The following is a 113,639-nucleotide window of genomic DNA, read 5'->3' on the forward strand; positions in this document are numbered from 1 at the left end:
AGCTGATCATGAAGGACGACGTCACGGCGCCGATCGACGCCAACAAGCGCCGGTTCACCTTCTCGGCGGACAGCACCTACGAGCTGCCGCAGCGCCACATCGTGCCCCCGGCGCCGGCCAGCAGCGGCGACCCGCGCGGCGGCGGCGCGACGCTGATCGTCTACAACTCCGCCGGCCTCGCCGTCGACGCGGTGAGCGTTTCGCTTCCCGCCGGCGGCTGGACGGCGCTCGGCAGCGCGACCTCGCCCAAGGGCTGGCGTTTCCGCGGCGACCCTGCGTCGCCGATCCGCAGCGTGCTGGTGAAGCAGAACCGCATCGTCATCAAGGGCGGACGCAGCGCCTGGGGCTACACGCTCGACGAGTCATCGCAGGGCCGCATCGCTCTGCGCCTGCAACTCGGCGGCGATGGCGGCTGGTGCACCGAGACGCCGGCGGAGAGCAAGGGCAATCCGCCGTCGACCGCCAAGTCGGACCGCCCCGGCTACTTCAAGGCCGGCGGCCTGGCGCCGGCGCCGGCGATCTGCCCGCTCGTGCCCTGACGAGGCCCGGCGAGGCGGATCGCTGCATCCGCCTCGCCGCGCCCGCCGGGGGGCCGCTTCATTCCCGGCGCCGAAGGTCGGCCCGACGTCGACTGCGCGGTTCTCGAAGCCTTGCGCGTGCAGCGAAGCCGCCCGACTCGGTCCTGCCGCCCCAATGCCGCATCCTCGGCGCCGGCCTGAGGTCGCCGCAGACGACAGCGCCCCGGCATCTTGCGATGCCGGGGCGCTGGTGCCCATGGGGAGCGGGAGCTACTTCTTCGCCTTGAACTGCCCGATGTCGTTCTTCACTTCGTCGGGGGCGGTGAACGTGCTCTCGAGGCAGACCGACGAGCCGTTCTTCTTGAGTTGCACCGTTACCGGATAACTGAGCGGCAGTGCCGGGTCGGGTAGGGCGCTTCCCTTACCCTTGGCCTGCGCCTTCGGCTTGCCGGACGCGCCACCTTTGAGGAGGGCCTTGGTGAGGCCATTGGGGCTGGTGCCCTTGAACAGGTAGCCGGTGTTGCCGAGCGCGCTCCAACCGCTTCCCGCCGGCAGCGAGGCGGCCCCAACCAGCGTGCCGCCAGGGCCACTGTAGACACACAGCGCGTAGTCCGTGCTGCCGGTCGGATCGGCGAGGGCGGCTTGGCTCACCGGGGCGCCCTTGCCCCACTTCCACATCAGCTTGTCCTTGGCGTCGTCGGTCGCGTTCTTGATCATGAAGAGGCCCTTGGCCGCCGTGAGGCAGCCCGTGGCGGGGCCCGCCTCGTTGACGCAGCCGGTCATCGGGTCGCAGGCGTCGGCGGTGCAGGCGTTGGCGTCGTCGCAGTTGAGAACGGTGGGGCCGGCGCAGGCGCCGGCGCCGTTGCAGACATCGCCGCTCGTGCAGGCGTCGTGGTCGCTGCAGGCGCTGCCGGCCGGCTCGTACTGGCAGTCCGAGTCGCAGCAGTCGCCGCTGGAGGAGTTGCCATCGTCGCATTGCTCGCCCGCGTCGACGATGCCGTTGCCGCACAGTTTCGCGCCCGGCTCGCAGCCGCCGGGCGACGCGGTGCCGACGACCAAGCGATCGACGAAGACGGCGGAGTCGAACACGTTGTCGCCCTGGTCGAAGATCGAGAGGTAGAGTGAGTGGGCACCGCTGGTGATCGGCGTCGACGCGGTCAGCAGCGGCGTCGCGCCGTCGTAGGTCGTGCCCGCGGCATTGCCGGCGGTCATGCTCGCGGGGCCGACGGTGTTGATGCTGATCACGTTGCCGAGGAGGTCGAAGGCGAAGTTGTCCGGTGCCGTGACGATCGATCCCATCGTCGTCCAGGTCGAATGGTCGAGCTCGGCGACGAACGCGTCGCTGAACTCGCTGCCCACGTATTCTGGGAACTCTTCCGACAGGAAGCGGAAGTCGAGCGACAGGCAGTTGGCGCCCTCGGGCACGTCGAGGTCGATGCGGAGAATGGTCACGTCGCGGTCGGTGTCGCCGCGAACCGCGTCGCCGCCGTCGTTCCGACCGCTGCTCCCGCTCGCATTCGCCTGATCGGCGAGCGTGACGTCGCCGGAGGTTAGAATGGCAAAGGTCGTTCCGCTGGTCGGAAAGCCGGCCAGCGCGGCGGTTCCGGCGGCCATCCCGATGCCGTGCGGCGTGCCCGATGGCGGCAGGGCCTCGAAGGCGGCGCCGACGACGGCGCCCGGCACCTGTTCGATGGCGGCGGACAACGCGACGGGATCCGAGGTGACAGTGATAGCCGCGGTCGCCGAGGACACGGCCAATACGGCCGCTCCCCCGACGCCCAGCAGACAGCAGACTGCGGTGCGGATCGACGCGGATATCCTCATGAGTTGGTCCCCCCTGTGCGGTTGGCACGAACACCCGATTGCCGGCGGGCGCCGCGGCATGGTCGCGATGATCTCCACGGATTGGGCCGTCGAGATCGCCAATGAATGGCCTTTTATGATACTGCCCAGCTAGCGAGCAATTGGGGAAAACCCGTAGCGCTCCGTTGTCCCGTCGCTCGGCGGTGACACGCGGACGAGCAGGCGGCGCGATTCGGGGAATCGCCGGCTGACCTTCATGCTCGACAGGACCTCCGTCGGCGCCGCCGCGCCGCGTCCTGACGCCGGCGCCGGCCGGCTGCGCCGGCGGCTCGGCGGCGATGGGCGCCTGGCGCACCGACACGCCGGCGGAGGGCAGGCGCCGACCGCCGCTGGCTGCCAAGTCGGACCGCGCGGCTACGTCGAGGCCGGCGGTCCGGCGCCGGCGCGGGCGGTCCGCCCGCTCGCGCCCTGACAGGGGGCGACGGTGGAGGGCGCGGAGGTTCGAGGCGCCGCGCCCTCTACCGTCGGCGGTTCAGTCCCCGGCGCGGATGGTCGTCGTCGCGACCCCGTGGTCCTGCACGCAGGTGATCGCTTCGTTGGGGGTCGCGGTCGGGTAGTAGAAGGCGAAGAGGTTGCAGTGCTCGTTGGTGTCGGTGAACGGGCCGAACTTGTATTCGACGTCGTTCGGATTCTCCCAGTAGCACTCCCACTCCAGGCCCTCGCCGGCGTCGAAGAACAGCGGCGGCTGGTGGATCAGGAAGAGGGGATCGGTGTAGCCCTCGTGGTGGTAGATCTCCTCGCCGCGCACGCCGTCGTCCCAACGGAAAGTGGAGAAGCGCTTGCCGCGGAAGTGATAATGGCCGGTCTCGGCGAACAGCTCGAGCGGGCGCGGGAAGGTGCAGGTGGCCGACTGGGCGGTGTTGGCGAGCGGCGGCACATCGACGTCGCGATCCTGGCCGAAGAGGGCGCCGGCGTAGGCGGTGACCGTGCCCGGGTCGGCGTCCTGCAGGTTCATCACCACCTTGCCCTCGCCGGAGGTCTCCAGCGAGCCGACGTTGACGAAGTGGGTCTGCACCAGCAGTTGCTCGCCGGCGCGCAGGTGGAAGGCGACGCCGGCCGGCAGCTCCCAGTCCGTCTTGCGGATCTGCGAGGCGACCACCAGCGCCCACTTGTCGAAGTCCACCGCCATGTTGCAGACCTCGAAGCCGTCGGGGACGTCGGTCGCCGCGTCGTAGGCGCGGTAGAGATGGATGTGGTGGCTGCCGCCGCTGACGTTGATCTGGATGCGGTTGACGTCCAGGTCAACGTCGGACTGCAGCTTCATGTAGTGACACAGCGTCTCCTCGGAGCCCTTGGCCACCGGCCGCGCCGTCACCCGGATCTGCACGCCGCGGTTCGGCTTCGGCAGCGTCACCTCGGCCGGGTTGTCGCTGCTGTTGCCGAGGGTGCGGCCGTCGTCGCCGCGGACCACGCCAGTCGTCGGGGCGCCGGCGGCGATCCACGCCTCCAGCACCTCGATCGTCGCCTCGTCGAGCGGCGCGGCATTGTAGGGCATGGGCACGCCCTCGCCGGCGGCGAGGTTGTTGGTCAGCTTGGCGATCAGGAAGGAGTGCGCGGTGTCGCCGGGCGCCACCCGGAGCATGCCGTGCGCCGCGGCGGCGCGGTTGGACGGCGCGTGGCTCATGAGTTGGTCCCAGGAGGAGCCCGCTTCCAGGCTCAGGCCGCCGGCCCTCCCGACGCTGCTGTGGCAGGAGTCGGCCGAGCAACTGACGTCGAAGACCTCCCTCTGGATGCGCTCGAAGGTTGCCATCCGCGGCGCCCCTGGGCCGCTGCCGCCCCCGTCACCGCAGGCGGCGATGCCGCCCGCCGCGCCGAACATCAGCAACCCCGCGAGGATCTGCTTGCGCTGCATGGTTCCTCCCAACCCGCGCCATGGTGTATCAGCCGCGGGTGAGCCCCTTCAACGTGGGTTTGTCCCGCATGCGTCGGGCAATGGCGAGTAGTCGGGCCGTCTGTGCCGCCCTCGGCCTGCTGCTGGGGACCGTCGCGGTAGCCCGGGCGCACAATCAGCCGCCGCCGATCGAGTCCTGGGGGCCGTTCCTGCCGGGGACCCAGACCTGCCTGCGCACCATCAGCCGGGCGACCCACGCCTGCTTCGACACCGTGTTCGCGCTCGAGCAGGCGTGTCGGGACGCGCCGCTGCGCGGCGAGACCTGCGACCCGGCGGCGCTCGAGCGCGACGTCGCCGCCGCCGACGGCGCCCTGCGCGCCACCCTGGCGGCGGCGTGCGCCGACGGCCAATTGACCGAGCTCAGCTTCATCGGCCTGTTCGACGCCGGCAGCGACCTCACCCGCGGCTGCGTCGGCGAAGCGCAGAACGCGATCGCGGCCCTCTACGCTCCGGCGCGCGCCGGCGCGACATCCGCGGAGGCCGCCCGGTGCCTGGCGGCGGCGGCGAGCTACGGCCGCAAGATGATGTGGTTCGCGCTGCAGCGCGAGGTCCCGGTGATGGAGCGCATCGCCACCCGTCTGGTGGCGAGCGACGAGAAGCAGGCCTCGATCCGGCGCGTCAACCAGGAGCTCGCCGCCGCCCGGGCCCGTTGGAGCGCCGGTCTGCTGGCGGCGTGTCCCTCACTCGAGCAGGTCTACGGCCGCTCTCCCGACAGCCTGCTGCGCACCCTCAAGCAGCGCGTCGACTGCGTGCTCTCGCGCACCTATGTCCACAGCGCCATCGCCTGCCTGCCGCAGGTCTGCGGCAACGGCATCCCCGAGGGCGGCGAGGCCTGCGACGACGGCAACACCGTCGACGACGACGCCTGCTCCAACGACTGCGTCGCGCGCTGAATCCGCACCCGCGGGGCGCCGCTGCCGCGACAGCGCGTCGCAGTCATCTGGGGCCCGGGCAGCCCTCGAGCGCGTTGCGGACCGCGGCCACCAGCTCGTTGATGGTCACGGTCGCGCTGGCGTCCGGATCGGCGGCCAGGCAGGCGGCGACCGAGCTGCCGCTCACGGCGATGGCGACGCTGCGCACCAGCTCGTCGATGCCGACGGTGTGGTTGTCGTCGCAATCGCCCAGGCAGGCGGGGCCCGGATCGACGGTGCTGCGTCGCAGCGCGGCGCCGCCGGCGAGGGCATCGACGCTCACCAGGTCGGGCACGCGGCTGCGGTCGAGGTCGGCCGCGGCGAGCGCGATCGGCATCGGCCCCGTGGGCAGCTCCAATGCCGGCGCGAAGCCGCCGCCGCTGCCCCGGAGAACGGCGATGCGGTCGTCGAGGCAATTGGCCGTGGCGAGATCGACGTCGCCGTCGTGATCGAAGTCGGCGGCGACGACGGCGGTCGGGAAGGCGCCGGCCGGGATCCGGATCGGCGCCGCGAAGCTGCCGTCGCCGCGCCCCGGCAGCAGCGTGATGGCGTCGTCGCCGGTGGCGGCGACGGCGATGTCGGGCACGCCGTCGCCGGTGAGATCGCGCACCAGCGGCGTCCCGGGCTGCGCGCCGGTGGCGAAGCGAAGCGGCGGGGCGAAGCCGCCGCCGGGCGTGCCGCGCAGGATCCACACCGCGTCGTCGCCGATATTGACGCCCACCACCAGGTCGGCGGCCCCGTCGCGATCGAGATCCGCCGCGGCGATACCGGCCGGCCCGCCCGCCACCGCGATCGGCGGGTCGGCGGCGAAGCCGCCGGCGGCGGTGCCGCGCAGCACCAGCACGACGTCGTCGTAGCGGCTGGTCACCGCCAGATCGGGGCGACCGTCGCGATCGAAATCGGCGCTGGCGATGCCGCTCGGCGCCAGCAGGGTCGCGATCACCCGCGGCGCCGCGAAGCTGCCGTCGCCGCGCCCGGCGAGCAACGCGATGGTGTCGTCGACGTCGTTGGCGACCACCAGGTCGGCGCGATCGTCGCCGGTGACGTCGGCGGCCAGCAGCGCGCTCGGGGCGGCGCCGGGGCGCAGGGGCCCGACGCGCGCCGGTTCGCCGTCGGCCCGCATCAGGAACACCCAGACGCTGTTGGTGTCGGGCACGGCGATCGCGACGTCGACCCGGCCATCGCGGTCGAAGTCGGCGGTCGCCAGCGCGGCGCCGTGCCCCGGCGCGGGCATGGGGCGCGGCGGATCGAACGACAGCGCGCCGGCAGCGCCACTGACGAGCGAGGCCAGCGCCAGGGACAAGGGCACGCGCACGGCGTCGTTCGTAGCACGGCGCCGCCGGTGAGAGCACTCTCACCGCGGCCTGCCGGCATCTCGGCTTCGCTCGGCCGCTGTGCCAGAGATCGGCGGCCGGGGCGCGACGGTCGCATCCCGGGGATGCACGATCGGGAGGGCGCATGCGGCGCGCGATACTGGCGGTGGCGATGATGATGGCGTGTGCGGGCCGGAGCGGCGCCGCCTGCGTCGGCGACTGCGGCGGCGACGGCGAGGTGACGGTCGACGAGATGGTTCGCGGCGTGACCATCGCCCTCGGCAGCGGCCGCGTCGATCAGTGCCGAGCGTTCGACGCCGACGGCGACGGGACCGTCACCATCAACGAGCTGGTCGCCGCCGTCGGCAACGCGCTCGGCGGCTGTCCGCTCGTCGGCGCGACGCCGATCCCGACGCCGACGATGGTGGCGGTGACGCCGACCACGGCGGTGACGCCGACCATCGGCGCGGGCTGTGGCGACGGAACCTTCACGGTGACGATCAGCGACGTGTCGGGCGACAGCAACGTGAGCCGCGAGGCCTTCAGCGCCGGCAAGGGGCGGGCGGTGGATTCCGGGCCGGGGCCGTACGTGTGGGCGATCGCCGGCGAGCCGTGCGCGCGCCCGCTCGGCGAGGTCGTCCGTTCGTTCGCGATCAACGTCTCCGACGCCCCGGCGCGCCTGCTGCCCGGGACCTACGCGATCACGGTCTCGACGCCGCCGTTCATCCGAGTCGACTACCGCGAGAACAAGTTCGTGCCCGGCAACCCCAGTCAGAGCTTCAGCCACCAGTGGCTGTCCACCGGCGGAACGCTGGAGGTGAGCGACGCCGGTGGCGGCGCGGTGCGCGTGCACGCCCGCGGCGTCACCATGGACGTCGGCCCCACCTATCCCGGCGCGGTCGGCACCTTCAGCCTCGACATCAGCGGTACCGTCACGGTGACGCACAACTGAGAAGCCGCCGCCGGCGGCCAGTTCGCCGGCGCGCATCCCCGCCCCCGAGGGACCGCGGCCGTCCCGTTCGCTTGACAGCCAGCGCGGCGATCGGGGAACAGCACGGCCACGCATGGTGGAGTCGGATCTCGCCCATTGCGGGCATGCGAATCCCGATTCGGCGCGCTTCTGCGCCACCTGTGGACGGGCGCTGTCGCCCCGCTGCGCCGGCTGCGGCGCGACGCTGCCGGCCGCGGCGCGCTTCTGTTCGCAGTGCGGGCAGGCGGTCGGCGCCGCGGAGACCGCCGGCGCGGCGGCGGGCGAGCGGCGCCAGCTCACCGTGTTGTTCAGCGATCTCGTCGGCTCGACCGAGCTGGCGTCGCGCCTCGATCCCGAGGAGTACCAGGAGCTGGTGGGCGCCTATTACACCGCCTGCGGCGAGGCGGTGCGCACCCGCGGCGGCCACCTGGCGCAGTTGCTCGGCGACGGCGTGCTCGCCTACTTCGGCTATCCCCTGGCGCACGAGGACAGCGCCCGCCGCGCCGTGCTGGCGGCGCTCGACGCGCAGCGGGCCCTGGCCGCCCTGGCGGCGTCGTGCACGGCGCGCTTCGGCGTCGCGCCGGTGGCGCGGGTCGGCATCCACACCGGCGTGGTGATCGTCGCGCCGGTGCGCGCCGGCGAACGGCAGGCCACCGTCGCCCTCGGCGACGCGATGAACGTCGCGGCGCGGGTGCAGGCGCTGGCCGAGCCGAACACGGTGGTGGTCACGGCGGCGACCCGCCACCTGGTCGCGGAGGCGTTCGAGCTCGACAACCTCGGCTGCCACGCGCTGAAGGGCGTGCCGGAGCCGGTGGAGCTGCACCGCGTGCGCGGCGTGCGCGACGCGCGCAGCCGCCGCGCCGCCGGCGCCGCCAGCCGCGCCACGCCGTTCGTCGGGCGGCGGCACGAAGTGCAGCTCCTGCGTCGGCGCTGGGCGGCGGCGCGCGCCGGCGCGGGGCAGGTGGTGTTGCTGGTCGGCGAGGCCGGAATCGGCAAGTCGCGTCTCATCGCCCAGTTCCGCGACGACCCCGAGGTGGCGGCGGCGCGCTGGATCGAGATCGCGGCCGCGTCGGAGCTCGCCCACACCCCGTTCGGCATGCTGCGGCTCTTCCTCGACGACGAGCTGGGGTGGCCCGCGGGGTGGTCGGCGGAGGCGCGTCTCGACGATCTCGAGCGGCGACTGCGCGACGGCGGCATCGATCCGCGGGCGGGCCGGGCGCTCGGCGCGCTGCTCGAGCTGCCGGTCGAGGCGCGCTACGGCCACGTGCTGAGCACCGCCGAGCAGGAGCGCCGGCGGCTGATCGAGTCGCTGGTCGGCTGGCTGCGCGGCATCGGCCGGGGCGATCCGCGTCTGCTCGTGTTCGAGGACCTGCATTGGGCCGACCCGTCGACCCTCGAGACCCTCGGTCTGCTGGCGCGACAGATCGCCGGCGAGCCGGTGCTGCTGCTGCTGACCGCGCGATCCGATTTCACGCTGCCCTGGCCGCTGGCGGCGGACGACGCTCGGCTGGAGGTGAATCGGCTCTCCGCCTCCGAGGTGCGCGACATCGTCGCCCACGTCGCCGCCGATCGCGATCCCGTCGGCGCGGTGATCGAGGCGCTGGTCGAGCGGACCGACGGCGTGCCGTTGTTCGCCGAGGAGCTGGCGCGCGCCGTGTTCGAGCGCCATGACGACCACGCGGCGGCGGAGGGCGTGCCGCTGACGCTGCATGATTCGCTGCTGGCGCGTCTCGATCGCCTCGGGCCGGCGAAGGAGGTGGCGCAGATCGCGGCGGTCATCGGGCGCAGCTTCTCGCACGACCTCCTGGCGCGGGTGGCGGGGCTCGGCGCCGGCGAGCTCGACGCCGGCCTGGCGGCGTTGGCCGACGCCGGCCTGGTGCGGGTGCGCGGCGCGCCGCCGCAGGCGACCTACCAGTTCACCCACGCGCTGATGCGGCAGGCCGCCTACGACTCGCTGCTCAAGCGGCGGCGACGCGAGCTGCACGCGACGGTGGCGCAGACGATCGCCGCCGGCGACGAGGCGCCGGCCGAGCTCCTGGCGCAGCACTGGACGGCGGCGGGCGACGGCGTCCGGGCCACCGCGGCGTGGGCCGCCGCCGCCGAGCAGGTCTTCGCCCGCTCCGCCTTCCGCGAGGCGAGCATCCACTTCGCGCACGCGATCGAGGCGCTGCTGCTGTCGCCCGAGTCGCCGGAGCGCGCCGGCCGCGAGCTCGAGCTGCAGCTCCGCCTCGCCACCGCGCTCCAGTACGGCAAGGGGTTCGTGGTCCCGGAGACCGCCGCGGCGATGGCGCGGGCGCGCCAGCTCGGCGAACGCATCGGCAACGCCGAGCAACGCTTCTCGACCCTGCTCGGCATCTGGGGGCTGTCGCTCAGTCGCGGCGAGATCGCCGCCGCCGGCGAGCTGGCGGAGCAAATCCTGGCGATCGCCGAGGCGGAGGGGCGTCCGGCGATGCTGGCGCAGGCGTGCGGCACGCGGGCGGCGTCGCGCCTGCACCTCTGCGACCTCGCCGGCGCGATCGCCGCCGCCGACCGCGCCATGGCGATCCCGTCCGGCGACGACGGCATGGTGTCGGTGCTCAGCCACGGCGCGCTGCTCTACAGCGGCATCGCCCTGGCGCTCACCGGCCGCGCCGACCAGGCGCGGGCGCGCTGCGGCCAACTGCTGGAGCTGGGCGACGCGCCGGGGATGCGGCCCTTCGCCCTGGTCGCCAATCTCGTCGTCCACACCTGGCTGCGCGAGGTGGACGCGGTGCTGGCGTTCGATGCCCAGCTCCGGCGCGAGTGCGAAGCGCTGCAGATGCCGCTGTTCGCTGCCTGGGGGCGCATCTATGGCGGCTGGGCGCAGGCGATGCAGGGGCGCTGCGCCGCTGGCATCGAGGATCTCCGCCGCGGGATGGCGGAGCACGTCGGCTCCGGCCAGCGGCTGGGCTTCACCCAGTATCTCGGCCTGCTGGCCGAGGCCCAGCTCGCCGCCGGCGCGCTCGACGAGGGGCTGGCGGTGATCGACGACGCGCTCGGGGCGCGCGCCACCGAGGAGCGCTGGCACCACGCCGAGCTGCAGCGCCTGCGCGGCGCGTTGCGGGCGGCGCGCGGCGACGACGTCGCGGTGGTCGAGGCGGCCTACCGCGAGGCGATCGCGACCGCGCGGCGCGACGGCACGTCGCTGTTCGAACGCCGCGCCGCGACCGCGCTGGCGCGCCTGCTGGCGGCGCAGGGACGCCGCGACGAGGCGCGGGCGCTCCTGGCGCCGGTGCACGCCTCGTTCCACGAGGGGTTCGACATCGCCGATCACCACGCCGCGGCGCGCGTGCTCGCGGCGCTCTAGCCGTGGCGAGCGGAGAAGGGACGAACGCTCTGCGACATGGGGAGGCGGACGCGGAACCCGGGAGAGCGATGCGGCGTCGACGGCATGGCGAGCGAACCTCGGCGTGGACGGCGTCGCCACGGACAGTTCGGGTCACGCGCCGCCGCGGCGCTCGGCGGCTGTGCGCCGCGGCGTGGATCGGCTTCTGCGAGCCGGAAGGAGCGAAGGCATGGCCAAGTCGATCTGCATCATCGGCGGCGGCGCCAGCGGCGTCGGCCTGCTCTGGTGCCTCGCCAAAGCGGAACAGCTCGGGATGGCGAAACAGCCGTACCAGGTGACGCTGGTGCACACCCAGCGGCCGCCGCTGTCGCCCGGTGCCGGGGCGGCCGCGGGGGCGGCGGAGCGCGGATGGATCGGCGGCCATGCCTACTCGGTGCCGGTGACGGTCAACGGCAACCGCTACGACATCGACCTCGGCGTCCAGATGATCGCGCCGAAGATGTACCCGAACCTGCTCTGCATGCTGCGGCTGCCCGAGTTTCGCGACGAGGTGACGCTGCAGGACGTGCCGCTGAAGATCTCCTGCGCCTTTCCGCCGGTGAACGGCGTGACCCCATACTGGGGCAACTTCGCCGCCTACCAGGACACGCCAATGTACCGGCAGGGACGGCGGGACTGCGCGACCTTCGAGAAGCTGCTCGACTTCCCGACGACGCCCATGGCGACGCTGAAGGAATTCCTGGACGCGCGCCGCGACGCGTTCGAGGATCTGACCCGCTTCGAGCAGTACTTCCTCGATCCCTACATGAGCATCATGAACGGCTACGGCAAGTCGCTGCTCGGCCACGTGAACGTGCTCGAGGTCGCGCCGCTGTTCGACTTCGGCTACGCCGGCTTCACCGCGATCGGCGAGGGCTTCCAGCGCTTCGCCAAGGGGTCGTCGCACTGGATCCGGACCATGCTGGATCACGCCCGGGGCATTCTCGGTGACCACCTGACGGTTCGCACCGACACCACCGTGCGACAGCTCTGGCCGGGGGACGACTGCGCCTGGGTGCGCTGGGAGGACGCCGACGGCCACCTGAGCGAGCCGCAGCGCTTCGACTTCGTCGTCTCGTCGCTCGACATGAACGGCAACGCGACGATCCTCGACCACGCCGAGAACCGGTTGCGGAGCTTCTACCAGCCCTTCGTCGGCGAGCCGCAGGGCGACACCAACAGCGTGTGGAGCCTGATCCCCGGCTACTGCTACCTGCACCAGGACCGCTCGCTGCTGGCCCCCGGGTTGCCGGACCCGCCGCAGGAGACGCTGCAGTTCACCGGCTACTGGTCGCCGCCGGCGCAGCCCGGGAAGCCCTACGACATGTTCACCACCTTCACCACCTACGTCGAGCGCAACCTCATGGACGTGGCCGATCCGGATTTCGAGTACTACCTGACGATGTACGGATACGACCCGCGGACGCGTCCCGGCGTGCCCATCCCCGAGCGGGGCGTGCTGGCGCCGACGCCGATGAACTGGACGCACGGCATGTGGCTGCCGTTCTTCATGCGCGAGCAGAAGGAGCGGTTCCACACCGCGCAGGGCGTCAGCCGCAGCCACAGCCAGACGCCGTATCCGGAGCAGCAGGACACCCGCATCTACTTCGCCGGCAACAACCTGACGATGGACTCGGAGGAGGGGGCGTTGGTGTCGGGGATGGCGATCGCCCACTACGCCTTCGGCCTCGACCCGCTGCGGTTGCTCAACCCCGAGGGGGCCCTGGGCTGGGAGTACGTGTTCGCTGCCGCCGAGTACGCCTACCTCTACGAGCTGATGTTCCCCGGAGACCATCCGCTGATCGAGGGCGGCCTCACCGTCCTGCGCAGCCTGGCGAGACGGTGGTGAGCCTGCCGCTCACCCGCCGGCGGGCGGCGCGCATCGGCGGCTGGGCGTCGCTGCTGGTCATCGCCGGCCATACCCTGCTCGCCTACGTCGCCTTCGCCCGGGGTGAGATCCCGATCGCCAACCGGTTCGTGCGCTGGGAGCTGGTCAACCTCGAGCTGTGCTTCGCCCTGGTGGTGGGCGCGACCAGCATCCTGGCGATCCGCCACGCCGGGGCGCGGAGCCCGGACGGTCGCCAGGCGTGGGTGGCGACCACCGTGCTGGCGCTGTTGTGGACCGCCGACGCGCTCTACGCCTTCCTCGATCCGATGCCGATTCCGATCGGTCCGGCCTGGCTCCCCGGCCTGGTGCCGCTGCTGCTGGGCGCGCTGGCCCTGCTGTGCTGGATCGCGGTGCTGGCGCAGGAGGCGTGACCGCGCGCCGCCTCAGGCGCGGTCCCAGCCGCGCTGCTGGCCGTAGAAGATCGGGCCGCCGAGATACATCGCGAAGCCGATGCCGAAGACGAAGGCGAGGTCGCACTCCGCCTCGGAGGCGACGATCCCGCGGTCGCAGAGCTGGCGCGCCTTGGCGTAGAGCGCCCGGGCGCAGCGCTCGACGATCTCCTCGGCGCTGGCGACGCGACTGCCGCGATCCGGCACCAGGGCGGCCAGTCCTGGCCACTCGCCGGCCGGCTTGCCGTCACTGTACTCGTAGATGCCGGCGCCGTTCTTGATGCCGAAGCGCTTCTGTTCGCGCAGCGTCCAGGCGAGGGGCGCGAAGGGCAGCGTCTCCGCCGCGGCGATGGTGTCGAACATGCCGGCGGCGATGTCGAGGCCGGCCTGGTCGCCGAGCTCGAACGGGCCCACGGGGAAGATCGACTCGCGCATGGCCCGGTCGATGGCCGCCGCCGGCGTGCCCTCGCGGTAGAGCGTCTCGGCGGCGAGCATGTAGGCGGCGAGGCCGGCGTTGACCAGGAAGCCGGGCGAGCCGTCCCGCAGCAGCACCGGCGTCTTGTTGATGCGGCGCACGAAGGCGTGCGCGGTCGCGACGGCGTCGGCCGAGGTCTCGGGCGCGGCGATGACCTCGACGAGCTGCATCATCGGATGCTCGGCGGGGCTGAAGAAGTGCAGGTTGAGGAGCTGGCGCAGGTCGCCGCCGCCGGCCCGGAAATCGGCGCCGAGCAGCCCGGGTCCCATCGAGCTCGAGTTCGACGCCACCAGGGCGTCGGCCCGGATGACGCCGCCGAGGGCGCGGTAGAACTCGCCTTTGATCTGGCGGTTCTCCATGCGCGCCTCGATCACCAGATCGCAGTCGCGGAGGGCGGCGATGTCGGTGGCGACGGTGACGCTGCCCACCTTCTTGTCGACGTCGGCGGCGCTCATCGCCCCCTTCTTGACCGCGCGCCCGTACTTGGCGGCGAGCTTCTCCGGCACCGACGCGGCGAATTGCGCCAGCGGCACGTGGGCGACGACCTGGTAGCCGGCCTCCAGCGCCAGCCAGGCGATGGCATTGCCCATGTAGCCGTCGGCGCCGTCGACGCCGATCGTCTTCAGCGTCCGCGCCGCGCCGGGGAAGGACTTGGGCAGCTTCTGCACCGACTGCTGGGTGAAGAAGAAGCGCATGCCGGCACGCCCCTCGGGCGAGGTGCAGATGTCGATGAAGGCGTCGCGTTCGAGCGCGTTCGCCTCCTTGAGCGGCAGCGCCGCGCCCTTGGCCATCACCTCGAGGGCGACGTACGGGGCGCGCGGGTTGGGGCGGCCCATGGTCGCCTTCTGCACCATCGGCAGCACCATGGGGATCAGGCTCTCGGCGTTGGCGAGATCGGCCGGCGGCGTGCGGTCGAGGGACGGCAGCGTCTCGCGCAGGAAGCGCTCGGCGAACTGGTCCACGTCGGCGTCGCCGGGGATGACGGCGTCGATCATGCGGATCGCGGCGGCCTCCGCGGCGCGGAAGTTCTTTCCGGTGAGGACGGCGGTGAAGCCGGCGTCGCCGTTGATCGGGTCGCTGGCGTTGATCAGGCCGCTGCGCCGCGGCATGCGCTGCGTGCCGCCGAGGCCGGGGAAGATGTTGAGGCGGATCTCGGGGAAGCCGAGGGTGGACTTCGGCGTCGCGATGATGCCGCGGCAGGCGAGGGCGAGCTCGTAGATGCCGCCGAGGGCGAAGCCGTCGATCACCGCCAACCACGGCAGGGGTCCGTCCTCGATGGCATAGAGGACCTGGTGGCCGCGATCGATGAAGCCGCTCAACTGGCCGCGGTCGGCGTGCATCAGCTCGCCGATGTTCGCCCCGGCGCCGAGCCCGAACTTGTTGCCCGTGAGGATCACGCCCGCCAGCGGCGTCCTCGCGTGGATCGCCCCCAGCTCCCTGACCTTCGCATCGAGCGCCTCCACCGCCGCCGCCGAAAGCGTGTTCATGCCGCCGGAGTCGAAGGTGACGAAGGCGATGCCGTTGCGGATCTCGTGCGTGAACATGGTTCCCCCAGAAAGGAATTCCACCGCCGAGGCGCGGAGACGCCGAGAAGACCGCTTGTCGGCGGCCTCCGCGCCTCGGCGTCTCTGCGGCGACGATTCCTAGTCGTTGCGAGTGAGGTAGGTGTACTCGCTCAGGCCTTCTTCGTAGCGGCGGCGCAGGCGGGCGGATTCCTCGAGGGTGAGGCGGCCCTCGCGCATCGCCTGTTCGATGGTGCGGCGGACGCGCTCGATCATCGGGTGGCGGTCGTACTGGACGTAGCGCAGCACGTCGCTCACCGAGTCGCCCTCGACGACGTGCTCGACGACGTAGCGGTCGTCGGCGCCGAGGCGGACGTGTACCGCGTCGGTGTCGCCGAACAGGTTGTGGTAGTCGCCGAGGATCTCCTGGTAGGCGCCGACCAGGAAGACGCCGATGAAGTAGGGGCTGCCGTTGAACGGGTGCAGCGGCAGCGTCTCCTTGACGTCGCGTTGGTCGATGAAGCGGTCGATCTTGCCGTCGCTGTCGCAGGTGAGATCGGCGAAGACGCCGCGCCGGGTCGGCTTCTCGTCCAGGCGGTGGATCGGCATCACCGGGAAGAGCTGCTTCACCGCCCAGTGGTCGGGCGCCGACTGGAAGACGGAGAAGTTGCCGTAATAGGTGTCGGCGAGGCCCTTCTCGAGCGGCTCGAGGTCGTCCGGGACGTACGGCATCTCGCGGGTGATGCGGAGGATCTTCTCGCAGCAGTCCCAGAACAGGCGCTCGACGCGCGCCCGCACCCGCAGGTCGAGCAGGCCGAGGGCGAAGAGCGTCGTCGCCTCCTCCTTGAGCTGCAGGCTGTCGTGGTAGGCCTCCTGGACGTTCTTCTGCGAGATGCCGGCGTAGACCTCGGCGAGATCCCTGATGACCTTGTGGTCGCTCGCCTGCGCCGGTTCGGGGGCCTTGCCGGAGAGCATCTCGTGCACGCCGAGGACGTCGAAGATCAGCACCGAGTGGTGCGCCACCATCGCCCGCCCGGCCTCGGTGACGATGTCGGGGTGGGGGACGCCGCGCGCGTCGCAGGCCTCCTGGATGAAGGCGACGACGTCGTTGGCGTACTCCTGCACCGAGTAGTTCATCGACGAGTGGAAGTTGGTCGAGGAGCCGTCGTAGTCGACGCCGAGGCCGCCGCCGACGTCGACGTAGCGCGGCCTGGCGCCGAGGTCGTGCAGGCCGACGAAGATGCGGCTCGCCTCGCGCAGGGCGTCCTTGTGGGCGCGGATGGCGGTGATCTGCGAGCCGATGTGGAAGTGCAGCAGCTCGAGGCAGTCGAGCATGCCCTCGGCGCGCAGGCGTTCGACCGCCTCGACGATCTCGACCGCGGTGAGGCCGAACTTCGAGCGGTCGCCGGTGGACTCGATCCACTTGCCGGCGCCCTTGGTGCTCAGGCGGGCGCGGACGCCGATGTGCGGGCGGATGCCGAGCTCCTGCGAGACGCGGATGATGAGGTCGACCTCATGGAAGCGGTCGACGACGATGATCGGCGTGCGGCCGAGGCGCTGCCCGAGCAGCGCCGTCTCGATGTACTTCTTGTCCTTGTAGCCGTTGCAGACGATGAGGGCGCCCGGGGTCTCGCACAGCGCCATGGCGATGAGCAGCTCCGGTTTGCTGCCGGCCTCGAGGCCGATGCCGCTGGCCGCGCCGTACTCGACGATCTCCTCGACGACGTGCCGCTGCTGATTGACCTTGATCGGGTACACGCCGCGGTAGGTGCCGCGGTAGCCGTATTCGCCGATGGCGCGATTGAAGGCGCCGCACAGGCCCTGGACGCGGGCGGCGAGGATGTCGGAGAAGCGGATCAGCAGCGGCGGGCGCAGGCCGCGCTGCTGGAGATCCTGCACCAGCTCGAGCAGGTCGATGCGCGCGCCGTCGAGCCGCGGCTGCACCTCCAGGCGTCCCTTGGCGTTGATCGAGAAGAACCCCGCGCCCCAGGTGGGCACGTTGTAGAGCTCCAGACAGTCCCGAACCGTCCACGCGCGCATCGTCTTCCCAGGTCGCCTCCGCCGTCGCTGATCAAAAGCGTCTCTTCATAACGCGCAGGGGGGACAAACGGAATAGGGCGACCGCGGCGGCGCGGCGCGGAGGGAGCGAGGACGCGTCCCTCCGCGCGCGCCGCGGTGCATCGAGAGGGGTGAGTGATGGGTCTCGAACCCACAACCCCCGGAGCCACAGTCCGGTGCTCTACCGTTGAGCTACACTCACCAGCGGAACGGCGAGAGTAAGCAAAGTCAGGCGGCGAAATCCAGCCACGGACGGGCGCGCGCTCGTTCGGGCGGCGGGCGCGGGCGGGTGGCCATTCGGCGATCGGCATCATAGGAGGACGACATGGGGGCGATACGGTCGTTGGCGCTGGCGACGCTGGCCGCGGTGGCGTTCGCCGGCTGCGGCGGCGATGGCGGGCAGGGACCGGCGACGCCGAGCGCGACGGCATCGGCCACCGCCACGGCGACGCGCGCGCCGAGCGCGACCGCGAGCGCCGCGCCGTCGCCGAGCGCGACGCGGCCGCCGGCGGCGACTGCCACCGCCACCGCCACGCGCACGGCCACGGCCTCGCCGCCGGCGACCGCCACCGTCAGCCCGACCGCCTCGCCGACGGCGACGGCCACCGAGGCGCTGCTGCGGCTGCCCGATCTGCACGCCGAGCCCGACGCCGAGCGCGGCGGGCGCATCGTCGACGCCGAGGGGCGCGAGGTGCTGCTGCGCGGGGTGAACGTCAACGCCCTCGCCGAGTACTGGCAGTACGGCGAGTTTCCCACGGTGTTCCCGTTCACCGCGGACGACGCCGACCGGATGGCGGCGATCGGCTGGAACACCGTCCGCCTGCTCCTCTCCTGGTCGCGCGTCGAGCCCGCCCCGGGCCAGTACGACGCCGCCTACCTCGAGCAGGCGCGCGCCGCGGTGCGCCTGCTGGCGAGCCGCGGGCTCTACACGATCCTCGACCTGCACCAGGACGCCTGGGGCCCGACGCTGGCGGCGCGCCCCGACGAGGTCTGCGCTCCGCCCGCCACGCCCGCCTTCGGTTGGGACGGCGCGCCGGGCTGGGCGACCCTCGATGGCGGCGCCGCGCGCTGCGCCGCCGCCGGCATCCGCGAGCTCAGCCCGGCGGTCAGCGCCGCCTTCGCCGCCTTCTTCGCCGACGCCGCCGATGGCACCGGGATCGGCGTCCGCAGCCGCTACGCCGCCATGCTCGGACACGTCGCCCGCGTGCTCGGCGCCGAGCCGGGGGTCGCCGGCTACGATGTGATGAACGAGCCCAACGCGTTCTCCGAGGCGCAGATCGCGGCGCTGGGCGACCTCTATGCCGACGCCATCGCCGCCATCCGCGTCGGCGAGCGCGACGGCGGCAGCCCGCCGCGCCTGGTCTTCTTCGAGCCCAGCGCGGTCTGGGCGCTGCTCGGCCTCGGCGCGACGCCCGACTTCGCGCGCGACCGCGACGTCGTCTACGCACCGCATCTCTACCAGGGCGGGCTCGACGGGCAGCCGCTGGCTCCGGCCTTCGCGCAGGCGCGCGAGGAGGCGAAGCGCTACGGCGGCGCGCCGGTGCTCAGCGGCGAGTGGGGCAGCGACCCCCGCCGCGCCTCGAACCCCGAGGACCCGTACTTCCTGGAGCACCAGCGGCTGCAGGACGAATGGCGCATCGGCGCCACCCTGTGGACCTGGCGCGAGTCGTGCGGCGACCCGCACAAGGCCGGCGACGTGCGCGCCGGCAATGTCCCGTACGTCTGGGGCGAGTTCGAGGTCGACTGTGCCAGCAACGCCGTCACCGGCGTGCGCCAGGACCTGGTCGACCAGCTCACCCGCGCCTACGTCCGCGCCGCGCCGGGACGGCTGACGGAGTCGACCTACGAACCGGACACCGGCCGCCTCACCGCCGGCGGCGACGAGGCGCCGGCCGGCGCCGAGCTGCTGGTGTTCTTTCCGCTCGGGAGCGGCGGCGGGGCGCGGATCCTCGGCGGGGGCTTCACGGACGTCCGCTCGATCCACGCCGCCCCCAACCATCTCCTCGTCGTCGGATCCGCGACCGGTGGCGCCTGGCATCTCACCGTCGAGCGGGCGGGGCCAGTCGTCGACGGGGTCTCGAACGCGACGCGCGCCAGGTAGGAATCGAACCTACGACCCGCAGCTTAGAAGGCTGCTGCTCTATCCACTGAGCTACTGGCGCGGATGCCGCTGCGCGCGAATGGTCGGGGCGAGCCGATTCGAACGGCCGACCCCCTGCTCCCAAGGCAGGTGCGCTAACCAGGCTGCGCTACGCCCCGTCACCTCATCGCGTGCGCCGGGGCTAACAGAGGGTCATCGCGAAATCAACGCAACGGCGCGCGGGCGGCGCCCGCCGCCAGGAAGGCGCGCAGGCGCGGGCGCAGCGCCGCGACGGCGCGGGCGCGGTGGCTGAGGCGGTCCTTCTCCGCCGCCGACATCTCGGCGAACGTGCGGTCGCCGACGACGAACACCGGGTCGTAGCCGAAGCCGCCGCCGCCGCGCGGCGCCTCGGCGATGCGTCCCTCGCAGCGGCCCTCCGCCAGCAGCTCGCGGCCGTCGGGGTTGGCGACGACGATGGCGCAGTGGAAGCGTGCCGTGCGCCGCTCCGCCGGCACGTCGCGCAGCCGCTGCAGCAGCAGGGCGACGTTCGCCGCGTCGCCCGATCCCGCCCCGGCGTCGGCGGCGAAGCGCGCCGAGCGCACACCGGGCAACCCTCCGAGGGCGTCGACGGCCAGGCCGGAGTCGTCGGCGATCGCCGGCAGGCCGGCGTGGCGTGCCAGCGCGTGCGCCTTGCGGCGGGCGTTGGCGAGGAAGGTGTCGCCGTCCTCGACCACCGGCGGCAGCTCCGGGTAGTCGGCGAGCGAGCGCCAGGTGAGGGCCGGGTCGTCGAGCAGCGCCCGCAGCTCGCGCAGCTTGCCGGCGTTGCCGGTGGCGGCGACCAGGATCACACGACGCCGGTGGCGCGCAGGACCTCGCGTTGGCGTGCGCCGAGGATGGCGATCGCCTCGCTGCCCAGCGTCGTCAGTCGGGTGAGCTGCGCCGCCGTGAACGGATGCGCCTCGGCGGTGCCCTGGACCTCGATGTAGGCGCCGGCGCCGGTCATCACCAGGTTCATGTCGACGTCGGCGGTGCTGTCCTCGGCGTAGCAGAGGTCGACCAGCACCTCGCCGGCGACGATGCCGACGCTGACCGCGGCGACCGTGTCGGTGAGCGGGTTGGCGGTGAGCACGCCGCGCTCGCGCAGCCGGTGCAGCGCCAGGGCGAGGGCGACGTAGCCGCCGGTGATCGAGGCGGTGCGGGTGCCGCCGTCCGCCTCGATGACGTCGCAGTCGATCCACAGGGTGCGCTCGCCGAGGGCCCGCATGTCGGTGACGGCGCGCAGACTGCGGCCGATGAGGCGTTGGATCTCGTGCGTGCGCCCGCCCACCTTGCCGCGCGCCGACTCGCGCGCGATGCGGCTGCTGCTCGAGCCCGGCAGCATGCCGTACTCGGCCGTCACCCAGCCGCGGCCGCTGTTGCGGAGAAACGGGGGCACGCTCTCCTCGACCGACGCGGTGCAGATGACGCGCGTGCGCCCGACCTCGATCAGCACCGAGCCGTCGGCCTGGCTGATGAAGTCGGGGACGATGGTGAGCGGACGGAGATCGGCGGCCTGGCGGCCATCGGCGCGGAGAGCCATAGCCGCTGCGTGTAGCCGGTATCGCCGTGACGGTCCACGGCACCGGGCGGGGCGAGGAGTGGGCACCGCATGCGACATGCGGTGGCAAACGAATGTGACGCAAATTCGCCTCGGTGAAAAAAGCGGTTGAGGCGCTCTCTGCTCATGTTATTTTTTCGTCACTGAGAGATCGAGCTCACGGACGGAAGGGGCGCAGCGCATGGAAAACTTCACGATCAAGGGCAATCACCCGGTGATGGAAAAGATCCTCAGCATCTGCCAGCGCGTCGCCGCCACCGATTCGACGGTGCTCATCATGGGAGAGAGCGGCACCGGCAAAGAACTGATCGCCCGTTACATCCATGCCCACAGCCGCCGGATCAATCAGCCCTTCATCGCCGTGAACTGCGGCGCCATTCCGCCCGACCTGCTCGAATCGGAGATGTTCGGCCACGAGCGCGGCGCCTTCACCGGCGCCGTGGGGGCGCGCATGGGCATGTTCCAGCTCGCCAACGGAGGGACGATCTTCCTCGACGAGATCGGGGAGATGACGGCGCCGCTGCAGGTCAAGCTGCTGCGCGTCCTCCAGGAGCGGGAGATCCGTCCGGTCGGCGCCGACCGCTCGGTGAAGGTCGACGTGCGGGTGATCGCCGCCAGCAACCGCGATCTGGCGAACGAGGTGGAGAAGGGGCGCTTCCGCGAGGATCTGTTCTACCGCCTGCAGGTCATTCCCGTCCTGCTGCCGCCGCTGCGCGAGCGGCGATCGGACATCCCCATCCTCGTCCAGCACTTCCTCGACAAGTACAACTCCAAGCACGAGGGCCGGCAGTGCCACGTCGCGGACGATGCGATGGTGCACCTGTGGGAGTACGATTGGCCGGGCAACGTGCGCGAGCTCGAGAACCTGATCGAACGCATGGTGGTGCTCAGCGAGGACGGCGTCATCCGCGTCGACAGCCTGCCGCCGAACATCCGCTCCTTCATCTCCGAGAAGAAGATTCCGCGTCCGACGCTGACCGAGGAGGGCATCGACCTGAACCGCGCCGTCGAGGAGTTCGAGTATCGCCTGATCGACGAGGCGCTGCGCCGCACCAAGGGGAACAAGCAGGCGGCCGCGCGCCTGCTCGGGCTCAAGCGCACCACGCTGGTGGCCAAGCTGCGGCGCAAGACCGGCGGCGGCGGCGAAGCCGAAGGCTATCTGATCTGACGCCCGGGGGAGGAGCGTGCACATGGACGAGCAGAAGAACGGCAAGGCGGCGCACGGGCGCATCCTCATCGTCGACGACGATCCCAACACCCTGGAAATCCTCCGTCGCTGGTTGAACCGCGAGGGCTACGCCACGGTCAGCGCCGACAACGGGCCGGCCTGCCTGCAGGCGCTGAGCACGGAGGCGGTCGACGTCATCGTCCTCGACGTCATGATGCCCGGCATGGACGGGCTCCAGGTGTGCGAGCGCCTGCGCGCCAGCGAGGCGTGGCGCGGCATCCCGGTGGTGCTGCTCACCGCCAAGGACGACATCGAGACCCGCGCGCGCGGCATGATGCTCGGCGTCAGCGAGTACCTCACCAAGCCGGTCAACAAGCTCGAGCTCTTCGCGCGCCTGCAGGCGCAACTGCACAGCCGCGAGCTCGAGCGCCGCATGGAGGCCACCGCGGCGACCGTCGCGGGGCTGGCGAAGAAGTAGCCGTCGGGCGCCAGCCGTCGGCGCTCCACCCGAGTGGCACCCGCCGCGGCGCGGCGGTATGGAGGGAGGCATGGCCTCCCGTGAGCCGGCCAGCGCGCTGACGGCCTCCGATCCGCTGCGCGCCGCGCGCATCGTCCTCGTGCGCCCGCGCGGCGCGGCGAACGTCGGTGCGGCGGCGCGGGCGATGAAGAACCTCGGGCTCGCCGAGCTCGTGCTGGTGCGGCCGGCGATTCCGCGCCTGGCGGCGGCCGAGCGCATGGCGGTGCACGCGCGCGATCTGGTGCGTGGCGCCCGCCTCGCCGACACGCTGCCGGCGGCGGTCGCCGACTGCCATCTGGTGGTGGGCACGACCTGCCGCCGCGGCGGCTACCGGGCCGAGGTCGACGATCTCGGCGCCCTGGCGCCGGCGATGGTCGCGCGCGCGGCGACGGGGCCGCTGGCGATCGTCTTCGGCCCCGAGGATCACGGCCTGTCGAACGCCGACCTCCGCCACTGCCATCGCGTGTGCGCCATCGACACCAGTGCCGCGTACCCGTCGCTGAACCTGGCGCAGGCGGTCCTCCTCGTCTGTTGGGAGCTGCGGCGGGCGGCGCAGGCAGGCGCGCCGGCGGTGGGCGGGGCGCCGGTCGCGCCCGCGGCCGAGGTCGCCGCGCTGCTCGCGCACCTGCGGGCGGCGCTGCTCCGCATCGGCTACCTGAACCCGCAGAATCCGGATCACGTCATGCACGCGCTGCGCGGCATCCTCGGCCGCGCCACCCTGACGCCGCACGATGTCCGCCTGCTGCGCGGCATGGCCCGGCAGATGGAATGGGCCGGCTCGCGGGCCGCCGGGACGCCGTCCGCTGGCGCCGCGCCGAGCAGGCGCCGGGCGCGCGCCTGAGCCATGGCCGAGGTCCTCTCCTTCGGGTCCCGCGCCAGTGCCCGGCGCCGCGCCCGCGAGCAGGCGGCCAGCGAGGCCTGCGTCCACATCCTGGAGGCCAACCTGCAACTGGCGCTGCACCTGTTCGCCAGCGCGCCGCCGGAGGAGAAGCCGATCCGCGCCCGGCAGCTCCGCCAGTTGGCGGAGCTGCTCGAATACGTCACCCGATGCACCTGACGGCGGGCGTCCTGGCACTCGCGACGCTGGCGCTGCTGACCGCGCCCGCGGCGGCGATATCGTACGAGGGCGAGCGCGGGCTCGGCCAGCAGTTCGACCTCGCGTTGCGCCAGCAGGCGCCGCTGGTGGAGGATCCCGACGTCGTCGCCTACGTCAACCGCATCGGCAGCCGCATCGCGGCGACGCTCGACCAGTCGTACTTCGACTACCAGTTCGCGGTGATCCGCGATCCGCGCATCAACGCCTTCGCGGTGCCGGGGGGCTACGTCTACGTGCACAGCGGCCTGCTGGCGGCGCTGCACAACGATGACGAGCTGGCAGCGGTCCTCGGACACGAGATCGCGCACGTGCACGCGCACCACGTCGTCCGCCAGCAGGAGAAGTCGACGGTGCTCAACTACACCGCGCTGCTCGGCACCCTGCTGTCGATCGTGCAGCCGGCGGTCGGCTCGCTGGCGACGGCCGCATCGCAGGCGGCGAAGCTGCAGTACACCCGCGAGTTCGAGCAGGAGGCCGACTACCTCGGCGCGCGCTACATGCAGGCGGCGGGTTACGATCCGCGGGCGATGCTCGACTTCTTCACGCTGCTGAGCGACCAGCAGCGCCTGACGCCCTCGAGCGCGCCGCCCTATCTGCAGACCCACCCCTTGAGCGACGAGCGGCTCGACCGCCTGGAGGCGGTCCTCAAGACGCATCAGTGGACGGCGCGGCAGCGCCCGCCGTCGACGCTGGCGCTGCAGCGCGTGCAGGCGCTGGTGCGCGCCGCCAGCGATCCGCCGGCGGACGTGTTGATGACCTACCGCCGGCTGCGCGACGCCGACCCCGCGAACCCCAACGCCCAGTACCTCTACGGCATCGTCGCGCTGCAGACCGGACAGCTCGACGATGCGCAGGCCGCGCTCGCCGCGGCGGCGGCGGGAGGGGTCGAGGGCGTCGACCGTGAGATCGGACGGCTGGCGCTGCGGCAGCGCGACCTCGTCGCGGCGCGGGCGCGCCTCACCGCCCACCTGGCGCGCCACGACGACGATGCCGGCGCGCAGCTCGATCTCGCCCAGGTCTGCCAGGCGCTCGGCGACAGCGCGTGCGCCGAGGCGGCGTACCGGCGCGCCCTCGCCGCGGCGCCGTCGCTGGCCGCGGCGCAGCACGGCTACGGTCTGCTCGCCGGCCGCGCCGGCCGGGCCGGCGACGGCTTCTACCACCTGGCGACCGCGGCGCGCCTCGGGGGCGACTACCCCACCGCGCTCGGCCAGTACGCCCGGGCCATTCCGCAGTTGCCGTCGGGCGACCCGCGCCAGGAGGACGCGCAGCGCTGGATGGCGGTGCTGAGCGCCTATCTGAAGGTGCCGACGCCGGCGGTGGCGACGAGCGGCGACGGCTGAGGCCGGCCGGCGGGGAGCGGACGGCGCGCGGCGCTTCAGTGCACGCCCGGGCCGGGCGCCAGGGCGTGGGGTTCGATGCCGAGGCGGCGGATCGCCACCTCCCACATCTCGGTGCTCGGCGTGTCGAACATCAACTGCCGGTCGACCGGCACGGTGAGCCAGGCCGAGGCGGCGAGCTCGGCGTCGAGCTGGCGCGGACCCCAGCCGGCATAGCCGACCAGAAATCGGCTGCGCTCGGCGAGCTCGTCGCTCTCGAGCACGCGGCGCAGCAGGTCGCGCGAGGCGGAGAGAAAGACGCCGGGGCTGACCTCGACGCCGTCACCGACGTCGGAGTTGATCAGCAGCCAGCCGCGGGAGGGGTCGACCGGTCCCCCGATCCACACCGGCATGCCGTTGTCGTGGTCGACCGGCGGCTCGAGCTGGACGATCGACGAGGCGGTGGTGTCGGTGCAGCGGTTGAGCACCAGGCCCATGGCGCCTTCCTCGCGGTGCTCGCACAGGAGGACGACGGTCTTGCCGAAGTTCGGGTCCTGGAGCTGGGGCATCGCCACCAGCAGCGTGGGCGCCAACGCGCTCGACTCGTCCCACATGCACAGCCTCCACCTGACGGACGGGTGGGATTGTTGCGGGCGCCTCCGCGCGAAGTCAATGCCTCGCCGCGCCCGCGGCCGCTCTCGGGGGCGCGGAGGCAATTGACTCGTCGCGCGTCGCGGAGGATGGGTCGCCGCGGATGACGTTGCGGCGGAAGCTGGGGTGGGTGGCGGTGCTGTACTTCGCCGAGACGCTGCCCTTCGGCGTGGTGCGCGAGGTGATGCCGGTGTACCTGCGCGCCAGCGGCGTCGACCTGACCGCGATCGGCCTCTACTCGCTGCTCGGGATGCCCTGGGCGCTGAAGGTGGCATGGTCGCCGCTGATCGATCGCTACGGCGACCGCCGCGTCTGGATGGCGGTCTGTCTGGCGGTGATCGCCGTCGCCACGGCGGTGCTCGGCAGCGTCGAGCCGTCCGCCGCGCTCCTCGTCGGCCTGCTGATGCTGCTCATCGCCTTCGCCTCGGCGACGCAGGACATCGCCATCGACGCCTACACCATCGGCCTGGTGTCGCCGGGCGAGGAGGGCAGCGCCAACGGCGTGCGCCTGACCGTGGCGCGCCTGACGCTGATCCTGAGCGGCGGCGGCCTGGTGCTGCTCTCGACCTGGCTCGGCTGGGCGGCGGTGTTCGCGATCGCCGCCGTGACGCTCGCCGCGCTGGCGCTGGTGGCGCCGTGGGCGCCGCGCGTCGCGGTGTCGCCGGAAGCGCGTCGCCACTGGCTCAGGCCGCTGCTGGAATGGGCGCGGCGACCCGGCGCGCCCGCCGTCTTCGCCTTCGTGCTGCTCTACAAGCTGGGCGACGCGGCCATGGGGCCGATGGTGAAGCCGTTCTGGCTCGATTCGGGGCTGAGCGTCGGCGAGGTGGGCGTCGTCTCCAGCACCGTCGGGATGTTCGCCACCATCGCCGGCGCCATCGTCGGCGGGCGCTTCACCGATCGCTTCGGCATCTGGCGCGCGCTGCTCGCGCTCGGGCTGGCGCAGGCGCTCTCCAATTTCGGTTATGCCACCGCGGCGTGGTGGACCCCGTCGCACGCGGCGACGCCGGTCGCGGCGCTCGCCGACGGCTGGCACGCGCTCGCCGAACCAACGCGGCTGCTCATCTACGGCGCCTCGATGGTGGAGTCGTTCACCAGCGGTCTCGGCACCGCGGCGTTTCTCGCCTTCCTGATGAACATCTGCGACAAGGAGCACGCGGCGGTGCAGTACGCCGGCCTCTCGGCGTTGTTCGGGCTGAGCCGCGACGCCGCCGGCGGGGTGAGCGGCGCGGCGGTGCAGGCGGTCGGGTACGCCGCCTGGTTCGCCGTCACGGTCGGGCTGGCGATGCCGGCGCTGCTGCTGCTGCCGCGCATCCGCTCCTGGATCCGCGAGTGACTCGGTGTCCGCCGCCGCCGCGGGCCGCTGGGGTTTCGCCGCGCCCGTGATAGGAGGTGCGCCATGCGTGCCATCGTCTTCGATCAGCCAGGCGACGAGAGCGTCCTCCATCTCGGCGACGTGCCCGCGCCGCCGCTCGGCGCCAACGACGTCCGCATCCGCGTCCGGGCGACGGCGGTGAACCGCGCCGACCTGCTGCAGCGGCAGGGACTGTATCCGCCGCCGCCCGGGGCGTCCGCCGTCCTCGGGCTCGAGTGCGGCGGCGAGATCGCCGAGGTGGGGAGCGCGGTCCGCGGCTGGACGGTCGGCGAGCGGGCGATGGCGCTGCTCGCCGGCGGCGGCTACGCCGAGCAGGCGGTGGTCGATGCCGGCTCGGTGCTGCGCGTGCCGGAGGCGTTATCGGATGAGGAGGGCGGGGCGTTCGCCGAGGTGTTCCTCACCGCGTTCCTCAATCTCTTCATGCTCGGCGCGGTGCCCGACGGCGGCAGCGTGCTCGTGCACGGCGGCGGCAGCGGCGTCGGCACGGCGGCGATCACCCTCTGTCGCGTCGCCGGGGTGCGCATCCTGGTCACCGCCGGCAGCGAGGAGAAATGCGAGCGCTGCCTGGCGCACGGCGCCGACGCGGCGATCAACTACCGCCGCGGCGATTTCGCCCCGGCGGTGCGCGACGCGACCGGCGGCCGCGGCGTGGACGTGGTGCTGGACGCGATCGGCGGCCGCTACCTGGAGAGCAATCTGGCGGCCCTGGCGATTGGTGGCCGGCTGGTGGTGATCGGGCTGATGGGGGGCGCGCGCGGCGAGCTCGACCTCGCCGGCCTGATGGTCAAGCGGCAGCAGATCATCGGCTCGACGCTGCGCACCCGCCCCGCCGCCGAGAAGGCGGCGATCGTCCAGGCCTTCGTCGCCCGTTTCGGCGCCGCGCTCGCGGCCGGACGCATCCGGCCGGTGATCGATCGCGTCCTGCCGCTCGAGCACGCCGCCGAAGCGCACCGCATCATGAAGGCGAGCGAGCATTTCGGGAAGATCGCCCTCCGCGTGTCGTAGCGTGGATGGCTGCCCGTCGGCCCTCGCGAACGCCGCGGGCAGCCGGCCGTCTCACTGCGCCGCCTGGATCAGGCTCGAGATCTTGAACCAGCTCTCCGTCAGCCCGAGCCGATCGCCCATGTTGAAGAACCAACCCTCGGCGTCGCTGCTGGCGCGGCTCGGCAGGGCGACGCGGGTGACGTGATCGGCATTGACGTCGACCATCACCACGGCGGGCGAGAAGCCCATGTCGTCGGGGTAGACCGAGACCTTGGCGCCGGCGAACGGCTCCTTGCGATACGAGAACAGGTTCAGCCACACCTTCCACAACTGGCCGCTGTGGTCGTAGAGGTCCGACAGCGGCACGACGTAGGTCTCGGCGTCGACGAACAGGACGCGTTTCGCGTACGCGTACTGCGGCAGCTTGGAGGTGCCCTCGATGACGTACACGCGGCGGGGCTCCCAGACGTCGTCGAAGGCGAAGTCGGCGCTGCCGGCGCCCCACTGCACCGGGAAGTGCGTGCCGTGCATCGGCGCCAGGACCGTGCGCTCGCCGAGGAACCGCCAGTCCATCCAGCCGATGTGGCCGCTGTAGCCGAAGTAGCTGTCGCTATCGATGTCCTGGTTGAACAGCGCGTCCGAGCGCTGCGCGTTGGACAGGCGCCGCACGCGCCGCAGGTTGGGCAGGTAGAGCCAACTGTCGTCCGGGCGCCCCGGGCTGATGTAGCGGACGCCGGTCATGCCGACGCCGCGCAGGTCGAGCGGCTCCGCCACCGGGTGCAGCGATTCGCGATAGCGGATGCCCTCAGGGTTGGGCAGCGACGGCCGCGGGTCGACGTAGAGCCGGCCGTTGTAGAAGAGGCGGCGCAGATAGCCGAGCTGGAAGTGGCGTTCGACCGTCATCGGCGCGCCGGCGCGGCCGATCGGGCCGGCGTCGGCGGAGAAGTCGCGGGCGTCGAGGTCGTCGGTGGCGAGCCACTTGTAGGCGGCGTTCCACATCACCTTCACGGCCGCCTGCGGATCGGCGGGATCGATGGCCGGGAAGGGAAGGCCGGCGACGTAGTTCTGCAGCGTCAGCCCGTCGCTGCCCAGGCGCACCTGCGGCGCGTAGCGCTCGGTCGCCTCGCGATAGGCGGCGGGCGGCGGGATCGGGCGCGGCTCGCCGACGCGCAGCGTCATGCCGCGGCGCACGCACCATGCGACGCCGGGCGTCAGCAGCTCGCCGGCGGCGGCGATGGTATCGGGGGTGACGACGTCGCCCGGGGTCGCTTGCGCGGCGGCGCCACGCGCGGCGAGCGCGAGCGCGAGCGCGATGAGCAGCAGCGCGGACTTGGCGACGCGGCGCCGATGGCGTAGCGTCGCCGGCGTGTCGACGGGGGAGCGCAATGCGCCGGCGATCTGGGTGTGCGGCCGTGGGACGCCGGCGACGGCGTTGGCGAAAGCGCTGGCGACCCGGGCGCGCGTCCACGCGTCGACGCTGCCGGCGGCGCGCCTGACCACCGCGGCGGCCGATGCCGCCAGCGCGCGGCTCGCCGAGCAGGCGTGGCGCGCGCTGGGGACGGTCGATGCGACGATCATCGTGCCGACCGTAGCAACCACCTCCCGCCGCCGTAAGCCGGGGCGCGGCGCGCCGATGTCACCGCCGGTGTCGGCGTGGCGCGACGGCATCGACGCCACGGTGCGCGCCAGCTTCCTGGTCGGCCGCGCCGCCGGCGGCGCGCTCGAGCGCCAGGGCGGCGGCGCGCTGCTCATCGTCATCGACGCGGCGCCGCCCGATGATGCGATCGCCGCCGTGACCAGCGAGGCGTTGTCCTGTCTCGTCGACACGCTGGCGCGGGCCCTGCGACGCACCGTGCGGGTCGGCGAGGTGGCCGTCGATCGCGCCGCCACGCCTGCTGCGACCCTGGCGCAGCACCTCCTGCACGCCGTCACCGCGCCGCGGCCCGGCCCGCGTCTGGTGATGCGATCCGGTGGCGGATCGGCGGGTTGACTTCAAAAGGCTCGCGGGTAATCTACGCCGCAGTTGGTGAGGAGTCGGCTAATTGGTAAGCCACCTGACTCTGGATCAGGCGATTGTAGGTTCGAGTCCTACCTCCTCAGCTCAGTAGACATAGGGTTCGTCGCGACCGGCCGTTCGCGGCCAGCGACATGCATGAGCCGGGACCACCACCCGGCTCATCGTATGTTGAGGGAGCGCCACCCGCGAAGCTCACGGTCCCATCGTCTAGCGGCCTAGGACACCGGCCTCTCACGTCGGGAACACGGGTTCGATTCCCGTTGGGACCACTTTCTTCTTCAAGGGTTTTTCGGCGGAAACTGCGAACCTGGGCTTCCGGGTTCGCAGTTCTCGACCGCCCTTGGGAGGCGCAGGCCGACTGGCATCGCTGCCGATCGACGCCGACTCTGGGAAGGATGACGCGGCGCAGGGCCATCATCTGCGGGTGATCGGCAGGAGCCGAACGCGCACGCGGGCATCTTCCAGTATGACGACGGCACCTTCCTCCAGTACTGCCTGTAGGTTGGGAAGGTTGGCGCACAACATCTGTGCTTGTAACGTCGGGCCGGCGCTGGCTGGCGCGGCGAAGCAGGATGACGGAGGGCAGCTTCTCCTCGCGGATCGCCAAGAGGGCGCCGAAATCGGTGTCGGCTGACACCGGTACTCGGTCTTCCTTGGCGGCACGTGCAAACACCTCCTGGTCGCTGGCGCTCGACATGTCGTATGAGCGCACGTGCACGGCGTCGTGGCCGGCGCGAGACAGGTGCTCGGCGACCACCGGTGACAGCGCGTTCACCTCTCATGCTGCATGACTTTGCTGGAGGACAATATCGCGGTCGGGCGCGATGGCGCGCAGCAGTTCGTCGAGCTTCTCGATCGTCGGAACGGACACGCCCTGTTCGTACCTCGCATATGCATTCCGTGACTTCGCTCCCATGCGTCGAGCGACCTGAGCCAGCGAGAGCCCGCTCTTCTGCCGCTGCCTTTGCAGCAGAAGGCTGATCATCGTCCGCGGATCATCCGAACCCACCTCGAACGCCGCCGATGCGGTCGGATGAACGGCTACCGAGAAGCCCTTGCGATCGACGATGGCCGCAAACCAGTCCGCAATCATCTCGAGCGCTTCCTTGCGGGTGCGCCCTTGCGTCATGGCATCAAACACCGGGACTTCGGCCAGCCACCACCGCCCATCTCTGGACAGCTTTCCTTGGAATCGCATGCTCACACCTTCCTCATGGCACGACTCAGAATCGCTTTGGCGAGCTTCTCGTTGATCTCGGCATGGCGCGGTATCGGCTCTTCTCGCGAGTCATCCGTCCACACATCGTGCTTCCCTCCATGACGCGAGAACCTCCAGCCGAGCGCTCGAAGCCGTCGTTCGAGCTCTCGCCGCTTCATGGTCCGGATGTACACCGATTGGTGTTCAGCGGCAAGGAACGTGGTCAACTCCGTGATTGGCCGCGCCGCGTAGGGCTCGACCCATTGAGGTGGACCCCATTTCCTGGACCGGGAACCGGTCTTGGTACGTCGGCCAGGACCGGGGCTCGATGGGTTCGCGCTTGTAGGTCGCGAAGAAGGGCTCGGCGAGGGCGTTGTCCCAGGACGCGCCGGTCGGGGGCAAGTCCAGAGCCAGGAATCGGTCAATGACGCCGGCTGTCCCCATTCCCTCGCAACGAGGCCCTCGCAGGGGGCGGGGGCGGCAGGAGCTCATCGGCTACACCGCGGCCGGCGCGATGTACGGCGGCGGCGGGATTCGCTGCAGGGCGGCGGCATGCTCGACCGACTTCTCGGCGCGGCGGTCAACGCGGGCATTCTGTTGGCCGCGGCCGGCGCGCTGGGGCTGGCCGGGATGTGGCTCCGCCGGCGTCTGACTGGCTCGCGCTGGCGGCCGCTGGTCGACGCGGTCGTGGTCGGCGCCGCGGCTCTCGGCCTCGCGGGGACGGTCGTGGAGGTGGCGGCGGTGGTTTACGACGTGCCGGTTCGCCTCGCGCCGTGGCAGTACGTCGAGTACCGGCCGGGACGATTCGGCCAGCAGCCGAACCAGCACTGGACCGCCCCGCCGTTGCCGCGCTGGCCGGGCTACGAGGTGCGCACTAACGAGGACGGACTGCGCAGCGATCGCCCGCGACTCCCCGACGCGCTGGCGCCAGACGAGCGGCGCGTCATGTTCTTCGGCGATTCGTTCACCTTCGGCGTCGGCCTCGAGGCCGCGCAGAGCTATCCGGCGCAGGCCGAGACGCTGTTGCAGGCGGCGGCGCCCCGCTATCGCTGGATCGCGCTCAACGCCGGCATGGGCGGCACCAACATCTTCACCGCCGTCGAGTGGTTCGCCTGGCTCGCCCCCCGGTACCATCCGCGGGTGGCGGTCTTCACCGTCCACGAGCTCGACGACATCCTGCCCGACGTCAACAGCGAGCTGCGCCGGCACGAGCGGGACCCGCTGCGCCCGCTGGCTCGCTTCGCGCTCTACCGGCTGGTCCGCAGGGCATGGCAGACCGTGCGCTACGTGCGGATGCGTGACCATGGGCGCCGCATCGCGGCGGGCGAATTGCCGGCGGAGCGCGCCATGCTGCTGGCGGAGATCACGGCATCGGCCGCCCTGATGGCCGAGACGGCGCGCGGCGCCGGCTGCGCCGTGGTGTTCAACCGCATCCGCGTTCGCGCGCCCGACTGGCGCCCGGCGTCGGCGGCGCAATCGCTGCTTCACCCCTACGTCGCCGCCGGCGCCGAGCTGGTCGACACCATCTGGAACCCCGACGACCCGTCCCTGTCGATTCCCGACGACAGTCACCCGACCCCCGCCGGCGCGCTGCTGCTCGCCCGCGCCGTCGTGCCCGCCATCCTCGCCGCGGCGGAGGGCCGATCGCCGTCCGGTGGCCGGGCGGAGCGGTAGGGCGCCGCCCCGCGTGATCGGCGGCGACGCGCCGGCGGATTTCATGAATCGGTAACAATTGACTGCTAGCGGCACCCCATGGAGTCCGCCATGGCGCTGCCGAAGACCCGAGAACCCTCTTCCCCCGAGGTCCCTCCGCCGTCCCCGACCGGGACCCCGTGGGACCCGGCGCAGCTCGCGCGCCTGATCGAGGAGGTGGGGACCATCCGCGCCGACGCGCTGGCGCTGGAGGGCCGCTTCGCCAAGAGCGTGGCGGCGGTCCACCCCACGTTTCGCCGCAGCGCGCGCAACCTCATCCACTATCTCGCCCTGCGCCGGCACGATGTCCGCGCGCTGCAGGAGCAGTTGGCGATGCTCGGCCTGTCCTCGCTCGGACGCAGCGAGTCGCACGTCCTCGCGGGTCTCGACGCGGTGCTCGTCATTCTCCATCGCCTCGCCGGCCGTCCGGGCCCCGAACTGACCGCGGCGCCGGCGCCGCTGACGTTCGGCGAGGGTCAGGCCGCGTTGGCCGACCACACCGCGGCGGTGTTGGGGCCGCGCCCGCGCGAGCGCGGCGTCCGCATCATGGTGACCATGCCGAGCGAGGCGGCGACCGACTACGAGCTGGTTCGTCAGCTCCTGGCCGCCGGCATGGACTGCATGCGCATCAACTGCGCGCACGACGATGCCGCCGCCTGGGCGCGCATGATCGAGCACCTGCGCCGCGCCGAGCGCGAGTCGGGCCGCACCTGCCGCATCCTCATGGACATCGCCGGTCCGAAGCTGCGCACCGGCGCCATCGATCCGCGCACCCAGAGCGTCCACGTCCGCCCGACGCGCGATCGACAGGGGGCGGTGACGGCGCCGGCCCGTGTCTGGCTCACCTCGGCTGTCCGTCCGGCGCCGCCCCCCGCGGCGGCGGCGGTCTGCCTGCACCTGCGCGGCAACTGGCTGCGCGCCGCCCGGGCCGGCGACCAACTCGCGTTCCAGGACCTGCGCGGCAAGTCGCGCCGGGTGACCCTGGCCGAGGCCGCCGCCGGCGGTCGCTGGGCGAACGCGGAGCAGTCGGCGTTCCTGGCGCTGGCGCGGCCGCTGGCGCTGCGCCCGCTCGGCGCGCGGCGGGCGCGGCGCCTCGAGGCGGTGCCGGCGGCGGCCTCGGACGACCAGCTCTTCCTGACGCTGCGCGGCGGCGACCTGTTGTCCCTGACCCGGGGCCCGATCCCGGGGCGCCCGGCCGTGGTCGCCCCCAGCGGCCGGGTGATCCGTCCCGCGACCATCTCCTGCACCCTGCCCGAGGTGTTCGCCGACGTGCGGGTCGGTGATCGCATCTGGTTCGACGACGGCCGCATCGGCGGGGTCGTCGAGGGGCGGAGCCGGGATCGGCTGCGGGTGCGGATCACGGTCGCCGGCGCGCGCGGCAGGCTGCGCGCCGACAAGGGGATCAACCTGCCCGACAGCCGCCTGCGCCTGGGGGCGCTGACCGCCAAGGACCTCGCCGATCTCGCGTTCGTCGTCCGCCACGCCGATCTGGTGGGGATGTCGTTCGTGCGCGCGCCCGCTGACATCCGTCTCCTGCGCCGCCACCTGCGGCGGCTCGGCGCCGCCGGGATCGGCATCATGCTCAAGATCGAGACGACGGAGGCGTTCGAGCACCTGCCGAGCCTGCTGCTGGCTGCCATGCAGTCCGAGCGGGTCGGCGTGATGATCGCCCGCGGCGATCTGGCGGTGGAGTGCGGCTACGAGCGGCTGGCGGAGGTGCAGGAGGAGGTGCTGTGGTTCTGCGAAGCCGCGCATGTGCCGGTGGTGTGGGCGACGCAGGTGCTGGAGACCCTGGCGAAGACCGGCGTGCCGTCGCGGGCCGAGATCACCGACGCGGCGATGGGCGAGCGCGCCGAGTGCGTCATGCTCAACAAGGGTCCGTTCCTGCTCGACGCCGCGCGCGCCCTGCACGACATCCTGCGGCGCATGGAGGCGCACCAGCGCAAGAAGAGCGCCCGCCTGCGTCGCCTGCGCCTGTCGTCGATCGCCGTCGACTGAACGGCGGCGAGGCGACGGGCACCTCCTCCCCGTCTGTGGTGTTCGGCCGCGTTTGGCGGTAGGGCTCGCAGGGTCCATGGCGCGTTGGGCTCTTTCCCGCCAGGCCACGTTGATCATCGCCGTCGCCGGCGTCTTCCTCCTGCTGGTCAGCATCGTGGCCCGCTGGCAGCTCGCGACGGCCTGGGAGGCGGGGAACGAGGTGGTGCGCACGCAGCAGGTGCTGGCGGCGACCCAGCAGCTCCTCGGACACCTGCTCGATGCCGAGACCGGTCAACGCGGCTACCTGATCACCGGCAGCGAAGCCTACCTGGCGCCCTACGACGCCGGCCGGGCCGCGGCGCGCACCGATCTCGATCGCCTGCAGCGCCTGCTGGGCGGAGACCCCGAGCGCGCCCGGCGCCTGCAGAACATCGGCGTCCTGACCACGGTCAAGCTCGACGAGCTGCAGCGCGCCATCGATGCGCGCCGCAGCGAGGGCGTGGAGGCGGCCAACGCGCTGGTGGCCAACGACGTCGGCCGCCTGACGATGGAGCGGGTGCGCGCCCTGCTGGGCGAGCTCAACGACGAGGTGCGCGGCACCCTCGAGCAGGGGCTGCGCGCGCGGGCCGTCGAGCGGGGCCGGCTCGCGAACGTGCTGTTCGGCGGCGCGCTCGCCGCGCTCGGGGTGCTGCTCGGCGCCATCCTCGCGGTCAACGGCGCCGCGCGCCGGCAGGCGAGGGCCGAGCGGCGCCTCCGCCAGAGCGAGGAGCGGCTGCGCACCACCCTGCGCAGCATCGGCGACGCGGTCATTGCGACCGACACCGACGGCCGCATCGTCTTCATCAATCCCGTGGCGCAGGCGCTGACCGGCTGGGACGAGCTGGCGGCGATCGGCGAGCCGCTCGAGCGGGTGTTCGCCATCGTCAACGAGGAGACCCGGCAGACCGTGGACAGCCCGGTCGACAAGGTGCTGCGCGAGGGCGCGATCGTCGGGCTCGCCAACCACACGGTGCTGATCGCGCGCGACGGCCGCGAGCTGCCGATCGACGACAGCGGCGCGCCGATCCGCGACGCGGACAGCGCGATCATGGGCGTGGTGCTGGTCTTCCGCGACGTCAGCGAGCGCAAGGCCATGGAGACGGAGCACGAGGCGCGGCTGCGCGCCGAGGCGGCGATCGCCGGCGCCACGGCGGCCCGCGAGGCGGCGGAATCGGCGAACGTGGCCAAGGACCAGTTCCTCGCCATGCTCTCGCACGAGCTGCGCTCGCCCCTGAACGTCATCGTGAGCTGGCTGGCGGCGCTCCGCCGCGGCGTCGACGGCCCGCAGCTCGAGCGCGCCCTCGACACGCTCGAGCGCAACGTCCGCGTGCAGGCGCAGCTCATCAACGATCTGCTCGACGTCTCGCGCATCGTCTCCGGCAAGCTCGGCCTGGAACGTGGCCCGATCGACCTGGGGGCGATCGCGCGGACGGCGGTCGAGAGCGCCCGGCCGACCGCCGTGGCGCGCGGGGTCGGACTGCACGCCGATCTCGAGCCGCTGCGCGGCAGCGTCATTGGCGACGCCCAGCGGCTGCTCCAGGTCATCACCAATCTGCTCAACAATGCGCTCAAGTTCACCCCCAGCGGCGGCCGCGTCGACGTGCGCCTGGGGCAGCGCGACCACCTCGCGTGCCTGGATGTCATCGACACCGGCATCGGCATCGCGCCGGAGTTCCTGCCGCACGTGTTCGACCGCTTCCGCCAGTCGGACGAGCGCGATACGCGGGGCCACGGCGGCCTGGGCCTCGGGCTGTCGATCGTGAAACACCTGGTCGAACGCCACGGCGGCACGGTCGAGGCGCGCAGCGATGGCATCGGCGCCGGCGCGCATTTCTCGGTCTGTCTGCCGTTGGACGAGGCGCCGGCCGGCGAGCAGGTGGCGACGGTGCCGGCGCAGTCGGACGAGGGCACCGACCTGCGCGGCGTGCACGTGCTGTTGGTCGACGACGACGCGGATACGCGCGACGGGCTACGACTGGCGCTCGAGATCCACGGCGCCCGGGTGTCGGTGGCGGAGTCGATCGCCGCGGCGCGCGCCCTGCTGACGGTGGAGCGGCCGGACGCCCTCATCAGCGACATCGGGATGCCCGGCGGCAGCGGTCTCGAGCTGATCCGCGGCGTGCGCCAGGAGCTCGCCGATCTGCCGGCGATCGCCCTCTCCGGCTATGCCAGCCGGGAGGACCGCGCCGCCGCGCTCGCTGCCGGTTTCACCGAGCACCTCACCAAGCCGGTCGACATCGGGCGGCTGCTCGCGCAGGTGCGCCGCGTCACCGTCGGCGGCGCGGGAGGTCGCGGCGGCTGACGCGGGGCTGGCGGCGCACCGGCGACGGCGACGGTCTACGGCGCCAGGGGCAGGGTGAGGATGGCGGCCTGGCCGCCCGCGTCGGCGACGCAGCGTCCACGCTGGGCGCCCGCGACGCGCGCGGCGAGCGCGAGCGCGGCGGCATCGAAGGCGGCGCCGCTCAGGCGGCAGCAGGCGTTGCCGTCCTGGCGCTCGAGGACCAGGGCGAGCGCGCCGCCGTCGTCCACGTCGCTCATCGCGTGGCGCAGGAGGTCGAGCAGCGCCGTGGCGAGCGGCGCGGTCGCGACCACGACGCGGACGGGATCGTCCGGCACGGCGAGAGAGAAGGCCAGTTGCCGCTTGCGGGCGCGGGGCGCGACGACGGCGGCGAGGTCGCGCAGCAGGGCGCCGAGATCGCACGCCGCGTCGCCACCGGTCGCCGGCGCGGTCTGGGCGAGCCAGTTCCGCAGCATGCGGTCGAGCCGGCGTACCTGTTCCTCGATCGCCGTCATCGAGGCGGCGAACCGCTCGTCGCCGGTGCCGCCCGCGGCGAGGGCGCGCAGCATCTCGAGGCGGAGGGCGATGGTGTTCAGCGGCCCGCTGAGGTCGTGGAAGTAGTCGGGGGCGAAGGTCGCGAGCGAGCGCATCCGGGCGGCGAGGAGGGCGTCGTCCAGGTCGGCCATCATGGCGCCCTGTGGCGGCTGGCCCGCGCAAAGGCAAGGCGCGGCGCGCGCGATGGCAATGTGGGGAGGGGCGTGCCAGACCGGCCGCCGGCGCGGGCGGGCCGGGGGCCGGTCGCCGGCGGCCGTTGTGGGCGCCTGACCTCGTCCGCTGGGTGGGTGGCCGAAGGGCGGCTCTCCGTCACGGCGCGCTCACGGGGCGAGGGTCCGATCGGGGCGAGCCGCTGTCTCATGGCATTCTCCGCGCGGCGCGCTCAGGAGAGGCGGACGACGCGCTCCGTCCGGTGCTCGAGGAAGAGGAACAGCAGCAGGTAGTCGCGCAGGTGGCGGGTGAGCAGGAAGTTGGTGCGGACGTGCTCGCGGCCGTTCTCGCCCAGTCGTCGCGCGTAGTCGGGGGCGTTGAGGAGCTGCTTGATCCAGAACGCGGTGCCCTCGACGGTGTGGGTGAGGATGCCGCTGTAGCGATGGGCGATCTGCAGCGGAATGCCGCCCACGGCGGCCGCGATCACCGGTTTGCCCTTCCACAGCGCCTCGCTCACCGTCAGTCCGAAGCCCTCCTTGAGCGACTTCTGCAGGACGATGGTCGAGGCGCGCTGCAGGGCGTTGATCTCCACGTTGGCGGTGGGCGGCAGGAGCAGGATGTGGATGTCGGCGTCGTCGGCGGCGGCGGCCTGCACCTGCGCCAGAACCTCGGCGCCCTCGGGGTCGTCGCTGGCGCTGCCGCCGGCGAGGACCAGGCGGCAGTCATTGTACTGCCGCGCCAGCTTGAACGCCTCGACGACGCCGAGCGGGTCCTTCAGGCGGTCGAAGCGCGACACCTGGGTGACGATCGGCTTGTCGCGCGGGATCCGGAGGCGCTGCATGATGGTGTCGATCTCCGACTCCGGGAGCTCGCGGTTCTTGTCGCTGAGCGGATCGATCGACGGGGCGATCAGGACCTGCGGCATGGCGAGGTCGCGGGTGAAGGCGGGGGCCGAGAAGACGCTGGCGTCGTAGGCGCGCACCGACTCGGAGAGGAACTGCCAGACGTCGGGTTGCGGCGTCGAGACGTCGATGTGGCAGCGCCAGAGCCAACCGGATTCCGGACGGCGCCGGCGCGCCGCCACCAGGCCGGCCGGCTGCGGATCGTGAATGAAGACGATGTCGGCGTCGAGGTCGAGCGTCGCCAGGTTGGCCTCGGTGGTGGCGTCGTACACCGCGCGGTCGGCGGCGGTGAACGACTCTGCCTTGCCGTGCAGGGCGTTGTGGATGCGCTTGGTGACGGCGAAGAAGTCCTCGCCGCCCTTCATGACGTCCCAGCGCAGGTCGACGCCGAGCTGCTGGCACATCGGCACCATGCGGTTGAGGATCTCGGCGACGCCGCCGCCGACCGCGGTCGAGTTGACGGTGACGATGCGCCTGCCGGCCAGGCGCCGGCCGAGCAGCCGTAGCTCGTCGACGGTGCCGGGGCCGACGATGGCCTCGTAGTCCTCCAGGCGGATCATGCCGCCGCGCGCTCCGCGATGCGGCGCTGCACCAGGCGGACGATCTGCCGCCGCAGGCCCTCGAGCGTGTGGGTATAGGGGTCGAGGCGGGCGATGGCGTCGGCCAATTGCGTCTCGCCATGGGCGTGCTTGAGCCATTCGCTGAAGTCGTTGGCGCCGCGCTCGAGGCGGAGTCGCGCGTCGAACATGTGGAAGCTGAGCGATGCGAAGCCGATCTGTTCGACGCAGGAGGCGAGCTCGTGCAGGTCGTGCGCGACGTAGCCGGTCGGCAGGATGAAGCTGACCGCCTCGCGGACGTGGAACTCCTCGCCCGGCGGCGCGGTGCGCAGCGTCGTGCTGCGGTCGAGAAAGGTCTGCAGGACGCCGGCGATGCGGTCGCGCAGCGCTCCCAGGCTGCGGAACTGGATGATGTCGATCGCCGCCAACTGTTCGCCCAGCCGGTCCTCCTGCAGTGCGGTGGTCACCCAGTAGGCGAAGTCGTTGGTCGGCTCCGGCGACAGGTGCTGGTGTTGGATCAGGAAGTGGTGGGTGTGGAAGTAGATCGCGGCGCCCGACGCCTGCCGGACCTGGTGCAGCAGCTCGGCGACGTCGCGCGCGCGCTGGTTGGTCGCCAGGGTGAGATCGAGACTGGTCGCGAAGTGGAAGGCCTGCTCCTGATCCATGCGCTGCTCCGTGGCGCGGCGCCGCGCCCGGGCGGCGAGCCTGACGGCGAGCGCGGAGCAAGCCGCGCACCAGGGCGGACCGCGTGTGGCGGGCGGGCGCTTGCCGCGCCCGCCAGCGATGGTCGGAAAGCTCTACACGCGTCGCGTGTACCGGTTACACGCCGGGGCGGGTGCGGGGTGGGCGCGCGCCGCATTGGCGGGCTGCGATCGCCTGGCACGCTCTCCGCTTGCCCGGGTCGGGATGGTTGCGAGCGACGCCGCGGCGGCATCGCCGTCGAGTGCTCCGGGGCTGGTCGTCGTCAGCAATCGGCTGCCGGTGACGGCCGAACGCACGCCCGTCGGGCTGACGCTGCGGCGGTCGGCCGGCGGGCTGGTGTCGGCGCTCGACCCGATCCTCGAGCGGCGCGGCGGCACCTGGGTCGGGTGGCCCGGAATGCCGTTCGAGGCCGGCGAGCGGCTGCCCGTGGACGGCCTGCCGTACCCCCTGGCGGCGGTGCCGATGAAGGCGAGCGAAGTGAGCGGCTTCTATCACGGCTTCGCCAACGGCACGCTGTGGCCGCTCTTCCACAGCTTCCCGCAGCGCACCCGCTTCGACGCCCGCACCTGGCGGATGTATGGGCGCATCAACGAGCGCTTCGCCCGCGTCGCCCATGACGCGGCGGCCGAGGGCGACCTGATCTGGGTGCACGACTACCAGTTGATGCTGGCGCCGCTGTCGCTGCGCGAGCGCCGCCCGGACGCCCGCCTCGCCTTCTTTCTGCACATTCCGTTTCCGTCATTCGACCTGTATCGGCTGCTGCCGTGGGACCGGGAGCTGCTGTACGGTCTGCTGGCGTGCGACCTCATCGGCTTTCACGTCGAGGGATACGAGCGCAACTTCCTCGACTGCGTCGAGCGGCTGCTCGGCGCGCGGGTCGACCGCGCCGCGCACCTGATCGAGCACGGCGGGCGGACGGTGCGGGTCGGCGCCTTTCCGCTCGGCATCGACTTCGCCGCCTTCGAGGAGCGGGCCCGGCAGGCGCCGGCGGGGACGAGCGGCGGGCCGCGGGTGGTGCTCGGCGTCGATCGCCTCGACTACACCAAGGGGATTCCCGAACGGCTGCGCGCCTTCGAGCGCCTGCTGGAGCTGCATCCCGAGCACCGCGAACGGGTCATCCTCCTGCAACTCGCGGTGCCGAGTCGCCGCGAGGTGCGGGCCTACCGGCAGCAGAAACGTCAGATCGACGAGTTGGTGGGGCGGGTGAACGGGCGCTTCGGCACGGCGCAGTGGACGCCGGTCCACTATCTCTATCGCGACACGGAGCCCGACGACCTGGTACAGCTCTATCGCGACGCCGACGTCGCCCTGGTGACGCCGCTGCGCGACGGCATGAACCTGGTGGCGAAGGAATACGTCGCCTGTCAGATCGGCGATCCCGGGGTGCTCGTGTTGTCGCGTTTCGCCGGCGCCAGCGAAACCATGCGCGAGGCGCTGCGCGTCAACCCGTACAACGTCGACGCCACCGCCGAGGCGATCCACCGCGCCCTCGCCATGGAGGAGCCGGAGCGGCGCTCGCGCATGGCGGCGCTGCGCTGGCGCGAGCGCCGGCACGACGTCGTCGCCTGGCTGGACGAGGTCGTCACCGTCGCCGCCGCGCCGGCGAGCGATCTCCGGCCGCCGACGGCGGGCGATTTCGAGACCTGGCTGTCGCCGCGGCTCGGCGAGCAGGCGGTGGCGCTGCTGCTCGACTACGACGGCACCCTGACGGCGATCTGCGACCATCCCGCCGACGCCCGGCCGACGCCGACGATGATCGACGCGCTCGCCGCCTGCCTGGCGCGCGAGGACATGCGGGTCGCGGTGGTGAGCGGACGCTCGCTCGCCGACCTGCGGCGCATCTTCGCCTTGCCGGGCCTGACGCTGGCCGGCAACCACGGGCTCGAGGTGGTCGGCGCCGACGGGGCGGCGTTCCGTCACCCCGACCTGGGGCATTTCACCGGCAAGCTGGCGGCGCTGGCCGACGAGTTGGAGGGGGCGATCGGGCCGGGGGCGTGGGTCGAGCGCAAGGGCGCGACGGTGACGGTGCACGTGCGCGGGGTGTCGCCGGCCGAGCGCGCGCCGCTGCTGGCGCGGCTGAGGCGCCGCATCGCCGACGCCGGCTTCCAGGCGCGGGACGCGCTGTGCGCGCTCGAGGTCCGGCCGCCCATCGGCTGGGACAAGGGGCAGGCGGCGTTGCACATCGTCCGCCAGTGGTACGGCCCGGCCTGGTCGGAGCGGGCGCGGGTCGTCTACGTCGGCGACGATCAGACCGACGAGGACGCCTTCCGGGTGCTGGCGGGTCTCGGCGTCACCTTCCGCGTCGGCGGCGCCGAGTCGGTCACCCTCGCCGAGCGGCGACTCGCCAACCCGGTCGCCGTCGAGGCGCTGCTCGCCTGGCTGGCGCAGCGGCCCGTGGCCGCGATCGCGGCGTTGCACAGAAAGCCCACGGTCGAACCCAATCAGCGCCGGTCGGCTGTGAGCGGTTAGGCTGTTCGCTGTCAGGGGCCGGAATTGTCGGGCCCCAACAGCGAACAGCTCAACAGCGTCACAGCCTCGCGTGAGACGCGACTGGTTCATGCTGCAAAGCCCGCGATCGCCGCGTCCGCGGCGCGATAGCGCGGCGTCGCGGCCTCCGCGGCCGGCGAGCGGGCCGGTTACGCGTCGGGGCGGCGCACGCCGAGCTTCTTCATGCGGCTGCGCAGCGTGCTCGGCCGCAGGCCGAGCAGGGCGGCGGCCCCGCGATCGCCCTCGATGGTCCAGTTCGCGGCGGCGAGGGTGTCGAGGAGGTGCTGGCGCTCGACATCGGCGAGGCGGCGCGGGCCCGGCGTCAGGGCCAGCACGCCGGCGAGGGCTGGCGGCGTCGGCGGCGCCAGCGGGCGCGGCGTCGCCGGCAGCGGCAGGTCGACGCCGAGCTCGAGGAAGGGGCCGTTGGCGAGGACGACGCCGCGCTCGATGATGTTCGACAGCTCGCGGATGTTGCCCGGCCAGTGGTAGGCGAGCAGTCGTTCCATGGTGGCGCGCGACACGCCGTCGATCCGTTTGCCGAGCTCGCGCGCGAAGCGGTCGACGAAGTAGCTGACCAGCAGCTCGACGTCGCCCTCGCGGTCGCGCAGCGGCGGCATGACGATCGGAAACACATTGAGACGGAAGAAGAGGTCGGCCCGGAAGCGGCCGGCCGCCACCTCGGCTTCGAGATCGCGGTTGGTGGCGGCGATGACGCGCACGTCCACCTTCCGGACCCGCGTGCCGCCGACCGGTTCGATCTCGCGTTCCTGGAGGACGCGCAGCAGCTTGACCTGGGTGTCGAGCGGCAGCTCGCCGACCTCGTCGAGGAAGATGGTGCCGCCGTTGGCGATCTCGAAGCGGCCGGTGTGGGCGCGGACGGCGCCGGTGAAGGCGCCGCGCTCGTGCCCGAAGAGCTCGCTCTCGACCAGGCCGGCGGAGATCGCCGAGCAGTTCACCTTCACCAGCGGCCGGTCGCGGCGCGGGCTGCGGTCGTGGATGGCGCGGGCGATCAGCTCCTTGCCGGTCCCGGTCTCGCCGAGGATGAGCACGGTCGACGGCGTCGGCGCCACGGTCTCGACCAGCGACAGCACCCGGGCGAGCGCCGGGCTGCGGCCGACGATCTCGCGGAAGTTGTGGTCCTCCTGGATCTCCTCCTTGAGATACACGTTCTCCGCCGCCAGTTGGTCGCGCAGTTGCCGCAGCTCCTCGTAGGCGAAGCAGTTGTCGACCGCGACCGCCACGGCGCTGCCGACGCGCTCGATGAGCGCCTGCGGGATGTCGCGATAGGCCCGGCGGTGGGTGGACATGAAGAAGAGCGCGCCGAAGCTCTTGGTCTCGCGCAGCAGGGGCAGGGCGTAGAGCGACTCCATGCCCTCGCGCTCCATGACCACGTGGGTCATCGGAAAGCGCTGGCGCAGGTCCTCGCGGCAGTCGGCGACGTACCACTGGCGTTGCTCCTGCGCCCAGCGGCAGGCGGTGCCGGCGGAGGGGAAGTCCTCGATCATCGGGCCGCGCGCCGGCTGGTCGAGCGCCAGCACGTGCACGCGCAGGCTCTCCGGGCCGGTCGGCACCTCGATGCCGAAGCGCTCGCACGGCAGCAGCGGCTTCACGCTGCGCGCCAGCTCGGCGAACAGATCGACGCGCCGCAGGTGGCGGGTCGACGACTGATTGATCTCGAGCAGCGCCCGCAGCTCGCCATAGGCCAGGTCGAGACTCTGGCGGGTGAGCGCCAGGTCCTGCGCCGTGTTCTCGAGCTGCACCTCGAGGTCCGAGAATGCGCGCTGCAGCACCGCCTCGGCGTGCAGGCGCTCCATCTCGACGCGGGCGCGGTTCGCGAACACCTGGAAGATGGTGAGGCCGCGCGGGTCCTCGTCCATCGGCTCGGTATCGAGCGCCGCCAGGTGGCCCAGCGTCTGGCCGTTGGCGCCGCGCAGCGGCACGCCGAGGTAGCTGCGGACGCCGAGCGACACCAGGTCGGTGTCGAGCGGGAAGAGCGTCTGCACGTCGTCCCTGTACAGACAGAGCTCGCCGGCGACGACGCGCTGACAGGGCGTGCCGTTGAGCGGGAACTCGACGTTGGGCGCCCAGTCGCCGCGGCTCCAGAAGGCGATCGTCTTCACCCGGTCCTCGGCGCCGGCGAACTCGGCGACGAAGGCATGGGCGACGCCGAGCGATTGCGCCAGGTTCTTCACCAGGTGGCGCAGGAACTCGAGGCCCGCCTTGTCGGCGGTCGCCTCGACCACGGCGCGGAACGCCAGCTCGCCGTTCCAGCGTTCGATCTGCTTGTCGCGCCCGACCACGTCCGCGTTCAACATGTGCGCCTCGCCATCGGATTCGCCGCGCCCGGTTCGGCTGCGCGCACTGTCGTGAGCACGGCTGCGGGTGTCAAGCGCGGTTCGCGGCTGCCATCGCCGCCGCGGACGCCCCCGCGCTGGTCGCCTCAGCCGGGGGTGACGGTCGGGGTGGCGGTGGGGGTCGCCGTCGGCCCGGCGGGGTTCACGGTGAGGGCGAATCCCTTGTAGGCGGTGGCGCCGCTGGGGATGTCGAAGACGCCGACGGTGAAGGTGTAGACGCCGGCGAGGGTGGGGATGCCGGCCAGGTCGCCGTCGTTCTCGAGACCGATACCGGGGGGGAGGTTGCCGGTCTGGATGAACCAGACGTCGCCGCCGCAGTTGGAGGTCAGCGGCACGTTGTAGCGGATGGCGACGGTGGCGTCGGGCAGCATGCGGGTGCTCACCCGCAGGTCGCAGTCCGAGCAGCCGCTCTGGGTGGTCGCCCCGGCGCCGAGCCAGAGCGTGGTGGCGAGCGCGGCCAGGATGCTGGCGGGGCGAGCGCGGTGAGAACGGCCGGTCGGGGCGTCGTGCATGGGTGCCGACTCTACCGTCGATCGCCGCGGCTGTGAATGGTCGGCCGCGCGCCGCCTGCGCACGCTCGTCGCGGGGTAACGTCCGAATCCGAGCCTACGTGGCCTTGTTGTGACGAAGCGTTTCACCACGGAGGCACGGAGACACGGAGAGTACTGATCTCGAAGCCCGCTCAGCGTTCATCGCAACGCTCATTGGAAATGGAGTGAGAAGAGGCCCCGCGCCTTCGCTATGGCACCGAGCCCTCCGTGTCTCCGTGCCTCCGTGGTGACGGGTTTTTGTCGTATCGAGATCAGGACGGCACCCGCCGCGGGTGCTGCGTTGCGACCGCGCAGTCGGGTGTGTACCCTGCCGCACTCGACAGGATGCCGATGGAACGCAGCGCGCCGCCCCCCTCCGATTTCATTCGCGACATCGTCGCCCAGGATCTGGCCGCCGGCACGCACGGCGGCCGGGTCGTGACCCGGTTCCCGCCCGAGCCCAACGGCTACCTCCACATCGGGCATGCGAAGTCGATCTGCCTCAACTTCGGCATCGCGCTGGAGAACCACGGGGTCTGCCATCTGCGCTTCGACGACACCAACCCCGCGAAGGAGGACGTCGAATACGTGGAGTCGATCCAGCAGGATGTCCGCTGGCTGGGCTTCGACTGGCGCGACAAGCTCTTCTACGCCTCCGACTACTTCCCGCGGCTGCATGCCTACGCGGTGCAGTTGATCGAGGCGGGCCTGGCGTACGTCGACAGCCTGTCGCCGGAGGACATCCGCGCCCATCGCGGCACGCTCACCGAGCCGGGGCGCGACAGCCCGTACCGCGCCCGCTCGGTGGAGGAGAACCTCGACCTCTTCGCGCGCATGACGGCGGGCGAGTTCGCGGAGGGGGCGCACGTGTTGCGCGCCAAGATCGACATGGCGTCGCCGAACATCAACCTGCGCGATCCGGCGATCTATCGCATCAAGAAGGCGCCGCATCACCGCACCGGGAGCACGTGGTGCGTCTACCCGATGTACGATTTCGCGCACGCGCTGTCGGACGCCATCGAGGGCATCACGCACTCGATCTGCACCCTCGAGTTCGAGGATCACCGGCCGCTCTACGACTGGGTGATCGACCACCTGCCGGTGCCGAGTCGGCCGCGCCAGTACGAATTCGCGCGTCTGAACCTGAACTACACGGTGCTGAGCAAGCGCAAGCTGCTGACCCTGGTCGCCGACGGCCACGTCGCCGGCTGGGACGATCCGCGCATGCCGACGCTCGCCGGCCTGCGGCGTCGCGGCTACACGCCGGAGGCGATCCGCAGCTTCTGCGGCGCCATCGGCGTCGCCAAGCGCGACAGCGTGGTCGACGTCGCGATGCTCGAGCACGCGGTGCGCGACGATCTCAATCGCCGGGCGCCGCGGGCGATGGCGGTGCTGCGGCCGCTCAAGGTGGTGATCGAGAACTACCCCGACGGGCAGGTCGAGCAGCTCGAGGCGGTGAACAATCCCGAGGACGCCAGCATGGGGACGCGGCCGGTGCCGTTCGGGCGCGAGCTCTACATCGAGCGGGACGACTTCCGCGAGGACCCGCCGAAGCAGTTCTTCCGCCTGGCGCCGGGGCGCGAGGTGCGGCTGCGCTACGCGTACTTCATCCGCTGCGAGCGGGCGATCAAGGATGCCGACGGGCAGGTGGTGGAGCTGCGCTGCACCTACGATCCGGCGACGCGGGGCGGCGACGCGCCCGACGGCCGCAAGGTGAAGGCGACGCTGCACTGGGTGGCGGCGGCGCACGCGCTGCCGGCGGAGGTGCGGCTCTACGACCGGCTGTTCACGGTCGAGAACCCGAACCTGGAGAAGGACGGGCAGCCGTGGACCTCGTACCTGAATCCGCAGTCGCTGGAGGTGCTGCGCGACTGTCGGCTCGAGCCCAGCCTGGCCGGGGCGTCGTCCGGCGATCGCTACCAGTTCGAGCGCCACGGCTACTTCTGCGCCGACGAGGATTCGCGTCCCGGCGCGCTGGTCTTCAACCGCACGGTCGGCCTGCGCGACGCCTGGGCGCGGATCGAGAAGAAGGGTTCGTAGATCCGGGGCCGCCGCCGCGGCGGGGAGGCGGTGCCCGCGCGGCCGGCGGCTCAGCCGCCGCTGCCGATCATCGGCAGCACGCGGTCGAGGCGAGCGATGCTGCGTTCGCGGCCGACGACCTCGACGAGCTCGTAGATGCCTGGGCTGACGGTGCTGCCGGTGAGGGCGACGCGGACCGGCTGGGCGAGCTTGCCGAGCGCCAGGCCGTGGCGCGCGAGCACCGACTGAAACGCCGCCTCGATGGCCGGCGCGGTCCACTCCTCGAGCGCGGCCAGCGCGTCGCGCAGGTCGCGCAGGGCGTCGGGGTTGGTCTTCGCGAGGTGCTTGGCGACGGCGGCGGGGTCGAGCGTGACGGCCTGGCTGAAGTAGTAGGCGCCCTGGTCGAGCAGATCGACGAGCGTCTTGGCGCGCTCCTGGAGCGTCGCGGCGGCGCGCGCCAGCCAGGCGTCGTCGCCGGGGGCCGTCCACCCACGCTCGGCGAGGAACGGCTTCAGCAGCTCGGCGACCAGCGAAGGGGGCGTCATCTTGAGATGCTGGGCGTTCACCCACTCGAGTTTCTCGGGATTGAAGACGCCCGCCGAGGCGCCGACGTGCGCGAGCGAGAACTTCTCGATCAGCTCCTCGCCGGTGAAGATCTCCTGGTCGCCGGCCGACCAGCCGAGGCGGGCGAGGTAGTTGTTGAGCGCCGCCGGCAGGTAGCCCTCCTCGCGATAGGCGAGCACCGAGGTCGCGCCGTGGCGTTTGCTGAGGCGGGCGCGGTCGAGACCGAGGATCAGCGGCACGTGCGCGAAGCGCGGCGTCGGATAGCCGAGCGCCTGGTACATCAGCACCTGCTTCGGGGTGTTCGCGAGGTGGTCGTCGCCGCGGATGTTGTCGGTGATCGCCATCAGCGCGTCGTCGACGACGACGCAGAAGTTGTAGGTCGGCGTGCCATCGCTGCGGACGATGATGAGGTCGTCGATCTCGCTGTTCTGGAAGGTGACGACGCCGCGCAGGGCATCGTGCACCAGCGTCTCGCCGTCGAGCGGCGCCTTGAAGCGGATGGTGAAGGGCCGCCCGGCGGGCGCGTCGTGGCGGTCGCGGCACCGGCGATCGTACATCGGCTTGCGCCCCTCGGCCTGGGCCGTCTGGCGCCGCTGCTCCAGCTCCTCGGGCGTGCAGTAGCAGCGGTAGGCGCGGCCGAGGGAGAGGAGGCGCTCGGCGTGCTCCCGGTAGAGCGCCCCGCGCTCGCTCTGGAAGAACGGTCCCTCGTCCCACTGCAACCCGAGCCATCGCAGGCTGCCGAGGATCGCCTGCGTCGCCTCCTGGGTGGAGCGCTCGCGGTCGGTGTCCTCGATCCGCAGCACGAAGGTGCCGCCCTCATGGCGCGCGTAGAGGAAATTGAAGAGCGCGGTCCGGGCGCCGCCGATGTGCAGATAGCCGGTGGGACTGGGGGCGAAGCGGGTGCGGACCGACGACATAACGGGCGGCTACCAGCGGCCCTGGGGGGAGTCAACGCAACTCCTTGCGTCGGCGCGGATCGTTTGAGTAAAGGAGCGGCGTTGCATCTGCCGCCGGGGGATTGGGGACGTCGGCGACAGCGGCACGCTGCGAAGAGGGGGCGTTATGGCACGATGCGGTGGCACGGTGAGCAGGGCCTTCGCGGTCCTCGGCGTCGCCTTGGTGCTCGGGGGCATGGGCGGGGCGCATCCGGCACGGGCGACCATCAAGTACGGGCCGATCCAGTTGTCGGGCTCGGTCGATTCGCAGACGCTGGTCCGCACCATCAGCGTCGACCAGTACCAGTTCATCCAGAACCGCAACACCGCGTTGCTGCGGTTGGACTACGACTGGCTCGAGAAGGGGAAGCTGATCGACCGCTACGAGATCCCCGGCGTCTCGCGCTCGAAGCTGTACCTCCTCTATCGCGGGGTCTACGACAGCTTCTGGGGCGCCGGCACCGGCGGCCGTCAGCGCGGCGTCAGCCGTGAGGACGATCTGATCGGCGGCCCGATCTCCGGCAACAAGATCGGCCAGGCGTGCACGACGCCCGACTGCATCTGCACCACGCCCGGCTGCAACACCCTGCGCAAGGGCATCTACAGCAGTCTCAACTCCGAGCAGCGCAACGCGCTGGCCTGGGAGAGCACGCTGCGCGAGGCGTACATCGACCTCTCGCTGGCCGATGCGCCGATCAGCTTCCGCGTCGGCCGCCAGCAGGTGATCTGGGGCGAGAGCGACCAGTTCCGCCTCATGGACATCATCAACCCGCTCGACACCACCTGGCACCTGCAGCAGGAGGAGTGGGACAAGATCCGCATCCCGCTCTGGCTGGTGAAGATGATCTACGACTTCGGCGACGTGGGTCCCTTCTCCAACTCGTTCGCCGAGCTGGTGTGGAACCCGGGCGACTTCCAGCCCGGCAACAAGGTCGAGTTCCTGCCGGCGCCGTGGGGGATCCCGGTGCCCAATCCGGTGCGCGCCGGCCAGGTGCAGCTCGGGAGCACGACGCAGCCGGTGTTCTTCACGCCGCTCTTCAACCTGCAGGGCACCAGCTTCCGCCAGGGGAAATTCAGCCGCAACGTCGCCGACGCCAGCGAGGTCGGCCTGCGCTGGCACAGCGTCACCGACGTGCCCTACATCAACATGCAGGGCCTCGAGTTCACCCTCAACTGGTACTGGGGCCGCTCGCGCGGCATCGGCGCGGTCGCCGGCGCGCCGTTCGGCCTCGACATCCAGCGGGCGGTGGTGCCGACCTTCCAGGCCGCCAACGCGTTCCGCCAGAACCCGAACGACCCGACCAGCCCGCCGGCGACCCTGACCGGCGTGCGGACGCCGGTCTATCCCGCCGACGTGACGGCGGAGTTCGTCTTCCCCTACTCGCACATCTTCGGCCTGACCGGGAACTGGTTCGAGGGCAACTACACCAACACCGTCTTCCGCCTGGAGACGGCGTACCAGATCGACGCGCCATTCCAGACCGCGTCGCTCAACGATCGCGCCCAGGTCGAGCAGGAGACCAGTCCCGGCGTGTTCAAGCCGCTGCCCGGCGTCTACGCGCCACTCGGCTACACCAACCGCGACGTCTGGGCGGGCATGGTCGGCTTCGACCGCCCGACCTGGATCAAGTTCCTGAACCCGCGCACCACCTGGTTCATCACCGGCCAGTTCTTCTGGAGCTACGTGAACGGCCAGCACTCCGACCTGCGCGGCTCGATCCTCAGCGCCTCCGAGCAGCCGTACTTCTCGCCGACGCAGCAGAACCCCGCCATCGTCTCCCCCTCGGTGCGCAACACCGGCCGGGTGCAGTGGGCGAACGGCGTCTACGCCGGCCAGAACGAGCGCACCCAGAACGCGCAGTATCTGGGCGGCACCGCCGACAACTTCTACCAGTGGGAGATGCTGACCACCCTGGCGGCGACCTCGTTCTACGCCGGCGGCACGATCGTGCCGTTCATCGCCATCGCCATCGACCCGGTCAACCGCAACTTCCTGTGGCAGAACAAGCTCGACTACTTCCTCACCAACAACCTCATCCTGCAGGGCCGGGCGAACTTCTACTCCGACCTGGGCTCCGGCAGGACCAGTCTCGACCCGTGGGGCGCCGGCGGCCTGAACGCCCGCCGCGACGAGGTTGGCGTCAAGATCACCTGGCAGTTCTGATCACCAGCGGGGGACGGCCGGCCCGACCGGGTCCGCCGTCCCAGCCGCGTCCTCTGCCGGAGTGCCTCTCACAGGCCCTTCCTTGACCGCCTGAAACCAAGTTGATAGCGAAGCAAATTCAGTCGCTTTCGATACTTGGAGACGGAAAGGGGTCGGTCTAGAGGCACGTAGCTCAGGGGGAGAGCACTTCCCTGACACGGAAGGGGTCGGCGGTTCAAATCCGCCCGTGCCTACCATCACACGTCCCGGAGGCGCCGTTTCGACGGCGCCTCCGCCGTCTCCGCAGGCCACAGGCAAATGCGCATCGCGGTCACACTGCCGACGGGAAGCCGTCACGAGGTCGAACCGGGGACGACGATCGTCGCCGCCCTGAAGGCCGCTGGAGCCGACCTCAAGGGCGTGATCGCGGCCCGCTTCGATGGCCGCGTCGTCGACCTGTCGACGCCCCTGTCGGCCGGCGGCGAGATCGCCCCGGTGGCGGCCGATTCGCCGGCCGGGCTCGACGTGCTCCGTCATTCGAGCGCCCACCTCATGGCGCAGGCGGTGAAGCGGCTCTTTCCCGACACCCAGATCACCATCGGTCCGGTGATCGAGGATGGCTTCTTCTACGACATCAAGAAGGACACGCCGTTCACGCCCGAGGACCTGGAGCGCATCGAGAACGAGATGCGCGCCATCGTGAAGCAGGACTTCCCGGTGGTCCGCGAGGAGATGGATCGCGAGGAGGCGACGCGCTTCTTCCGCGATCAGGGCGAGCACTACAAGGCCGAGATCATCGCCGGGCTGCCCGACCAGCGGGTCGGGCTCTACCGCCAGGGCGAGTTCGTGGATCTCTGCCGCGGCCCGCACGTGCCGCGCACGGGGGTGCACAAGGCGTTCAAGCTCACCGGCGTCGCCGGCGCCTACTGGCGCGGCGACGAGCGCAACGAGATGCTGCAGCGCATCTACGGCACCGCGTGGGCCAGCAAGGAGGCGCTCGCCGAGCATCTGACGCGCATCGAGGAAGCGAAGCGGCGCGACCACCGCAAGCTCGGCAGGGAGCTCGACCTCTTCTCGTTCGACCTGGTCGCCCCGGGCAGCCCGTTCTTCCACCCCAAGGGCGCCGTCGTCTACAACGAGCTGATCGGCTACGTCCGCGGCCTGTACCGGAAGTACGGCTACGACGAAGTCATCACCCCGCAGGTGATGGACGTCGAGCTGTGGAAGCGCTCCGGGCACTACGACAACTACCGCGAGAACATGTACTTCACGCAGCTCGAGGAGCGCGAGTTCGCGGTCAAGCCGATGAACTGCCCGTCGCACTGCCTGATCTTCGGCAACCGCAAGCGCTCGTATCGCGAGCTGCCGATCCGCTACGCCGACTTCGGCCGCCTGCACCGCGCCGAGCGCTCCGGGACGCTGCACGGCCTGACGCGGGTGCGCAGCTTCTCACAGGACGACGCCCACATCTTCTGCATGCCGGAGCAGATCGGCGACGAGATCAGCGCCTTCCTGCGCATGGTCGACGAGGTCTACACCGACTTCGGCTTCGGCGAGCGCCGGGTGCTGCTGTCGACGCGGCCGGAGAAGTCGATCGGCAGCGACGAGATGTGGGAGCGCGCCGAGGGCGCCCTCGCCGAGGCGCTCGCCGGCGCCGCGATGCCGTACGAGATCAATGCCGGCGATGGCGCCTTCTACGGCCCGAAGATCGACTTCATGATCGTCGACGCGCTCAAGCGCGCCTGGCAGTTGGCGACCGTCCAGCTCGATTTCGGGGCGCTGCCGGAGCGCTTCGACCTCACCTACATCCGGCCCGACGGCAGCGAGGCGCGTCCGGTGATGATCCATCGCGCCGTGCTCGGCACCATCGAGCGCTTCATGGGCATTCTCATCGAGCACTGCGCCGGCGCCTTTCCGCTCTGGCTGGCGCCGGAGCAGGTCCGGGTGCTGACGCTCACCGAGCGCCAGGAGGGCTACGGGGCCGAGGTCGGCGCGACGCTGCGCGATGCCGGCTTCCGCGTCGAGATCGACGACCGCAACGAGAAACTCGGATACAAGGTGCGCGAGGCGCAGCTCGCGAAGGTGCCGGTGATGCTGGTGGTCGGCGACAAGGAACAGGCCGAACGCACCGTCGCGCCGCGCCGCCGCAGCGGCGGCAGCAGCGAGCCCGTATCGATCGACGCCATCATCGCCGAGCTGCGCGACGCCGTCCGTCGCCGCGGCGCGGCCTGACCACATTCCACGAGGGGACTCCCATGCCGAAGCTCAAGACCAACCGCGGCGCCGCCAAGCGCTTCAAGAAGACCGGAACCGGCAAGATCGTGCGCAAGAAGGCGTATCTGCGCCACCAGTTGAGCTGCAAGACGCGCAAGCAGAAGCGCAACCTGCGCGGCTCGGCGCTGGTCGACGCCGCCAACGCGCCGCAGATCCGCAAGCTCATCCCATATCTGTGAGCGCCGGCGGTGATCGTCGGATCGCCGCCCGCCGTTCGCACCCAGGAAGGACACGCACATGCCACGCGCCAAAAGAGGCACCAAGGGACTCGCCAAGCACCGCAAGATCCGCAAGCTCGCGAAGGGCAACGTCGGCGGCCGCCGCAAGCTCTACCGCGCCGCGCGCGAGACCATCGAGAAGGGGCTCGTCTACGCCTATCGCGACCGGCGGGTGAAGAAGCGCGAGTTCCGCAGTCTGTGGATCGTCCGCATCAACGCCGCCGCGCGCCTGGTGGGGCTGACCTATTCGCAGCTCATGCAGGGGCTGAAGAAGAGCGGCATCGCCATGGACCGCAAGATGCTCGCGGACCTGGCGATGCGCGATCCGAACGGCTTCAATGCCGTCGCCGAGGTCGCCAAGGCGCAGCTCGCGGCCTGATTCGCGGGCGCAGGCCGACGGTCGACGGATGGAGGCGGAGGCGATTCCCCTTCCGCTGTCCCGTCGGCTCGCCCCGCTCACGAGTTGAGCCGATGCAGGAGGCGCTGGAGGCCATCCGCGCCGCCGCCCGGGCGGCGCTCGCCACCGCGGCGGACGAGGAGGCGGTCGAGGCGCTGCGCGTGCGCTTCCTCGGCCGCAAGGGCGAGCTCACCACCGTGGTGCGGCTGATGCGCGACGTCGCGCCGGAGGACCGGCCGGCGATGGGCGCGCTGCTCAACGCGGTCAAGGACGAGGTCGAGACCCGCCTCGAGGAGGCCCTCGCTGCGGCGCGCGCCCGGGGCCGGTCCGCCGCCGCCGCCGAACGCCTGGACGTCACCGAACCGGGCCGGCGGCCGGCGCTCGGGCGCGCGCACCCGCTGATGCAGGTGATGGACGAGATCGTCGACGTCTTCCACGGCCTCGGCTTCAGCGTTGCCGAAGGGCCGGAGATCGAGGACGACTTCCACAACTTCGAAGCGCTCAACTTTCCCCCGGACCACCCGGCGCGCGACATGCAGGACACGATGTTCGCCAGCGACGGGCACCTGCTGCGCACCCACACCTCGCCGGTGCAGATCCGGGTCATGGAGTCGCAGTCGCCGCCGCTGCGGGTGATCGTTCCGGGCGTCGTCTACCGCCACGACAGCGACACCACGCACTCGCCGATGTTCCACCAGATCGAGGGCTTCATGGTCGATCGGCGGATCACCTTCGGCCACCTGAAGGGCGTGCTCACCCACGTGCTGCAGGCGATCTTCGGCGCCGGCCTGCCGGTGCGCATGCGGCCGAGCTTCTTTCCCTTCACCGAGCCCAGCGCCGAGGTCGACGTCGGCTGCTTCGGCTGCGCCCGCGACGGCAGCGCCTGTCGCATCTGCAAGAGCAGCGGCTGGGTGGAGATTCTCGGCGCCGGCATGATCGATCCCAACGTCTTCCGCGCCGTCGGCTACGATCCGGAGGAGGTGTCGGGCTTCGCCTTCGGCCTCGGCATCGAGCGGATCGCGATGCTGAAGTACCAGATCGACGACATCCGACTCTTCTTCGCCAACGATGTCCGCTTCCTGCGCCAGTTCTGATCCGACGCCATGAAGGTGCTGCTCAGTTGGCTGCGCGAGCTGGTGCCGATCGGGCTCGACACCCCGGCGCTGTGCGACCGCCTCTCGGCGGGCGGGCTGGTGGTCGACGGCGTCGAGGTGCTGGGCGCCGAGATCCGCGACGTCGTCGTCGCCGAGATCCTCAGCACCGCGCCGCATCCATCGGCCGAGCGCCTGACCGTGTGCGAGATCCGCACCGGAGCCGGCCCGACCGCGCCGGTGGTCTGCGGGGCGCGCAACATGCAGGCCGGCGATCGCGTCGCCTACGCGCCCCCCGGGGCGACGCTGCCCGGCGGCCGGCGCATCGAGCGCGTCGAGATCCGCGGCGTCGCCTCCGCCGGCATGCTGTGTTCGGAGGCCGAGCTGGGAATCGGCGCCGCGGCGGAGGGCATCCTGATCCTCGGTGCCGAGGCGCCGCTCGGCGCCCGCCTGGCGGCGCATCTCGGCATCGAGGACACGGTGCTCGACATCGACGTGACGCCGAATCGCGGCGACTGCCTGAGCATTCTCGGCATCGCCCGCGAGATCGCGGCGCTGACCGGCCAACCGCTGCCGCGCACCCGCAGCGCCCTGCGCGAGAAGGGCGCGCCGGCGATCGAGGCGATCGGCGTGCGCATCGAGGATCCGCTCGGCTGTCCGCGCTACGCGGCGCGCATCATCCGCGGCGTCAGCGTGCGGCCGTCGCCGTCGTGGGTGGCGCGGCGCCTGGAGGCGGTCGGCCTGCGCGCCATCAACAACGTCGTCGACGTCACCAACCTGGTGATGATCGAGCGCGGCCAGCCGCTGCACGCCTTCGACTACGCGAGGCTCGATCGGCGCGAAGTGGTCGTGCGCCGCGCCGGCGCCACGCAGCGGCTGCGCACGCTCGACGGCGTCGAGCGCTCCCTGGCGGCGGACGATCTGCTCATCACCACCGGCGAGACGCCGATCGCGCTCGCCGGCGTCATGGGCGGTGCCGACACCGAGGTCAGCGATGCCACGACGACGGTGCTGCTCGAGTCGGCCTGCTTCGATCCGGCGAGCATTCGCCGCACCGCGCGGCGCAGCGAGCTCCGCTCCGAGGCGTCGTATCGCTTCGAGCGCGGCGTCGACGTCGAGGGCGTGCTGCCGGCCATCGACCGCGCCGCCGCGCTGCTCAAGCAGCTCGCCGGCGGCGAGGTGGCGCCGGGCATCGTCGAGAGCTATCCCGCGCCGCACCGGCCGAGCAGCATCCATCTGCGGCCGAAGCGCGCCGAGGAGCTGCTCGGCGTCGGCGTGCAGCGGAGCGAGATGGCGACGGCGCTGAAGGCGCTCGGCGCGACGATCGGCAGCGCCCCGCAGGGCGCGCTGATGGTGACGCCGCCCAGCTTCCGCCGCGATCTGACGCGCGAGATCGATCTCGTGGAAGAGGTCGCGCGGGTCCTCGGCTACGAGCGCATCGCCGCCGCCATGCCGGTGGCGCCGCTCGCCGCCGGCGTGCTGCCGGCGCGCCTGCGCTGGGAGCGCGAGCTGAAGCGGATGCTGATCGCCGCGGGCTTCTTCGAAGCGGTGTCGCTGAGCTTCGCCGCGACCGAGACCAACCGGCTGTTCCCGGGGCTGGACATCCCGGCCGCCGCGTCGGCGGTCCGCATCGCGAACCCGATGAACCGCGACGAGCCCGAGATGCGGCGCAGCCTGCTGCCAGGCCTGATCGCCGCCTGGCGGGTCAATCGCAACCAGGGCGCCCGCGGTCTGGCCGCATTCTCGGTGGCCCGCGTCTACTGGCAGCTCGACGGCCCGCGCGAGGCCTGGCGCCTGGCGGGCCTGCTGGTCGGCGAGCTGCCGCGGCGCGGGCTGGGCAGTCCGCAGACGGCGACCTTCGCCGACGCCAAGGGGGCAGTCGAGATGCTGCTCGAGCGCCTGCGCGTCCTCGACCGGGTGCGGTTCGCGGCGACCGACGCGCCGCCGTTCCATCCCGGCAAGAGCGCCACCCTGCGCTGCGAGGGGCAGGTCGTCGGCGCCGTCGGCGCCCTTCACCCGGAGATCGCCTTCGCGATCGATCTTGCCGATCCCGCCTGGGGGTTCGAGCTTGACATCGAGAAACTGCTTCCATACTGTCCGCAAGGTTCTGCTTTTGTTGGATTGCCGCGCTTCCCGGCGACCATGCGGGACGTCGCGGTCGTAGTCGACGAGAGCTTCCCGTCGGAGCGAATCGTGCAGTTCGTGCGCCAGTGGCGGCCTGACCTGATCGAAGAGGTGTCGTTGTTCGACGCCTATGTCGGCGCGCCGATCCCGGCTGGGCGCAAGAGCCTCGCGTACAGCATCGCCTACCGGGCGGCTGATCGCACGCTGACGGACGAGGAAGTGAACGGGCTGCAGAGCGAGCTGCGCGGCGCCCTGACACGCGAGCTCGGCGTCGCCCTGCGCGAGTGACGGGCGACCGGAGGGACGGGCGATGGCGTTGACCAAGGCCGACATCGTCGAGCGCATTCACGAGCGCGTCGGATTCTCGAAGAAGGAGGCCAGCGAGGTGGTCGACTCGATCTTCGAGGTCATCAAAGCGCAGCTCGAGCGCGGCCAGAAGGTCAAGGTCTCCGGTTTCGGCAACTTCGTCGTGCACGAGAAGCGGCCGCGCAAGGGCCGCAACCCGCAGACCGGGGAGACGATCATCATCCGCGGCCGGCGCGTGCTCGGCTTCAAGGCCAGCCCGATGCTCAAGAAGAGCATGAATCCCGAGGCCTGACGGCGATGACCGCCGGCGCTCCCGATCTCCCCGACAAGCTGTACTTCAAGATCGGGGAGGTGGCGAAGATCGTCGGCGTCAAACCGTACGTCCTGCGCTACTGGGAGACCGAGTTCTCCATGATCCGGCCCGGCAAGACGCGGTCCCAGCACCGCCTCTACCGGCGCCGCGACGTCGAGGCGCTGCTCGAGATCAAGCGCCTCCTGCACAACGAGCGCTACACGATCGAGGGCGCCAAGCGGCGGTTGAAATCGCTGTCCAGGACCGCCCCCGCCGGCCCCGAGCCGCGGCCGCAGCTCACCCTGCCGCTCGGCGAACGGACCTACCGCAACGCCCTGGTCCGCGTTCGCCGCGACCTGCAGGCGCTGTACGACTTGCTGCGCTGACACCCCGCCGCGCGCGCGGGGATCCGTCGCCGCCGCCGCCCGTTACGATCTTGGCAGCGGCCCTTCCAAATCCGTACGTCCGGTCCGTCTGGCCGCGCGGCGCCGCGCCGAAGGCCTGGCACATCGGTTGCTCAGCTCACGGGGCATGCGAATCGGACATTCGGACGGGCGGGCTCGCCTGCGCACGCCCGCGGAAGCGGCGTTTGCGCTCCTCCGCGCGCTCATGACCGGCCAGGTATTGTTTGCCGGCGACAGCGGGTTGTCGCTGCACGCGGCGACCGCTCTGCTGGACGCGCCGCCGGCGGTGCTGCGGGCGGCGTTGGCGCGCCTGCTGGGCGAGGGGGTCGTCGTGTTCGACGCGCCGAGTGGGCGGTTCCGCCTGAGCGGTCAGACGCTGGCCGACCTCGGCGTCCAGCACGTGTTGCACTGAGTCAGCGCCGACCGAGGACGCCGCGCGCGGCCGCGGTCAGTGCCCGCAGCTTGGCGTCGGCGGAGGTCCCCGGCAGGCCGCGCAGCGGGCTCGCCGGTTGCACCCACACCACGTCGTGGGTGTAGCGGCTCAGCAACTGTTCCAGGCGCCGCGACAGTTCGTCGACGGATTCGACGGCGGGATCGTCGCCGACGATGCCGAGGGCGAGCGGTTTGCCGGATCCGGTCTCGGCGATCGCGGCGACGATGTCCGGACGGCCAGCGCAGTCGATCGCGATGACGTCGCCCGGCAGCGAGTTGAGCTGCGCATAGCAGGCGGTCGCGTCGGCGCCGTAGGTGGACACCAGGACGGTCGCGCCCTGGGCGGCGTCCGCGAGCGGCTCGAGGAGCGCGCGCACCAGTCTGGCGTCGTCGGGCTGCGCGAGCAGGAAGGGCTCGTCGATCTGGATCACCGGCGCCCCCGCGACCACCAGGGCGGTGACGTCCTGGGCGAGCAGCAGGCTGAGCTCAACCGCCAGGTCGGTGCGGTGCCGGTATGCCGTGGTGGCGATCTCGGCCGCGCACGCCAGCGTGTAGGGACCGGTGAGCACCGCCTTGAGCGGCCGCGCCGCCAGGGGCGCGGCGCGCCGGTAGGCGGCGAGCAGGGGGCTCTGCAGGCGGCGCAGCTTGGCCTCGACGATCGGACGCGCCGCCAGGGCAACGCCGAGCGGCAGCGCCAGCGGGGCGCCGAGGCGGATGCCGTTGAGCGCCGCGAGCTGGGGCATGAGCGGATCCGTCCAGCCCGGCTGGCCGTCGGTCACGACATCGAGCCCCGCCGCGACCTGCCGGCGCAGGACGGCGGCGAGCGCGGCATCCGTCGGCGCGCCGTCGAAGGGCAGGGCGCTGTGCGTCGCGCACACCAGGCGCATGCGCGTGCGATACCGCGCGGCGGCGGCAATGTCGATGCGCCGTCGGGATCGCTGCCGGTCGTCCGTCGGCCATCGCTCCGCGCCGCGGCACGTGCGACAATGCGCGGCGATGCTCGACGTCGCGGTGCTCGGCGGGGGTCTGATCGGCTGCGCGACGGCGCGCCTCCTGGCGCGCCGCGGACTGCGGGTGGCGCTCTTCGAGCGCGGGCGGATCGGCGGCGAGGCGTCCGGCGCCGCCGCCGGCATGCTCGGCGCGCAGGCGGAGAGCGCCGACGCGCTGACGCTGCGCCTCGGTCTGCAGAGCGGAGCGCGATATCCCGCTCTCCTCGGCGCGCTCGCCGACGAGACGGGCATGCGGGTCGAATACTGGCGCGCGGGCACCCTGGGCATCGCCATGACGCCGGCCGATGCGGCAGCGCTCGACCGCCGGCTGGCGATGCTGGCCGCGGCCGGCGCGCCGGCCGAAGCGGTGCCGCGCCAGCGCCTCCGCTCGCTCGAACCGGCGCTGAGCCACGGCGCGCGCGGCGGCGCCCTGTTTCCGCTCGACGGGCGTCTCGACCCCGCCGCGCTCACCGCGGCCCTGGCGCGCGCCGCCGAGGCGGCCGGGTGCGCGCTGTACGAGGGCGAGGAAGTGCGCTCGGTGGTGGTCGAGCGCGGCGCCGTGGCCGGCATCGTCACGGCGGCGCGGCGCCTCGCCTGCAGCGCCGTGGTCAACGCGATGGGCGCCTGGGCCGGGCGGGTGCGCGGCATGACGCCGCTGCCGGTGCAGCCCATGCGCGGCCAGATCGCCGTGGTCCAGGCGCCGCGACCGCCGCTGCGTCACGCGTTGCGCACGCCGCGCGGCTACGTGGTGGCGCGGCGCGATGGCCGGGTGCTGCTCGGCAGCACCCGCGAGCCGGCCGGCTATCGCAAGCAGGTCACCGCCGGCGGCCTGGGTCGGGTGCTCGCCGCCGGGCTCGAGCTGGCGCCCGGACTCGGCGCGCTGCCGCTGGTGGGGAGTTGGTCGGGTCTCCGCCCGGCGACGGCGGATGGCCGGCCGGTGGTCAGTCGCGACCCCCTGGTTCGCCACTATGTCGTCGCCGCCGGCCACGACGCCGACGGCGTCCTCTACGCGCCGCTCACCGCCGAGCTGGCCGTCGGCCTGCTGCACGGCGAATCCTCCGAATGGGAGGCGGCGCTGTCGCTGACGCGATTCGCGTCCGCGACCGAGCGCGTTGACCCCGCGACGGACCGCCGTTAGAGTCCGCGGGCTCTACGTCGCGCATGGCCCTGCTCGAATCCGTCTCCGTCACCCTCGACATCTATCGCCGGGCCGTCTCCCGTGGCGCCGCGCTCGCGGTGCGCAACTGGGCGGTGCTGCTGTCGGTGTTCGCCTATGCGGGGATCCTGTACCTCGGCGGCTACCTGGCGATGTTCGTCGGCATCATCGGCGGGTTCATGATGTCGCTGCTGTTCGCCGCCTGCGCCAGCTCGTTCCTCTACCTGGTCGAGATGATCGTGCGCACCAACAAGGTCACCTGGGAGGACTTCACGCGCAGCTTCGGCGTCTATCTCTGGGACGTGGTCGGCGTCAGCTTCGTGCTCTGGCTGTTCTGGTTCGTGGCGACCCCGTTCCTGCACCAACTGCCACAGGGACACGTGGCGGTCCTGGCGATCAATCTGGTGCTGATCGTGCTCTTCAACGCCGTGCCGGAGCTGATCTACCTCGGCCATTCCGGCGTCGTCGACCTGCTGTCGCGCAGCTACCAGTTCATCGCCGCCAACTGGATCGAGTGGTTCCCGCCCAACCTGCTGTTCCTCGCCGGCCTCGAAGCGCTGTGGCGACTGCCGATCGGCGATGGCCTGCTGCCGCTCATCGGGCGGGTGGCGCTCGTGTCGCTGTTCCTCTACTTCGCCATGGTGGTGCGCGGCTTTCTCTTCATCGAGCTCGACGGCAGCAGCCGCCGCGCGCGTCTGTTCCGCCACAAGATGGGCCGCTGACGAGCGCCGTCGGCCCGCGGCCGAGGCGATCGACTGATCGCCGACCGCGACCGGCCGCGGTCAGTGGCGCGGCTCGGCCGGGCGGCGCATCTGGCGTGGCAGGCGGACGGTGAAGGTGGTGCCGCCGCCGAGCGCCGATTCCACCTGGATGGTGCCGCGCAGCAGCTCGACGAATTGCTTGACGATGTAGAGGCCGAGGCCGACGCCCTGGGCATGCGTCGCCACGGCGCCGACGGTGCGACGGAAGGGGTCGAAGACGAAGGGAACGTCGGCGGCGGGAATGCCGATGCCCTGGTCGCGGACGCGTAGGATGACCACGTCACTGCCGCGCTCGCTCGCCGCTTCGACGGTGACCGGCTTGCCGGCGCCGTACTTCACCGCGTTCTCCACCAGATTGCGCAGGATGGTCAGCAGCTTTTCGCGATCCGTGTAGAGCTGCGGCAGGTCGGCGTCGTTCGGCCAGACGATGCGGCCGCCGCCGTCGGCGTCGGGAAAATCGTGACGCAGCTCGCCGAACACGCCGGCGAGCGGGACCTCGCTGCACACCACGGCCTCGCGCCCCGACTGCAGACGGTTCACCAGGCGGCTGACGTCGAGCAGGCGGGTCAGATAGCGGTGCAGGTTCTCGCCCGCCGCCTGGACCTTGCCGAGCACCTGGCGCTGCTCGATGGGCACCGGGCCGAACTCGTCCTCGAGCAGCAGATCGACGTAGCCGAGGATCACGGTGAGCGGCGTGCGCAGCTCGTGCGAGATCGTCCCCAGGAACTCCGACTTGATCCGGTCGGCTTCCTGGGCGCGGTGGCGCTCCTGGCGGGTACGGTCGACGAGATAGCCGTAGAACGCCGCCGCGGTGAACAGGAAGGGAATGCGGATGAGCGACGGCGAGGACCACCAGGACCAGCCGCCGATGGTCGCCGACATGACGTACAGGTAGGCGCCGCAGACGGCGACCGCGGCCAGGGCGATCAGCCAGAGCGTCTCCCCGATCGCCGCGAGCAACAGGATGAAGAAGTAGAGGAAGAAGAACTCGGCGGTGAACTTGCCGCTGAGCAGCAACGCGGCGGTGATCCAGGCGGTGTCGCAGATGATCACCGTCGGGCCGAAGTACGGCGAGCCGAGGAGGCGCGGCGGCAGCAACGAGATGGCGACGTTCGAGGCGAGCGCGGCGACGATCAGGAGCAGCGCCGGCAGCGGCGGCAGCTTCAGGCTCTCCTCGACCAGCAGCAGGTACGCGGTGGCGACGATCAGCGTGTAGCGGAGCAGCCGAAAGGCGCGATCGGGAGGCAGGCCGTCGGTGGTCGGATCGTGGCGCACCAGACCGGCGCCGGGCGACGGCGCGTCGGTCGCGGCCGCGACATCGGCGATGGCCTGCCTTCCGGTGGTGTCGACACTGCTCACGTGGCGCTCGAGTCGGCAGAGTGCGGGCCGGCCTGCCGCACCGGTACCCACCCCGCGCCTGGGGGGCATATCGCGCCCGCGGCGGCTTTTGAAGCCGTCGCGGGCGAGTCTCGGAGAATGGCCGCGCCGGCGCGATGTCGCGCCGTCAGGATTCGGCGGTCGGCTTGCGGCGCGGCGCGCGGCGCGCCTTGGGCGTCGCGGCCTTCGCGGCGGTCGGCTTGGCTGCTACCCGCTTGGGCGCGGGCGTGCGCTTGGCGCGTTTGGCCGCCGCCGGCGCGACGTCACCGGAAGCCGCGGGCGTCGCCGTCGTCGCGGCGCCGCGCTTGGCCGTCCGCTGCGGACGCGGGCGCGATGTCGCGGCCCGCTTGCGCGGCGCGGCCGGTTCCGTTCCTTCCGCGGCGGGCGCGGCTCTGTCCGGGGGCGGCGGCGTGCTGGTCGCCGGCGCGGTCGTCCCTGGCGCGGGTTCGACCGCCGCGGACGGCGCGGCGATCGTTGCCGCCGCGGCGGGCTCGCGGGTCGCCTCGCCCAGCGCGGGCGTCGGCGTCGGGCCGGCGGTGGCGCGTTGGGCGCCGCCGCGCCGTCCACGGCCGCCGCGTCGTCCACGACCGCGACGGGCCGGCGCGTCACCGGGCTCGCGCGACGGTGTCGGCGCGGACCCCGTCACCCGCGCGGCCACGTCCAGCGCCGCCGCTTCCGGTGCGGCGACGTCCTCGGCGTCCTCCCGGTCCTCGCCCTCCGCCTCGAGGTCCTCCGTCTCGAGCCCGTCGTGGCCGCTCGCGGCGGCCGCGCCATTGCTGCCGAGGGCGGGCGTCGTGTCTTCCAGAAAGGGCGCCGGCTCGACGCCGCCGAGGGTGGCGAGCGCGATGCCGATCGCCGCCGCGGCGCGCAGACCTCCGCCGCGCTTGCGGCCGCGCCGTCGGCGCCGCTTCTTCTCGCCGGCGGCCGCCGCGCTGCCGTTGCCGTTGCTGGCGGCGAGCGGCGCGTCGGCGGCGGCGACGGTTCCCGGCGCGACGGCCGGCGTCGGCGCCGGCGCCACCACCCGCTCGCGGGCCTCGACCTCAACCTGGTGCGGCATCAGGCTGTCGCGCAGCTCGACGTGGATGCGGGTCGCGTAGCGCTGCTCGAGGCGCGCCAGCTCGTCGCGCTTCTGGTTCAGGAGGTAGAGGGCGACGTTCGGGGGGAGCGCGGCGCGCAGGGAGGCGACGTCGCCGAGGGAGATCCGGTTGTGGATCTTGCGCAGGGCGACGAGCGCGGCCGACTCGGTGGTGCGCACCGCGCCGTGCCCCTCGCACATGGGGCACGACGTGTAGGTGGTCGCCATCGCCGCCGGGCGCAGCCGTTGGCGGGAGATTTCGAGCAGGCCGAGGCGCGAGATCCGGCCGGTTTCGTAGCGCGCCTTGTCCGGCTTCATCGCCGTCCGCAGCGCCTGCTCGACCTCCTGGATGTGGCGATGGTCGCGCATGTCGATGAAGTCGACGACGATGATCCCGCCGATGTCGCGCAGGCGGAGCTGGCGGGCCACCTCGGCCGCCGCCTCGAGGTTGGTGCGGAAGGCGGTCTCCTCGGGATTCGGCCCGCGCACCGAGCCGCCGGAGTTGACGTCGATCGCCGTCAACGCCTCGGTGCCGTCGATGACGATGCTGCCGCCGGAGCGCAGCGGGACGCGGCGCTTGAAGATGCTCTCGATCTGGCTCTCGACGTCGAAGGCGGAGAAGATCGGCTGCTCGCCGCTGTAGCAGTGCAGTACGTGCTCGCGGCCGGGCATGACGTTGCGCACGAACTCGCGCGCCCGCAGGTAGACGTCTTCGTTGTCGATGTGGATCTCGTCGATGTCGGGGGTGAAGAGATCGCGGATGGTGCGCAGAACGATGTCCTGCTCGCGGTACACCAGCGCCGGCGCGCGCTTGTGGCGGGACGCTTCCTGCACGCTCTCCCACAGACGGAGGAGGTAGGTCAGGTCGTTGGCCAACTCGCCGGTCTCCTCGTCGAGGCCGGCGGCGGTGCGGACGATCAGCCCGTATCCCTCGGGCGGGTTGAGGTCGCTGACGAGCTGGCGCAAGCGCTGACGCTCGTCGCCCTCGATGCGGCGCGAGATGCCGGTCTCGTCGGACCCGGGGCACAGGACGAGGTAGCGGCCCGGCAGGGAGTAGAAGGTGGTCAGGGTCGGCGGCTTGTTCGCGAACTGTTCCTTCGCGATCTGCACCAGCACCTCGGCGCCGGGCTTGAGCAGGTCGCGGATGCGGCGGCGCTGCCTCTTGCCCTGATCGTCGGTCGGCTGCGCCGGCAGGTTGGGCAGGTTGCGGAAGCAGATCTCGTCGAGCGGCAGGAAGGCGTCGCGCTCGGCGCCGATGTCGACGAAGGCCGCCTCCAACGCGGGATGGATGCGGTGGACGACGCCCTTGTAGATGTTGCCCTTGAGGTGCTCGCGGCTGAGGGACTCGATCTCAAACGATTCGAGAACCCCGTTGGCGATGATCCCCACCCGGCTCTCTTCCGAGTGGGTGACGTTGATGAGCATCAATTTCGGCATGCAAACTCCTCCCACCGCCGCGCTCGACGGATGCGCGCCTCCTGCTGGCCGGAGATACGCGGGCGACGGGCGTTGCACACCAGGTGCAGCGGTCGCGCGTCACGCCATCTCCAGCCGCAGCAGCGGCACCGACGCATCGAGCGGCGGTAGGGTCCGCTTCTCGAGCGGACGGAAATAGTGGGCGAGCTCGGATACGGTCGCGCGCAGGTCGAGGCCGAGCAGGCTCGGTGAGTCGGCCGCCGATTCGGCCAGCTTCTCGGTCCCTTCGCGCGAGAGGGACGCTGCACCTTGCAGCGATCCCAGATGGATCTTGAGCAGTGCCGCGGCGACCTGGATCAGGCCCTGCAGCGTGCGGGCGGGGTGGCCGTCGCGGGGCGCCGCGGCCCACAGTCCCTCCCAGGATTCGTGCGCCTCCCAGAAGTAGAAGGCGTTGAAGCGGTCGACGCCGGCAAGCCAGTCGTCGAGGGTGCGCCACGCCGCGGGATCCCACGCGAGGTGACGCAGGGGCGCGGCCGGAGCATGGGAATGGCCGGCGGGGTGACGAGTTGGATGCGGGTGCAGACCGGGCACGAAGCGATACGGGGGCAGGGGCCGATGCGGACAGTAGCGGATGACCGAGCGGTCGGGAGCGACGATCTCGGTGGGGGAACTCACGCCAGGTAGTCGGGCCAGCCCTGCCTTTCTCCTGTCACCTGTACTGCATCGGCGTCCAGCGGACAATCCCCGAGCGTCGGCCGCCAGAGCCGGCCGTGGTTCGAACCCTGGAACGGCTCAGTTGCCGTGCTGACTGCGGGAGGCGGAAAGGAGCGCCTCCGCGGCGCTCTCGCCGCTGCGGATGCAGTCGGGGATGCCGACGCCCTCGTAGGCGTTGCCGGCGAGGTGAACGCCCAGAGCGCTGGCGCGGGCGCGGATCTTCGAAACCCGTTCCAGGTGCCCGACCTCGTACTGTGGCATGGCGCGCCGCCAGCGGGCGATGCGGGTCAGTTGAGGGGCGGCGCGAACCCCGAGCAGCTCCTGCAGCTCGCGGCGCACGGCGGCGGCCAGCGCCTCGTCGTCGAGCTCGACCAGGTCGGGTTGCAGGGCGCCGCCGACGAAGGCGCGCACCAGGGTCCACTCGGCCGGGGCCCGACCGGGATACTTGAGGTTGGAGAAGGTGCCGGCCAGCAGGGCGCGATGTTCGACGTGCGGGACGACGAAGCCGAAGCCATCGAGGGGATGGGGGATCTCCTCGCGGCGGAACGCGAAGGTCACGGTGGCTGACGAGGCGTACGGGATCGCGTCGAGGTCATCGGCGAGCGCCGGGTCGAGCGGGCGCAGCAGCGCCGCCGCGGCGTGCGCCGGGGTCGCGATCACCACGCCGTCGCACGCACAGGCGCCGTCGAGTCGCCATCCCGCCGCGCCGTCCCGCTCCAGGCGGGCGATCGGCCGCGCGAGCTGGACCGTCGAATCGGGGAGGCGCCGCTGCAACTCGTCCACCAGGCACTGCAGGCCGCCGTCGAAGCTGAGGAAGAGGCTCCAGCGCGCGCCGCTGCCGGCGGCGCGTTGGGCGGCGGCGCGCTGCTGGCGCCACATCGCCAGGATGATGCTGCGCGACGATCGCTCCATGTCGAGAAAGCGCGGCATGGTCGCCGCCAGGCCCAGGCGCGCTGGGTCGGCGGTGTAGATGCCGCCGACCAGCGGCTGCGCCACGCGCGCCAGGGCCTCACGCCCGAGGCGGCGGGTGACGAAGCTGGCGAGGCTCTCGTCGCCGCCAGCGCCGCGCGGCAGCACCAGGTCCATCGCCATGCGCAGCTTGCCGGTCCACGAGAAGAGCGGGGTCGTGAGCAGCGGCCAGAAGCGGGTCGGCGCCATGAGCAGAAAGCCGTCGGGGAGGGCTCGCAGCCGCCCGTCGCGCACCACGTAGGTGCGCCGGAACTCCTCACGCGTGCCGACCAGCCGATCGGTGATTCCGAGCCGTTCACAGAGGCGGAGCGCCGCCGGCTTCTCCGACAGGAAGGAGTCCGGACCGGCCTCGATGACGAAGCCGTCGCGGCGCTCGCTGCGGATCACGCCGCCGAGCCGCGCGCTCGCCTCGAAGAGGCGGACCTCGACGGCCTCGCCGCGTTCGCGGCCCAGCTCGACCAGGCGGTGCGCCGCTGCCAGGCCACTGATGCCGCCGCCGATCACGGCGACGCGGCGCGGCGTCGTCATGCCGCGGCCGGCGCCGTCGTCGCGGCGGCCAGGGGGCGGACGAACCGCGGAGGCGCGGCGTTCATCCGCATGCCGCGGCGCTGAGCTCGTGCACCATCTCGACCAGCGCCCGCACGTGGTCGACCGGGGTCTGCGGCAGGATGCCGTGTCCGAGGTTGAAGATGTGGCCGGGCCGGCCGCCGGCGCGGGCGAGGATCGCCTGCGTCTGGCGGCGGATCTCGGGGATCGGGGCGAAGAGGGTGATGGGGTCGAGGTTGCCCTGCACGGCGCGGTCATGGCCGATGCGCTCCCAGGCGGTGTCGAGGTCGGTGCGCCAGTCGACGCCGATGACGTCGCCGCCGGCCTCGCGCTGCAGGGCCAGCAGGCCGCCGGTGTCGGTGCCGAAGTGGATCACCGGCGCCAGGGCGTTCAGTCCGTCGAGCGCGGCGCGGGCGTGCGGCAGGACGAAGGTCCGGTAGTCGTCGGGGCTGAGGCAGCCCACCCAGCTATCGAAGAGCTGGACCGCCTCGGCGCCGGCGGCGATCTGGGCGCGCAGGTAGCGGTTCACCAGACGCGCCAGCAGCCCCAGCAGGTCGTGCCAGGCGCCGCCGTGCTCGTACATGAAGCGCTTGGTGCGCAGGTACTGGCGCGATCCGCCGCTCTCGATGAGGTACGAGGCGAGGGTGAACGGGGCGCCGGCGAAGCCGATCAGCGGCACCCGCCCGGCGAGCCCGGCGCGCGCCGCGCGCACCGCCTCGTAGACGTAGGCGAGCGCCTCCGCGGTGTCGTAGTCGCGCAGCCGCCGCACGTCGTCGGGATCGCGCACCGGTCGGGTCAGGGTCGGGCCGTCGCCGCTCACGAACTGCAGGCCGACCTCCAGCGGCTCGAGAACCAGCAGGATGTCGGCGAAGATGATCGCCGCGTCGACGCCCAGCCGCTCGACGGCGGTGACCGTCACCTCCGCCGCCGCCTGCGGGTGATGGCAGAGCTCGAGGAAGCCGAAGCGCTCGCGCACCGCGCGGTACTCCGCCATGTAGCGGCCCGCCTGGCGCATCAGCCAGACCGGCGTGTACGGGGTCGGCTGGCGGCGGCAGGCGAGCAGGAAGGGATGCGCGGTCACCGCTGGTTCCGTATGCAAAGGCCGCAGAGGGGTCAATCAGGCGCCGGCGCGGCGCTTGGCCGCGACCAGGGCGCGGCCGCGCTGGGCGACGGCACCGACCAGGTGGCCCATCTTCGGATGCTCGGGTTCGAGGTCGACGGGGAGCCCGTGCGCCTGCAGCGCCTCGCTGCACACCGGGCCGATCGATGCGAAGACGACCCGTCGGCTGGCGTCGAGCAGGGCGGGCAGACAGGCCAGACGGCGCGCCGTCTCGACGACGTGATCGATCTGTCGGGCGCTGGTGAACAGCGCCACGTCGACGGTCGCCGCCGCCAGGCGCGCGACGCCGTCGCGCAGCGCCGCCGCGTCCTCCGGGTACTCCCAGCGGTAGACCGGCACTGTGGTCACCGTCGCACCGCGCGCCCGCAGGCCGTCGATGAGCTCGGGGTTGGTGCGGCCGTATTCCTGCACGGCGACGCGCCGGCCGGCGACCGGCACCTGCGCGTCGAGCGTTGCCAGCAGCTCGCGCCAGGTGTTCGGCTCCGGCGCGACCGCGTCAGCGGTCAGTCCGAGCTCGCGGAGCGCCGCCACCGGCTTCGGTCCGCGGGCGACGAGACGCGCCCGGCGCAAGAGGGCGGCGACGGCGGCGCGGTCGCGCCCGCTGGCCGCGACCAGGGCGCGCGTGCCGACGCCGGTGAGCAGGATGACGACGTCGACGTCGGCCGCTTCGAGCCCGCGGACGAGCTCGTCGACCTGTGGACTGGTCTCCAGCGGCACCTCGCGCATCGACGGCGCGCTCACCGGTATGCCGCCGCGCTTTCGGATCAGCTCCGCCATCTCGGCGCTGCGCCGGCTCTCGAACGCCAGCACCGTCAGTCCATCGAGCCCGCCGCCGTCGTTGGCCATGGCGTACCCTGTCGGGGGGCGGCGGCGCAGTCAACGGCGGTGAACGCGCCACCGGCGCCGCTTGCAAAAGCGACAATGCGCTTGCAAAAGCAGGGCGGCGCCGGGGAGATGGGACGATGATACGCGCGGTACGGAGGGGGAAGCGGTCACGGGAACGCACCCTCGGCCTGGTGCTCTCGGGCGGCGGCGCGCGCGGCGCGTTCCAGGTCGGGGTCTACGAACGGTTGCTGCGCGACCCGCGCTTCGCCGCCGGCCCGGTGGTGCTCTCCGGCACCTCGGCGGGGGCGATCAATGCGGCGCTCATCGCCGCCGGCCGCACGCCGCGCGAGATGATGCACTTCTGGAACGGCATCGCCGACGACCCGCCGGTGGTCGCCAGTCCGCTCTTCTTCTCGTCGCTGGTGCGCACGGCGCTGCGCCTGGCGGCGAACGAGGTGCCGCGCTGGCTGTCGCCGTCGCGCTCGTGGCTGCCGTTCGCGCGCCGGGCGGTGCATCACTGGCCGCCGCAACTGGGTTCGCCGCTCGCGGTGTTGGTCGAATATCTGTTGACCGCGCGCTTCGAGCTCATCAGCCATTTCCTCGAAGGGATCCGCGAGCCGTTTCTGGCCAGCACCGCGCGGCTGCGCGAGCGGCTGGTGCAGGAGTTCGACGGCGAGATCATCCCCACCAGCCACCACCGCCTGGCGATCAACACCGTCGACGCCCACAGTGGCCGGGTCGTGCGCTACGTCACCCGCCGAACGCCCTTCACCCGGCCGCCGGACTACCACGTCGTCGAGGCCATCACCGTCGACATGGTGCTGGCCAGCGCCAGCATCCCGCTGCTCTTTCCGACCGTCGAGATCGAGGGACGCTGGCTCTGGGACGGCGGCCTGTTGGTCAACACGCCGCTGGCGCCCGTGGTGGCGCTGGGCGCCGACGAGATCGTCACCGTGCTGGTCACCGAACCGCCCGACGGCACCGGCGGGCAGTTCCCGCACTTCGGGCGCGCCGTCGAACGCACCGTCGATGCGATCCTCGAGAACGCGTACAACGTCGACCGCAAGCTGCTGCTCGACCGCAACCGTCTGGCGGCGATCGACGGCAGCCCGTATCGCGAGGTGACGCTGTACGATGCCGTACGGCCGCCGCGCGACGGCAGCTTCGATGCCGGTTCGTACCTCTACTTCGAGCGCCGCGTGCTCGAGAACATGCGGTTGGCGGGCCGGCGCGCCGCCACCAAGTGGCTGGCCGCCGGGCCGCGCGTCGACCGCCTCGAAACGCCCGCCGAGGGCGCCGCCGCCTGACCCGGGATGGCGCCCGCGGATGTCCTGGTCGTGATGGCCAGGCAGCCGACGCCGGGCGCGGTGAAGACGCGCCTGGCGCGGCGCATCGGCGATGCCGCGGCCTGCGTCCTGTACCGCGCCTTCCTCACCGACCTCGCCGCCAGCGTGCGCCGCGACGCGTGGCGCACGGTGTGGGCGGTGACGCCAGCCGGCGCCGACCTGCGGTCGATCGTCGGCGACGCCGAGCAGATCGCGCAACGCGGTGACGACCTCGCGTCGCGCATGCGGCACGCCTTCGCCGATCTGTTCGGGCGGGGCGCGTCGCGGGTCGTGATGATCGGCGCCGATGCGCCCCACCTGGGCGCCGACGCCATCGCCGCGGCATTCGCCGCGCTCGACGCCGCCGACGTGGTGCTGACGCCCACCCGTGATGGCGGCTACTGTCTGATCGGCCTGTGCGCCGCCCATGACCTCTTCCTCGGCGTCGACATGGGGACCGATCGCGTCTTCCAGCAGACGGTGGACCGGGCCGCCGCCGACGGGCTGCGGCTCGGTGTGCAGCCGCCGGCGTTCGACGTCGACGAGTGGGAGGACGTGCTCGTACTGCGCCGCCTGCTCGACAGCGGAGCCGTGACGTTGCCTGCCACCGCGGCCGCGCTGGCGACGATCGGCCGCGGATGACGCCGGTCCGCCTACGACCGGCGTTCGTCGAGCAGGTGCTTGAGCTCGTCGAGCTCGCGCTCGAGCTCGCGGCTGCGCCGCGCGAGGCTGGTGACGTAGATCAGGACGCCGAGCCAGACGACGGCGTAGGCGGCGATGAGAAAGGGGATGTGGGCGTTGGGATCCATCGAATTCAGGAGGCGGCCGGCGCGAGCTGGGCGCGCAGATCGTCGACGGCGTCCTGCAGGCGCGCGGTGCGGATGCGCAGGCGGAGGAGCCAGAGGAAGAGCAGGAAGAAGGCGAGCATGCAGACCACGAGCGTCAGGCGCATCAGCGGATCGTTGAGGCCACTGCCGCCCTCGCGGGTGACGATGACCGCGGGGTGGATGCCGCGCCACCAGTAGACGGCGCGGTTGATGAGATAGAGATCGACGATGCCCGACACGCCGAGGATCGCCGCCAGGGTCGCGCCCTGGCGCGGCTCGCTCGCCAGCGAACGGAGCAGGAGGTAGGCGGCGTAGATCATCCACAGGATGAGGGTCAGCGTGAGACGCGGATCCCACGTCCACCAGGTGCCCCAGATGGGCTTGGCCCAGATCGAGCCGGTCATCAGGCCGAGGCTGCAGAAGACCAGCCCGAGCTCGGCGGCGGCGCGGCCGAGGTGGTCCCAGGCGGCGCGGCGGTTCCAGAGGTAGAGCAGGCTGGCGACGCCGACCAGGCCGAAAGCGGTGAAGGTCGAGAGCCACATCGCCATGTGGACGTAGAAGATGCGCTGCACGTCTCCCTGGAAGCGGTCGGTGGGGACGCCGATGAACACCAGGTAGAGCGCCGCCAGCATGCTGGCGATGACGGCCGGTGGCAGCAGGCGATCAGTGAGGTTCACTCGGCCACCACATACTCGAAGGCCATCCAGCCGACAACCAGGAACACCACGTCGAAGGCGGCCAGCAGCTTGAGCCAGTGCGCGATCGCGGCGAGCGGCTCGCCCGCCATCACCGTGGCGCTCGCCTGGATGCCGGCGATCAGCAGCGGCGCCGCCAGCGGCAGCATCAGCAGCGGCAGCATGACCTCGCGGGCGCGGGTGCGCAGCGAGACGGCCGCGAAGGTGGTGCCGACGGCGGCGAAGCCGAGCAGGCCGAGCAGGAGCACCGGCGCCACCCGGCTCACCGTGAGCCAGAAGGGCAGGTTGAAGAAGAAGACGAAGAGGGGCATCAGGACGAGCTGCGCCGCGGTCATGAAGAGGAAGTTGGCCGCGGTCTTGGCGAGGTAGATGGCGCCGCGATCGACCGGCGCCAGGAGCAGTCCCTGCAGGCAGTCGTGCTCGCGTTCCAGCAGCAGCGAGCGATTCATTCCCAGCGTGCCGGCGAAGGTGACCGCCACCCAGAGCACGCCGGGGGCGGCCGCCTCGCGCAGCGGGCTGGTGGGGTCGAAGGCGAAGCTCAGCACCACCAGGGTCAGCAGCCCGAGCAGCAGCAGCGCCGCCAACGTCTCCTTGGTGCGCAGCTCGATGCGCAGGTCCTTCCAGAGAATGGCGAGCATCGGTCAGCTCGAGGTGCCGGCGTGGCGGCGGACCTCGACGTCGAGGCGGTCGGCGTCGCCGGCGGCGATCGGCAGGTCGGCGACCAGGCGGCCGCGGGCCAGCACCAGGGCGCGCTCGCACAGCGACGCGCCGAGCGGCACGTCGTGGGTGCTCATCAGCACCGCCGCGCCGCGGGCGTGGGCGGCGCGCAACTCGCCGCACAGCAGCTCGCGCGCCGCCGCGTCGAGTCCGGTGAACGGTTCGTCGAGCAGCAGCAGCCGCGGGTCGTGCAGCAGCACGCGCGCCAGGGCGCAACGCTGCAGCATGCCGCGCGACAGGGTGCGCACCGGACGGTGCGCCCAGCCGCGCAGGGCGAAGCGGTCGATCTGCGCCTCGACCCGCGCGGCGGGATCGGCGAGACGGTAGAGGCGGGCGTAGAAGGTCAGGTTCTCGTGCGCCGTGAGGTCGGGATAGAGAAAGCTCTCGTGGCCGAGCACGGCGAGCTGCCGGCGCGCGGCGCTGCCGTGCTCGCCGGCGTCGAGGCCGCCGATGCGCACCCGTCCCTCGCTCGGGCTGAGCAGCGTCGCGCAGAGGCGGAGCAGCGTGGTCTTGCCGGCGCCGTTGTGACCGAGGAGCAGCACCGCCTGACCGGGCGGCACGGCGCAGCTCACCGCCTGGACGGCCGCGGTGCGGTCGAAGCGCTTGCCGAGGCGCTCGACCTGCAGGGCCGGCGGCGCCGCGGCCGCGGCGGCGGTGGCGGATCCCACGGGCGCGGTCCGCGTCAGACGAGCTCTTCGACGAAGTTGCTCACCACCACGCGGCGCACGCGCTCGTTCAGCGCGTCGCGATCGGCGTAGGTGAGCCCGGTGGTGGGGATCGGCTCGCCGAGCACGATGCGCACCCGGCCCCCGGGGCGGATCACGGCGCAGCCGCGGGGCAAGAACTTGCGGGTGCCGCTGACGCTCATCGGCACCACCGGCAGTTGGGTGCTGACCGCCAGGCTGACGCCGCCCTTCTTGAATTCGTGCACCCTGCCATCGCGACTGCGCGTCCCCTCGGCGTAGAAGAGGAGGCCGATGCCCTGCTCGGTGCGTTCGGCGGCGGCATTGATGCGGGCAATCGCCGACTGCGGGTCGCCGCGGTCGATGACGATGTGGCCGCTCATGCCGAGCGCCCAGCCGAAGACGGGTATCTTCAACAGCTCCTTCTTGGCGACGAAACGGACCACGAAGGGCATGCGGGCCAGCGTGCACCAGATGTCGAAGTTGCTCAGGTGGTTGCTGACGAGAATGTAGCTCCGCCCGGGCTGCAGACGCTCCAGGCCGACCACCTCGAGGTCGATGCCGCAGGCGCGCACGATGCCGCGGCTCCACAGCCGGCCCATGGTGTCGATCACCCACGGCCGCCGGGTGATGAACGTGCCAGCGATCGCCGTCATGCCGATCACGATCGTCGAGACGGCGATCCAGGCGTCGGCTGCGAGGCCCCAGAGATAGCGCAGGGGGTGCTGCGCGGCGAAGGACAGCAGCGAGTGATCGGCTGTGTCGCCGCGGCTTCCGCCTCGCGGCTGTGCGAACATGGAGACCTTCCTAGCGGAAAGGGGAGACGAGTTCCATTTTCTGATGCGCGCGGTGGCGCACGGTCGCCGCGCGGCGCCGCGCCACGGCACCGCCTGCGATCGATGCCGGGCGGCGGTTGGATTAGGGCGAGCCCCTGGCAGAAGAAGTTTGCCAAATGGAGGCGGGCGATGGTATGGCGCCGGCAGTTCTTTGGGGGAGGCCACGATGGGCCGGAAGCTCTACATCGGAAATCTGTCGTTCACGGCGACGGAGGACGAACTGAGGGACTACTTCGCGCAGGCCGGAACGCCGGAGTCGGTGGCGATCATCAAGGACCGCCTGACCGGGAAATCGCGCGGGTTCGGGTTCGTCGAGATGAGCAGCGACAGCGAGGCCGCGCAGGCGATCGAGAAGCTCGACGGCAAGGACTTCAAGGGACGCCCGCTGAAGATCAACGAGGCCCGCGCGCGCGAGGGCGGCGGCGGCGGCGGGCGGAGCGGCGGCTATTCGGCCGGCCGGCACTGACCGCGAGTCACCTCCCGGCGCGCCGGCACGCGCCGCCGTCCGCCGCGACAGCGGGCGGCGGCGTTGCGTCGCGTGGGGGAGGGAGGCGCCGCGGGGCGGCGCCTCCCGGGCTGCGCGGCGCGCAGCGCCGCCGGAGCTATTCCGGGTCGCCGAACAGGCGCCGTTCCTCGTTCTTCAGGCGCTGGGCGATCGACAGCAGCTCGCGACGGAGCTCCTCGTTCTGAGCGCTCTGGGCAAGAGTGGCGATGCGATTCGCCGTCTCACGAACGCGAAAGGCCGCCATGCGCCGCAGTTCCGTGTCGGTGCGTGACGCGGCCCCGTCGTCCGAGCCATCGCCGTAGTGCGCTGCCTGCAGCGCCCGCGCCGACCTTCCGTCGCTCGCTTCCCTCGCAGCCATCTCGCGCCTCCCGATGGCGGGGAAAGCAAGAGATGCACCAAGACGGGAAGCGGACCGGACCGCGCGCACCCGACGAGCGCGTCCATTTCGCCGCACGGCGGCCGGCGGTTGGCGTCCAGTCTAGTGGACGCGGACCGCCTGCTGCTGGATCTCGCGGGCCTGCTGGTCGTCGGGGGCGATCTCGCTGTGGCAGGCGCGGCGCTCGCCGACGATCGGCAGGGCGACGGCGCGCTGGGCGAGCAGGGCGCGGCCGTCGGCGCTCACTCCGGGGCTGGGCATGGCCGGCCGCGTCGGTTGGAAGCCAGGATCCTTGCCGCTGGCGAGCTCGGCGATCTCCTTGGAGATGCGGAGGCTGCACCAGTCGTGGCCGCACATGGCGCAGAAGTCGGTATCGACCGTGAGGTCCTCGTCGTGCAGGGCGCGTGCGGTGTCGCCGTCGAAGGCCAGCTCGAACTGCTTCGGCCAGTTGAGGGCGGCGCGGGCGCGCGACAGATCGTCGTCCCATTGCCGGGCGCCGTCGATGCCGCGCGCGATGTCGCCGGCGTGGGCGGCGATCTTGTAGGCGATGCAGCCGGCCTTCACGTCCTCGGCCTTGGGCAGGCCGACGTGCTCCTTCGGCGTGACGTAGCAGAGCATGGCGGCGCCGGCGCGCGCCGCTTCGCTGGCCCCGATGGCGCTGGTGATGTGGTCGTAGCCGGGGAAGACGTCGGTGACCAGCGGGCCGAGCACGTAGAAGGGCGCGTCGTCGCAGACCCGCTGCTGGAGCTGCATGTTGAACGCGATCTGGTCGAGCGGCACGTGTCCGGGGCCCTCGACCATCGCCTGGACGCCGGCGGCGCGGGCGCGCTGCACCAACTCGCCGAGGACGTGCAGCTCGGCGAGCTGCGCCGCGTCCGAGGCGTCGGCGAGGCAGCCCGGTCGCAGGCCGTCGCCGAGCGAGTAGGTGACGTCGTACTGGCGCATGATGGCGCTGATCTCGTCGAAGAGCTCGTACATCGGGTTCTGCCTGCCGTGGTGGATCATCCACTTGGCGAGCAGCGAGCCGCCGCGCGAGACGATGCCGGTGATGCGGCTGCGCAGTAGCGGCAGATGCTCGCGCAGGACGCCGGCGTGGATGGTGAAGTAGTCGACACCCTGCTGCGCCTGCCGCTCGATCTCGGCCAGGATCATGTCGTGGGTGAGGTCCTCGATCCGACGGCCGATGATCATGCTGTAGATGGGCACGGTGCCGATCGGCACCGTGCTGTGATCGATGATCGCCTGCCGGCAGTCGGCCAGCGCGCCGCCGGTCGACAGGTCCATCACCGTGTCGGCGCCGAAGCGCTGCGCCCAGCGCAGCTTCTCGACCTCCTCGTCGGTGGTGCTCGAGACCGGCGAGGCGCCGATGTTGGCGTTGATCTTGGTGCTGATCATGCGCCCGATGCCGGTCGGGTCGAGGCGCCGGGGGGCGCGTTCGCCGCGCAGCGCGGTGGCGTCGTCGAGCTGGTGGGCGCGCTGGGTCACCGTCTGGTTGACCCACAGGTGGGCGTTGGCGCGCGCCCCCGGATGGCCGCTGCGCGGCGCCGCGATGGCCGGCGGCGCGGCGGTCGGCGCGGCGCCGGCGCTGCCGGCGAGGTGCCGGAGGTTGGCGGGGATCACCAGCCGACCGCGCGCCACCTCGGCGCGGATGCGCTCCCCGGTCGTGTTCTCCCGTTCCGCCACGCGGCGCATGGCGTCGGTGATGATGCCCTGGCGCGCCGCTTCGAGCTGCGTCATCCGAGTCTCCCTGGCGCGGGCGCGCTCCGTGCGCGCCCGGCGTCGTGCGGGCGACAGTACGACTCCCCCGGCGGCCGATCAAGGCGTGCGGTTGGCATCGACGCCCACCGCCTGCGCGACGGCGGCGAAGCCGTCGCGATGCAGGAGCTCCCGCAGCTCGGCGACGACGCGCGCCGCGAAGCCGGGGCCGCCGTAGATGAAGCCCGTGTAGGCCTGCACCAGCGACGCGCCGGCGCGGATCTTCTCGTAGGCATCGGCGCCGCTGGCGATCCCGCCGACGCCGATGATCGGCAGGGCGCCGCCGGTCTCGCGATAGACGGCGCGGACGACGGCGGTGGCGCGGGCGCGCAACGGCGGGCCGCTCAGGCCGCCGGCCTCGCCGGCGAGGGGATGGCCGTGGCCCAGCGCGGCGCGGTCGACGGTCGTGTTGGTGGCGATGATGCCGGCGACGCCGTGGGCGCGCACGACCGCGATGAGCGGTGGCAGCGCGTCGTCGGCGAGGTCGGGCGCGATCTTGAGCAGCAGCGGCCGCGGCGCCGTGCCGGCGCTGGCCGCCAACCGTCGATTCTCGGCCTGCACGGCGGCGAGGAGCGGCGCCAGTTGCGCCTCGGCCTGCAGGTCGCGCAGTCCGGGCGTGTTGGGCGAGCTGACGTTGAGCACCAGGTAGTCGGCGAGGCCGTGCAGCGCGCGCAGGCTGGCACAGTAGTCCTCGGCGGCGCGCTCGAGCGGCGCCACCTTGGACTTGCCGAGGTTGATGCCGAGCGGGATCGGCGGCCGACCGCCGGCGCAGCGGGCGCGCAGCGCGGCGGCCACCGCCTCGGCGCCGTGGTTGTTGAAGCCGAGGCGGTTGATCAACGCCCGTTCGGCGGGCAGGCGGAAGAGCCGCGGTCGCGGGTTGCCGGGCTGCGGCCGCGCCGTCACCGTGCCGAGCTCGGCGAAGGCGAAGCCGAGGGCCGGCCAGACGTGTGGCAGCGCGCCGTTCTTGTCGAATCCCGCCGCGAGCCCGAGCGGGTGCGCGAAGCGCAGGCCCCAGAGCTCCTGCGCCAGCAGCGGATCGGCGGCGGGGGTCGCCGGCGACCGCCGCTGCAACAGCGCCTGCCACGCCGCGAGGGCGCGGAACGCCAGGTGGTGGGCCGCCTCGGGCGGGAGCTGGAACAGCAACGGGCGGGCGACCTCGTAGAGCATGCGAGCGCGATCGGCGCGCGCACCTTACGGAGCCCATTCGGTCGCGACAAGCGTCGACGAAATTCGGTGGACGAACGCCATCGGCGTGGATATTTCTGGACACCATGGTGATTCCGGCTCGAGCGGACACGGCTCCCCGGTCGCACGTGGTCATCGGGACCACCGGCGATGAGCCGGGCGGGGGCGACGGCAGTCGGCGGTCGTCGTCTCCGTAGCCGCGGGTGTGGGACCCGCCGTTTTTGGCTGCGCCGAGAAAGGAGGTGGTCCAGTGTCGAGTAACCCTACGGTGATCAGTGAGGTGGTGGCCCCCTAGGCCGGCTTCACACGTGTGTGGCCCGCGCGGGGCGGACCCGCTGGGCGGTCGATGGTCAACGGCCGCGCAGCCCGCGCCGTTGCGGCCCGGCGCATTCTCCGAGGCGCCGCATGAGGTGATTCCTGCCTGGGGAAACCCAGGCACCATCGGCCCCGGTTGCTCCCGCGACGTCACCCGCGGGGCGGCGCACCGCCGCAGCAGCAACCGGGGTTCCTCTCTCCGGAGTCGCGGTAGGCCGTCTGCGTGTCGGACGCTGCGCCGGTGACGCCGGCGCGATATGGATCGGGCGTGCGTCGCCACGCCGCCAATCTCCTGTCGCTGTCGCGGGTCGTGCTGGCGCCCGTGTTCGCCGCGGCGGCGCTGGCGGCCGAGCAGGGCGCGTCGGGATGGATCGCGGCGGCGGTGTTCGCGCTGGTCATTGCCAGCGACGCCGTCGATGGACGGCTGGCGCGCCGGTTCGGCACGTCGTCCGACGCCGGCCGCGCCCTCGATCATGGCGCCGACATCATCTTTCTGCTCACCGCCTTTGCCGCCTACGTGTGGATCGGCGCTCTGTCGTGGTGGGTGCCGGCGGCGGTCGGTGTCGCCTTCGCCCTGTACGTCGTCGACTGGCGCCGGCCGTCGGCGCGGGGACCGCGCTGGGGTGCCGATCGCATCGGGCACCTCGGTGGCGTCGGCAACTGGGTGCTGCTCGGCGTGCTGATCGGCAACCACACCGTCGGTCTCGGGTGGCTGCCGCCGCCGGTGATGCGGCTGCTGTTCGCGCTCGTGCTCCTGTACTCGGCGGCGGCCATCGCCGGACGGTTGGCGGCGCGCCGCTGACCGCTCAGCGCGAGGACGTCGCGGGCGGCGGCGCGATCTCGGTGCTCACCGCGGTGCCCTGCACGAACATGCCGTGCAGGAAGAAGAGACTGATCAGCAGCGGCAGCAGGTAGTAGGCGACGCGGAAGAGCAGGACCGCGATCACCGCGGTCTCGAACGGCACCTGCATGCTGGCGAAGACCGCCGCCATCGATCCCTCCATCACGCCCAGCCCGCCCGGGATGAGGGAGGCGAAGGAGAGCACGATGCCGACCGCGAAGCCGACGATCACGTGGCTGAGCGCGATCGGGTAGTGCACGGCGAGGAACGCGGCGTAGAGGACGAGGATGGTGAGCAGCCAGTCGAGGGCGATGTAGATGAGCGGCTGCACCATCGCCCGGCGGCGCGCCAGCAGGAAGCTGATGCCGCGATTGAGGTTGAACTGGTAGCGCCAGATATGGGTGCGCGCCGGCGCCCGCTGCGGCGAGAACCGGTGCAACAGCCAGTGCGCGGCCTGCGCCAGTCTGAACAGCGTCCGCCGCCGTAGCCGGGCGTGGAAGAGGAGGAGCGCTGCCAGGACCGCGGCGATGAGGAAGAGCACCAGGAGCACCGTGGTCACCGCCAGCGCCGACCCGGTGAGGCTGTGGCTGGTGAAGACGTAGGCGAATCCAACGAGCAGGAAGAGGAGCAGCATGCAGTTGGTGAGGAACGTCTGCGCCAGCGAGATGAGCACCGCCGTCTGCGACGACACGCCGCGGCGGGTGAAGAAGAACATCCGCACCGCGAATCCCGAGAGGCCGCCGGTCGAGACGAGGTAGTTCATCGAGTTGGCGACGAAGGTGATCTTCAGCATCGCGAAGAGCGGCACCTGGCAGCCGGCCGCCAGGGCGATGCCCTGATACGAGCGCGCCATGGTCACGTAGCTGAGCAGCATGAAGACGACCGGGAGCGCCAGCAGCCAGGGGTCGGCGTGGGTCAGCACCGACCACAGCTCGGCCGGGTCGGCGAACAGGAAGATGGCCGCGAAGGCGATGATCCCGAGGAGCAGCGCAAGGCGGACCCAACGCGAGCCGCGCGCGGTGCGCACGGGCAGGTAGGCGGCGGAGCTCTCTTCCTGCCGCTCCTGGCGCGGCGCGTGGGACACTGGACCCTCGCGTGCGGACTTAGGGCCTGACGGGTGGCGGGTCAAGGCCGTGGGCGCGATGGCGAGCGCTGGCGCGCTGGCGAGCGGCGCCGCCAGACCTCGCGGACGCGGAACCCTCGCGCCGCGCGAGGCGATGCGTTAAGCGTGCGGGCGCCGCCGGGCGCGCGCGCTTCCTCGATGAAACGGCTCCGACTGCTGGTGATCGCGTTCGCCCTGCTCGCCGTCGCGGCGCTGGCGCTGCTCGTCGGACCGCTGCGCGACCGCTGGCAGGAGCCGCTGCGCCGACTGATTGCGCGCGAGATCGGCGCCGCGTTCGGCACCACGTGCGCCATCGACACGTTGTCGATCGCGCTCGTGCCGCCGCGCGTCGAGGTCGGTGGCGTGCGGCTGGGCGACGACGGCGCCATCGCCAGTCTCGGCGCGGCGCACGCCGAGCTCGACCTGCGCCGCAGCCTGCGCCAGGGGCGCGTGGTGCTCGACGTCGCGGCCGGTCCGCTGGCGCTCGACCTCCCCGCCTTCCTGCACGCCCTCCCGCCACCGCATCCCGGTCCGCCAGAGCCCCTGCCGTCGTTCCGCGTCCGCCGCCTGCGCGTCCACGATGCGCGCGTCCAACTCACCGAAGCGGCATCGCCGATCACGGTCGACGCGCCGCTGCTCGACGGCGAGCTCGGCGCCGACGCCATCCAGGGGCGCCTCAGCTTCGCCGGTCGGGGCGGCCCGCTGACGCTCGAGCATGGGCCGCATCGCACGGTGCTGACCAGCGTCGCCGCGGCGGGCGGCGAGACGGACATCGGCTGGCAGTTGCAGCGCGTCGCGGTCCGCGGCGAGGGCCTGACGCTCGACGGACACGAGCGCGAGGGGGCGCTGCGGCTCGCCGGCGACGTGGATCTGTCCAGCCTGGCGTTGCTCGACGAGAGCCTCGCCGCGCTCGCCGGTGCGGCGCACCTGGAAGGGAGCCTCGAGGGAGCGCTCGAGGAGCCGACGCTGACCGCGACCGTGCAGCTCCCGGCGCTGCGCGTCGCCGATCACGACGTCGGGGCCGTCGACGTCACGGCGCGCCTGGACCGCCGCCAACTGGCCGTCAGCTCGCTCAAGGTCCGGGGCTACGGCGGCAGCGCCGCCGGGTCCGCCACCCTCCAGCTCGACGAGCGGCTGCAGACCAGCGCGCGCCTGACCTGGCGCGGCCTGGCGCTCCGCGAGGTGGCCGGCGCGATCGGCAGCGAGCTGCCCGCCGCGGTGCTCGAGGGCGTGGCGGAGGTGGGCGGGACGCTGACGCCGCTGCGTCTCGGCGGCACCGCCTCGGGCCGCATCAGCGCGCCGGGCGCGCCGACGCCCGTCGACTGGAAGGGCAGCGGCCGCTACGCCGACGGCGGCGGCAGCGGCACCGTCGAGATCTCGCAGCCGATGGGCAACAACGCCCGCGCCGAGGTCGCCGTCAGCGCCGCGGGGGCGCTCGACGGGACGGTGCGCATCCGCGTCGCCAATCCGGACGCGCTGGCCGCGATCGCGGCGATCGGCTCGCTGCCGCAGGTGCGCGGCGCTCTCGACGCGACGGCGCGCCTCGGCGGGACGCTGAGCGACCCGCGCTACGAGGGCTCGATCGACGGTCGCGGCCTGTCGCTGCTCGGGGTGCAGGTGGACTCGATCCGGGGCGATTTCGCGGGCGACCGTCGGATGGCGCGCAGCGATGGCATCCGCGCCGCGCTCGGCGGCGGGACGCTCGCCGCGAACGGCACGCTGGCGCTCGATCGCGCGGGCGCCAACACGTGGGCGGTGCACGCCACGGGGATCGATGCCGGCACGCTGACCGCCGCCGTCGGCGGGCTCACCGGCGTGCGGCCGCCGATCGCCGGCGGCCGGCTGACGCTCGATGCCGCGGCGACCGGGCCGTGGCCGAGCGTGCGCCTCACCGCGGCGGCGCGCCTCGGCGACTTCTGGCTCGGCCGCGAGCGCATCGCCGAGCTGAGCGCGACCGCCGAGGCGGCGGCCGGGGCATGGAACGCCGAGGCGCGGATGCGCAATCGCGGCCAGCAGGAGGTCGTGCTGCGCGCCAGCGGGCGCGGCAGCGACGACCTCGCGATCGCCCTCGACTGCGAGGCCTGGACCCTGACCTCGCTGTGGCGCGGCGAGGAGGTCGACATGGGCGGCACCCTGCGCGCGCGCGCCGCGCTGCGCGGGCCGGCGCGGGCGCTCAGCGGCACGGCGACGCTGACCGCCGACGATCTGGTGCTCGGCGGGCGCGCCTTCCGGGCGGTGCGGGTGGACGTCACCGCCGACCGCGGCCGCTGGCACGCCGCCACGGCGCTGCTCGACGACGCGCTGCGCGTCACCGCCGACGTGCGCCCCGATCCGGGGTTTCCGTTCGCCGCCGACGTGAGCTGGAGCGAGGCCGACTTCGCCCGCCTGCTCGGCGCCCAGCCCAACTGGCAGATGCTGAGCAGCGGCAGCGTCCACGCCAGTGGCCGCCTCGATGCCATCGCGCAGCTCGAGGCCCGCCTCGAGCTGACGCAGCTCACGCTGACCGGCGGGGCGCAGCCGGTGGCCGCCGAGGTGCCGCTGAGCATCACCTGTCGCGCCGGTCGCTGCCGGGTCGCCGACGTGACGGTGCGCAGCGGCGACACCACGCTGCGCCTCGACGGAGAGGCGGGCTTCGACGGGCGGGTGCGTCTGGCGCTCGCCGGTGGCGGCACGCTCGGCATGCTGGAGCTGATCGGCAAGCCGATCGAATCGGCGCGCGGCACCTTCACCGTCGACGCCACGATCACCCACGGGGGCGGCGGTTGGTCCGCCCTCGGCACCCTGGAGCTGGCGCAGGTCGGCCTCGACGCCGGCCTGCCGGTCGCCATCACCCGCACCAGCGGACGGCTGGTATTCGACGGCGAGCACGTCCGCATCGAGCAGCTCGGCGGGCGCATCGGCAGCGGCACATTCACGATCGGCGGCAGCATCGATCTGCGCGCTGGACCGTCCGTGACCTGGGCCCTGCACGACGTCGGCGCGGATCCGCTGCCGGCGCTCGAGGTCGAGGTCGGCGGGCAGGGCACGCTCGAGGGCAGTTGGGAGCATCTGCGGGTGGCTGGCGATCTGCGCATCGTTCGCCTGCTCTACGACCGCAACATCGAGCTCGCGGACTTCCTGCCGCAGTTCAACCGCGCCCTCGCCGCCGCGCCGCGCGAGCAGACGGGGCGGGAGATCCAGCTCGCCCTCACCGTGCAGGCACCGGGCGATCTCTACGTCGAGAACAACCTGACCCGGCTCGAGGGGCGGATGCACCTCTCGCTCACCGGCACCACCGCGCGGCCGGTGCTCGATGGGCGGGTGGAAGCGCTCGACGGCGAGGTCTACCTGCGCGGGCGCACCTTCGAGCTGCTCGGCGCGACGGTCGACTTCCGTCCCGACCTCGGCCTCGCCGCGGCGCTCAACATCAGCGCCGAGAGCCTGATCGACACGCCGGACGGCTCGTACGTGGTGACCGTGCGAGTGACCGGGACGACGGTGGACCCGCGCGTCACGCTCACCAGCGACGATCCGAGCCTCTCGCAGACCGACATCGCGACGCTGATCGCCTTCGGGCGGACGATGGCGCAGATGCGGCAGAACGGTGGCGGCGCCTTCTCGCTGTCGGGCGCCATCGGCAACCCGATCGGCACCCTCCTCGGTGGGCAGGCGGAGAAGGTGCTGCCGATCGATCGCATCGAGTTCGAGCCGACGTTCTCGGCCACCACCGGCGCCTTCGAGCCGCAGCTCACCCTGGGCAAGGATCTCACCGAGGACCTCGCCGCGTCGATCGGACAGACCTTCGGCGTCGCCTCGCGCACGCGGGTCGAGATCAATTACCGCCTCGCGCCGCGGATCTGGGCGCTCGGCTCGTGGGAGAGCCAGACCGAGACCGAGGCCGGCGCCTTCGCCGCCGGCCTGCGCGCCCGGTACGAGTTCTGGCGGCTCACGCCCTACACCCTGCTGGGCGGCTTGCAATGACTTGGGTGACCCGGCTCGGCGGGATCGCCTGCGCCCTGGGCCTGGTGATCGCGGCGGCGGTGGTGCGCGCCGACGACCGCGCGCTCGGCCTGCCGCTCGCCCGCGTCCGCTTCGAGTGCGACGCCTGGTTCGACGACGTCGCGCTCCGCCAGCGCCTGCCGCTGCGCCTCGGGGAGCCGGTGACGGCGGGGCAACTGGCGGCGACGCGCGCCGTCCTCGAGCAGACCAGGATCTTCAGCGACATCGACATCGTGCCCGAGGTCGAGGACGGCGACGCGGTGGTCGTCATCCATCTGGTGCGCCGCCTGGTCATCACCGAGGTGCGCATCGGCGGTTACGATGCCATGGGGTGGCGGGACGTCCACCGCTTCCTGCGGCTGCGCACCGGCAGCTTCTACGATCCGCAGCAGGTCGAGGCGGCGCGCGCCCGTCTCGAGGAGCGCTACCGCCAGTTCGGCTACCCGCAGGCGCGGGTGCGCCTGACGGTGCGCACGAGGCCCGGCGAGGTGGAGATCGACATCGCGATCACCGAGGGGCCGCCGCAGCGGGTGCGGGTGGTGGCGGTCACCGGTCGCCCCGGGGTGCCGGCCCGCGACCTCGAGCTCGCGCTGCGCGACCTGCTCGGCCAGCCGCTGCGCCGGCAGACGACGCGCGATGCGGAGCGGACGCTCACGGCGGCGCTGCGGACGGCGGGCTACTTCGAAGCGTCGGTGGATGGCTCGTGGACGCCCATGTCGGACACCGAGGGCGCGCTCCGGTTCGAGGTCGACGCCGGCCCGCGGACGGTGCTCGAGGTGGTCGGCAACCAGCAGGTGTCCACGCGGCGCCTGCTCGACGTGATGGACCTGTCGCGGCGCCTGGTGATCACCGACGGGACGTGGCGCGAGATGGCGCGCCGCATGGTGGACGTCTACCGCAGCAACGGCTTCTACCGCGCGACGGTGAAGGTGTCGCAGAAGAGCGGCGACCCCCGCGTGGTGCGCTTCACGATCACCGAGGGGCGGCACTTCGCCGTGCGCCGCGTGCGCTTCATCGGCAATGCCGGCATCCCGGCCAGCGACCTGCGGGCGCAGATGAACATCCAGCCGCAGCGCCTGCTGCCCTGGCCGCGCAGCGGCGCGTTCCAGCGCAGCGTCTTCGACGAGGACCTGCGCCGTCTCTGGTTCTACTATCGCGAGCAGGGGTTCGCGGAGGCGCAGATCGTCGACGCGCCGATCACGGTCAACGACGACGACGGGACGATCGACATCGCCATCGTCATCGAGGAAGGGCCCCGCACCATCGTGGCACTGGTCGAGCCGCCCGACCTGTCGGATCTGCCGCCGCAGACGATCGCCTATCGGGTGCGGGCCGGCGAGCCGCTCGAACCCGCGGCGCTCGATGCCGACACGATGGCGATCGCGGCGGCGTTGCGGCGCGACGGCTACGGCGCCGCGACGGTGACGCCGGAGGTCGAGCGCCACCGGGTCGACGTCGACGACTACGCCACCGTGCGCTGGGCGATCGCCCGCGGTCCGCGGCGGACCATCGGTGGCGTCCTGGTGCAGGGCAACGTCGAGACGCGCGACGAGATCATCGAGCGGCAACTGCCGTTCACTGGCGGCGAGCCGCTGGACCCCGACCGGCTGCAGGCCGGGCAGGACGCGGTGTATCAGCTCGGCACCTACCGCAGCGTCTCGGTGCGTCCGCTGTCGGACGCTGATCCGGCCCCCGTCGTCGGGGTGGACGTGCAGCCGCGGCCGCCCGGATCGCTGCAGTGGGGCGGCGGCTACAACACCCGCGATGGCTTCACCGCCAACGCCGAGATCGGCTACGCCAACCTCGGCCGCCGCGCCCGGCGCATCTCGTTGCGCGCCCAGGGGAGCGTCCTGCCCGAGGACGTCAGCCAGTCGCAGTACGTGGCGGCGCTGGCGTATCGCGACCCGCAGTTCCTGCAGAGCCGCTGGCAGTGGAACGTCGAGCTGATCGGACAGCGCTCGACGCGCAACATCGACCAGTACAGCGTCACCCGCGGCAGCCTCGGCAACGGCTTCTCGCGCCAGATCCTGCCCCGTCTACAGGTCGCCGCCGAGGCCCAGGTCGAATACGCCGACGTCTTCGACCTGCAGCCGAAGTCGTTCCAGGGCGAGGACGAAGGGCCGTCGTGGACGACGGCGATCTCGCCGTCGCTCCTGTACGACGGGCGCGACGATCCCTTCGCGCCCACCCGGGGCGTCTTCGATACCGCGCGCTTCCGCTACGCCCTGCCGGGGGTGTCCAACATCGAGTTCGGCAAGATCAACCTGCAGCACAGCCAGGCCTTCCCGCTGGCGCCGTGGTTGTCGTTCGTGGCCAGCGGGCGCGTCGCCTTCGGGCGGGCGTTCAGCGGCGGCACCGTGCTGCCGATCCGCGAGCGCTACTTCATCGGCGGCGCGACGACCGTGCGCGGGTACTCGGAGAACAGTCTCGGTCCGACCGGCTGCCGCAACGCCAGCCAGCTCACCGATTGTCCGGCCGACAATCGCGCCGTGCTCGGCGGCGACACCGCGATCATCACCAACTTCGAGGCCCGCGTGCCGATATGGGGCGCGCTGCGCGGCGCCGTGTTCCTCGACGTCGGCGGCAACTTCCTGACCCAGTGCGACGGCGCCTGCCAGCAGCGGCACGGCGTCTACGACAACACCTTCGACTGGTCGAACTTCCGCAAGGGCACCGGGCCCGGCCTCCGCTACATGACGCCGGTGGGCCCGATCAGCCTCGACTACGGCTTCAAGATCGACCGCCGCCCCGGCGAGTCGGTCGGCGAGGTGCACTTCAGTATCAGCGGCACGTTCTGAGCGGCCTATCGCCCGGCCGCGGTCGATGTCCCGATCAGGTCCTCGAAGTAGGCGATGACCCGCGGGTCCATCCACTCCTCGGGGCCGATCACGTGCTTGATGACGCGGCCGTCGCGATCGATGACGAAGGTCTCGGGATAGCCGGTGACGCCGAAGCGGCCGGGCAGGCGGTTGTCGCGGTCGAGGAGGACGGGAAAGGTGAGGCCGAGCTCCGCGACGAAGGCGGCGACGTCGGCGGCGTTGGTGTCCTCGGCGACCGCGATCATCGCGAAGTCGGGGCCCTTGAGGCGGTCGTACAGCGCCTGCATGCTCGGCATTTCGGCGCGACACGGCGGGCACCAGGTCGCCCAGAGATTGAGGAATACGATCCTGCCGCGCAGGTCGCTGAGGCGGACCGGGGTGCCGGACAGGTCGGGCAGGGTGAAGTCGACGGCGGCGTAGCCGGTCGCCGGACCGCGCCGCAGGATCTGCAGCGCGATCACGGCCCCGAGCACGATGACGAAGGCGAGCGCGGGGCCGAGCAGCGAGCGCTTCATCGCGGCGCGGGCGCGGCGCCGGGCGCGGTTGCCGGCGCGCGTCCGCGCTGGGCGAGCAGCGCGCAGGCGCCGATCGCCATCAGCAGCAGGCTGAAGAGCTGCGCGGCACTGAGGCCGAGTGCCACCGTCGGGTTGACGCGCCAGAACTCGATCGCGAAGCGAGCGGCCGGCGCGAGCAGCAGGTACCACCAGAAGATCGTGCCGTCGGGCCGCGGCCGCTTGCGCATCGACCAGAGGATCGCGAAGACGCCGATGTAGGCGAGCATCTCGTACACCGGGGTCGGATGCACGCGCACGCCTTCGGGGTACGGCCAGCCGACGATCGCGTACGGATACGTCATCGCCCACGGCACGTCGGAGACCTTGCCCCAGTCGCCGTCGCCCGCGAGCTGACAGCCGACGCGCCCGATCGCCTGCCCGATCGCCAGCGCAGGGGCGACGCAGTCGACCACCATCAGCCAGGCCAGACCCTGGCGGTGGATCGCGTAGGTGACCCCCAGGGTGCCGCCGATCAGGCCGCCGTACCAGACGAAGCCCGAGCCGGAGAACACCTGGCCGATCGGGTCGACGAGCAGCGCGCGCGGATCCTGCAGCACCGCCCACAGCTTCGCCCCGCCGAACCCGGCCACCGCCGCCCAGCCGACCATCGTCCAGGCGAAGTCGCCAGGGTGCCCCTTGCGCTCGAGCTCCTTGCCGCTGATCCACCCCGCCACCAGCAGGGCGAGACCGGCCATCAGGCCGAACAAATGGATGCCGATCGGACCCCAGATGTGCAGCGAATTCGGAACCACGGTGGGCGACCATATCGGAGCACCGGGCGACAATCCAGCGGCCCGCGCGAGGGCGACCGTCCGATCAATGCGGATTCTCGGTCTGCTCTGCTAACCTACTGAAGCTACGCGATAAATCGCCAGCGATGTCGAATTGTCCGGGCGCGTTGACAAGCCCCTGAGCGGCAACTATGGTCGCCCGACTTTCCACCCCTCTGAATTCGGAGCTCACGAGCCATGCGCATGATCGTGCCCACTCTCAAGGAGCGGCGGGTGATCAACCGCCTGCTCGTCGCGTTCTTTCGCGAGCATCGGGTGCGCGATTTCAACCGCGCCATCACCGAGATCTGTCGCTTCTACAAATTGAAGCGCCCGCAAGTGGAGTGGTTCGAGTACCTGGACTGGGGCCGGACCGCGGGCCGCACCTACGAGGACGGCAAGATCCACCTCGTGCATCCGGAGAACTGGAAGCGGGGGCGCAAGTACAACAGCGAGAAGCAGTGGGTGAACACGGTCTACCACGAGATGGGCCATTACGTGTTCTGGGCCGATGCGGAGCGGAAGGCCGACGCCTTCGCGCTGAAGATGGAGCGCAATCTGGTGCCGATGACATCGCGGCCGCGTCTGGTGCGGCGCGCCGCATGAGCACTCCCGAGGGCGAGGCGCCGCCCAGCGGCGGGTCGGACGGCGGCGGTCCGGCGGTCAAGGACCGCTGGTGGGTCGACACCGGCGACAAGAAGCGCGAGCGCCAGGCCGCGGTGCCGCGGCCGCCGGTCGGCAGTCGGCTCTACCGCAGCGGCGTCGGCTTCGATCAGGAAGTGGCGCGCACGCGCCTCACCGACAACAACCTCCGCCTGCTGCGCGAGGCGAACCCGGCCGAGGGCGAGTGGGCGTATCTGCAACTCGCCGAGAAACCGCATCGCGAGCAGAACAGGCAGCGCATCTGCGAGCAGGTGACGTTGCCGCCGTATGCCCGCGGGGTGGTGGTCGACTGCGGGCGGACGTTGCGCCTGCTGGTCACCGGCACGCCGCTCGGCGACCGCATCCTCGACCTGACGCTCGGCGAACCGCCGTCGTTCGACGCCTGGATCGATGGCGAGTGGGTGCGCGAGCGCGTCTTTCGCGATCAGCGCAGCGCGCTCGGCGGGCTGCGTCGCTACATTCCCGAGTTCCTCTCGCCCGAGGGCATCGCCGCCTGGGAGGCGATGCGGGCGCGCGTGTGAGTCGCGGCGGAGCGGGCGGCGAGCCGCGCGCCTACTCGCGCCGCGCGCGGCGGCGCCGCGGCGCACCGGGTTCGGCGAGGGCAGGGCGCTTCGCTGGAGCCGCAGCGCCGAAGAGGGCCGCGGCGCCGTCCCACTGCTTCCGGACGCCGAAGTAGTAGCAGCAGGCCTGGGCGTCGAGGTCGTTGTTGAAGGTCCGCAAGCGGCCGTCCTGGAACTGCACTCGTACCAGGCAGGTGCCGCCCGGGACGGTCGAGGTCATCTCCTCGACGACGCGGCCCTCGCCCCACTGCCGGTAGTCGCGGTGGGTGACGATGTCGTGCAGCCGGAGATAGAGGCGGAATCCGTTCGAGCCCATCCCGACTTCCCAGGTAGCGCGAATGGGCGCCCGAGAAAACCGCGGGCGCGCGGCTGACCAGGGGACGCCCGCTGGCTACGTCTCGGTCGACACGATCATCGTCGCCGCGGCGCTCCACACGCCGCCGGTGCCGTGGCAGATCGCGGTCGTGGCGCCCGGCACCTGCCGCTCGCCGCACTCGCCGCGGAGCTGTCGCACCGCTTCGATGATCGTGAAGATGCCGTACATGCCGGTATGCGTGTACGAGAGGCCGCCACCGTTGGTGTTCATCGGAAAGTCGCCGCCGGGTGCCGTGCGCTGGCCGCTCACGAACGGTCCGCCCTCGCCGCGCTGGCAGAAGCCGAGCGCCTCGAGCGCCAGGATGGGCGTGATGGTGAAGGCGTCGTAGAATTCGGCGACGTCGATCGCGGCGCGCGACACCCCGGCCATCGCGAAGGCGCGCGCGCCCGACGCCTCGGCCGCGTCCCAGCGGTCGAAATTCGGCATCTGGCTCACCATCTGGTGGGTGACGCTCTCGCCGGTGCCGAGCACGTAGACCGGCCGCTTCGGCAGATCGCGCGCCCGCTCCGCCGAGGTCACCACCGCGGCGCCGCCGGCGTCGGTGACCAGGCAGCAGTCGAGCAGGTTGAACGGCCACGAGATCAGGCGCGACCCCAAGACGTCGGCGATGGTCAACGGGTCGCGGGCGAACGCCTTGGGATTGAGCGCCGCCCACTTGCGGGTCGCCACCGCCACCTCGGCCATCTGCTCCTTGGTGGTGCCGTACTGGTGCATGTGGCGGGTGGCGAGGAAGCCGTAGCCGGTCGGCGGTCCCGCCGTGCCCCACACCTGCTCGAACTGCACGTTCGTCGAATCGTCGCCCCACCGCGGCGCCGGCATGGCGATGCGCGAGGCGCCCGACTCGCCATGGGTGATCAGCGCCACCTCGCACAGGCCGGCGTGGATCGCCGCCATGGCGTGCTCGACGTGGAGGATGAAGGAGCAGCCGCCGACCTGGGTGCCGCCGACGAAGCGCGGGCGGATGCCGAGGTACTCGGGCACGTCGTTCGCCATGTTGCGGCCGGAGGTGAAGACGGCGTCGACGTCGCTCTTCCGCAGGCCGGCGTCGGCGAGCGCGTTGTGCGCCGCCTCCATGTGCAGTTGCAGGGCGGAGACGTTGGGCAGCTTGCCGAGGCGGTCGGATTCGGCGACGCCGACGATGGCCGCGCTGCCGCGCAGGGCGCGAGGGTCGGCGCTCATGCGCTCGCCCTCGGCTGGAACTTCGGCAGCGTGATCTCGTCGGTGATGTCCTCGAACACCACCTCGAGCGGCATGTCGCAGCGCAGCGCGGCGGGGTCGGCCGCGACGCCGACGATGTGCGATATCATCCGCGGCCCCTCCTCGAGCTGCACCATGCCGATGACGATCGGCGCCGGCAGCGGATAGTTGCGCGGCGGCCGGTGGTTGATGACGAAGGTGTGCAGCACCGCGCGGCCGCTGGCGTCGATCCAGCGCACCCGGCGCGACAGGCAGCCGGGGCAGAGCGGCCGCGGATAGAAGTAGCGCAACCCGCAGTCGTCGCAGGCCTGGATGACGAGCCGGCGCTGCTTGGCGGCCTCCCAGAAGGGGCGCGTTTCCGGCGTCGGCTTGGGAATCGGTCCGCTGTAGGTCGTCGACATGCGCCGACGTTCGTATCGAGGCGGCGCGCGGATGGTCAAGGGAGGCAGCGGCGACCGGCGCGGCTTGACTGGTCGGATGACCACTTCTATTCTCCGCACCACTTCGCCAGCGCCAGTGCGGTCGCGCCGCGACTCTTTGTCAGCTCATGAGTGAGCATCTCTCTCGGCTCAACACCCGCGTGGCCGGCGTCATCCTGGCGGGAGGCCGCAACAGCCGCATGGGCGGGATCGACAAGGCCTTCCTGCGCGTCGGCGGCGAGACCATCCTCGCCCGCACCCTCGGCGTCCTGCGCCGTTGCTTCGCGCACGTCGTGGTGGTCAGCAACACGCCCGAGAAGTACGCCGGCTACCCGGTCGACGTCACCGCCGACGAGTTGCGCGGTCTCGGTCCGCTCGGCGGCCTGCACGCCGCGCTCGGCCGGGTGCGGACCCGGTATGCGTTCGTGACCGCGTGCGACATGCCGTACCTGCGCGAGGAGCCGATCCGCTATCTGGTGTCGCGCCTGCGCGATCAGGACGCGATCGTGCCGCACTGGGACGGCGACATCGAGCCGCTGCACGCGCTGTACGCGACCCGGCTGCGGCCGCGCATCGCCGAGGCGACGGCGCGGGGCGCCCGCGCCCTGCGCGACTTCCTGCCGGGGATCGACGTCGAGTACGTATCGCAGGCGGCGATGGCCGAGGTGGCGGGCGCCGAGGAGTCGTTTCGCAACGTGAACACGCCGGAAGAGGCCGCGCGCTTCGCGGTGCAGGTGGGCGAGCCCGCCTGAGCGCGCCGCGGCCATCGCGAGGAGAGCGAGGGGAATGAGCGACGATCCGATCCGGGCCGCCTACGAGGAGTGGACGCGCGGGCGCGACCCGTTGTCCGCCCGGATCGCCCTCTTCGAGCGGGTGCGCGATCTGCCATTCCGCTACCCCGCGAGCCGCGACCCGCGCGAGGTCCTGCGCCAGGGCGGTGGCTCCTGCTCCGGCAAGCACAACCTGCTCGGCGAGCTCTTCCGCCTGGCCGGCCTGCCGGTGCGCCACATGCTGTGCACGCACCGCTTCAACGACTCGCCGATGGCGTTCCCCGAGCACGTGCACGGCGTGCTGCAGAAGAACGAGATCGTCGACGTCCACGACTACCTGCAGGTCTGCATCGACGGCGAGTGGGTCGACGTGGACGCGACGTGGCCGCTGTCGCTGCGCGACTTCGGCGTGCCGGCGGTCGAGGACTGGGACGGCCGGTCGTCGATGGTGCTCAGCGTCGTCTCCGACGAGCACGAGGCGCTGACCGGCGATCCGGCGAAGGCGAAGGAGGAGCGGCTGTCGAAGCTGACGCCGCGCCAGCGCACGCTGCGCAAGCAGTTCCTCGAGGCCCTCAGCCAGTGGGCCGCCGAGCTGCAGGCGGAGGCGGCGCAGGAGCGCTAGCGCGATGGCGGCCGACGAGCCGGTGGACGTCGTCGACGCCGACGATCGCGTGGTCGGCCGCGCCACTCGCGGCGAGATGCGCGCCCGCCGCCTGCGCCACCGCGCCACCTACCTCCTGCTCTTCAACGGCCGCGGCGAGCTCTTCGTCCACCAGCGCACGCCGACCAAGGACGTCTACCCGTCGCACTGGGACGTCGCCGTCGGCGGGGTCGTCGGCGCCGGCGAGTCCTACGAGGAGGGCGCCCGCCGCGAGCTGGCGGAGGAGGTGGGCATCGCCGATGTCGTCCCCGAGGCGCTCTTCGACCTCCGCTACGAGGACGCGCGCAATCAGGTGAACGGCCGCGTCTTCCGCGTCACCTGGGACGGCCCGCTGCGGCTGCAGGCGGAGGAGGTGGTGCGCGGCGAGTGGCTGCCGTTGACCGCCGTGCGCCAGCGCATGGCGCGCGACCCCTTCTGTCCCGACGGCGCGGCGGTGCTCGCGGAGTATCTGCGTCGCGGGTGAACGCGCGGGGCGCGCGTCGGCCTCACAGGCTGCGCAGCGCGTCGTAGATGACGCGGATCGCGTCGCCGAGCGCGGCGACCGGGATGCGCTCGTCCACGCCGTGCACCGATGCCGTGTACGCCTTGGGGAGCAGGACCGGAAAGAAGCCGTAGGCCGGCACGCCGCGGCGGCGGAAGAAGCGCGAGTCGGTGCCGCCGAGCATCATCGATTCGGTCACGACGGCGTTCGGGTAGACGCGCGCCGCCGCCGCCGCCATGGCGCGGAACAGCGGCGTGTCGATTGGGGACGGCGGCGTGGGCTCCGGCGCTTGCAGCACGTCGAGCTGGACCTCCGGGTCGTCGATCGTCTTGCGCAACTGCTCGAGGAAGGCCTCCGGCTTGGTGTCGGGAAGCAGGCGGCAGTCGAGCACCGCCTCGGCCCGTTCCGGAATCACGTTCGGCTTGTAGCCGGCCTCGAGCATCGTCAGCGCCACCGTGTCGCGCGTCATCGCGGCGCTCCACGGTTCCTGCTGCAGCAGCCCGTCAGCGAACAACCAGACCACCGGATTGCTGAGGCGCCGCATGGCGAACCCCTCCATGCCGGTGACCTGCTCGCCGACGCGCCGGAAGACCTGGCGCGTGATCGGCGTCAGGCGCGGCGGCGGCGGATTGTCGAGGATGCGCGTCAGCGCGTCCACCAGGCGGCGCGGCGCGGCGCCGGGGAGCGGCTTGGATCCATGGCCGGCGGGTCCCTCGACGACGACCTTCACCCACAGCACCTGCTTCTCGGTGACCGAGATCATCAGCGACGGCGCCGGCAGCAGGTCGGTGGAGCCGATGCCGCCCTCGTCCCAGACGGCGGCGGCGTCGAGCAGGTCGGGGCGGTGCTGCGCCAGCCACGCCGTGCCCTGCGCGCCGCCGACCTCCTCGTCGGGCACGGCGAGAAACACCAGATCGGGGCGCGGCACCTCGCCGCGCTCGGCGAGCAGGCGCAGCGCCATCAGCATGGCGACGCCGAGCCCTTTCATGTCGAGCGCGCCGCGCCCGTACACGATGCCGTCGCGGATCTCGCCGCCGAACGGCGGGAACGACCAGCGCGCCGGATCGGCGGGCACCACGTCCATGTGGTTGAGGAGGACGATCGGCTTGCCGCCGCCGCCGCGGCCGGGCAGGCGCCCGATCAGCAGCGGTTTCTCGGGGGCGGCGCCCGGGAGGACCTCGGCCGTCATGCCGCCGCGCCGCAACTGGTCGCCCAGGAAGGCCACGGCCTGGCTGGTGACGCCCGGGGGATTGGCGGTGTCGATGCGAATGTACTCGGCGAGCAATGCGCCGGCATCGGCCGCGACCTGCGGCCAGGCGATCGGCGCTGGCTCGGCGGCGCGGCCGCGAGCGGCCGGCGCGCACACCAGCAGCGAGACCAGGAGCCGCAGCATGAAGACAGGTCCCCGCATCGGCGTGGCGTCTCTACTCGGTCGGGCGGGGGCGCGCCAGCCTGGCGCGGCCCCGGCGGTTCCCCGCGCGCCAGGAGCGTCGCGCCCGCGCGCGGCGCGACCGAGCGCGAGGCGCCGGCAGCGACTTGCGCGCGATGAGTTGGCGTGGCTAATGAAAAGGATGCGCTGCAATCTCGGTTCTCGCCAGATGGTGCCCATGCTGCTCGCGCTCATCGTGGCGCTGCACGGCAGCGCGGCGCTGGCGGTGCGCCTGGGCATCTCGTCGGCGAACGTGTCGCAGCCGGGCGGCGCGGCGCAGATGTGCGTTTCGCTGGCGACCGAAGGTCAGGAGGTGGCCGGCACCCAGAACGACCTCGTCTGGGACGGCACCTGCATGACCCTCAACGAGGGCGCCTGCTTCGCGGCCGGCACGCACGGCAAGCAGGTCAACACGCGGATCCAGAACAGCGCCGATTTCCGCATGCGCGTCTTGGTGCTCTCGCTCAGCGACGTCGACCCGATCGACGACGGGGTCCTCTACTGCTGCAACGTGCAGGGCGAGGCGCCGCCGGGTTCGTGTTGCAGCATCTCGGTGGTGAACACCGGCGCCAGTGATTCCAAAGGGCAGGCGGTCGCTGCCGGCGGCAACTCCGGCAACCTGTGCACCCTCGGGGGGAGCGGCAGCCGCGGCGGCGCGGTCGGGTCGGTGACCGGCGCCGGCGGTCAGATGGGCATGAATTCGGGCGCCGGCAGCGGCGGGTCGATGGCCGGGATGGGCGGTGGCGAAGGCGCTGGTGGGACGATCGGCGGCTCCGCGGGCTCGCTTGGCGGTTCCGGTGGGTCGGTCGGAGGCGCTGGCGCGCAGGCGCCGCCGGCCAGCCAGGTCTTGCAGGGTGGCGGCGGCGGCGCGGCGCCGGGCGCGGCGGGTGCCAATCCGGCGGCGCCCATCGTCCAGGTGCCGGGTGGTTCGGTGGCGCAGGTTCCGACTCCGGTCGCAGCACCCACCTTCGAGGCGCGCCAGCCACCGCCCACGTCCGCGGCACCGGCGCAACCGGCCCTGCAGGCGGAACCGGCGGCCACGGCGGCCGCCGGCGAGCCGGGTGCGGCGCCGGTGACCGAAGCGCCCACCAGCGCGCCGACGCCGGCCGACACGTTCACCGTGGCCGTGCCGACGCCGGTCCCCCCGACCGAGGCTCCGCCGTCGACCCCGACGGCGCCGCCCGCCACTCCCACCGCCAAGCGCGGCTGGTTCGGCTGCCAGATCGGTTCCGACGCCAGCGCCGCGCCGGCGCTCGCACTGGCCCTGTTGTTCGGCGCCCTGGCTCACGTGCGCCGGCGACGCGTCCCGCACCGCTGATCGGCTGCCGGTCAGCAGAGGAGAGATCATGTCGACCATCCTGCGATCCCTCGCCGCCCTGGCGCTCGCGGTGCCGCTCGTCGCGCCGCGTGCGGCGCACGGCGTGAATCTGACGATGGAGGCGACCAAGGCCGAGGCCGGCGCGGTCCGCGTCTGCGTCGGGCTCGATTCCACTGGGCAGAAGGTCGCCGGCACGCAGAACGATCTGGTGTGGGACGGCGCCTGCGCCGCCCTGAAGCCGAATAGCTGCGCGGCGGTCGCGGATTCGAAGAAACCGCTGCACGGCAATACGCCGCCCAACCTGCCCAACACCTATCGCGCGCTGGTCTTCGCCCTCGACAACGTCGATCCGATCCGCGACGGCGCGCTCTACTGCTGCGATTTCGAGATGACGGCCAATCCCGAATGCTGCAGCATCAAGTTCGACCGCCTCGGGGCGAGCGATCCGATCGGCACCGCGCTGCCGCTGTCCGGGCAGCCGCCGCAGCTCTGCCTCAACACCGGTGCCGCCGCGCCGGCCGGCGCGGCGGCGCCGGCCGCGGCGCCGCCGGCGGGCGGCACCGCCGCCACGCCGTGGTTGTGGATCGGACTGATCGCGGCGGCGGTGGTGATCGCCGTCGTGCTCGCCGCGCGCCGCCGCGGCTGACGCGCGGCAGGGATCGCCGGCGGCCGCCCGAGCGGCCGCCGGTTCAGGCGAGCAGGCCGCGCGGCCCGGAGGCGACGAGCAGCGACTCGGCGAATTCGATCGCCCGCTGCGGCGAGATGCGGATGCGGTGGAAGGTCACCGTGTGGCGGCCGAGCGGGCAGTGGAGGAGGAGCGCGAGTTGGATGCCGTCGCTGGCGCCGCGCACGACGGTCGGCGCCACGCGTTCGACCGGCCGATCGAGGCGCCAGTCGCCGTCGCTGGTCAGCCGCGCCAGCTCGTCGGCGTCGGCCAGCACGGTGGAGTGGATCCAGCGTTGGCTGGCCCACAGCTCCTGCATGGCGAGCACGTGCTCGAACGCCCCGGCGGCCGAGTCCTCGTGGCTGAAGAAGCGGTAGAGGAGCTCGACGTCCTGCGAGGCGCCGGCGCCGCTCGGCGCGGTGGCGTCCGGCGGCGCGTGCCAGTCGAGCAGGCGGAGGGCGGCGCCGACGTCGGTGCCGGTGCGGGTGACGAAGGGGCGGACCAGCAGGTCGCCGTCGCGCCGGCCGTAGAATCGGTAGCGGACCGCGTGGTCGGCCGCGAGGCGGACCCGCGGCAGCGCGGCGAGCACGGCCGCGGCGTTGCGTTCGAAGAGATCCTGCCAGTACGGGATGTCGTCGGCGTCGCGCCGCGATTCCGGCGTTGCCTCGCTCACCGCGCGGCGGGCGGCGGCGATGCGGTCGCGCAGGGCGCGGACGAGCGCCGCGTCGACGTGCTCGACCTGCACGTCAGCGCCCGCGCCCGACGGCGCGGCGGGCGCGCGCGGCGGCGAGGTCGACGACGTTGGGCCCGGCCAGCGCCAGCTCGTCCAGCGCCGCCCACTGCTCGTCCGGCGCGGCGCTGCGCGCCGACACCAGCCGCGACTGGTGGCGCAGGATCAGGCCGGCCTCGGCGACGGTGATCGGCCGGCCGAAGACGTGCGCGTCGCGCGTCTCGCTGGCGTTCGCCCAGCTCGCGAACTCGGTCGCGGTCGGCGCATGGCCGAGCTCGATCGTGCAGCGTCGGACGACGAAGCCGATCATCATCTTTGGCAGGCGCGGCGCGCTCATGGCGGATGGGGCGAGCAGTACGTCGGCGATCGGCCGCAAGGCAAGGCGGATCAGCGTCCGCCGCCCGCGATGAGCCGATCGAGCTCCGCCTTGAGCCGCGGCAGCACCTCGGCGTAGCCGAACGAGCCGACCTTCACGTCCCGGCGCTTCAGCGTCACCGTCGACGGCCCGCACCACAGGCCGAGATCGGCATCGTCGGTCTCGCCGGGTCCGTTGACGCGGCAGCCCATCACCGCGATGGTCACCCGGTGGTCGGCGGCGTACGTCGTCAGATCGCGCACCTGCTCGGCGAGCTGCACGAAGGCGTCGTTCTCGACCCGCGAGCAGCTCGGGCAGGAGATGATGTTGAGGCCGCGGCCGAAGTCGGGCACCGAGACGAAGCGGCCGGCACGCACGTCGGCGAGGATCTGCAGGCCGACCTCGATCTCCTCGTGCTTGCGTTCGTTGGGCAGGGTGAGCGAGGCGCGGATGGTGTCGCCGATCCCGGCCGCCAGCAGCTTTTCGAAGGCCAGCCGCGTCTTGAGGATGCCCTGCGGCGGCAGGCCGGCCTCGGTCACCCCCAGGTGCAGCGGCACGTCGGGCCGCGCGGCGGCGAAGCGGCGGTTCGCCGCCAGGACCTTGTCGGGATCGGAGTCCTTCAGCGAGACCACGAAGCGGTCGAAGCCGAGGTCCTCCATGAGCTGGCAATGGTAGAGCGCCGACTGGACGATCGCTTCGAGCTGGTCGCCCGGGTAGCGGGCGAGGAAGTCGGGCGCCACCGAGCCGCAGTTGACGCCGATGCGGATGGCGACGTCGTGGTCGCGCGCCACGTCGACCAACCAGCGGACCTTGTCGGCGACCGTGCGCTCGCGTTCGACGTGGTGCAGGTGGCCCGGGTTGTAGCGCAGCTTGTCGACGTGCGGGGCGACGCTGGCGGCCAGGCGGTAGTTCTCCTGCAGGTCGACCGAGAGCGTCGCCGTCGTCTGGCGGCGGATCTCCGCCACCGCGGCGACGTCCTTCTCGTTGTCCACGGCGATGCGCACGACGCCGGCGCCGGCGGCGCGGAGCTGCTCGCACTGGGCGACGGTGGCGTCGATGTCGCGCGTCCTGGTGGCGCACATGCTCTGCACGACCACCGGCGCGCGACCGCCGATGGCCGTCGCGCCAACGCGCACACGGCGCGTGCGCCGCGCATCGAGCGGGTCCGTCATCCCGGAGACGCTACCGGAGGGGCGCGAGTCGAACAAGGTGGCCGCGACCCGCGCGGTCGCCGGATGGGCGCCCGGGGGAGCCGGAGCGCGAGGGCGCTCAGAACCGGACCGGCAGCGCCGGGGGCGAGCGGAACGCCAGGCCGACGATGCCGTGGTTGGCATCGTCGGCGAAGCGGAGATCCGGCAGGCGGCGGAGCAGGGCGCCGACCGCGGTGCGCGCCTCGAGGCGGGCCAGGTGCGCGCCGAGGCAGAAGTGGCGGCCGAAGCCGAAGCCCATGTGATCCTCGGGGCGGCGGTCGAGGCGGAAGGTGTCCGGGTCGGCGAATCGCCGCTCGTCGCGGTTGGCGGAGCCGATGGCAACCAGGAGCTGGGCGCCGGCGGGCAGCGCGACGCCGGCGAGCATCGTCGGCCGCGTCGTCTCGCGCGAGGCAAACTGCACCGGCGCTTCCCAGCGCAGCGTCTCCTCGATCGCCCAGTCGAGCGTCGCCGCGTCGGCGCGCACCGCCGCCAGCGCCGACGGATGCAACAGCAGCGCGTGCAGCAGGTTGCCGATCAGGCGGAAGGTGGTCTCCGCGCCCGCCGGCAGCAGCAGGCGCAGGAAGCTGTAGATCTCCTCGTCGCTCAGCCGTGCGCCGTCCACCTCGGCATGGACCAGGCGGCTGATGAGGTCGGCGCGCGGCGCGGCACGGCGGGCGGCGATCAGCGGCGTCAGGAATTCGACCAGGCGCTGGGCCGCGGCGATGCCGCGCGGCGGGTCGTCGGTGAAGCCGATGATGTCGAGGCCCCAGCCGTGGAAGATCGCATAGTCCTCCATCGGGATGCCGATGACGTGGGCGATCACCCGGATCGGGATCGTGGAGGTGAACTGGCGCACCAGCTCGGCCCCGCCGTCGCCGGCGAAGCGGTCGATCAGCTCGTCGGCGATGCCGGCGACCAGCGCCGGCAGGTCGCTGCGCAACGCCCTGGGCACGAACGCCGGGGCGATGATGCCGCGGTGCCGCGTGTGCTCGCGGGCGTCCATCTCGAGGATGGTGCGACCGATCACCAGGCCGATGCCGTTGGCGTTCGAGCGCGAGGAGAAGGTCTGGGGGTCAGTCAGGACCGTGCGGACGTCGTCGTAGCGCGTCACCAGGTAGCCGGGACCCATCCACAGGTCGAGCAGCGTCACCGGCCGTTCGTCGCGCAGCCGCGCGTAGGCGCGGTAGGGATCGGGCACGGGGCTCATGAAGTCGCCCCCGAACGTCTGCATCAGGTCGGGCATGGGAGGCGCCGTGGGCCCGCTTATGCCGCGCGGGCGGCAGACGCGTCAACGCGACGGCGCGACGCCGGCGCGCGGTCGCGTTGCGCCGCGGTGCGACTTGCGAACGCCGGCGTCGACGGGACATCATCAGCGCCTCGACGATGGCGATCATCCAGTTCCCCGATCCCCGCACCGCGAGCCCCGAGGGGATCGTCGCCATCGGCGGCGACCTGCACCCGGAATCGGTGCTCGCGGCCTACCGGCAGGGGATCTTTCCCTGGCCGGTCGAGAAACTGCCGCTGCTCTGGTTCTGTCCAGCGGAACGCGGCGTGCTCGAGCTCGCCCGCCTCCACCTGCCGCGCAGTCTGCGCCGCGTCCGCCGTCTGGCGCCGTACACCTTCAGCATCGATCGCGACTTCACGGCGGTCATCCGCGCCTGTGCCGCGACGCCGCGCCCGGGCCAGCACGGCACCTGGATCACCCCGGCGGTGATCGCCGCCTATTGCCGCCTGCACGCCATGGGCATCGCCCACAGCGTCGAAGCCTGGAGCGACGGGGCGCTGGTCGGCGGCGTCTACGGCGTCGACGTCGACGGGGCCTTCGCCGCCGAGAGCATGTTTCACCACCGCGCCAACGCCTCCAAGCTCGCGCTCCTGCATCTGATCGATCATCTGCGCAGTCGCGGCCTCGACTGGATCGACGTCCAGACCCTGACCCCGCACATGAAACGACTCGGCGCCGAGCTGGTGCCGCGGGACGAATTCCTGGCGCGCCTGCAGAGGACGCGGGCCCGCGGGCTGCACCTGTTTCCGTGACGCCGCGATGCCGCCCTGGGTGTCACCAAAAGCGCCGCCACGTGGCGCGCTACCACCCCGCGTGACACCCCGCCTGGTTCCGCGGTTGGTCGGTGTCCCCGCACATGCCCTGGCACGCGGAATGCTGGTTGCGGAGGCAGCCTGAGGTGAGAGCACGGATGAACACCCTCGATAGCGAAACCCTCGCCGCCCTGCGCAGCCTCCAGGAGGACGGAGAGGACGACCTGCTGGCGGAGCTGATCGACCTGTTCCTCGAGGACGCCCCGGAGCGCCTGGCATCGATCAGGTCCGCCATCGACGCGAGCGACTGGGTCGGCCTGGCCGAGCGCGCCCACAGCCTCAAGGGGAGCTGCGCCAGCCTGGGCGCGGTGACCATGGCCTCGCTGTGCGGCCGGCTCGAGGCGATGGGGCGCGATCTGACGCTGCGGACGGACGTGGTCGACGTCTACGGCGAGCTCGAGCAGGAGTACGCGCTGGTCCAGGACGCGCTGCTGCGCGAGCGCAACGCGCCGCACTGACGCGGTCGACAAAGCACTCTCCCGGATCGCCGCCTATTCTCTTCGCTCGGCCGCTCGGTTATGACGCCGGGTTGGTGCCGAGCATGAGTCAGGTCATCGCCAGCGACGCCGATCGGGCCCAGCTTGCCGATCTCGGCATCACGCCGGACGAGGTCGAACGGCAGATCGCGCTCTTCGCGCGGCCGCCGGCCCCGGTGCGGCTCGACCGGCCGTGCATGCTCGGCGACGGCATCCGCGGCCTCTCGGTGGCGGAGCGGGCGGCGGCGCGGCAGGCGCACGCGGCGGCGGCCGCCGCCGGGCGGGTGAGCAAGTTCACGCCGGCGTCGGGCGCGGCCAGCCGCATGTTCCAATCGCTGCTGGCGGTTCGCGGCGCCGGCCTGCGGACGCGCGCCGCCGTGCAGGCGCGGGCCGATGCCGGCGACGGCGCCGCCGCCGACGTCCTGCGGGTGCTCGACGGCCTGCCGCGCTTCGCCTTCGCCGAGGCGCTGGCCGCGGCGGCGGCGCGCGGCGGGCGGCCGCTCGACCGGGCGCTGGCGGCGGGCGACGTCGGCGCCGTGCTCGACCTGCTGCTGACGCCGGTCGGCCTCGACTACGCCGCGCAGCCGAAGGGTCTGTTGCTCTTTCACCGCTATCCCGACGGCGCGCGCACCGCCTTCGAGGAGCACCTGGTCGAGACCGCGGCGGTGGCGCGCGACGCGACGGGCGCGGCGCGGCTGCACCTGACGGTCTCGCCGGAGCACGCGTCGGGATTCGCGGCGTTGTTGGAGCGCGTCCGCGGCGCCTACGAAGGCCGCTACGCGGCGCGCTTCGCGGTCGGCTTCTCGACCCAGCACCGCTGCACCGACACCATCGCGGTCGATGCCGACAACCGCCCGTTCCGCACCGAGGACGGCCGCCTCCTGTTCCGTCCCGGCGGCCACGGCGCGTTGATCGGCAATCTCGGCAGCCTCGGCGGCGACCTCGTATTCATCAAGAACATCGACAACGTCCAGCCCGACGCGCAGCGCGGCCCGGCGCTGGAGTGGATGCAGCTCCTGCTCGGGCACGCCGCGGCGCTGCAGGCGGCCATCGCAGGCCATCTGCGGGCGCTCGCCGGCGGCGCGCCGGCCGCCCGCCGCGCGGCGGTGGATTTCGTCGGCGAGGCGTTCGGGGTGGCGTTGCCGGCGGATGCGCCGGCCGACGCGCTGCGCGCCGCGCTCGATCGGCCGCTGCGCGTCTGCGGCGTGGTGCGCAACACCGGCGAGCCGGGCGGCGGGCCGTTCTGGGTGCGCGGGGCGGACGGCCGGGTCAGCGCCCAGATCGTCGAGTCGGCCGAGGTCGACGGCGACGACGCCGGCCAGCGGGCGTTGTTCGCCGCCGCCACCCACTTCAACCCGGTCTTCCTCGCCTGCGCGCTGCGCGACGCCGCGGGGCGGTCGTACGACCTGGAGCGGTTCGTCGATCCCAGCGCGGTGTTCATCGCCCGCAAGTCGAAGGACGGCCGCGAGCTCAAGGCCCTCGAGCGGCCCGGGCTGTGGAACGGCGCCATGGCGCACTGGCTGACGGTGTTCGTCGAGGTTCCCGAGGCGACGTTCACGCCGGTGAAGACGATCACCGATCTGCTGCGACCGGCGCATCAACCGGAGTGAGCAAAAGGACTTCCCGCGCATGGACACCATCATCGTCACCGGCGGCGCCGGCTTCATCGGATCGAACTTCGTGCGCCTGGCGCTGGCCGAGACCGAGGCCCGGGTCGTCGTCCTCGACAAGCTCACCTACGCCGGCAACCTGGAGAGCCTGGACGACGTGCGGCGGCATCCGCGTTTCGCCTTCGTCCAGGGCGACATCGCCGACCGCGCTCTCCTCGACCGGCTGTTCGCCGAGCAGCAGCCGACGTGGGTGGTGAACTTCGCCGCCGAGAGCCACGTCGACCGTTCGATCGACGGACCGCGCGCGTTCGTCGAGACCAACATCGTCGGCGCCTTCGAGCTGCTGGACGCCGCGCGCGCCCACCTGCGCGACCGCGAGCCGGCGGCGCGGGATCGCTTCCGCTTCCTGCACGTGTCGACCGACGAGGTCTACGGCAGCCTCGGGGCCAGCGGCCTGTTCAGCGAGACGACCCCGTACGCGCCGAACTCCCCGTACGCGGCATCGAAGGCGAGCGCCGATCACCTCGTCCGCGCCTACCACGAGACCTACGGGCTGCCGACGCTGATCACCAACTGCTCGAACAACTACGGTCCCTACCAGTATCCGGAGAAGCTGATCCCGCTGATGACCCTCAACGCGCTCGAGGGCACGGCGCTGCCGATCTACGGCGACGGCGGCAACGTGCGCGACTGGCTCTACGTCGAGGATCACTGCGCCGGCATCCTGCTGGTGCTGCGCCGCGGCCAGGTGGGCGGCAAGTACAACATCGGCGGCGCCAACGAGCGCAGCAATCTCGAGCTGGTCGACCGCCTGTGCGCGGTGCTCGACGAGCTGGCACCGGCGGCGGCGAACCCGGCGATGGTGGCGAAGGGACTCGCCAGCTACGCGGCGCTCAAGCGCTTCGTGCCGGACCGTCCGGGGCATGACCGCCGCTATGCGATCGACGCCGGCCTCATCCGGCGCGAGCTGGGCTGGACGCCGCGCTACGACTTCGAGGCCGGCCTGCGCGCCACGGTGGCCTGGTATCTCGCCAACCGCGCGTGGTGCGGCGCCGTCCAGGCGGGCCGCTACGGCCGCGAACGACTCGGCACGGTGGACCGGGTCGCCTGACGCGACCCGAGGGGGGACGCATCGACCATGCGCAAGGGCATCATCCTCGCCGGGGGGTCCGGCACGCGGCTGTATCCGCTGACGCGCGCCGTCAGCAAGCAGCTCATGCCGATCTACGACAAGCCGATGATCTACTACCCGCTCTCGACGTTGATGCTGTCGGGCATCCGCGAGGTGCTGGTGATCACCACGCCGCACGAGCAGGAGGGCTTCCGGCGCGTGCTGGAGGACGGCCGCAGCCTCGGCCTCGAGATCCAGTACGCGACGCAGCCGAGCCCGGACGGCATCGCGCAGGCGTTCCTGATCGGCGAGTCGTTCATCGCCGGGCAGCCGGTGACCCTGGCGCTCGGCGACAACATCTTCTACGGGCACGGCTTCCCCGACATCCTGCGCCGGGCCGCCGAACGCCGCGACGGCGCGACGGTGTTCGGCTACTGGGTGAAGGATCCCGAGCGCTACGGCGTCGTCGAGTTCGATGCCGACGGGCGCGCGGTGCGCCTCGAGGAGAAGCCGCAGGCGCCGCGGTCGCCGTACGCGGTCACCGGGCTGTACTTCTACGACCGCCAGGTCGTCGACATCGCGCGCGCGCTCACGCCCTCGGCGCGCGGCGAGCTCGAGATCACCGACGTCAACATCGCCTACCTGCGCCAGGGCGCGCTGCACGTCGAGAAGCTCGGCCGCGGCATCGCCTGGCTCGACACCGGCACCCACGAGGCGCTGCTGCAGGCGTCGACCTTCATCCAGGCGATCGAGGAGCGGCAGGGGCTGAAGGTCGCCTGCCTCGAGGAGATCGCGCTGCGCATGGGGTACATCACCGCCGGCGATGTCGAACGCATCGCGGGGTCGATGAAGAACAGCTCGTACGGCCAGTACCTGCTGCGCGTGCTCGAGCAGGGCTGAGGCGATGCGCGTCCGCCAGACCGAGCTGCCCGGCGTCGTCGTGATCGAGCCCGCCGTGCATCGCGACGAGCGCGGGTTCTTCCTCGAGACCTACCACGCCGACAAGTACCGCGCGGCGGGCCTCACCCTGCCGTTCGTCCAGGACAACCACTCGCGCTCGGCGCCGGGGATCCTGCGCGGCCTGCACGCGCAGCTCGGCGCGCCGCTCGGCAAGCTGGTGCGCTGCGTGCGCGGCGCGATCTTCGACGTCGCGGTCGACGTCCGCCGCGGCTCGCCCCACTTCCGTCGCTGGGTGGGGGTGACGCTGTCGGAGGACACCTGCCACCAGCTCTGGGTGCCGCCGGGGTTCCTGCACGGCTTCTGCGTCGTCGCCGGCCCGGCGGAGGTCGAGTACAAGTGCACCGCGCTGTGGGATCCGACGCAGGAGATCGCCGTGCGCTGGAACGATCCGCAGCTCGCCATCGCCTGGCCGATCGCCACCCCACGGCTCTCCGACAAGGACGCCGCCGCCCCTCTGCTGGAGGCGGTCTACGACCGCCTGCCGGAGTACGAAGCGTAGGCGCCACCCGCGGCCGCCCGGCAGAGGGCTGGCGCAGGCTCGGACGGTCCTGCGGCGGCGCGACGCGTCATCGCGCGCCCGCGGGCGCCGCGGCCAGCGGCACATTTCCGTTGCATTACACCCCCGGCGTTTCGCAGCATGAGGAACAGGGGTTCGAGCCGATGGAGTGTCCGATGTGCGACCAGCCCATGACGCACCAGGGCTATTTCAGTTGGGCGTGCGACGGCTGCGGCCACCGCTGCGAGGGCGATTTGCCGGCCCACCTGGCGCGCCAGCCGGCGGAGGATGACCCGACGCCGTAGCGTCGCCTACTTCTTCTTCGCCGGGCTCTTCGCCGCGCTGTAGGTCCAGCCGTCGATGCCGAGGCCGGCGGCGGCGCTGTATCCGGTCTTGTACGACTGCACCGTGCCGGCGCCGTCGACCAGCACGAAGGTCGGCGTGCCGCTGACGCCGTAGGCCTGGAAGGCGCTGCGGTAGGGGTCGACCGCGACGGTCTCGGGAAAGGGCTCGGTCCGCTCCTTGAAGAACTGGTCGAGTTGCTGCGGGTCCTCGTCGGTGACGGCGATGACCTCGATGTCACGCGCCCGGGCGAACGCCATCACCTCCGGCACCGAGAACTTGCAGGGCACGCACCACGTCGCCCAGAAGAAGAGGAGATGCGGCTTGCCGGCGGCGAGCCGTTGGTCGCCGCGATAGGCGCTGACCTTGGCGAGCGGTGGCGCGGGGCTGCCGACCTTCGGCGGACCCGGCAGCTCCGGCATCTTGATCGGGTAGGGCTCGGGCCGCAGCACCACCTGCTGGACGTGGCCCGCGCGCGCCACCTCGAGCGGCGCCGGCTCGTTGATCTCGCGCCGCATCGTCCATTCCCGCACCTGGTGCGGCTCCTGGAACGGCGCCGCCGGCGGCCCGAGGATGACGTCGCCGACCTCGAGCCCGGCCTTGGCGGCGGGCGAATCCGGGTAGACGGTCATCACGGTGACCGCGCCGCCCGTCTGCTGGTCGCGGGCGCGCTGCGCGTCGGTGAGCGGTTTGAACTGGATGCCCATCCAGGCCGGCATCACCGCCTGCACGACGCGCCGATCGTCGTCGAGCGGCGGGAACGAGGTCGGCGGTGCCATGGCTGCGGCGGTGGCGACCGAGGGATCGGCGAGGAAGTTGACGTCCTCGCAGGCCAGCAACGCGGCATAGGTGTCGCGTTCGGCCGGCGTGCCGCGCTCGGCGAGGTACACGCGCCCGGCGATCTGGGTGAGAATGGCGCGCAGGCGCAGGACGACGCCGAGCCGCACCTCCATGCGGTAAGCGGCCTGCGACGCCGCCTCGGTGCGCGCGCGCAGGAGCGCCAGGCGATCGCTGGTGGCGGCGTCCTTGGCGGTGAAGGCGCCGAGCGCCTCCGCGAGCTCGTCGCCGAGCGTCTCGCGCCCGGCGGGATCGAGGTCGGCGATGACCGTCGGCGCCAGGCGCTCCTTCCAGCGCGGATCGGCGGCGAGGAAGCGCTCGAAGTTCTGCTCCTTGAGGGAGTCGAGCGCCTCATGCCAGCGATCGGCGTAGGTGCGGAGCTGTTCGCTGACCTGCGGCAGGATGCGGGTCTGCAGCTCGAGCTCGCCGAGCGAGCGCGGGCTGAACATGCCGAAGGTCGAGCCGACGCGGTCGAGCAGTCGGATCTCCGGCTCCCAGCGGGCGCGGTTCTTGAAGGCGTCGTTGATGTACGCGTCGGCGACCTCGGTCTCGGTCGTGTTCTCGCGTTTCGCCTGCGCCTGCAGGAGCTGTTGCAGATAGAAGTCGGACGTCGTGTTCGGCACGTCCGGGGAGTCGTCGCTGACCAGCACCCGCCGCTGCGCTTCCGGCATGCGGCCGACGGCGCGCAGCGCCTCGAAGAAGCGGTGCGAGTGGCCGACGCCATCGCGCCCCAGGTTCTCGGGGTAGCAGCCATAGGCCGGGCGGTCGGCGGTGGACGCGAAGTAGCCGCACTGCCGGCCGTTCGGCGTCAGCTCGCCGGGGCGCGGCAGGATCGCGTTGGCGAACGAGCCGCCGAAGCACTGCGACATCAGCATGACGACGTGCACGTCGGGGTCGAGCTCGGCGAGGAGCTGGCGGAGCTGCTCGACGGTCAGCTTCTCGTTCCACAGCACGATGCTGTTGTTGGCCAGATCGGTCTTGTTCTGCTCGCCGTGGTCGGTGACGTAGAGGAGCAGCGTGTCGCCGCCGTGCAGCCGTTTGCCCTCGGTGGTGAACCAGGCGTGCAGCGCCTCGTAGGTCGCCGGCCGCAGCGTGTAGCCGTCGACGGCGGAATCGACGAACTGCACCGGCCGCAGCAACTGGGCGGCGCGCGGCGGCAGCAGCCAGGCGTCGCCGCTGTCGTCCGGACGGGCGCGGGTCGCCAGGTCGGCGCTGGGGTCGGGACCGTCCGAGGAGAAGATGACCACGTCGTCGGCGGCGGCGCCGCTGGCGTGGAGGAATTCGACCAGGGTGCGGACGTGGGTCAGGTGCGACTGGAAGTTGCTCTGCTTCTTGCCGCCGCCGTTGATCAGCAGCGCCTTGAACGCGCCCGGCCCCTCGGTGATCGGGGGGGGCGGCGGCGGGCTCGCCGGCGCCGGGGAGCGACAGGCGCTGAGCGCGGCGAGCAGGGCGAGAACGAGCGCGAGTGGCAGGGCGCGACGCGCGGGCGAGTCACACATGCAGCCTGCGAATCTAGCAGAGGCGTCGCGTCGGCCAAACCGGTGGGCCCCGCGCCGGCGCCACGGGAGTCAACCTCGATACGAAAAACACCTTCACCACGGAGGCACGGAGGGTGCAGCGTCGGAATGGCCGGGTGGGTGCGATCCCTATGGCGGCTTTGCCCAATAAAGGTTGCTAGGTTGTTAGTTGTTAGGTTGTTAGTCTCAGAGGCCGTTCAGGCCTAACAACTAACAACCTAGCAACCTAACAACCTGGGGCTGCCTCGCGCGAGCAGCGAAGTCTTGGGCAAGGCCCCCCATGGCCATTGCTGATGGCGTTGAGGATCTCGACCCCGAACCCTCTTGTCCAGGTTCCTCCGTGTCTCCGTGCCTCCGTGGTGAAATGCCTTCGTGACATCAGGGTCAACTCTCGTCCCCGTCCCCGTCCTCGACCCAGATGAAGTGGGCGCCGCAGTGCAGGCAGACGGCGTCGAGATAGTAGATGCCGCGCACGCTGCCGAGCGCCAGGCGCTGACGGTGCGTGCCGCCGCTGCCGTCGCGACACTCGTGCACCACCGATCGGCCCTCGCCACTGACCGGCGTGCGCTCGGGCGACTTGAGCGGCGTGAAGGTGACGATGGTCGGCACGGGCGTTCACCGCCGCAGCGCGGCGAGGATCGCCGCCGTCGCCGGCGATTGGTTGAGGGTGTAGAAATGGATGCCCGGCGCGCCGCGTGCCAGGAGATCGCGGCACTGGGCGAGGGCGTGCGCGATGCCGACGTCGAGCACCGCGGCGTCGGAGCCGGCGGCCTGCAACTGGTCGCGCAGCGGCGCCGGGATGCGGGCGCCGCAGAGGCTGGTGATGCGCTCGATCTGCGGCACGTTGGTGATCGGCATGATGCCGGGGAGGATCGGCACCGTGATCCCGGCGCGGCGCGCGCGCTCGACGAAGGCGAAGTAGTCCCGGTTGTCGTAGAAGAGTTGGGTGATGATCACCTGCGCGCCGGCGTCGACCTTGCGGCGCAGGTGGGCGACGTCGCGGTCGAGGTCGCGGCATTCCGGATGGCCCTCCGGGTAGCCGGCGCCGGCCAGGCAGAACGGATAGCCGCGCTCGCGGATGAAGGCGACGAGCTCGCTGGCGTAGCCGAAGCCGTTCGCCGGTCGCACGAAGGCGGTCTCGCCGCGCGGCGGATCGCCGCGCAGGGCCAGCACGTTCTCGAGCTCGGCGGCGACGAGGCGGTCGAGAATGGCGGCGATCTCGTCGCGCGAGTGGCCGACGCAGGTCAGATGCGCCATGGCCTCGATGCCCTGCTCGCGCTTGATGCGGCCGACGATCTCGATCGTCTTCTCGCGCGTCGTGCCGCCGGCCCCGTAGGTGACCGAGACGAAGCTCGGCGCCAGCGGCCGCAGCTTGTCGATCGTCTGCAGCAGGCTGCGCTCGCCGGCCTCGCTCTTCGGCGGAAAGAACTCGAACGAGAACACCGGGCGCGCCTGGCCGAAGAGGTCGCGGATGCGCATAACCGGGCGACTCTAGAGGAAAGGTCGCGGCGAGAGCAACGGCGTCGCGCCGCGCTGCCCGATGTGAGCCAGCGCCCGCCGGTCGCTTTACAAACGCCGGCGCGGCACCGAGAGTGCCGGGCGATGAAGCTGGTGGCGTTCTTCCATCTGAAGGAGGTGCGGTGGTCGCTGCCGGACGAGCGGCTCGCCGCCTGGCGGGCCCGCTTCCCGTCGCTCGAGGTGGCGTCGGTCGAGGACGAGGCCGCGCTGCCGGCGGCGCTGGCGGACGCCGACGTCTTCGTCGGCTGGCGCCTTCCGCCCGAGCACTTCGGCGGCGCGCGGCGGCTGCGCTGGATCCATTCCGCGTCGGCGGGGATCGAGGAGTCGCTCTATCCGGCGCTGCTCGCCAGCGCCGTCGTGCTGACCAATTCGACCGGCCTGCACTCGGTGTGCATCCCGGAGCACATCGTCGGCCAGATGCTGGTGCTGGCGCGCAACTTCCACGAGGCGGTGCGGCTGCAGGCGCGTGGGGAATGGAATCGCTTCGCGGTCATCGCCCACCAGGGCGGCCTGCGCGAGCTCCACGGGTCGAACCTGGCGATCCTCGGCGCCGGCCCGATCGGCGCCAACCTGGCGCGCATGGCGGCGGCGCTGGGGATGCGCGTCCGGGTGATGCGGCGCGACGCCCGCCAGCCGGTCGCGCACGCTGAAGCGGTGGTGCCGCCCGCCGAGCTGCACGCCCTGCTCGGCTGGGCCGATTTCGTGGTCCTCGCCGTGCCGCTCACCGACGAGACGCGCGGCCTGATCGGCGCCGCCGAGCTGCGGGCGATGCGGTCGAGCGCCTACCTGATCAACGTCGCCCGCGGCGAGGTGGTCGACGAGGCGGAGCTGGTGCGTTGCCTGCGCAGCGGCGCCATCGCCGGCGCGGCGCTCGACGTCTTCAGCGAGGAGCCGCTGCCGCCCGAGCACCCGCTCTGGTCGCTGACCAACGCCCTGCTCACGCCGCACATCTCGGGTTACACGGCGACCTACTTCGACCGCATGCTGGCGCTGTTCGAGGACAACCTCGGCCGCTTCCTCGCCGGGCAGCCGCTGCGCAACGTCGTCGACAAGCGGCGCGGATACGCGCCGGGCGGCGGGTAGGGAAGGGGGCTCAGAAGCCGAGCTCGCGCAGCGCCACCGGGCGATGCTCGCGCGCCGAGCGCTCGGCGGCGATGCCCATGGCGACGGCGAGGGCGCCGTCGTCGACGCTGACCTGGGGCGGTCCGCCGGCTCGGATGGCGTCGATGAAGGCGCGGTGCTGGTAGTAGGTCGCGCCGTGGTGGAATCCGGCGTCGCGGATCACGGGATCGATCGCGACCTCCTCCTCCTCCCGCGCCAGGCGGTCGCGACGGCTGAACACCAGGCGGTGCGCCGGCACGAAGGCCTCGACCTTGCCGGCGTCGCCGGTGACCGCGAGCTCCATCTCGTGGCGCGAATTCTCGGCGAACATGCACAGGTCGAGGAGGGCGCGGGCGCCGCCGTCGAAGTCGACGACCGCGAAGGCGTTGTCGAGGATGTCGGGGGTGGCGCCGTCGTAGCGCTCGTCGAGGTGGTTCACGTCCTGGCCGCCGGAGGCGTACACGCGCAGGGGGCGCTGGCCGGTGAGCAGCGCCATGAGATCGAAGAAGTGGCAGCACTTCTCGACCAGCGTGCCGCCGGTATTGCGGGCGAAGCGGTTCCAGTTGCCGACCTTGGCGAGGAACGGGAAGCGGTGCTCGCGGATGGCGACCATGCGCAGCGTGCCGACGGCCCCGGCGCGCACCGCGGCGATCAGCCGTCCCACGCTGGGCACGAAGCGGTACTCGAGGCCGACCCAGGTCAGCGCCCGCCGGCCGGCGGCGGCGGCGCGCAGCGCGTGGCAGTCCTCGATCGTCGTGCAGAGCGGTTTCTCGACCAGGACGTGCAGATCGGTGGCGAGGGCGTCGCGCAGGAGCGCGGCGTGGGTGTGGTTCGGGGTCGCGATGACCAGCGCGTCGAGCGGCGCGCGCAGGAGCGCGCGGTGGTCCTCGTACACCGCGGCGTCGGGCGCGGCGTGACGGGCGATGTCGCGGCTGCCGGGGTCGGGATCGGCGACCGCGGTGACGCGGACGTCGTCGATGAGGGCCAGGTTGCGCAGGTGCTCCCAGCCCATCATCCCGGTGCCGACGATGCCGTAGCGCAGCGCGCTCAGGGAGCCTCCGGCGTCAGGCGCATGGTGAGCGGATGCGAGAAATGGCGGACGAAGACGTCGCTCCAGTACTTGTCGGCCATCGCCGTGGCCACCGCATCGGCCATATCGGGGACCGACTCCGCCCTCACCCTGTCGAAGGTCTGGCCGGCGATGCGGATCTTCACGTACGGCGCGGTCGCGTTGCCCGCGATCCGGCCGGCGGCGCGCGAACCGAGGCGGATGTAGACCTGCCCATCGACGACCACCAGCCAGACGGTCGACCAGTGCTCCTCGCCGTTCTCGACGGTGAGGAACTCGAGCGTCTGCTCGCCGCTGAACGCCTGCGGGTTCCAGTCGGCGGCGGCGACGGGGTTGGTCAGGGTGAGCGCGGCGATGGCGGCAACGGCGAGTCGGCGCATGGACGACCTCCTGGGGTGGCTGCGGCGCTTCTAGCGGCTGTCGCGGCGGAGGGGAAACGCGGCGCGCCGGTGCCCGGGGGGCGTCTCAGAAGTTGTACTCGACCTGGCCGGTGTAGATGACGTCGGCGCGGATGCCGTCGGTGTTGAGGGGGAACTGGAAGCTGGCGTTGAGCACCAGGCCGCCCCAGGGGTTGAGCTTGAAGCCGACGGCGGACTGGATGACGTTGTCGTTGATGCCGTCGCGCTTGTCGTCGTGGTAGCCGAGGAAGTCGCCGGCCAGCGTCAGCCAGCGGGTGGTGAGGACGTCGGCGCCGACGATCCACTGCGCCTGGCTGACGTCCTGGGCGCTGCGGAACGAGTAGCCGAGGTTGAGGTGCGGTGACACGCGCCCGATCTGCTTCGACGCGATGAACCAGGGGGTGAACGTCGGGTCGTGGAAGCCGAGCAGGTCGTTGGCGTTGCCGGTCGGCAGGGTCAGCACCTCGGCGAGCGCGATGTCCGCCAGCCAGGTGTCGACGACGTGCCACTTGGCGCGCAGGAAG

General features: G+C 72.1%; 97 protein-coding genes, 6 tRNA genes and 2 pseudogenes (1 of these 105 only partly in view). 53 read left to right on the top strand and 52 right to left on the bottom strand.

Annotated features, from left to right (window positions below):
* Positions 1-788: 788 nt before the first annotated feature.
* On the bottom strand, positions 789-1,682 hold the full coding sequence (locus KF840_24000; GenBank protein MBX3027968.1) for a hypothetical protein: 894 nt from the start codon (positions 1,680-1,682) through the stop codon (positions 789-791).
* A 1,171-nt stretch (positions 1,683-2,853) separates the two neighbouring features.
* The gene (locus KF840_24005; GenBank protein ID MBX3027969.1) at positions 2,854-4,233 is read right to left on the bottom strand and encodes a hypothetical protein; all 1,380 of its coding nucleotides are present in this window, start codon (positions 4,231-4,233) and stop codon (positions 2,854-2,856) included.
* A gap of 596 nt (positions 4,234-4,829) precedes the next feature.
* On the opposite strand from KF840_24005, the gene KF840_24010 reads away from it, so the two are divergent.
* Entirely contained in the window at positions 4,830-5,165 is a 336-nt protein-coding gene (locus tag KF840_24010; GenBank protein MBX3027970.1) for a hypothetical protein, read from the top strand.
* Positions 5,166-5,208: 43 nt separating this feature from the next.
* On the opposite strand, the gene KF840_24015 is transcribed toward KF840_24010, so the two are convergent.
* Positions 5,209-6,498, bottom strand: coding sequence for a VCBS repeat-containing protein (locus KF840_24015; GenBank protein MBX3027971.1), 1,290 nt, complete (start codon positions 6,496-6,498; stop codon positions 5,209-5,211).
* A gap of 143 nt (positions 6,499-6,641) precedes the next feature.
* Between KF840_24015 and KF840_24020 the strand changes: the two genes are divergently transcribed.
* The 4 genes from KF840_24020 to KF840_24035 all read left to right on the top strand — a co-directional run bounded on the left by KF840_24020 (position 6,642) and on the right by KF840_24035 (position 13,068).
* Positions 6,642-7,448 (top strand): hypothetical protein, encoded by an 807-nt coding sequence (locus tag KF840_24020; protein MBX3027972.1) that lies wholly within the window; start codon positions 6,642-6,644, stop codon positions 7,446-7,448.
* Positions 7,449-7,560: 112 nt separating this feature from the next.
* Positions 7,561-10,791 (top strand): AAA family ATPase, encoded by a 3,231-nt coding sequence (locus KF840_24025; GenBank protein MBX3027973.1) that lies wholly within the window; start codon positions 7,561-7,563, stop codon positions 10,789-10,791.
* A 208-nt stretch (positions 10,792-10,999) separates the two neighbouring features.
* Positions 11,000-12,658 (top strand): hypothetical protein, encoded by a 1,659-nt coding sequence (locus KF840_24030; GenBank protein MBX3027974.1) that lies wholly within the window; start codon positions 11,000-11,002, stop codon positions 12,656-12,658.
* A complete protein-coding gene (locus KF840_24035) occupies positions 12,655-13,068 on the top strand; it encodes a hypothetical protein (GenBank protein MBX3027975.1) in 414 nt (137 codons plus the stop codon). Before KF840_24030 ends, KF840_24035 begins: the two co-directional genes overlap by 4 nt.
* 12 nt (positions 13,069-13,080) lie before the next feature.
* On the opposite strand, the gene KF840_24040 is transcribed toward KF840_24035, so the two are convergent.
* The 3 genes from KF840_24040 to KF840_24050 all read right to left on the bottom strand — a co-directional run bounded on the left by KF840_24040 (position 13,081) and on the right by KF840_24050 (position 17,323).
* Entirely contained in the window at positions 13,081-15,105 is a 2,025-nt protein-coding gene (locus KF840_24040) for an enoyl-CoA hydratase/isomerase family protein (GenBank protein MBX3027976.1), read from the bottom strand.
* A 99-nt stretch (positions 15,106-15,204) separates the two neighbouring features.
* Positions 15,205-17,103: a biosynthetic arginine decarboxylase gene (speA, locus tag KF840_24045; GenBank protein ID MBX3027977.1), complete on the bottom strand. Its 1,899-nt coding sequence runs from the start codon at positions 17,101-17,103 to the stop codon at positions 15,205-15,207.
* A gap of 148 nt (positions 17,104-17,251) precedes the next feature.
* Positions 17,252-17,323 (bottom strand) — tRNA-His (locus KF840_24050).
* 123 nt (positions 17,324-17,446) lie between these two features.
* Here KF840_24050 and KF840_24055 point away from each other — a divergent pair.
* Positions 17,447-19,222, top strand: coding sequence for a cellulase family glycosylhydrolase (locus tag KF840_24055; protein MBX3027978.1), 1,776 nt, complete (start codon positions 17,447-17,449; stop codon positions 19,220-19,222).
* Here the strand turns inward: KF840_24055 and KF840_24060 are convergent.
* The 4 genes from KF840_24060 to rph form a co-directional block, all read right to left on the bottom strand.
* Positions 19,211-19,283: transfer RNA gene (locus tag KF840_24060), tRNA-Arg, on the bottom strand. The genes KF840_24055 and KF840_24060 overlap by 12 nt on opposite strands.
* 19 nt (positions 19,284-19,302) lie before the next feature.
* Positions 19,303-19,380, bottom strand: a tRNA-Pro gene (locus KF840_24065).
* A gap of 45 nt (positions 19,381-19,425) precedes the next feature.
* Positions 19,426-20,049, bottom strand: coding sequence for an RdgB/HAM1 family non-canonical purine NTP pyrophosphatase (gene rdgB, locus KF840_24070; GenBank protein MBX3027979.1), 624 nt, complete (start codon positions 20,047-20,049; stop codon positions 19,426-19,428).
* Positions 20,046-20,780, bottom strand: coding sequence for a ribonuclease PH (gene rph, locus KF840_24075; protein MBX3027980.1), 735 nt, complete (start codon positions 20,778-20,780; stop codon positions 20,046-20,048). The genes rdgB and rph overlap by 4 nt, the downstream gene beginning before the upstream one ends.
* Before the next feature lie 199 nt (positions 20,781-20,979).
* Here rph and KF840_24080 point away from each other — a divergent pair, with 199 nt between their 5' ends.
* The 5 genes from KF840_24080 to KF840_24100 all read left to right on the top strand — a co-directional run bounded on the left by KF840_24080 (position 20,980) and on the right by KF840_24100 (position 24,919).
* Positions 20,980-21,966, top strand: coding sequence for a sigma 54-interacting transcriptional regulator (locus KF840_24080; protein ID MBX3027981.1), 987 nt, complete (start codon positions 20,980-20,982; stop codon positions 21,964-21,966).
* A 22-nt stretch (positions 21,967-21,988) separates the two neighbouring features.
* Positions 21,989-22,444 (top strand): response regulator, encoded by a 456-nt coding sequence (locus tag KF840_24085; protein MBX3027982.1) that lies wholly within the window; start codon positions 21,989-21,991, stop codon positions 22,442-22,444.
* 70 nt (positions 22,445-22,514) lie between these two features.
* The gene (locus KF840_24090; GenBank protein ID MBX3027983.1) at positions 22,515-23,324 is read left to right on the top strand and encodes a TrmJ/YjtD family RNA methyltransferase; all 810 of its coding nucleotides are present in this window, start codon (positions 22,515-22,517) and stop codon (positions 23,322-23,324) included.
* A gap of 3 nt (positions 23,325-23,327) precedes the next feature.
* On the top strand, positions 23,328-23,540 hold the full coding sequence (locus tag KF840_24095; GenBank protein MBX3027984.1) for a hypothetical protein: 213 nt from the start codon (positions 23,328-23,330) through the stop codon (positions 23,538-23,540).
* A complete protein-coding gene (locus tag KF840_24100; GenBank protein MBX3027985.1) occupies positions 23,531-24,919 on the top strand; it encodes a M48 family metalloprotease in 1,389 nt (462 codons plus the stop codon). Before KF840_24095 ends, KF840_24100 begins: the two co-directional genes overlap by 10 nt.
* Before the next feature lie 35 nt (positions 24,920-24,954).
* Here the strand turns inward: KF840_24100 and KF840_24105 are convergent, their stop codons facing one another.
* Entirely contained in the window at positions 24,955-25,509 is a 555-nt protein-coding gene (locus KF840_24105; protein MBX3027986.1) for a YqgE/AlgH family protein, read from the bottom strand.
* A 140-nt stretch (positions 25,510-25,649) separates the two neighbouring features.
* On the opposite strand from KF840_24105, the gene KF840_24110 reads away from it, so the two are divergent.
* Complete coding sequence (locus tag KF840_24110) at positions 25,650-26,879, top strand: MFS transporter (protein ID MBX3027987.1); 1,230 nt, start codon at positions 25,650-25,652, stop codon at positions 26,877-26,879.
* A gap of 63 nt (positions 26,880-26,942) precedes the next feature.
* On the top strand, positions 26,943-27,923 hold the full coding sequence (locus tag KF840_24115) for an NAD(P)H-quinone oxidoreductase (protein MBX3027988.1): 981 nt from the start codon (positions 26,943-26,945) through the stop codon (positions 27,921-27,923).
* Between the two features lie 51 nt (positions 27,924-27,974).
* On the opposite strand, the gene KF840_24120 is transcribed toward KF840_24115, so the two are convergent.
* Entirely contained in the window at positions 27,975-29,480 is a 1,506-nt protein-coding gene (locus KF840_24120; protein ID MBX3027989.1) for a DUF1329 domain-containing protein, read from the bottom strand.
* Between the two features lie 55 nt (positions 29,481-29,535).
* On the opposite strand from KF840_24120, the gene KF840_24125 reads away from it, so the two are divergent.
* From KF840_24125 to KF840_24135, 3 genes are all read left to right on the top strand, one after another.
* A complete protein-coding gene (locus tag KF840_24125; GenBank protein MBX3027990.1) occupies positions 29,536-29,892 on the top strand; it encodes a hypothetical protein in 357 nt (118 codons plus the stop codon).
* A 37-nt stretch (positions 29,893-29,929) separates the two neighbouring features.
* Positions 29,930-30,002, top strand: a tRNA-Gln gene (locus tag KF840_24130).
* A 113-nt stretch (positions 30,003-30,115) separates the two neighbouring features.
* Positions 30,116-30,188, top strand: a tRNA-Glu gene (locus tag KF840_24135).
* Between the two features lie 145 nt (positions 30,189-30,333).
* Here KF840_24135 and KF840_24140 read toward each other — a convergent pair.
* The 3 genes and pseudogenes from KF840_24140 to KF840_24150 all read right to left on the bottom strand — a co-directional run bounded on the left by KF840_24140 (position 30,334) and on the right by KF840_24150 (position 31,296).
* Positions 30,334-30,694, bottom strand: a pseudogene (locus KF840_24140) (DUF5615 family PIN-like protein).
* Positions 30,695-30,697: 3 nt separating this feature from the next.
* A complete protein-coding gene (locus KF840_24145) occupies positions 30,698-31,117 on the bottom strand; it encodes a helix-turn-helix domain-containing protein (GenBank protein MBX3027991.1) in 420 nt (139 codons plus the stop codon).
* 2 nt (positions 31,118-31,119) lie between these two features.
* Complete coding sequence (locus KF840_24150; protein ID MBX3027992.1) at positions 31,120-31,296, bottom strand: type II toxin-antitoxin system HicA family toxin; 177 nt, start codon at positions 31,294-31,296, stop codon at positions 31,120-31,122.
* Positions 31,297-31,669: 373 nt separating this feature from the next.
* Between KF840_24150 and KF840_24155 the strand changes: the two genes are divergently transcribed.
* The 3 genes from KF840_24155 to KF840_24165 all read left to right on the top strand — a co-directional run bounded on the left by KF840_24155 (position 31,670) and on the right by KF840_24165 (position 37,127).
* Positions 31,670-32,791, top strand: a complete 1,122-nt coding sequence (locus KF840_24155; protein MBX3027993.1) for an SGNH/GDSL hydrolase family protein — start codon at positions 31,670-31,672, stop codon at positions 32,789-32,791.
* A gap of 90 nt (positions 32,792-32,881) precedes the next feature.
* The gene (locus KF840_24160) at positions 32,882-34,807 is read left to right on the top strand and encodes a pyruvate kinase (protein MBX3027994.1); all 1,926 of its coding nucleotides are present in this window, start codon (positions 32,882-32,884) and stop codon (positions 34,805-34,807) included.
* Between the two features lie 76 nt (positions 34,808-34,883).
* On the top strand, positions 34,884-37,127 hold the full coding sequence (locus KF840_24165) for a CHASE3 domain-containing protein (protein ID MBX3027995.1): 2,244 nt from the start codon (positions 34,884-34,886) through the stop codon (positions 37,125-37,127).
* 35 nt (positions 37,128-37,162) lie between these two features.
* Here KF840_24165 and KF840_24170 read toward each other — a convergent pair whose 3' ends face one another.
* The 3 genes from KF840_24170 to KF840_24180 all read right to left on the bottom strand — a co-directional run bounded on the left by KF840_24170 (position 37,163) and on the right by KF840_24180 (position 39,932).
* Positions 37,163-37,789, bottom strand: a complete 627-nt coding sequence (locus KF840_24170) for a HAMP domain-containing histidine kinase (protein MBX3027996.1) — start codon at positions 37,787-37,789, stop codon at positions 37,163-37,165.
* Positions 37,790-38,040: 251 nt separating this feature from the next.
* On the bottom strand, positions 38,041-39,270 hold the full coding sequence (locus KF840_24175) for a glycosyltransferase (GenBank protein MBX3027997.1): 1,230 nt from the start codon (positions 39,268-39,270) through the stop codon (positions 38,041-38,043).
* A complete protein-coding gene (locus tag KF840_24180) occupies positions 39,267-39,932 on the bottom strand; it encodes a hypothetical protein (protein MBX3027998.1) in 666 nt (221 codons plus the stop codon). The genes KF840_24175 and KF840_24180 overlap by 4 nt, the downstream gene beginning before the upstream one ends.
* Positions 39,933-40,173: 241 nt before the next feature.
* On the opposite strand from KF840_24180, the gene KF840_24185 reads away from it, so the two are divergent.
* Positions 40,174-42,438 (top strand): bifunctional alpha,alpha-trehalose-phosphate synthase (UDP-forming)/trehalose-phosphatase, encoded by a 2,265-nt coding sequence (locus tag KF840_24185; GenBank protein MBX3027999.1) that lies wholly within the window; start codon positions 40,174-40,176, stop codon positions 42,436-42,438.
* A gap of 167 nt (positions 42,439-42,605) precedes the next feature.
* Here the strand turns inward: KF840_24185 and KF840_24190 are convergent, their stop codons facing one another.
* Both KF840_24190 and KF840_24195 read right to left on the bottom strand, forming a co-directional pair.
* Positions 42,606-44,333: a sigma 54-interacting transcriptional regulator gene (locus KF840_24190; GenBank protein MBX3028000.1), complete on the bottom strand. Its 1,728-nt coding sequence runs from the start codon at positions 44,331-44,333 to the stop codon at positions 42,606-42,608.
* 563 nt (positions 44,334-44,896) lie between these two features.
* A complete protein-coding gene (locus KF840_24195) occupies positions 44,897-45,322 on the bottom strand; it encodes a hypothetical protein (protein ID MBX3028001.1) in 426 nt (141 codons plus the stop codon).
* Between the two features lie 363 nt (positions 45,323-45,685).
* On the opposite strand from KF840_24195, the gene KF840_24200 reads away from it, so the two are divergent.
* On the top strand, positions 45,686-47,380 hold the full coding sequence (locus tag KF840_24200; GenBank protein ID MBX3028002.1) for a glutamine--tRNA ligase/YqeY domain fusion protein: 1,695 nt from the start codon (positions 45,686-45,688) through the stop codon (positions 47,378-47,380).
* 50 nt (positions 47,381-47,430) lie between these two features.
* On the opposite strand, the gene gltX is transcribed toward KF840_24200, so the two are convergent.
* Entirely contained in the window at positions 47,431-48,840 is a 1,410-nt protein-coding gene (gene gltX, locus KF840_24205; protein ID MBX3028003.1) for a glutamate--tRNA ligase, read from the bottom strand.
* A 166-nt stretch (positions 48,841-49,006) separates the two neighbouring features.
* Here gltX and KF840_24210 point away from each other — a divergent pair, with 166 nt between their 5' ends.
* From KF840_24210 to KF840_24255, 10 genes are all read left to right on the top strand, one after another.
* Positions 49,007-51,022: a hypothetical protein gene (locus KF840_24210; GenBank protein ID MBX3028004.1), complete on the top strand. Its 2,016-nt coding sequence runs from the start codon at positions 49,007-49,009 to the stop codon at positions 51,020-51,022.
* Positions 51,023-51,183: 161 nt separating this feature from the next.
* Positions 51,184-51,258: transfer RNA gene (locus tag KF840_24215), tRNA-Val, on the top strand.
* Between the two features lie 61 nt (positions 51,259-51,319).
* Entirely contained in the window at positions 51,320-53,233 is a 1,914-nt protein-coding gene (thrS, locus tag KF840_24220; protein MBX3028005.1) for a threonine--tRNA ligase, read from the top strand.
* 23 nt (positions 53,234-53,256) lie between these two features.
* Positions 53,257-53,454 carry a 50S ribosomal protein L35 gene (gene rpmI / locus KF840_24225; protein MBX3028006.1) on the top strand — a complete coding sequence of 66 codons (198 nt, stop codon included), beginning with the start codon at positions 53,257-53,259 and terminating at the stop codon, positions 53,452-53,454.
* Positions 53,455-53,512: 58 nt separating this feature from the next.
* Positions 53,513-53,872 (top strand): 50S ribosomal protein L20, encoded by a 360-nt coding sequence (rplT, locus tag KF840_24230; protein ID MBX3028007.1) that lies wholly within the window; start codon positions 53,513-53,515, stop codon positions 53,870-53,872.
* Between the two features lie 92 nt (positions 53,873-53,964).
* Positions 53,965-54,984 carry a phenylalanine--tRNA ligase subunit alpha gene (gene pheS, locus KF840_24235; GenBank protein ID MBX3028008.1) on the top strand — a complete coding sequence of 340 codons (1,020 nt, stop codon included), beginning with the start codon at positions 53,965-53,967 and terminating at the stop codon, positions 54,982-54,984.
* Positions 54,985-54,993: 9 nt separating this feature from the next.
* Positions 54,994-57,393, top strand: coding sequence for a phenylalanine--tRNA ligase subunit beta (gene pheT / locus KF840_24240; protein ID MBX3028009.1), 2,400 nt, complete (start codon positions 54,994-54,996; stop codon positions 57,391-57,393).
* A 28-nt stretch (positions 57,394-57,421) separates the two neighbouring features.
* On the top strand, positions 57,422-57,703 hold the full coding sequence (locus tag KF840_24245) for an integration host factor subunit alpha (GenBank protein MBX3028010.1): 282 nt from the start codon (positions 57,422-57,424) through the stop codon (positions 57,701-57,703).
* A gap of 5 nt (positions 57,704-57,708) precedes the next feature.
* Positions 57,709-58,089, top strand: a complete 381-nt coding sequence (locus tag KF840_24250; GenBank protein ID MBX3028011.1) for a MerR family transcriptional regulator — start codon at positions 57,709-57,711, stop codon at positions 58,087-58,089.
* Between the two features lie 223 nt (positions 58,090-58,312).
* Positions 58,313-58,519, top strand: coding sequence for a hypothetical protein (locus KF840_24255; GenBank protein ID MBX3028012.1), 207 nt, complete (start codon positions 58,313-58,315; stop codon positions 58,517-58,519).
* Position 58,520: 1 nt separating this feature from the next.
* Here the strand turns inward: KF840_24255 and KF840_24260 are convergent, their stop codons facing one another.
* Positions 58,521-59,426 carry a hypothetical protein gene (locus tag KF840_24260; protein ID MBX3028013.1) on the bottom strand — a complete coding sequence of 302 codons (906 nt, stop codon included), beginning with the start codon at positions 59,424-59,426 and terminating at the stop codon, positions 58,521-58,523.
* A gap of 109 nt (positions 59,427-59,535) precedes the next feature.
* Between KF840_24260 and thiO the strand changes: the two genes are divergently transcribed.
* The gene (thiO, locus tag KF840_24265) at positions 59,536-60,666 is read left to right on the top strand and encodes a glycine oxidase ThiO (protein MBX3028014.1); all 1,131 of its coding nucleotides are present in this window, start codon (positions 59,536-59,538) and stop codon (positions 60,664-60,666) included.
* A gap of 23 nt (positions 60,667-60,689) precedes the next feature.
* Complete coding sequence (locus KF840_24270; protein MBX3028015.1) at positions 60,690-61,406, top strand: hypothetical protein; 717 nt, start codon at positions 60,690-60,692, stop codon at positions 61,404-61,406.
* Between the two features lie 60 nt (positions 61,407-61,466).
* Here KF840_24270 and KF840_24275 read toward each other — a convergent pair whose 3' ends face one another.
* The 5 genes and pseudogenes from KF840_24275 to hemE form a co-directional block, all read right to left on the bottom strand.
* Entirely contained in the window at positions 61,467-62,804 is a 1,338-nt protein-coding gene (locus tag KF840_24275; GenBank protein MBX3028016.1) for a HAMP domain-containing histidine kinase, read from the bottom strand.
* A 145-nt stretch (positions 62,805-62,949) separates the two neighbouring features.
* Positions 62,950-65,334 carry an Rne/Rng family ribonuclease gene (locus KF840_24280; GenBank protein MBX3028017.1) on the bottom strand — a complete coding sequence of 795 codons (2,385 nt, stop codon included), beginning with the start codon at positions 65,332-65,334 and terminating at the stop codon, positions 62,950-62,952.
* A 99-nt stretch (positions 65,335-65,433) separates the two neighbouring features.
* A complete protein-coding gene (locus tag KF840_24285; protein ID MBX3028018.1) occupies positions 65,434-65,988 on the bottom strand; it encodes a DUF309 domain-containing protein in 555 nt (184 codons plus the stop codon).
* A gap of 117 nt (positions 65,989-66,105) precedes the next feature.
* Entirely contained in the window at positions 66,106-67,500 is a 1,395-nt protein-coding gene (gene hemG / locus KF840_24290) for a protoporphyrinogen oxidase (GenBank protein ID MBX3028019.1), read from the bottom strand.
* Between the two features lie 85 nt (positions 67,501-67,585).
* Positions 67,586-69,439: pseudogene (gene hemE, locus KF840_24295) on the bottom strand (uroporphyrinogen decarboxylase).
* Positions 69,440-69,624: 185 nt separating this feature from the next.
* Here hemE and KF840_24300 point away from each other — a divergent pair.
* Together KF840_24300 and KF840_24305 are read left to right on the top strand one after the other, a co-directional pair.
* A complete protein-coding gene (locus KF840_24300) occupies positions 69,625-70,794 on the top strand; it encodes a patatin-like phospholipase family protein (protein ID MBX3028020.1) in 1,170 nt (389 codons plus the stop codon).
* A gap of 33 nt (positions 70,795-70,827) precedes the next feature.
* Positions 70,828-71,454, top strand: a complete 627-nt coding sequence (locus KF840_24305) for a TIGR04282 family arsenosugar biosynthesis glycosyltransferase (GenBank protein ID MBX3028021.1) — start codon at positions 70,828-70,830, stop codon at positions 71,452-71,454.
* Positions 71,455-71,465: 11 nt separating this feature from the next.
* Here KF840_24305 and KF840_24310 read toward each other — a convergent pair whose 3' ends face one another.
* The 5 genes from KF840_24310 to KF840_24330 are packed head-to-tail and all read right to left on the bottom strand — an operon-like array spanning position 71,466 to position 74,531.
* Positions 71,466-71,621, bottom strand: coding sequence for a CcmD family protein (locus KF840_24310; protein MBX3028022.1), 156 nt, complete (start codon positions 71,619-71,621; stop codon positions 71,466-71,468).
* A 5-nt stretch (positions 71,622-71,626) separates the two neighbouring features.
* The gene (gene ccsA, locus KF840_24315; GenBank protein ID MBX3028023.1) at positions 71,627-72,316 is read right to left on the bottom strand and encodes a cytochrome c biogenesis protein CcsA; all 690 of its coding nucleotides are present in this window, start codon (positions 72,314-72,316) and stop codon (positions 71,627-71,629) included.
* Positions 72,313-72,972, bottom strand: a complete 660-nt coding sequence (locus KF840_24320) for a heme exporter protein CcmB (GenBank protein ID MBX3028024.1) — start codon at positions 72,970-72,972, stop codon at positions 72,313-72,315. The genes ccsA and KF840_24320 overlap by 4 nt, the downstream gene beginning before the upstream one ends.
* A 3-nt stretch (positions 72,973-72,975) precedes the next feature.
* The gene (ccmA, locus tag KF840_24325; protein ID MBX3028025.1) at positions 72,976-73,719 is read right to left on the bottom strand and encodes a heme ABC exporter ATP-binding protein CcmA; all 744 of its coding nucleotides are present in this window, start codon (positions 73,717-73,719) and stop codon (positions 72,976-72,978) included.
* Between the two features lie 14 nt (positions 73,720-73,733).
* Positions 73,734-74,531 (bottom strand): 1-acyl-sn-glycerol-3-phosphate acyltransferase, encoded by a 798-nt coding sequence (locus tag KF840_24330; protein ID MBX3028026.1) that lies wholly within the window; start codon positions 74,529-74,531, stop codon positions 73,734-73,736.
* A gap of 205 nt (positions 74,532-74,736) precedes the next feature.
* On the opposite strand from KF840_24330, the gene KF840_24335 reads away from it, so the two are divergent.
* Entirely contained in the window at positions 74,737-75,036 is a 300-nt protein-coding gene (locus tag KF840_24335; protein MBX3028027.1) for an RNA-binding protein, read from the top strand.
* A 136-nt stretch (positions 75,037-75,172) separates the two neighbouring features.
* On the opposite strand, the gene KF840_24340 is transcribed toward KF840_24335, so the two are convergent.
* The 3 genes from KF840_24340 to KF840_24350 form a co-directional block, all read right to left on the bottom strand.
* Positions 75,173-75,433 (bottom strand): hypothetical protein, encoded by a 261-nt coding sequence (locus KF840_24340; protein MBX3028028.1) that lies wholly within the window; start codon positions 75,431-75,433, stop codon positions 75,173-75,175.
* Between the two features lie 120 nt (positions 75,434-75,553).
* Positions 75,554-77,143: a phosphomethylpyrimidine synthase ThiC gene (gene thiC / locus KF840_24345; GenBank protein ID MBX3028029.1), complete on the bottom strand. Its 1,590-nt coding sequence runs from the start codon at positions 77,141-77,143 to the stop codon at positions 75,554-75,556.
* A 123-nt stretch (positions 77,144-77,266) separates the two neighbouring features.
* A complete protein-coding gene (locus KF840_24350; GenBank protein ID MBX3028030.1) occupies positions 77,267-78,373 on the bottom strand; it encodes a quinone-dependent dihydroorotate dehydrogenase in 1,107 nt (368 codons plus the stop codon).
* Between the two features lie 601 nt (positions 78,374-78,974).
* On the opposite strand from KF840_24350, the gene KF840_24355 reads away from it, so the two are divergent.
* The gene (locus tag KF840_24355; protein MBX3028031.1) at positions 78,975-79,508 is read left to right on the top strand and encodes a CDP-alcohol phosphatidyltransferase family protein; all 534 of its coding nucleotides are present in this window, start codon (positions 78,975-78,977) and stop codon (positions 79,506-79,508) included.
* 4 nt (positions 79,509-79,512) lie between these two features.
* On the opposite strand, the gene KF840_24360 is transcribed toward KF840_24355, so the two are convergent.
* Positions 79,513-80,631, bottom strand: coding sequence for a flippase-like domain-containing protein (locus KF840_24360; GenBank protein MBX3028032.1), 1,119 nt, complete (start codon positions 80,629-80,631; stop codon positions 79,513-79,515).
* Between the two features lie 177 nt (positions 80,632-80,808).
* On the opposite strand from KF840_24360, the gene KF840_24365 reads away from it, so the two are divergent.
* A complete protein-coding gene (locus KF840_24365) occupies positions 80,809-84,609 on the top strand; it encodes a translocation/assembly module TamB domain-containing protein (GenBank protein MBX3028033.1) in 3,801 nt (1,266 codons plus the stop codon).
* Positions 84,606-87,425, top strand: coding sequence for an outer membrane protein assembly factor BamA (gene bamA / locus KF840_24370; protein ID MBX3028034.1), 2,820 nt, complete (start codon positions 84,606-84,608; stop codon positions 87,423-87,425). The genes KF840_24365 and bamA overlap by 4 nt, the downstream gene beginning before the upstream one ends.
* Positions 87,426-87,430: 5 nt before the next feature.
* On the opposite strand, the gene KF840_24375 is transcribed toward bamA, so the two are convergent.
* Both KF840_24375 and KF840_24380 read right to left on the bottom strand, forming a co-directional pair.
* Entirely contained in the window at positions 87,431-87,961 is a 531-nt protein-coding gene (locus tag KF840_24375) for a TlpA family protein disulfide reductase (protein ID MBX3028035.1), read from the bottom strand.
* Positions 87,958-88,752, bottom strand: coding sequence for a prolipoprotein diacylglyceryl transferase (locus tag KF840_24380; GenBank protein ID MBX3028036.1), 795 nt, complete (start codon positions 88,750-88,752; stop codon positions 87,958-87,960). Before KF840_24380 ends, KF840_24375 begins: the two co-directional genes overlap by 4 nt.
* Before the next feature lie 222 nt (positions 88,753-88,974).
* Here KF840_24380 and KF840_24385 point away from each other — a divergent pair, with 222 nt between their 5' ends.
* Together KF840_24385 and KF840_24390 are read left to right on the top strand one after the other, a co-directional pair.
* Positions 88,975-89,376 (top strand): hypothetical protein, encoded by a 402-nt coding sequence (locus KF840_24385; protein MBX3028037.1) that lies wholly within the window; start codon positions 88,975-88,977, stop codon positions 89,374-89,376.
* Entirely contained in the window at positions 89,373-89,954 is a 582-nt protein-coding gene (locus KF840_24390; GenBank protein MBX3028038.1) for a hypothetical protein, read from the top strand. Before KF840_24385 ends, KF840_24390 begins: the two co-directional genes overlap by 4 nt.
* Before the next feature lie 31 nt (positions 89,955-89,985).
* Here KF840_24390 and KF840_24395 read toward each other — a convergent pair whose 3' ends face one another.
* The 3 genes from KF840_24395 to KF840_24405 all read right to left on the bottom strand — a co-directional run bounded on the left by KF840_24395 (position 89,986) and on the right by KF840_24405 (position 91,967).
* Positions 89,986-90,309, bottom strand: a complete 324-nt coding sequence (locus KF840_24395; GenBank protein MBX3028039.1) for a DUF3553 domain-containing protein — start codon at positions 90,307-90,309, stop codon at positions 89,986-89,988.
* Positions 90,310-90,384: 75 nt separating this feature from the next.
* The gene (locus KF840_24400) at positions 90,385-91,548 is read right to left on the bottom strand and encodes a thiolase (protein MBX3028040.1); all 1,164 of its coding nucleotides are present in this window, start codon (positions 91,546-91,548) and stop codon (positions 90,385-90,387) included.
* The gene (locus KF840_24405) at positions 91,545-91,967 is read right to left on the bottom strand and encodes a Zn-ribbon domain-containing OB-fold protein (protein MBX3028041.1); all 423 of its coding nucleotides are present in this window, start codon (positions 91,965-91,967) and stop codon (positions 91,545-91,547) included. The genes KF840_24400 and KF840_24405 overlap by 4 nt, the downstream gene beginning before the upstream one ends.
* A gap of 146 nt (positions 91,968-92,113) precedes the next feature.
* Here KF840_24405 and KF840_24410 point away from each other — a divergent pair, with 146 nt between their 5' ends.
* From KF840_24410 to KF840_24420, 3 genes are read left to right on the top strand one after another with little or no spacing between them, the layout of a single operon-like run.
* A complete protein-coding gene (locus tag KF840_24410; protein MBX3028042.1) occupies positions 92,114-92,737 on the top strand; it encodes a molybdenum cofactor guanylyltransferase in 624 nt (207 codons plus the stop codon).
* Positions 92,738-92,771: 34 nt separating this feature from the next.
* Positions 92,772-93,377, top strand: coding sequence for a transglutaminase domain-containing protein (locus tag KF840_24415; protein MBX3028043.1), 606 nt, complete (start codon positions 92,772-92,774; stop codon positions 93,375-93,377).
* A 4-nt stretch (positions 93,378-93,381) separates the two neighbouring features.
* Positions 93,382-93,879 carry an NUDIX domain-containing protein gene (locus KF840_24420; GenBank protein MBX3028044.1) on the top strand — a complete coding sequence of 166 codons (498 nt, stop codon included), beginning with the start codon at positions 93,382-93,384 and terminating at the stop codon, positions 93,877-93,879.
* 22 nt (positions 93,880-93,901) lie between these two features.
* On the opposite strand, the gene KF840_24425 is transcribed toward KF840_24420, so the two are convergent.
* Positions 93,902-95,290: a M20/M25/M40 family metallo-hydrolase gene (locus KF840_24425; protein MBX3028045.1), complete on the bottom strand. Its 1,389-nt coding sequence runs from the start codon at positions 95,288-95,290 to the stop codon at positions 93,902-93,904.
* A 214-nt stretch (positions 95,291-95,504) separates the two neighbouring features.
* On the opposite strand from KF840_24425, the gene KF840_24430 reads away from it, so the two are divergent.
* A complete protein-coding gene (locus tag KF840_24430; protein MBX3028046.1) occupies positions 95,505-96,644 on the top strand; it encodes a hypothetical protein in 1,140 nt (379 codons plus the stop codon).
* A gap of 28 nt (positions 96,645-96,672) precedes the next feature.
* Positions 96,673-97,290 (top strand): hypothetical protein, encoded by a 618-nt coding sequence (locus tag KF840_24435; GenBank protein MBX3028047.1) that lies wholly within the window; start codon positions 96,673-96,675, stop codon positions 97,288-97,290.
* A 43-nt stretch (positions 97,291-97,333) separates the two neighbouring features.
* On the opposite strand, the gene KF840_24440 is transcribed toward KF840_24435, so the two are convergent.
* From KF840_24440 to KF840_24455, 4 genes are all read right to left on the bottom strand, one after another.
* The gene (locus tag KF840_24440; protein MBX3028048.1) at positions 97,334-98,053 is read right to left on the bottom strand and encodes a hypothetical protein; all 720 of its coding nucleotides are present in this window, start codon (positions 98,051-98,053) and stop codon (positions 97,334-97,336) included.
* Between the two features lies 1 nt (position 98,054).
* Entirely contained in the window at positions 98,055-98,375 is a 321-nt protein-coding gene (locus KF840_24445) for a hypothetical protein (GenBank protein ID MBX3028049.1), read from the bottom strand.
* Positions 98,376-98,425: 50 nt separating this feature from the next.
* Positions 98,426-99,565 (bottom strand): (E)-4-hydroxy-3-methylbut-2-enyl-diphosphate synthase, encoded by a 1,140-nt coding sequence (gene ispG, locus KF840_24450; GenBank protein MBX3028050.1) that lies wholly within the window; start codon positions 99,563-99,565, stop codon positions 98,426-98,428.
* 97 nt (positions 99,566-99,662) lie between these two features.
* Positions 99,663-100,826, bottom strand: a complete 1,164-nt coding sequence (locus tag KF840_24455; GenBank protein ID MBX3028051.1) for a cytochrome P450 — start codon at positions 100,824-100,826, stop codon at positions 99,663-99,665.
* A gap of 140 nt (positions 100,827-100,966) precedes the next feature.
* Here KF840_24455 and aat point away from each other — a divergent pair, with 140 nt between their 5' ends.
* From aat to rfbC, 6 genes are all read left to right on the top strand, one after another.
* The gene (gene aat / locus KF840_24460; GenBank protein MBX3028052.1) at positions 100,967-101,620 is read left to right on the top strand and encodes a leucyl/phenylalanyl-tRNA--protein transferase; all 654 of its coding nucleotides are present in this window, start codon (positions 100,967-100,969) and stop codon (positions 101,618-101,620) included.
* Between the two features lie 158 nt (positions 101,621-101,778).
* Positions 101,779-102,138, top strand: coding sequence for an Hpt domain-containing protein (locus KF840_24465; GenBank protein ID MBX3028053.1), 360 nt, complete (start codon positions 101,779-101,781; stop codon positions 102,136-102,138).
* Positions 102,139-102,221: 83 nt separating this feature from the next.
* On the top strand, positions 102,222-103,766 hold the full coding sequence (locus tag KF840_24470) for a DUF4301 family protein (protein ID MBX3028054.1): 1,545 nt from the start codon (positions 102,222-102,224) through the stop codon (positions 103,764-103,766).
* A 19-nt stretch (positions 103,767-103,785) separates the two neighbouring features.
* The gene (gene rfbB, locus KF840_24475; GenBank protein MBX3028055.1) at positions 103,786-104,877 is read left to right on the top strand and encodes a dTDP-glucose 4,6-dehydratase; all 1,092 of its coding nucleotides are present in this window, start codon (positions 103,786-103,788) and stop codon (positions 104,875-104,877) included.
* Between the two features lie 27 nt (positions 104,878-104,904).
* Positions 104,905-105,777: a glucose-1-phosphate thymidylyltransferase RfbA gene (rfbA, locus tag KF840_24480; GenBank protein ID MBX3028056.1), complete on the top strand. Its 873-nt coding sequence runs from the start codon at positions 104,905-104,907 to the stop codon at positions 105,775-105,777.
* Positions 105,778-105,781: 4 nt separating this feature from the next.
* Positions 105,782-106,336, top strand: a complete 555-nt coding sequence (gene rfbC / locus KF840_24485) for a dTDP-4-dehydrorhamnose 3,5-epimerase (protein MBX3028057.1) — start codon at positions 105,782-105,784, stop codon at positions 106,334-106,336.
* A gap of 308 nt (positions 106,337-106,644) precedes the next feature.
* Here rfbC and KF840_24490 read toward each other — a convergent pair whose 3' ends face one another.
* From KF840_24490 to metF, 3 genes are all read right to left on the bottom strand, one after another.
* Positions 106,645-109,011 (bottom strand): redoxin family protein, encoded by a 2,367-nt coding sequence (locus tag KF840_24490; protein ID MBX3028058.1) that lies wholly within the window; start codon positions 109,009-109,011, stop codon positions 106,645-106,647.
* A 402-nt stretch (positions 109,012-109,413) separates the two neighbouring features.
* On the bottom strand, positions 109,414-109,638 hold the full coding sequence (locus KF840_24495) for a hypothetical protein (GenBank protein ID MBX3028059.1): 225 nt from the start codon (positions 109,636-109,638) through the stop codon (positions 109,414-109,416).
* A 6-nt stretch (positions 109,639-109,644) separates the two neighbouring features.
* Positions 109,645-110,508: a methylenetetrahydrofolate reductase [NAD(P)H] gene (gene metF / locus KF840_24500; protein ID MBX3028060.1), complete on the bottom strand. Its 864-nt coding sequence runs from the start codon at positions 110,506-110,508 to the stop codon at positions 109,645-109,647.
* Positions 110,509-110,631: 123 nt separating this feature from the next.
* On the opposite strand from metF, the gene KF840_24505 reads away from it, so the two are divergent.
* Positions 110,632-111,630 (top strand): D-2-hydroxyacid dehydrogenase, encoded by a 999-nt coding sequence (locus tag KF840_24505; protein MBX3028061.1) that lies wholly within the window; start codon positions 110,632-110,634, stop codon positions 111,628-111,630.
* Positions 111,631-111,640: 10 nt separating this feature from the next.
* On the opposite strand, the gene KF840_24510 is transcribed toward KF840_24505, so the two are convergent.
* From KF840_24510 to KF840_24520, 3 genes are all read right to left on the bottom strand, one after another.
* Positions 111,641-112,699: a Gfo/Idh/MocA family oxidoreductase gene (locus tag KF840_24510; GenBank protein MBX3028062.1), complete on the bottom strand. Its 1,059-nt coding sequence runs from the start codon at positions 112,697-112,699 to the stop codon at positions 111,641-111,643.
* On the bottom strand, positions 112,696-113,097 hold the full coding sequence (locus tag KF840_24515) for a hypothetical protein (protein MBX3028063.1): 402 nt from the start codon (positions 113,095-113,097) through the stop codon (positions 112,696-112,698). Before KF840_24515 ends, KF840_24510 begins: the two co-directional genes overlap by 4 nt.
* Before the next feature lie 85 nt (positions 113,098-113,182).
* Positions 113,183-113,639, bottom strand: the end of a protein-coding gene (locus tag KF840_24520) for a hypothetical protein (GenBank protein MBX3028064.1). It continues 764 nt past the right edge of the window; the window shows 457 of its 1,221 coding nt (coding positions 765-1,221); its start codon lies off the right edge, out of view; it ends in the stop codon at positions 113,183-113,185.

This window comes from bacterium, from assembly GCA_019637795.1.
In the GTDB taxonomy this organism is placed as follows: Bacteria; Desulfobacterota; Binatia; order HRBIN30; family CADEER01; genus JAHBUY01.

Bases quoted from the DNA above. Each gene is read 5' to 3' on its own strand.
- KF840_24005 (MBX3027969.1), bottom strand. From the start codon at position 4,233: ATGCAGCGCAAGCAGATCCTCGCGGGGTTGCTGATGTTCGGCGCGGCG.
- KF840_24010 (MBX3027970.1), top strand. From the start codon at position 4,830: ATGGAGCGCATCGCCACCCGTCTGGTGGCGAGCGACGAGAAGCAGGCC.
- KF840_24020 (MBX3027972.1), top strand. From the start codon at position 6,642: ATGCGGCGCGCGATACTGGCGGTGGCGATGATGATGGCGTGTGCGGGC.
- KF840_24025 (MBX3027973.1), top strand. From the start codon at position 7,561: ATGGTGGAGTCGGATCTCGCCCATTGCGGGCATGCGAATCCCGATTCG.
- KF840_24030 (MBX3027974.1), top strand. From the start codon at position 11,000: ATGGCCAAGTCGATCTGCATCATCGGCGGCGGCGCCAGCGGCGTCGGC.
- KF840_24040 (MBX3027976.1), bottom strand. From the start codon at position 15,105: ATGTTCACGCACGAGATCCGCAACGGCATCGCCTTCGTCACCTTCGAC.
- speA (MBX3027977.1), bottom strand. From the start codon at position 17,103: ATGCGCGCGTGGACGGTTCGGGACTGTCTGGAGCTCTACAACGTGCCC.
- KF840_24055 (MBX3027978.1), top strand. From the start codon at position 17,447: ATGGGGGCGATACGGTCGTTGGCGCTGGCGACGCTGGCCGCGGTGGCG.
- rph (MBX3027980.1), bottom strand. From the start codon at position 20,780: ATGGCTCTCCGCGCCGATGGCCGCCAGGCCGCCGATCTCCGTCCGCTC.
- KF840_24080 (MBX3027981.1), top strand. From the start codon at position 20,980: ATGGAAAACTTCACGATCAAGGGCAATCACCCGGTGATGGAAAAGATC.
- KF840_24085 (MBX3027982.1), top strand. From the start codon at position 21,989: ATGGACGAGCAGAAGAACGGCAAGGCGGCGCACGGGCGCATCCTCATC.
- KF840_24090 (MBX3027983.1), top strand. From the start codon at position 22,515: ATGGCCTCCCGTGAGCCGGCCAGCGCGCTGACGGCCTCCGATCCGCTG.
- KF840_24095 (MBX3027984.1), top strand. From the start codon at position 23,328: ATGGCCGAGGTCCTCTCCTTCGGGTCCCGCGCCAGTGCCCGGCGCCGC.
- KF840_24100 (MBX3027985.1), top strand. From the start codon at position 23,531: ATGCACCTGACGGCGGGCGTCCTGGCACTCGCGACGCTGGCGCTGCTG.
- KF840_24105 (MBX3027986.1), bottom strand. From the start codon at position 25,509: ATGTGGGACGAGTCGAGCGCGTTGGCGCCCACGCTGCTGGTGGCGATG.
- KF840_24110 (MBX3027987.1), top strand. From the start codon at position 25,650: ATGACGTTGCGGCGGAAGCTGGGGTGGGTGGCGGTGCTGTACTTCGCC.
- KF840_24115 (MBX3027988.1), top strand. From the start codon at position 26,943: ATGCGTGCCATCGTCTTCGATCAGCCAGGCGACGAGAGCGTCCTCCAT.
- KF840_24120 (MBX3027989.1), bottom strand. From the start codon at position 29,480: ATGATCGTCGCATCGACCGTCCCCAGCGCGCGCCACGCCTGCTCGGCG.
- KF840_24125 (MBX3027990.1), top strand. From the start codon at position 29,536: ATGTCACCGCCGGTGTCGGCGTGGCGCGACGGCATCGACGCCACGGTG.
- KF840_24145 (MBX3027991.1), bottom strand. From the start codon at position 31,117: ATGCGATTCCAAGGAAAGCTGTCCAGAGATGGGCGGTGGTGGCTGGCC.
- KF840_24150 (MBX3027992.1), bottom strand. From the start codon at position 31,296: ATGAAGCGGCGAGAGCTCGAACGACGGCTTCGAGCGCTCGGCTGGAGG.
- KF840_24155 (MBX3027993.1), top strand. From the start codon at position 31,670: ATGCTCGACCGACTTCTCGGCGCGGCGGTCAACGCGGGCATTCTGTTG.
- KF840_24160 (MBX3027994.1), top strand. From the start codon at position 32,882: ATGGCGCTGCCGAAGACCCGAGAACCCTCTTCCCCCGAGGTCCCTCCG.
- KF840_24165 (MBX3027995.1), top strand. From the start codon at position 34,884: ATGGCGCGTTGGGCTCTTTCCCGCCAGGCCACGTTGATCATCGCCGTC.
- KF840_24170 (MBX3027996.1), bottom strand. From the start codon at position 37,789: ATGGCCGACCTGGACGACGCCCTCCTCGCCGCCCGGATGCGCTCGCTC.
- KF840_24175 (MBX3027997.1), bottom strand. From the start codon at position 39,270: ATGATCCGCCTGGAGGACTACGAGGCCATCGTCGGCCCCGGCACCGTC.
- KF840_24180 (MBX3027998.1), bottom strand. From the start codon at position 39,932: ATGGATCAGGAGCAGGCCTTCCACTTCGCGACCAGTCTCGATCTCACC.
- KF840_24185 (MBX3027999.1), top strand. From the start codon at position 40,174: ATGGTTGCGAGCGACGCCGCGGCGGCATCGCCGTCGAGTGCTCCGGGG.
- KF840_24190 (MBX3028000.1), bottom strand. From the start codon at position 44,333: ATGGACGAGGACCCGCGCGGCCTCACCATCTTCCAGGTGTTCGCGAAC.
- KF840_24195 (MBX3028001.1), bottom strand. From the start codon at position 45,322: ATGCACGACGCCCCGACCGGCCGTTCTCACCGCGCTCGCCCCGCCAGC.
- KF840_24200 (MBX3028002.1), top strand. From the start codon at position 45,686: ATGCCGATGGAACGCAGCGCGCCGCCCCCCTCCGATTTCATTCGCGAC.
- gltX (MBX3028003.1), bottom strand. From the start codon at position 48,840: ATGTCGTCGGTCCGCACCCGCTTCGCCCCCAGTCCCACCGGCTATCTG.
- thrS (MBX3028005.1), top strand. From the start codon at position 51,320: ATGCGCATCGCGGTCACACTGCCGACGGGAAGCCGTCACGAGGTCGAA.
- rpmI (MBX3028006.1), top strand. From the start codon at position 53,257: ATGCCGAAGCTCAAGACCAACCGCGGCGCCGCCAAGCGCTTCAAGAAG.
- rplT (MBX3028007.1), top strand. From the start codon at position 53,513: ATGCCACGCGCCAAAAGAGGCACCAAGGGACTCGCCAAGCACCGCAAG.
- pheS (MBX3028008.1), top strand. From the start codon at position 53,965: ATGCAGGAGGCGCTGGAGGCCATCCGCGCCGCCGCCCGGGCGGCGCTC.
- pheT (MBX3028009.1), top strand. From the start codon at position 54,994: ATGAAGGTGCTGCTCAGTTGGCTGCGCGAGCTGGTGCCGATCGGGCTC.
- KF840_24250 (MBX3028011.1), top strand. From the start codon at position 57,709: ATGACCGCCGGCGCTCCCGATCTCCCCGACAAGCTGTACTTCAAGATC.
- KF840_24255 (MBX3028012.1), top strand. From the start codon at position 58,313: ATGACCGGCCAGGTATTGTTTGCCGGCGACAGCGGGTTGTCGCTGCAC.
- KF840_24260 (MBX3028013.1), bottom strand. From the start codon at position 59,426: ATGCGCCTGGTGTGCGCGACGCACAGCGCCCTGCCCTTCGACGGCGCG.
- thiO (MBX3028014.1), top strand. From the start codon at position 59,536: ATGCTCGACGTCGCGGTGCTCGGCGGGGGTCTGATCGGCTGCGCGACG.
- KF840_24270 (MBX3028015.1), top strand. From the start codon at position 60,690: ATGGCCCTGCTCGAATCCGTCTCCGTCACCCTCGACATCTATCGCCGG.
- KF840_24280 (MBX3028017.1), bottom strand. From the start codon at position 65,334: ATGCCGAAATTGATGCTCATCAACGTCACCCACTCGGAAGAGAGCCGG.
- KF840_24300 (MBX3028020.1), top strand. From the start codon at position 69,625: ATGATACGCGCGGTACGGAGGGGGAAGCGGTCACGGGAACGCACCCTC.
- KF840_24305 (MBX3028021.1), top strand. From the start codon at position 70,828: ATGGCCAGGCAGCCGACGCCGGGCGCGGTGAAGACGCGCCTGGCGCGG.
- KF840_24310 (MBX3028022.1), bottom strand. From the start codon at position 71,621: ATGGATCCCAACGCCCACATCCCCTTTCTCATCGCCGCCTACGCCGTC.
- KF840_24320 (MBX3028024.1), bottom strand. From the start codon at position 72,972: ATGCTCGCCATTCTCTGGAAGGACCTGCGCATCGAGCTGCGCACCAAG.
- KF840_24330 (MBX3028026.1), bottom strand. From the start codon at position 74,531: ATGTTCGCACAGCCGCGAGGCGGAAGCCGCGGCGACACAGCCGATCAC.
- KF840_24335 (MBX3028027.1), top strand. From the start codon at position 74,737: ATGGGCCGGAAGCTCTACATCGGAAATCTGTCGTTCACGGCGACGGAG.
- KF840_24340 (MBX3028028.1), bottom strand. From the start codon at position 75,433: ATGGCTGCGAGGGAAGCGAGCGACGGAAGGTCGGCGCGGGCGCTGCAG.
- thiC (MBX3028029.1), bottom strand. From the start codon at position 77,143: ATGCGCCGCGTGGCGGAACGGGAGAACACGACCGGGGAGCGCATCCGC.
- KF840_24350 (MBX3028030.1), bottom strand. From the start codon at position 78,373: ATGCTCTACGAGGTCGCCCGCCCGTTGCTGTTCCAGCTCCCGCCCGAG.
- KF840_24365 (MBX3028033.1), top strand. From the start codon at position 80,809: ATGAAACGGCTCCGACTGCTGGTGATCGCGTTCGCCCTGCTCGCCGTC.
- bamA (MBX3028034.1), top strand. From the start codon at position 84,606: ATGACTTGGGTGACCCGGCTCGGCGGGATCGCCTGCGCCCTGGGCCTG.
- KF840_24375 (MBX3028035.1), bottom strand. From the start codon at position 87,961: ATGAAGCGCTCGCTGCTCGGCCCCGCGCTCGCCTTCGTCATCGTGCTC.
- KF840_24385 (MBX3028037.1), top strand. From the start codon at position 88,975: ATGATCGTGCCCACTCTCAAGGAGCGGCGGGTGATCAACCGCCTGCTC.
- KF840_24390 (MBX3028038.1), top strand. From the start codon at position 89,373: ATGAGCACTCCCGAGGGCGAGGCGCCGCCCAGCGGCGGGTCGGACGGC.
- KF840_24395 (MBX3028039.1), bottom strand. From the start codon at position 90,309: ATGGGCTCGAACGGATTCCGCCTCTATCTCCGGCTGCACGACATCGTC.
- KF840_24400 (MBX3028040.1), bottom strand. From the start codon at position 91,548: ATGAGCGCCGACCCTCGCGCCCTGCGCGGCAGCGCGGCCATCGTCGGC.
- KF840_24405 (MBX3028041.1), bottom strand. From the start codon at position 91,967: ATGTCGACGACCTACAGCGGACCGATTCCCAAGCCGACGCCGGAAACG.
- KF840_24410 (MBX3028042.1), top strand. From the start codon at position 92,114: ATGAGTGAGCATCTCTCTCGGCTCAACACCCGCGTGGCCGGCGTCATC.
- KF840_24415 (MBX3028043.1), top strand. From the start codon at position 92,772: ATGAGCGACGATCCGATCCGGGCCGCCTACGAGGAGTGGACGCGCGGG.
- KF840_24420 (MBX3028044.1), top strand. From the start codon at position 93,382: ATGGCGGCCGACGAGCCGGTGGACGTCGTCGACGCCGACGATCGCGTG.
- KF840_24425 (MBX3028045.1), bottom strand. From the start codon at position 95,290: ATGCTGCGGCTCCTGGTCTCGCTGCTGGTGTGCGCGCCGGCCGCTCGC.
- KF840_24430 (MBX3028046.1), top strand. From the start codon at position 95,505: ATGCTGCTCGCGCTCATCGTGGCGCTGCACGGCAGCGCGGCGCTGGCG.
- KF840_24435 (MBX3028047.1), top strand. From the start codon at position 96,673: ATGTCGACCATCCTGCGATCCCTCGCCGCCCTGGCGCTCGCGGTGCCG.
- KF840_24445 (MBX3028049.1), bottom strand. From the start codon at position 98,375: ATGAGCGCGCCGCGCCTGCCAAAGATGATGATCGGCTTCGTCGTCCGA.
- ispG (MBX3028050.1), bottom strand. From the start codon at position 99,565: ATGACGGACCCGCTCGATGCGCGGCGCACGCGCCGTGTGCGCGTTGGC.
- KF840_24455 (MBX3028051.1), bottom strand. From the start codon at position 100,826: ATGCCCGACCTGATGCAGACGTTCGGGGGCGACTTCATGAGCCCCGTG.
- aat (MBX3028052.1), top strand. From the start codon at position 100,967: ATGGCGATCATCCAGTTCCCCGATCCCCGCACCGCGAGCCCCGAGGGG.
- KF840_24465 (MBX3028053.1), top strand. From the start codon at position 101,779: ATGAACACCCTCGATAGCGAAACCCTCGCCGCCCTGCGCAGCCTCCAG.
- KF840_24470 (MBX3028054.1), top strand. From the start codon at position 102,222: ATGAGTCAGGTCATCGCCAGCGACGCCGATCGGGCCCAGCTTGCCGAT.
- rfbB (MBX3028055.1), top strand. From the start codon at position 103,786: ATGGACACCATCATCGTCACCGGCGGCGCCGGCTTCATCGGATCGAAC.
- rfbA (MBX3028056.1), top strand. From the start codon at position 104,905: ATGCGCAAGGGCATCATCCTCGCCGGGGGGTCCGGCACGCGGCTGTAT.
- rfbC (MBX3028057.1), top strand. From the start codon at position 105,782: ATGCGCGTCCGCCAGACCGAGCTGCCCGGCGTCGTCGTGATCGAGCCC.
- KF840_24490 (MBX3028058.1), bottom strand. From the start codon at position 109,011: ATGTGTGACTCGCCCGCGCGTCGCGCCCTGCCACTCGCGCTCGTTCTC.
- metF (MBX3028060.1), bottom strand. From the start codon at position 110,508: ATGCGCATCCGCGACCTCTTCGGCCAGGCGCGCCCGGTGTTCTCGTTC.
- KF840_24505 (MBX3028061.1), top strand. From the start codon at position 110,632: ATGAAGCTGGTGGCGTTCTTCCATCTGAAGGAGGTGCGGTGGTCGCTG.
- KF840_24515 (MBX3028063.1), bottom strand. From the start codon at position 113,097: ATGCGCCGACTCGCCGTTGCCGCCATCGCCGCGCTCACCCTGACCAAC.